Annotated in this window: 102 protein-coding genes, 1 tRNA gene and 1 pseudogene (1 of these 104 only partly in view); 49 read left to right on the plus strand and 55 right to left on the minus strand. The window is 71.3% G+C overall.

Annotated features, from left to right (window positions below):
• Window positions 1–1124, minus strand: the 5' portion of a protein-coding gene (mfd, locus tag ACIBL4_RS26825; protein ID WP_399414361.1) for a transcription-repair coupling factor. It extends 2410 nt beyond the left edge of the window; only the first 1124 of its 3534 coding nucleotides appear in the window; the start codon lies at window positions 1122–1124; its stop codon lies off the left edge, out of view.
• Between the two features lie 250 nt (window positions 1125–1374).
• On the opposite strand from mfd, the gene ACIBL4_RS26830 reads away from it, so the two are divergent.
• Entirely contained in the window at window positions 1375–2820 is a 1446-nt protein-coding gene (locus ACIBL4_RS26830) for a DUF2079 domain-containing protein (protein ID WP_399414363.1), read from the plus strand.
• Between the two features lie 103 nt (window positions 2821–2923).
• On the opposite strand, the gene ACIBL4_RS26835 is transcribed toward ACIBL4_RS26830, so the two are convergent.
• A complete protein-coding gene (locus ACIBL4_RS26835; RefSeq protein WP_399414365.1) occupies window positions 2924–5503 on the minus strand; it encodes an ABC transporter permease in 2580 nt (859 codons plus the stop codon).
• Window positions 5500–6288, minus strand: coding sequence for an ABC transporter ATP-binding protein (locus ACIBL4_RS26840; RefSeq protein WP_354744452.1), 789 nt, complete (start codon window positions 6286–6288; stop codon window positions 5500–5502). The genes ACIBL4_RS26835 and ACIBL4_RS26840 overlap by 4 nt, the downstream gene beginning before the upstream one ends.
• Before the next feature lie 474 nt (window positions 6289–6762).
• Between ACIBL4_RS26840 and ACIBL4_RS26845 the strand changes: the two genes are divergently transcribed.
• The 4 genes from ACIBL4_RS26845 to ACIBL4_RS26860 all read left to right on the plus strand — a co-directional run bounded on the left by ACIBL4_RS26845 (window position 6763) and on the right by ACIBL4_RS26860 (window position 11009).
• Entirely contained in the window at window positions 6763–8256 is a 1494-nt protein-coding gene (locus ACIBL4_RS26845; protein WP_399414367.1) for an MFS transporter, read from the plus strand.
• Between the two features lie 19 nt (window positions 8257–8275).
• On the plus strand, window positions 8276–8800 hold the full coding sequence (locus ACIBL4_RS26850) for a GNAT family N-acetyltransferase (protein ID WP_399414369.1): 525 nt from the start codon (window positions 8276–8278) through the stop codon (window positions 8798–8800).
• 161 nt (window positions 8801–8961) lie between these two features.
• Window positions 8962–9399 (plus strand): DUF485 domain-containing protein, encoded by a 438-nt coding sequence (locus ACIBL4_RS26855; RefSeq protein WP_399414371.1) that lies wholly within the window; start codon window positions 8962–8964, stop codon window positions 9397–9399.
• Window positions 9396–11009: a cation acetate symporter gene (locus ACIBL4_RS26860; RefSeq protein ID WP_399414373.1), complete on the plus strand. Its 1614-nt coding sequence runs from the start codon at window positions 9396–9398 to the stop codon at window positions 11007–11009. Before ACIBL4_RS26855 ends, ACIBL4_RS26860 begins: the two co-directional genes overlap by 4 nt.
• A 506-nt stretch (window positions 11010–11515) precedes the next feature.
• Here the strand turns inward: ACIBL4_RS26860 and ACIBL4_RS26865 are convergent.
• From ACIBL4_RS26865 to ACIBL4_RS26875, 3 genes are all read right to left on the minus strand, one after another.
• On the minus strand, window positions 11516–12403 hold the full coding sequence (locus ACIBL4_RS26865) for a cellulose-binding protein (protein ID WP_399414375.1): 888 nt from the start codon (window positions 12401–12403) through the stop codon (window positions 11516–11518).
• A gap of 143 nt (window positions 12404–12546) precedes the next feature.
• A complete protein-coding gene (locus ACIBL4_RS26870; protein WP_399414376.1) occupies window positions 12547–15444 on the minus strand; it encodes an SUKH-4 family immunity protein in 2898 nt (965 codons plus the stop codon).
• 8 nt (window positions 15445–15452) lie between these two features.
• The gene (locus ACIBL4_RS26875) at window positions 15453–16457 is read right to left on the minus strand and encodes an SMI1/KNR4 family protein (RefSeq protein ID WP_399414378.1); all 1005 of its coding nucleotides are present in this window, start codon (window positions 16455–16457) and stop codon (window positions 15453–15455) included.
• Window positions 16458–16763: 306 nt separating this feature from the next.
• On the opposite strand from ACIBL4_RS26875, the gene ACIBL4_RS26880 reads away from it, so the two are divergent.
• Window positions 16764–17369 carry a YwqJ-related putative deaminase gene (locus ACIBL4_RS26880; RefSeq protein ID WP_399414379.1) on the plus strand — a complete coding sequence of 202 codons (606 nt, stop codon included), beginning with the start codon at window positions 16764–16766 and terminating at the stop codon, window positions 17367–17369.
• A 74-nt stretch (window positions 17370–17443) separates the two neighbouring features.
• Window positions 17444–17938 carry an SUKH-3 domain-containing protein gene (locus ACIBL4_RS26885; RefSeq protein WP_399414380.1) on the plus strand — a complete coding sequence of 165 codons (495 nt, stop codon included), beginning with the start codon at window positions 17444–17446 and terminating at the stop codon, window positions 17936–17938.
• A gap of 29 nt (window positions 17939–17967) precedes the next feature.
• Here the strand turns inward: ACIBL4_RS26885 and ACIBL4_RS26890 are convergent, their stop codons facing one another.
• On the minus strand, window positions 17968–19266 hold the full coding sequence (locus tag ACIBL4_RS26890; RefSeq protein ID WP_399414381.1) for a sensor histidine kinase: 1299 nt from the start codon (window positions 19264–19266) through the stop codon (window positions 17968–17970).
• A 135-nt stretch (window positions 19267–19401) separates the two neighbouring features.
• On the opposite strand from ACIBL4_RS26890, the pseudogene ACIBL4_RS26895 reads away from it, so the two are divergent.
• The 7 genes and pseudogenes from ACIBL4_RS26895 to ACIBL4_RS26925 form a co-directional block, all read left to right on the plus strand.
• Window positions 19402–19599, plus strand: a pseudogene (locus ACIBL4_RS26895) (hypothetical protein); the annotation flags it as partial.
• Between the two features lie 208 nt (window positions 19600–19807).
• Window positions 19808–21253: a bifunctional UDP-N-acetylglucosamine diphosphorylase/glucosamine-1-phosphate N-acetyltransferase GlmU gene (glmU, locus tag ACIBL4_RS26900; RefSeq protein WP_399414382.1), complete on the plus strand. Its 1446-nt coding sequence runs from the start codon at window positions 19808–19810 to the stop codon at window positions 21251–21253.
• Between the two features lie 137 nt (window positions 21254–21390).
• Window positions 21391–22371: a ribose-phosphate diphosphokinase gene (locus ACIBL4_RS26905; protein ID WP_306966257.1), complete on the plus strand. Its 981-nt coding sequence runs from the start codon at window positions 21391–21393 to the stop codon at window positions 22369–22371.
• 195 nt (window positions 22372–22566) lie between these two features.
• Window positions 22567–23160, plus strand: coding sequence for a 50S ribosomal protein L25/general stress protein Ctc (locus ACIBL4_RS26910; RefSeq protein WP_399414383.1), 594 nt, complete (start codon window positions 22567–22569; stop codon window positions 23158–23160).
• A gap of 69 nt (window positions 23161–23229) precedes the next feature.
• Window positions 23230–23832 carry an aminoacyl-tRNA hydrolase gene (pth, locus tag ACIBL4_RS26915; protein ID WP_399414384.1) on the plus strand — a complete coding sequence of 201 codons (603 nt, stop codon included), beginning with the start codon at window positions 23230–23232 and terminating at the stop codon, window positions 23830–23832.
• Between the two features lie 42 nt (window positions 23833–23874).
• Window positions 23875–24384 (plus strand): hypothetical protein, encoded by a 510-nt coding sequence (locus ACIBL4_RS26920; protein ID WP_399414578.1) that lies wholly within the window; start codon window positions 23875–23877, stop codon window positions 24382–24384.
• 136 nt (window positions 24385–24520) lie between these two features.
• A complete protein-coding gene (locus ACIBL4_RS26925) occupies window positions 24521–25219 on the plus strand; it encodes an LPXTG cell wall anchor domain-containing protein (RefSeq protein ID WP_399414385.1) in 699 nt (232 codons plus the stop codon).
• A gap of 65 nt (window positions 25220–25284) precedes the next feature.
• Here the strand turns inward: ACIBL4_RS26925 and ppc are convergent, their stop codons facing one another.
• Window positions 25285–28017 carry a phosphoenolpyruvate carboxylase gene (ppc, locus tag ACIBL4_RS26930; RefSeq protein WP_399414387.1) on the minus strand — a complete coding sequence of 911 codons (2733 nt, stop codon included), beginning with the start codon at window positions 28015–28017 and terminating at the stop codon, window positions 25285–25287.
• A 294-nt stretch (window positions 28018–28311) separates the two neighbouring features.
• Here ppc and ACIBL4_RS26935 point away from each other — a divergent pair, with 294 nt between their 5' ends.
• Both ACIBL4_RS26935 and ACIBL4_RS26940 read left to right on the plus strand, forming a co-directional pair.
• A complete protein-coding gene (locus tag ACIBL4_RS26935; protein WP_399414388.1) occupies window positions 28312–29328 on the plus strand; it encodes an acyl-CoA desaturase in 1017 nt (338 codons plus the stop codon).
• Entirely contained in the window at window positions 29325–30002 is a 678-nt protein-coding gene (locus tag ACIBL4_RS26940; protein ID WP_037668217.1) for a TetR/AcrR family transcriptional regulator, read from the plus strand. The genes ACIBL4_RS26935 and ACIBL4_RS26940 overlap by 4 nt, the downstream gene beginning before the upstream one ends.
• On the opposite strand, the gene ACIBL4_RS26945 is transcribed toward ACIBL4_RS26940, so the two are convergent.
• Together ACIBL4_RS26945 and ACIBL4_RS26950 are read right to left on the minus strand one after the other, a co-directional pair.
• Window positions 29999–30373, minus strand: a complete 375-nt coding sequence (locus ACIBL4_RS26945; protein ID WP_399414389.1) for a VOC family protein — start codon at window positions 30371–30373, stop codon at window positions 29999–30001. The two genes, ACIBL4_RS26940 and ACIBL4_RS26945, sit on opposite strands and share 4 nt — an antisense overlap.
• Window positions 30373–31194: a trans-aconitate 2-methyltransferase gene (locus tag ACIBL4_RS26950; protein WP_399414390.1), complete on the minus strand. Its 822-nt coding sequence runs from the start codon at window positions 31192–31194 to the stop codon at window positions 30373–30375. Before ACIBL4_RS26950 ends, ACIBL4_RS26945 begins: the two co-directional genes overlap by 1 nt.
• 125 nt (window positions 31195–31319) lie before the next feature.
• Here ACIBL4_RS26950 and tamR point away from each other — a divergent pair, with 125 nt between their 5' ends.
• Window positions 31320–31817: a MarR family transcriptional regulator TamR gene (tamR, locus tag ACIBL4_RS26955; RefSeq protein ID WP_010035221.1), complete on the plus strand. Its 498-nt coding sequence runs from the start codon at window positions 31320–31322 to the stop codon at window positions 31815–31817.
• Here the strand turns inward: tamR and ACIBL4_RS26960 are convergent.
• Complete coding sequence (locus ACIBL4_RS26960) at window positions 31776–32543, minus strand: response regulator transcription factor (RefSeq protein ID WP_356926358.1); 768 nt, start codon at window positions 32541–32543, stop codon at window positions 31776–31778. The genes tamR and ACIBL4_RS26960 overlap by 42 nt on opposite strands.
• Window positions 32544–32848: 305 nt before the next feature.
• Here ACIBL4_RS26960 and ACIBL4_RS26965 point away from each other — a divergent pair, with 305 nt between their 5' ends.
• The 3 genes from ACIBL4_RS26965 (at window position 32849) to ACIBL4_RS26975 (ending at window position 35058) form a co-directional block, all read left to right on the plus strand.
• Entirely contained in the window at window positions 32849–33307 is a 459-nt protein-coding gene (locus ACIBL4_RS26965; protein ID WP_399414391.1) for a GNAT family N-acetyltransferase, read from the plus strand.
• A gap of 85 nt (window positions 33308–33392) precedes the next feature.
• Window positions 33393–34049: a hypothetical protein gene (locus tag ACIBL4_RS26970; protein WP_399414392.1), complete on the plus strand. Its 657-nt coding sequence runs from the start codon at window positions 33393–33395 to the stop codon at window positions 34047–34049.
• Between the two features lie 13 nt (window positions 34050–34062).
• Window positions 34063–35058 carry a hypothetical protein gene (locus tag ACIBL4_RS26975; protein ID WP_399414394.1) on the plus strand — a complete coding sequence of 332 codons (996 nt, stop codon included), beginning with the start codon at window positions 34063–34065 and terminating at the stop codon, window positions 35056–35058.
• Window positions 35059–35118: 60 nt separating this feature from the next.
• Here ACIBL4_RS26975 and galK read toward each other — a convergent pair whose 3' ends face one another.
• Genes galK through galT form a run of 3 tightly spaced genes read right to left on the minus strand, consistent with a single transcriptional unit; the run spans window position 35119 to window position 38342 of the window.
• Complete coding sequence (gene galK, locus ACIBL4_RS26980) at window positions 35119–36294, minus strand: galactokinase (protein WP_399414395.1); 1176 nt, start codon at window positions 36292–36294, stop codon at window positions 35119–35121.
• Between the two features lie 27 nt (window positions 36295–36321).
• Entirely contained in the window at window positions 36322–37284 is a 963-nt protein-coding gene (gene galE, locus ACIBL4_RS26985; RefSeq protein WP_399414396.1) for a UDP-glucose 4-epimerase GalE, read from the minus strand.
• On the minus strand, window positions 37281–38342 hold the full coding sequence (gene galT, locus ACIBL4_RS26990; RefSeq protein WP_399414397.1) for a galactose-1-phosphate uridylyltransferase: 1062 nt from the start codon (window positions 38340–38342) through the stop codon (window positions 37281–37283). The genes galE and galT overlap by 4 nt, the downstream gene beginning before the upstream one ends.
• A 164-nt stretch (window positions 38343–38506) precedes the next feature.
• Between galT and ACIBL4_RS26995 the strand changes: the two genes are divergently transcribed.
• Together ACIBL4_RS26995 and ACIBL4_RS27000 are read left to right on the plus strand one after the other, a co-directional pair.
• On the plus strand, window positions 38507–40198 hold the full coding sequence (locus ACIBL4_RS26995; protein WP_399414398.1) for a sodium:solute symporter family protein: 1692 nt from the start codon (window positions 38507–38509) through the stop codon (window positions 40196–40198).
• Window positions 40199–40218: 20 nt separating this feature from the next.
• The gene (locus ACIBL4_RS27000; protein ID WP_399414399.1) at window positions 40219–40524 is read left to right on the plus strand and encodes a hypothetical protein; all 306 of its coding nucleotides are present in this window, start codon (window positions 40219–40221) and stop codon (window positions 40522–40524) included.
• A 156-nt stretch (window positions 40525–40680) separates the two neighbouring features.
• Here ACIBL4_RS27000 and ACIBL4_RS27005 read toward each other — a convergent pair whose 3' ends face one another.
• The 11 genes from ACIBL4_RS27005 to rsmI form a co-directional block, all read right to left on the minus strand.
• Window positions 40681–41373, minus strand: coding sequence for a LuxR C-terminal-related transcriptional regulator (locus ACIBL4_RS27005; RefSeq protein WP_397619368.1), 693 nt, complete (start codon window positions 41371–41373; stop codon window positions 40681–40683).
• Window positions 41374–41612: 239 nt separating this feature from the next.
• Complete coding sequence (locus tag ACIBL4_RS27010; RefSeq protein ID WP_399414400.1) at window positions 41613–43379, minus strand: PQQ-binding-like beta-propeller repeat protein; 1767 nt, start codon at window positions 43377–43379, stop codon at window positions 41613–41615.
• Window positions 43380–43461: 82 nt separating this feature from the next.
• The gene (locus tag ACIBL4_RS27015) at window positions 43462–45237 is read right to left on the minus strand and encodes a PQQ-binding-like beta-propeller repeat protein (protein WP_399414401.1); all 1776 of its coding nucleotides are present in this window, start codon (window positions 45235–45237) and stop codon (window positions 43462–43464) included.
• A gap of 192 nt (window positions 45238–45429) precedes the next feature.
• On the minus strand, window positions 45430–47238 hold the full coding sequence (locus ACIBL4_RS27020; protein ID WP_399414402.1) for an ABC-F family ATP-binding cassette domain-containing protein: 1809 nt from the start codon (window positions 47236–47238) through the stop codon (window positions 45430–45432).
• Window positions 47239–47309: 71 nt separating this feature from the next.
• Window positions 47310–48551 (minus strand): hypothetical protein, encoded by a 1242-nt coding sequence (locus ACIBL4_RS27025; RefSeq protein WP_399414403.1) that lies wholly within the window; start codon window positions 48549–48551, stop codon window positions 47310–47312.
• A gap of 66 nt (window positions 48552–48617) precedes the next feature.
• Window positions 48618–49517 carry a 4-(cytidine 5'-diphospho)-2-C-methyl-D-erythritol kinase gene (locus ACIBL4_RS27030; protein ID WP_399414404.1) on the minus strand — a complete coding sequence of 300 codons (900 nt, stop codon included), beginning with the start codon at window positions 49515–49517 and terminating at the stop codon, window positions 48618–48620.
• Entirely contained in the window at window positions 49514–50401 is an 888-nt protein-coding gene (gene rsmA / locus ACIBL4_RS27035; RefSeq protein ID WP_399414405.1) for a 16S rRNA (adenine(1518)-N(6)/adenine(1519)-N(6))-dimethyltransferase RsmA, read from the minus strand. Before rsmA ends, ACIBL4_RS27030 begins: the two co-directional genes overlap by 4 nt.
• Before the next feature lie 282 nt (window positions 50402–50683).
• Window positions 50684–52114, minus strand: a complete 1431-nt coding sequence (locus tag ACIBL4_RS27040; RefSeq protein WP_399414406.1) for a ubiquitin-like domain-containing protein — start codon at window positions 52112–52114, stop codon at window positions 50684–50686.
• 130 nt (window positions 52115–52244) lie between these two features.
• A complete protein-coding gene (locus ACIBL4_RS27045; RefSeq protein WP_399414407.1) occupies window positions 52245–53156 on the minus strand; it encodes a TatD family hydrolase in 912 nt (303 codons plus the stop codon).
• 81 nt (window positions 53157–53237) lie between these two features.
• Entirely contained in the window at window positions 53238–53666 is a 429-nt protein-coding gene (locus ACIBL4_RS27050) for a hypothetical protein (protein WP_399414408.1), read from the minus strand.
• 284 nt (window positions 53667–53950) lie between these two features.
• On the minus strand, window positions 53951–54799 hold the full coding sequence (gene rsmI / locus ACIBL4_RS27055; protein WP_399414409.1) for a 16S rRNA (cytidine(1402)-2'-O)-methyltransferase: 849 nt from the start codon (window positions 54797–54799) through the stop codon (window positions 53951–53953).
• A 112-nt stretch (window positions 54800–54911) separates the two neighbouring features.
• Here rsmI and ACIBL4_RS27060 point away from each other — a divergent pair, with 112 nt between their 5' ends.
• The 3 genes from ACIBL4_RS27060 (at window position 54912) to ACIBL4_RS27070 (ending at window position 60191) form a co-directional block, all read left to right on the plus strand.
• Window positions 54912–56657, plus strand: a complete 1746-nt coding sequence (locus ACIBL4_RS27060; protein WP_399414410.1) for a dolichyl-phosphate-mannose--protein mannosyltransferase — start codon at window positions 54912–54914, stop codon at window positions 56655–56657.
• A gap of 132 nt (window positions 56658–56789) precedes the next feature.
• Entirely contained in the window at window positions 56790–58421 is a 1632-nt protein-coding gene (locus ACIBL4_RS27065) for a penicillin-binding transpeptidase domain-containing protein (protein WP_399414411.1), read from the plus strand.
• A gap of 96 nt (window positions 58422–58517) precedes the next feature.
• Window positions 58518–60191: a penicillin-binding transpeptidase domain-containing protein gene (locus tag ACIBL4_RS27070; protein ID WP_399414412.1), complete on the plus strand. Its 1674-nt coding sequence runs from the start codon at window positions 58518–58520 to the stop codon at window positions 60189–60191.
• Window positions 60192–60227: 36 nt separating this feature from the next.
• Here ACIBL4_RS27070 and ACIBL4_RS27075 read toward each other — a convergent pair whose 3' ends face one another.
• Window positions 60228–60593, minus strand: a complete 366-nt coding sequence (locus ACIBL4_RS27075) for an SsgA family sporulation/cell division regulator (RefSeq protein ID WP_399414413.1) — start codon at window positions 60591–60593, stop codon at window positions 60228–60230.
• Between the two features lie 169 nt (window positions 60594–60762).
• On the opposite strand from ACIBL4_RS27075, the gene ACIBL4_RS27080 reads away from it, so the two are divergent.
• The 6 genes from ACIBL4_RS27080 (at window position 60763) to ACIBL4_RS27105 (ending at window position 65609) form a co-directional block, all read left to right on the plus strand.
• Window positions 60763–61857, plus strand: a complete 1095-nt coding sequence (locus ACIBL4_RS27080; RefSeq protein WP_399414414.1) for an energy-coupling factor ABC transporter permease — start codon at window positions 60763–60765, stop codon at window positions 61855–61857.
• Window position 61858: 1 nt separating this feature from the next.
• A complete protein-coding gene (gene cbiQ, locus ACIBL4_RS27085; protein ID WP_399414415.1) occupies window positions 61859–62620 on the plus strand; it encodes a cobalt ECF transporter T component CbiQ in 762 nt (253 codons plus the stop codon).
• Window positions 62608–63378 (plus strand): energy-coupling factor ABC transporter ATP-binding protein, encoded by a 771-nt coding sequence (locus ACIBL4_RS27090; protein ID WP_399414416.1) that lies wholly within the window; start codon window positions 62608–62610, stop codon window positions 63376–63378. The genes cbiQ and ACIBL4_RS27090 overlap by 13 nt, the downstream gene beginning before the upstream one ends.
• Complete coding sequence (locus ACIBL4_RS27095) at window positions 63375–63836, plus strand: MarR family winged helix-turn-helix transcriptional regulator (RefSeq protein ID WP_399414417.1); 462 nt, start codon at window positions 63375–63377, stop codon at window positions 63834–63836. The genes ACIBL4_RS27090 and ACIBL4_RS27095 overlap by 4 nt, the downstream gene beginning before the upstream one ends.
• Before the next feature lie 127 nt (window positions 63837–63963).
• On the plus strand, window positions 63964–64410 hold the full coding sequence (locus tag ACIBL4_RS27100) for an organic hydroperoxide resistance protein (protein WP_399414418.1): 447 nt from the start codon (window positions 63964–63966) through the stop codon (window positions 64408–64410).
• A 35-nt stretch (window positions 64411–64445) separates the two neighbouring features.
• A complete protein-coding gene (locus tag ACIBL4_RS27105; protein ID WP_399414419.1) occupies window positions 64446–65609 on the plus strand; it encodes a serine hydrolase domain-containing protein in 1164 nt (387 codons plus the stop codon).
• 33 nt (window positions 65610–65642) lie between these two features.
• On the opposite strand, the gene ACIBL4_RS27110 is transcribed toward ACIBL4_RS27105, so the two are convergent.
• The 4 genes from ACIBL4_RS27110 to ACIBL4_RS27125 all read right to left on the minus strand — a co-directional run bounded on the left by ACIBL4_RS27110 (window position 65643) and on the right by ACIBL4_RS27125 (window position 67576).
• Window positions 65643–65918, minus strand: coding sequence for a DUF1876 domain-containing protein (locus ACIBL4_RS27110; protein WP_399414421.1), 276 nt, complete (start codon window positions 65916–65918; stop codon window positions 65643–65645).
• Window positions 65919–65989: 71 nt separating this feature from the next.
• Window positions 65990–66835, minus strand: a complete 846-nt coding sequence (locus ACIBL4_RS27115; RefSeq protein ID WP_399414422.1) for an EamA family transporter — start codon at window positions 66833–66835, stop codon at window positions 65990–65992.
• On the minus strand, window positions 66832–67347 hold the full coding sequence (locus tag ACIBL4_RS27120) for a YbaK/EbsC family protein (protein ID WP_399414423.1): 516 nt from the start codon (window positions 67345–67347) through the stop codon (window positions 66832–66834). The genes ACIBL4_RS27115 and ACIBL4_RS27120 overlap by 4 nt, the downstream gene beginning before the upstream one ends.
• A 43-nt stretch (window positions 67348–67390) precedes the next feature.
• A complete protein-coding gene (locus tag ACIBL4_RS27125) occupies window positions 67391–67576 on the minus strand; it encodes a hypothetical protein (protein ID WP_150481382.1) in 186 nt (61 codons plus the stop codon).
• A 90-nt stretch (window positions 67577–67666) separates the two neighbouring features.
• Between ACIBL4_RS27125 and ACIBL4_RS27130 the strand changes: the two genes are divergently transcribed.
• Window positions 67667–68806, plus strand: coding sequence for a glutathione-independent formaldehyde dehydrogenase (locus ACIBL4_RS27130; RefSeq protein ID WP_399414424.1), 1140 nt, complete (start codon window positions 67667–67669; stop codon window positions 68804–68806).
• A 79-nt stretch (window positions 68807–68885) separates the two neighbouring features.
• Here ACIBL4_RS27130 and ACIBL4_RS27135 read toward each other — a convergent pair whose 3' ends face one another.
• Together ACIBL4_RS27135 and ACIBL4_RS27140 are read right to left on the minus strand one after the other, a co-directional pair.
• Window positions 68886–71114, minus strand: coding sequence for an MMPL family transporter (locus tag ACIBL4_RS27135; protein ID WP_399414426.1), 2229 nt, complete (start codon window positions 71112–71114; stop codon window positions 68886–68888).
• A 97-nt stretch (window positions 71115–71211) separates the two neighbouring features.
• On the minus strand, window positions 71212–71811 hold the full coding sequence (locus ACIBL4_RS27140; RefSeq protein ID WP_399414427.1) for a TetR/AcrR family transcriptional regulator: 600 nt from the start codon (window positions 71809–71811) through the stop codon (window positions 71212–71214).
• A 174-nt stretch (window positions 71812–71985) separates the two neighbouring features.
• Here ACIBL4_RS27140 and ACIBL4_RS27145 point away from each other — a divergent pair, with 174 nt between their 5' ends.
• Window positions 71986–75216 carry a S41 family peptidase gene (locus ACIBL4_RS27145; RefSeq protein WP_399414428.1) on the plus strand — a complete coding sequence of 1077 codons (3231 nt, stop codon included), beginning with the start codon at window positions 71986–71988 and terminating at the stop codon, window positions 75214–75216.
• A 73-nt stretch (window positions 75217–75289) separates the two neighbouring features.
• Here ACIBL4_RS27145 and ACIBL4_RS27150 read toward each other — a convergent pair whose 3' ends face one another.
• The 4 genes from ACIBL4_RS27150 to ACIBL4_RS27165 all read right to left on the minus strand — a co-directional run bounded on the left by ACIBL4_RS27150 (window position 75290) and on the right by ACIBL4_RS27165 (window position 78909).
• Entirely contained in the window at window positions 75290–75499 is a 210-nt protein-coding gene (locus tag ACIBL4_RS27150; RefSeq protein WP_399414429.1) for a hypothetical protein, read from the minus strand.
• A 76-nt stretch (window positions 75500–75575) separates the two neighbouring features.
• Window positions 75576–76460, minus strand: a complete 885-nt coding sequence (locus ACIBL4_RS27155) for an SDR family oxidoreductase (protein WP_399414430.1) — start codon at window positions 76458–76460, stop codon at window positions 75576–75578.
• Window positions 76457–77380 carry an alpha/beta fold hydrolase gene (locus ACIBL4_RS27160; RefSeq protein ID WP_399414431.1) on the minus strand — a complete coding sequence of 308 codons (924 nt, stop codon included), beginning with the start codon at window positions 77378–77380 and terminating at the stop codon, window positions 76457–76459. Before ACIBL4_RS27160 ends, ACIBL4_RS27155 begins: the two co-directional genes overlap by 4 nt.
• Entirely contained in the window at window positions 77377–78909 is a 1533-nt protein-coding gene (locus tag ACIBL4_RS27165) for a flavin-containing monooxygenase (protein ID WP_399414432.1), read from the minus strand. Before ACIBL4_RS27165 ends, ACIBL4_RS27160 begins: the two co-directional genes overlap by 4 nt.
• 130 nt (window positions 78910–79039) lie before the next feature.
• Between ACIBL4_RS27165 and ACIBL4_RS27170 the strand changes: the two genes are divergently transcribed.
• Window positions 79040–79690 carry a MerR family transcriptional regulator gene (locus ACIBL4_RS27170; RefSeq protein ID WP_399414433.1) on the plus strand — a complete coding sequence of 217 codons (651 nt, stop codon included), beginning with the start codon at window positions 79040–79042 and terminating at the stop codon, window positions 79688–79690.
• On the opposite strand, the gene ACIBL4_RS27175 is transcribed toward ACIBL4_RS27170, so the two are convergent.
• The gene (locus ACIBL4_RS27175; RefSeq protein WP_399414434.1) at window positions 79678–80481 is read right to left on the minus strand and encodes an exodeoxyribonuclease III; all 804 of its coding nucleotides are present in this window, start codon (window positions 80479–80481) and stop codon (window positions 79678–79680) included. The two genes, ACIBL4_RS27170 and ACIBL4_RS27175, sit on opposite strands and share 13 nt — an antisense overlap.
• 60 nt (window positions 80482–80541) lie before the next feature.
• Between ACIBL4_RS27175 and ACIBL4_RS27180 the strand changes: the two genes are divergently transcribed.
• Window positions 80542–81018 (plus strand): GNAT family N-acetyltransferase, encoded by a 477-nt coding sequence (locus tag ACIBL4_RS27180; RefSeq protein ID WP_399414435.1) that lies wholly within the window; start codon window positions 80542–80544, stop codon window positions 81016–81018.
• Between the two features lie 18 nt (window positions 81019–81036).
• Here the strand turns inward: ACIBL4_RS27180 and ACIBL4_RS27185 are convergent, their stop codons facing one another.
• The 8 genes from ACIBL4_RS27185 to galU all read right to left on the minus strand — a co-directional run bounded on the left by ACIBL4_RS27185 (window position 81037) and on the right by galU (window position 87115).
• The gene (locus ACIBL4_RS27185) at window positions 81037–81483 is read right to left on the minus strand and encodes a hypothetical protein (RefSeq protein WP_399414436.1); all 447 of its coding nucleotides are present in this window, start codon (window positions 81481–81483) and stop codon (window positions 81037–81039) included.
• A gap of 151 nt (window positions 81484–81634) precedes the next feature.
• Window positions 81635–81708 (minus strand) — tRNA-Ala (locus ACIBL4_RS27190).
• A gap of 83 nt (window positions 81709–81791) precedes the next feature.
• Window positions 81792–83000 (minus strand): gephyrin-like molybdotransferase receptor GlpR, encoded by a 1209-nt coding sequence (glpR, locus tag ACIBL4_RS27195; RefSeq protein WP_399414437.1) that lies wholly within the window; start codon window positions 82998–83000, stop codon window positions 81792–81794.
• Between the two features lie 172 nt (window positions 83001–83172).
• Complete coding sequence (locus ACIBL4_RS27200) at window positions 83173–83793, minus strand: GNAT family N-acetyltransferase (protein WP_399414579.1); 621 nt, start codon at window positions 83791–83793, stop codon at window positions 83173–83175.
• A gap of 23 nt (window positions 83794–83816) precedes the next feature.
• Window positions 83817–84317, minus strand: a complete 501-nt coding sequence (locus ACIBL4_RS27205) for a molybdenum cofactor biosynthesis protein B (RefSeq protein ID WP_020276509.1) — start codon at window positions 84315–84317, stop codon at window positions 83817–83819.
• The gene (gene moaC / locus ACIBL4_RS27210) at window positions 84314–84808 is read right to left on the minus strand and encodes a cyclic pyranopterin monophosphate synthase MoaC (RefSeq protein ID WP_029180854.1); all 495 of its coding nucleotides are present in this window, start codon (window positions 84806–84808) and stop codon (window positions 84314–84316) included. Before moaC ends, ACIBL4_RS27205 begins: the two co-directional genes overlap by 4 nt.
• A gap of 62 nt (window positions 84809–84870) precedes the next feature.
• The gene (gene glp / locus ACIBL4_RS27215; RefSeq protein ID WP_399414438.1) at window positions 84871–86208 is read right to left on the minus strand and encodes a gephyrin-like molybdotransferase Glp; all 1338 of its coding nucleotides are present in this window, start codon (window positions 86206–86208) and stop codon (window positions 84871–84873) included.
• Window positions 86209–86212: 4 nt separating this feature from the next.
• Window positions 86213–87115 (minus strand): UTP--glucose-1-phosphate uridylyltransferase GalU, encoded by a 903-nt coding sequence (galU, locus tag ACIBL4_RS27220; RefSeq protein ID WP_399414439.1) that lies wholly within the window; start codon window positions 87113–87115, stop codon window positions 86213–86215.
• 93 nt (window positions 87116–87208) lie between these two features.
• On the opposite strand from galU, the gene ACIBL4_RS27225 reads away from it, so the two are divergent.
• Window positions 87209–87832, plus strand: a complete 624-nt coding sequence (locus ACIBL4_RS27225) for a 5-formyltetrahydrofolate cyclo-ligase (RefSeq protein ID WP_399414440.1) — start codon at window positions 87209–87211, stop codon at window positions 87830–87832.
• Between the two features lie 61 nt (window positions 87833–87893).
• On the opposite strand, the gene ACIBL4_RS27230 is transcribed toward ACIBL4_RS27225, so the two are convergent.
• Window positions 87894–90719 (minus strand): penicillin acylase family protein, encoded by a 2826-nt coding sequence (locus ACIBL4_RS27230; protein ID WP_399414441.1) that lies wholly within the window; start codon window positions 90717–90719, stop codon window positions 87894–87896.
• 238 nt (window positions 90720–90957) lie between these two features.
• Here ACIBL4_RS27230 and ACIBL4_RS27235 point away from each other — a divergent pair, with 238 nt between their 5' ends.
• From ACIBL4_RS27235 to mscL, 6 genes are all read left to right on the plus strand, one after another.
• Window positions 90958–92487: a potassium/proton antiporter gene (locus tag ACIBL4_RS27235; protein WP_399414442.1), complete on the plus strand. Its 1530-nt coding sequence runs from the start codon at window positions 90958–90960 to the stop codon at window positions 92485–92487.
• Between the two features lie 287 nt (window positions 92488–92774).
• On the plus strand, window positions 92775–94061 hold the full coding sequence (locus ACIBL4_RS27240; protein WP_399414443.1) for an MFS transporter: 1287 nt from the start codon (window positions 92775–92777) through the stop codon (window positions 94059–94061).
• Between the two features lie 67 nt (window positions 94062–94128).
• Window positions 94129–94437 carry an FmdB family zinc ribbon protein gene (locus ACIBL4_RS27245; protein WP_399414444.1) on the plus strand — a complete coding sequence of 103 codons (309 nt, stop codon included), beginning with the start codon at window positions 94129–94131 and terminating at the stop codon, window positions 94435–94437.
• Between the two features lie 77 nt (window positions 94438–94514).
• Window positions 94515–95393: an S-methyl-5'-thioadenosine phosphorylase gene (locus ACIBL4_RS27250; RefSeq protein WP_399414445.1), complete on the plus strand. Its 879-nt coding sequence runs from the start codon at window positions 94515–94517 to the stop codon at window positions 95391–95393.
• A gap of 148 nt (window positions 95394–95541) precedes the next feature.
• Window positions 95542–96126 (plus strand): hypothetical protein, encoded by a 585-nt coding sequence (locus ACIBL4_RS27255; protein WP_399414446.1) that lies wholly within the window; start codon window positions 95542–95544, stop codon window positions 96124–96126.
• 120 nt (window positions 96127–96246) lie between these two features.
• Window positions 96247–96705, plus strand: a complete 459-nt coding sequence (mscL, locus tag ACIBL4_RS27260; RefSeq protein ID WP_356926416.1) for a large conductance mechanosensitive channel protein MscL — start codon at window positions 96247–96249, stop codon at window positions 96703–96705.
• Window positions 96706–96742: 37 nt separating this feature from the next.
• Here mscL and ACIBL4_RS27265 read toward each other — a convergent pair whose 3' ends face one another.
• Window positions 96743–96922, minus strand: a complete 180-nt coding sequence (locus tag ACIBL4_RS27265; RefSeq protein WP_307175734.1) for a hypothetical protein — start codon at window positions 96920–96922, stop codon at window positions 96743–96745.
• A 68-nt stretch (window positions 96923–96990) separates the two neighbouring features.
• Here ACIBL4_RS27265 and ACIBL4_RS27270 point away from each other — a divergent pair, with 68 nt between their 5' ends.
• The 4 genes from ACIBL4_RS27270 (at window position 96991) to ACIBL4_RS27285 (ending at window position 101692) form a co-directional block, all read left to right on the plus strand.
• Window positions 96991–98259, plus strand: coding sequence for a low temperature requirement protein A (locus ACIBL4_RS27270; RefSeq protein WP_399414447.1), 1269 nt, complete (start codon window positions 96991–96993; stop codon window positions 98257–98259).
• An 81-nt stretch (window positions 98260–98340) separates the two neighbouring features.
• Window positions 98341–99381 carry a P1 family peptidase gene (locus ACIBL4_RS27275; RefSeq protein WP_399414448.1) on the plus strand — a complete coding sequence of 347 codons (1041 nt, stop codon included), beginning with the start codon at window positions 98341–98343 and terminating at the stop codon, window positions 99379–99381.
• A 167-nt stretch (window positions 99382–99548) separates the two neighbouring features.
• The gene (locus ACIBL4_RS27280; protein WP_399414449.1) at window positions 99549–100766 is read left to right on the plus strand and encodes an Ig-like domain-containing protein; all 1218 of its coding nucleotides are present in this window, start codon (window positions 99549–99551) and stop codon (window positions 100764–100766) included.
• Window positions 100767–100945: 179 nt separating this feature from the next.
• Entirely contained in the window at window positions 100946–101692 is a 747-nt protein-coding gene (locus ACIBL4_RS27285) for a DUF6227 family protein (protein ID WP_399414450.1), read from the plus strand.
• On the opposite strand, the gene ACIBL4_RS27290 is transcribed toward ACIBL4_RS27285, so the two are convergent.
• The 5 genes from ACIBL4_RS27290 to ACIBL4_RS27310 form a co-directional block, all read right to left on the minus strand.
• Window positions 101689–102336 carry a hypothetical protein gene (locus ACIBL4_RS27290; protein ID WP_399414451.1) on the minus strand — a complete coding sequence of 216 codons (648 nt, stop codon included), beginning with the start codon at window positions 102334–102336 and terminating at the stop codon, window positions 101689–101691. The genes ACIBL4_RS27285 and ACIBL4_RS27290 overlap by 4 nt on opposite strands.
• A 386-nt stretch (window positions 102337–102722) precedes the next feature.
• The gene (locus ACIBL4_RS27295; RefSeq protein WP_399414452.1) at window positions 102723–104765 is read right to left on the minus strand and encodes a fructose-specific PTS transporter subunit EIIC; all 2043 of its coding nucleotides are present in this window, start codon (window positions 104763–104765) and stop codon (window positions 102723–102725) included.
• Between the two features lie 145 nt (window positions 104766–104910).
• Window positions 104911–105858: a 1-phosphofructokinase gene (gene pfkB, locus ACIBL4_RS27300; protein ID WP_399414453.1), complete on the minus strand. Its 948-nt coding sequence runs from the start codon at window positions 105856–105858 to the stop codon at window positions 104911–104913.
• A complete protein-coding gene (locus ACIBL4_RS27305) occupies window positions 105855–106616 on the minus strand; it encodes a DeoR/GlpR family DNA-binding transcription regulator (protein WP_399414454.1) in 762 nt (253 codons plus the stop codon). The genes pfkB and ACIBL4_RS27305 overlap by 4 nt, the downstream gene beginning before the upstream one ends.
• 165 nt (window positions 106617–106781) lie before the next feature.
• Complete coding sequence (locus ACIBL4_RS27310) at window positions 106782–108287, minus strand: MFS transporter (RefSeq protein ID WP_399414455.1); 1506 nt, start codon at window positions 108285–108287, stop codon at window positions 106782–106784.
• Window positions 108288–108349: 62 nt separating this feature from the next.
• Here ACIBL4_RS27310 and ACIBL4_RS27315 point away from each other — a divergent pair, with 62 nt between their 5' ends.
• Complete coding sequence (locus ACIBL4_RS27315) at window positions 108350–109354, plus strand: helix-turn-helix transcriptional regulator (protein ID WP_399414456.1); 1005 nt, start codon at window positions 108350–108352, stop codon at window positions 109352–109354.
• Window positions 109355–109456: 102 nt separating this feature from the next.
• On the opposite strand, the gene ACIBL4_RS27320 is transcribed toward ACIBL4_RS27315, so the two are convergent.
• Complete coding sequence (locus tag ACIBL4_RS27320) at window positions 109457–110122, minus strand: TetR/AcrR family transcriptional regulator (protein WP_399414457.1); 666 nt, start codon at window positions 110120–110122, stop codon at window positions 109457–109459.
• Window positions 110123–110619: 497 nt separating this feature from the next.
• Window positions 110620–111618 carry an RNA polymerase sigma factor RpoD/SigA gene (locus ACIBL4_RS27325; RefSeq protein WP_150481418.1) on the minus strand — a complete coding sequence of 333 codons (999 nt, stop codon included), beginning with the start codon at window positions 111616–111618 and terminating at the stop codon, window positions 110620–110622.
• A 193-nt stretch (window positions 111619–111811) separates the two neighbouring features.
• Here ACIBL4_RS27325 and ACIBL4_RS27330 point away from each other — a divergent pair, with 193 nt between their 5' ends.
• A complete protein-coding gene (locus ACIBL4_RS27330) occupies window positions 111812–112333 on the plus strand; it encodes a GNAT family N-acetyltransferase (protein WP_399414458.1) in 522 nt (173 codons plus the stop codon).
• 196 nt (window positions 112334–112529) lie between these two features.
• Here the strand turns inward: ACIBL4_RS27330 and ACIBL4_RS27335 are convergent, their stop codons facing one another.
• A complete protein-coding gene (locus tag ACIBL4_RS27335) occupies window positions 112530–113315 on the minus strand; it encodes a dioxygenase (protein ID WP_399414460.1) in 786 nt (261 codons plus the stop codon).
• 90 nt (window positions 113316–113405) lie between these two features.
• Between ACIBL4_RS27335 and ACIBL4_RS27340 the strand changes: the two genes are divergently transcribed.
• A complete protein-coding gene (locus ACIBL4_RS27340) occupies window positions 113406–113939 on the plus strand; it encodes a MarR family winged helix-turn-helix transcriptional regulator (RefSeq protein WP_399414461.1) in 534 nt (177 codons plus the stop codon).
• The last annotated feature ends 10 nt before the right edge of the window (window positions 113940–113949 follow it).

The following is a 113949-nucleotide window of genomic DNA, read 5'->3' on the forward strand; positions in this document are numbered from 1 at the left end:
GCGTCCAGCTCCTCGTCCGCGGCGAACGGCGACACCGACCACCACATCATGTCCAGCTCGCGCGCCCGGTCCCGGACGTCGGCGATGGACCACAGGGAGGCCGCGCCGACGTCGATGGGCGCCTCGCCGCCGCCGGCGGTGGCCGCCCAGGAGGCCTGGAGGAACTCCTGCGACGTGGCCACCAGGTCCGACGCGCGCGTGCGGACCCGCTCCGGGTCGCACACGACGGCCATGGAGCCCTTGGGCAGCACGTCGAGCAACAACTCCATGTCGTCGACCAGGACCGGCGCGAGGGACTCCATGCCCTCCACCGCGATCCCCTCGGCGATCTTGCCGAGCAGTTCGCCGAGCTCGGGGTGCTCCTCGGCCAGGGCACGCGCCCGCGCGCGGACGTCCTCGGTGAGCAGCAGCTCGCGGCACGGCGGCGCCCACAGGCCGTGCTCGGCGACTTCGAGGGAGCGCTGGTCGGCGACCTTGAAGTAGCGGATCTCCTCGACGTCGTCACCCCAGAACTCGACACGCAGGGGGTGTTCCTCGGTGGGCGGAAACACATCGAGGATGCCGCCGCGCACGGCGAACTCGCCGCGCTTCTCCACCAGCTCCACGCGCGCGTAGGCGGCGGCCGCGAGGGCGTCGACGATCTCGTTCAGATCGGCGGTCTGGCCGGTCCGCAGGGCGACCGGCTCCAGGTCGCCGAGGCCCTTGACCTGCGGCTGGAGCACGGACCGGACGGGCGCGACGACGACGGAGACCGGGCCGGTCTCGGGGTCGTCGGGGCGCGGGTGGGCCAGACGGCGCAGCACGGCCAGGCGGCGGCCGACGGTGTCGCTGCGGGGGCTGAGCCGCTCGTGCGGGAGCGTCTCCCAGGAGGGGTACTCCACGACCCCCTCCGGCGGGAGGAGGGAGCGCAGAGCCGCGGCCAGGTCCTCCGCCTCACGGCCCGTCGCCGTCACCGCCAGCACCGGGCGGCCCGTGTCGCGGGCCAGGGCGGCGACCGCGAAGGGGCGGGCCGCAGGGGGGCCGACCAGGTCGACGTGCATGCGGTTGCCGTCTGCGGCCGCGTTGATCGCTTCCGCGAGGGCGGCGTCCTTGGTTACGGCGTCGAGCAGACCATGCAGGCTCATTCGGGGATTTTTCCGTCCAGGGGTGGGCAACACGACGGGCCCGACGCGCGCTGCGGGCCGGGGGTCTCCAGCGTACGACGATGCGCGTCCGCGCGGCGGGGCTGTGGACAACCCCTCTTCCGGTCGAGCGAGTGCGGCCGGCAACGGGGAATGAGCCGCCCAACCTTCACAACATCACCTCCACCCGTTGATTTCGCCACGGCATGATCGGTCCGGTCCCCGAGCGGTACCCCCACCCGTAAGGCACGGCATGCCCGCGTCCACCCTCCGGTCCTCAGAGCCCCAGCCCCACCCCCACATACCGACGCCGGCCGGCCCGCCCCGCGACGATCCGCCCCCGGGCCGCGCGCGGTGGGACCCGTGGATCCTCGCCGCCGCCCTCTGCGCCGCCTACGCGGCCGTCTCCGTCGGCCGCTACCGGCACATGACGACCCTCTCCTGGGATCTGGGCATCTTCGAGCAGGTCGTGCGGGCGTACGCGCGTCTGCGGGCGCCGGTGGCCGACCTCAAGGGGCCGGGGTTCGACATCCTCGGTGACCACTTCAGCCCGGTGACGGCCCTGCTCGCGCCGGTGTACCGGCTGTTTCCCTCGCCGGTCACGCTGCTGGTGGCGCAGGCCGCGCTGTTCGCCCTGTCCGCCGTACCCGTCACCCGCGCCGCAGCGCGGCTCCTCGGCCGGCGCAGCGGTCTGGCGCTCGGTCTCGCCTACGGACTGTCCTGGGGCGTCCAGCGCGCCGTCGACTTCGACTTCCACGAGATCTGCTTCGCCGTCCCGCTGATCGCCTTCTCCCTGGAGGCCCTGCTCGCGGAGCGCCGGCGCGCGGCCCTGTACTGGGCGCTTCCCCTGGTGCTGGTGAAGGAGGACCTGGGGCTGACGCTGGCCGCGATCGCGCTCGTCGTCGCGTGGCGGGCGCGCGGCTCGTCGCCCCGGACGGCTGCGTACGCGCTCGGTGCCGCGGTGTTCGGCCTGGCGGCGGCAGTGCTCGTCCTCACGGTGGTCATCCCGGCGTTCAACACCTCCGGGACCTACGACTACTGGAACAAGGTCAGCGAGTCGGGCAGCCCCTTCGACGGTCTCGGCACCAAGCTGCGCACCCTCGCCTGGCTGCTGATCCCCACCACCGGACTGCTCGCCCTGCGTTCCCCGCTGCTGCTGGTGGCCCTGCCGACGCTCGGCTGGCGCTTCCTGTCGGGGGACGAGCACTACTGGGGCACCGACTGGCACTACAGCGCGGTCCTGATGCCGGTCGTCTTCCTCGCCCTGGCCGACGTCCTCACGACCGCGCGCACGAGCCCCCGTCCCTGGCTGAGCTCGTACGCCGCCCAGTTGCCGGCCGCCGTCGCCGCGGCGGCTCTGGCGCTGACCACCTCGCTGCCGCTGGCGCAGCTCGCGGAGGCCGAGGTCTACCGCAAGCCCGCCCCCGTGTCCGGTGTCGAGCGGCTCCTGGCGCGGATCCCCGACGGCGCCACGGTCGAGGCCAATGTCGGCCCGATCAGCCGCCTGACCTCGCGCTGCCGCGTCCTGTGGATCGGCGGCACCCAGGGCATCACGCCCGGGTACATCGCCCTGGAGAACATCGACGGCAGGTACCGCGACCCCGTGGGCTACGCCCGGCGGCTGCACCCCGGCGCCGATTACACGGTCGCGGGCAGGGCCAACGGGTACGTCCTCCTGGAGCGGGCGGCGGCGCGCTGACGCCGGGTGCCGGCACCCGGCCGCGAACGGGGCCCGCCCCGGAGGCGAAACCTCCGGGGCGGGCCCGTCCTCCGCAACCCCCGTGTGCGGTGGTCCTGGCCGGCTATTCGGTCGCGATCGCGTTCAGGACGTTCATCCGGCCCGCCCGGAACGCCGGGATGAGGGCGGCGAACAGACCCACGAACGCGGAGGCGATGAAGACGCCGGTGATCGTCGGCCAGGGGATCTGCAGGACCTCCAGACCCTCCAGGGCGAGGAGCTGCTGTGCGGTGGCGCCCCAGCCCATGCCCAGTCCGAGGCCCAGCAGGGCGCCGAAGAGGGCGATGACGACCGACTCCATGCGGATCATGCGGCGCAGCTGACGGCGGGAGAGGCCGATCGCCCGCATCAGGCCGATCTCCCGGGTGCGCTCCACCACCGACAGGGCCAGGGTGTTCACCACGCCCAGGATGGCGACGATGATCGCCAGGGCCAGCAGGCCGTAGATCATGTTGAGCAGCTGGCCGATCTGGTCCTTGAGCGCTTCCTTGTAGTCGGTCTGGTCGCGCACGGTGTACTGCGGGTAGTCGTGCAGCGCCGACTTGAGGGACTTGTAGGCGGCGTCCTGCTGCCCCTCCTTGGCGCTGGCGAAGAGCAGCGAGTCCAGTGGCATCTTGTCGGCCGGGACGTACTTGGCCATCGTGGCGATGGACGTGTACATCGCGCCCGCGTCGATCACGACGTCACTGCTGGTGATCGCCCGCACGGTCAGGTCGGCCGCGGAGCCGTCCTTGAAGGCGACCTTGATCTTGGAGCCGAGGCTGATGCCGTGGTCCTTGGCGAACTGCTCGTGGACGGACATCGAGTCGGGCTTGTAGGCGTCGGGCAGCTTGCCGTCGACCGTCTCGGTGCGCAGGTCGGTCGCGTACGACGGGTCGGCCGCCGTGATCGCCGTGTCCTTGAGCGTCTTGCCGTCGGGGGTGGTGAAGTCGGCCTTGGTCCACTTGTACTCGGTGACCCGCTCCACGCCGGAGGCGGACTTCGCGGCCTTGACGGCCTGCGGGGTGATCAGCTGGCCGCTGTCGGACTGGATGATGAAGTCCGTGCCGACGGTCTTGTCGAGCTGGTCGGTGGCGGACGCCACCATGGAGGAGCCGACCACGGACAGGCACGCCACCAGGGCGAGGCCGATCATCAGCGCGGCGCCCGTCGCGCCGGTGCGGCGCGGGTTGCGCAGGGCGTTGCGCTCGGCCATGCGGCCGACGGGGCCGAACATGCGCAGCAGGACGGCGCCCAGGACGCGGACCACGCCGCCGGCGAGCAGCGGGCCGATGACGACGAAGCCGATCAGCGACAGCACCACGCCGAGGCCGAGCCACAGCGAGCCCTCGGTGGCCTTGTCGGCCTGCGCCGTCAGGTACAGGGCGACGGCGCCGGCGCCGGTGAGGACCGTGCCGATCACACCGCGGATCCAGCCGGCCCGGGCGTCCGCGGGGGCTCCCGCGTCGCGCAGTGCGGCCATCGGGGAGATCTTGCCGGCGCGCCGGGCGGGCAGGTAGGCGGCCAGGACGGTGACGACGACACCGAGGACGAGGCCGACCACCGGGGTCGTCCAGGCCACCGTCAGGTCGTCGGTGGACAGCTCCATGCCCATCTGGCCCATGAGCTTCATCAGGCCGACGGCGAGGCCGACGCCCGCGCCGACCCCGAGCGCCGATCCGACGATGCCGAGCAGCAGCGCCTCGGCCAGCACGGAGCGGTTGACCTGCTTGCGGGAGGAGCCGATCGCCCGCATCAGGCCGATCTCGCGGGTGCGCTGGGCGACCAGCATGGAGAAGGTGTTGATGATCAGGAAGATGCCGACGAGGAAGGCGATCCCGGCGAAGCCGAGCATCGCGTACTTCATGACGTTCATGAAGCCCGCGACGTCCTTCTGGTTGGCGTCGGCGGTCTCCTTGGCGGTCTTCACCTGGAAGCCGGCGCCCAGTTCGGCCGAGACGTTCTTCTTCAGCTGCGCGTCGCTGACGCCGGAGGCCGCGGTGACGTTGACGTTGGTGTAGACGCCGCTCTCGCCGACCAGGGCCTGCTGGGCGGTCCTGGTGTCGAGGTAGAAGATCGCCGCGCCGGGGTTGGTGACGGTGAAGTCGGCGATGCCGGAGATCTTCGCGGTGTGCGTGCCGACCGCGGTGATCACGCCGATCTCGTCGCCGAGCTTCAGGTCGTGCTTGTCGGCGGTGTCGGCGTCGACCATGATCTGGCCGGCGCTCTCGGGGGCCGCACCGGAGGTGATCTTCATGGTGCGGGCTTCGTTGCTGTTCCAGCCGCCGACGATGGTCGGGGCGCCGCTGGAGGGCGACAGGCTGTCCTTGTCGGCGTCCACGACGGTCACCGAGGTGGAGAACACCGCGCCCTCGGCGGACTTCACGCCCTGCACCTTGCGGACCTCGCCGAGCACGGAGGCCGGCATGACCGGCGGCTTGCCGTTGTCGGCGGTGGTCTCGCCGCTGTCGGAGGCGCCCTTGGCGCTCACCGTCACGTCCGAGGAGGTGGCCGCGAAGAGCTTGTCGAACGTCGTGGACATGGTGTCCGTGAAGACGAGCGTGCCGCAGACGAAGGCCACCGACAGCAGGACGGCGATCGCGGAGAGCGCCATCCGCCCCTTGTGCGCGAAGAAGTTGCGCATCGAGGTCTTCATGACGGTCATGACGTGCGCCCCCGGGCGTCGAAGTCCTTCATGCGGTCGAGGACGGCCTCCGCGGTCGGCTTGTACATCTCGTCGACGATGCGGCCGTCGGCGAGGTACAGCACGCGGTCCGCGTAACTGGCGGCGACCGGGTCGTGGGTGACCATCACGATGGTCTGGCCCAGCTCGTCCACGGAACGCCGCAGGAAGCCGAGCACCTCTGCGCCTGCGCGGGAGTCGAGGTTTCCGGTCGGCTCGTCCCCGAAGATGATCTCGGGCCGGGCCGCCAGCGCCCGCGCCACGGCGACGCGCTGCTGCTGGCCGCCGGACAGCTGGGTGGGCCGGTGCTTGAGCCGGTCGGCGAGCCCGACGGTCTCCACGACCCGCGCCAGCCACTGCTTGTCCGGCTTGCGGCCCGCGATGTCCATGGGCAGCGTGATGTTCTCGATGGCGTTCAGCGTCGGCAGCAGGTTGAACGCCTGGAAGATGAACCCGATCCGGTCCCGGCGCAGCTGCGTGAGCTTCTTGTCCTTCAGGCCGGTGATCTCGGTCTCGTCGAGGTAGATCTGGCCGCCGGTGACGGTGTCGAGCCCGGCGAGGCAGTGCATCAGCGTGGACTTGCCGGACCCCGAGGGGCCCATGATCGCGGTGAACTGGCCGCGTGCGATGTCCACGTCGACGTGGTCGAGCGCGACGACGCGGGTCTCACCGGTCCCGTACGCCTTCACGACCTGCCGCGCCCGCGCGGCAACGGCCGTACGCCCTCCAGTACCCCCGTGCCTGGGAATGGTCACAGCCGAAGTCACGGTATATCTCCTATATCGGTCAGCAGTTGGTGAAGGCGGTCGCCTGTTCGACAGCCGCTGGGTACGCGATGCGGACGAGGAATCCGTCCGACGCGTTTCAGTCTCCCGGTGGGGAGGGGTCCCGCGCCCTGGTGCTCAGCGCAGTCTTTTCCTGTGGAAAACCCCACCCCCGCCGGTGTGCACAGCCGCCCCCCGACGGCGTAAAGCCAGGTTAAGGACCGGTCCCCGCACGTCTCGTCCTCCGCCGGTACGAACCCTCCCCAGGTCGTAGTACGGAGGTACCCATAGGGGCAGTCCACCGAAGGGTGGAGACCGTCTCAGGGTTCGCTCCACCCGTCGGCCCATTCAGGCTCCACCCTCCCGCTGCGTCAGGGTCCAGTGGGAAGCTGTCCGACGGCAGGTAGGTGCAAGGGGCAGGCAAAGCGACGGTACCCGTGGCGCAGGCGCGGCCGGGCGAGGGGGAGGAAACCCGGGGTGGGCAGCACCAGTTCCGCGGCACGTGAGGCCGAACGTCCCGCCAGGACCGACCGGCGGGGTGCCGTCGTCGCCGCGCTGATGCTCTCCATGGCGCTGGCGGCGCTCGACGCCACCATCGTCGCGACCGCCGTCCCGCAGATCGTCGGGGACCTCGGCGGTTTCTCCGTCTTCTCCTGGCTGTTCTCCGGCTACCTGCTGGCCGTGACCGTCACCCTGCCCGTGTACGGCAAGCTCTCCGACACCTTCGGCCGCAAACCGGTCCTCGTCGCGGGCTCCGTGGTCTTCCTCGCCGGCTCCCTGCTGTGCGCGCTGGCCTGGAACATGGGGGCGCTCATCGCGTTCCGCGTCGTGCAGGGGCTGGGCGGCGGCGCCCTCCAGGGCACCGTGCAGACGCTCGCCGCCGACCTCTACCCGCTGAAGGACCGTCCCAGGATCCAGTCGAAGCTGTCCACGGTGTGGGCGGTCTCGGCGGTCGCCGGACCGGGGCTCGGCGGTGCGCTCGCCGCCTACGCGGACTGGCGCTGGATCTTCCTGGTCAACCTGCCGATCGGCGTGGTCGCGCTGTGGCTGATCGTCCGTCACCTCCACGAGCCGGAGCGGGAGGGCGGCGCGCACGCGCGCGTGGACTGGGCGGGCGCCGTCGCGGTGTTCGCCTGCGGCGGTGTGCTGCTCACGGCCCTGGTGCAGGGCGGGGTGGCGTGGCCGTGGCTGTCGGCGCCCTCACTCGCCCTGTTCGGTACGGGACTCGTCCTCGTCGCGGTCGTGGTGCTGGTGGAGCGCCGGGCGGCGGAGCCGGTCATCCCGGGCTGGGTGTGGCGGCGCCGTACGATCGCCGCGGTCAATCTGGCCCTGGGCGCGCTGGGCCTGCTGATGGTGGCGCCGGCGGTGTTCCTGCCCACCTACGCCCAGTCGGTGCTGGGCCTCGGGCCCGTGGCCGCCGGATTCGTACTGTCCGTATGGACGTTGAGCTGGCCCGTGTCGGCGGCGCTGAGCCAGCACGTGTACCGCAGGATCGGCTTCCGCAACACCGCGATGCTGGGCATCGGAGCGGCCGCGCTGATCCTGCTCGCGTTCCCGTTCCTGCCCTACCCCGGGCAGGCCTGGCAGCCGGCCCTGCTGATGCTGCTGCTCGGCGCCGCGCTGGGCCTGTTCCAGTTGCCGCTGATCGTCGGGGTGCAGTCGACGGTGGGCTGGGCCGAGCGCGGTACGACGACCGCGTCCGTGCTGTTCTGCCGTCAGACGGGCCAGACGGTCGGCGCGGCGGTCTTCGGCGCGGTCGCCAACGGGGTGTTGGCCGCCCGGCTCGGCGGTGCGGGCGACCTCGACTCGGTGACCCGGGCCCTCGACTCGGGCACCGCGCCGGAGGCGACCCGGCGGGCGATCGCCGAGGCGGTGCACGCCGTCTACCTGGGCGCCTCCTGCGCGGCGGCACTGGCGTTCCTGGTGCTGCTGTTCCTCGCGCCCCGGAAATTCCCGGTGCTCAAGGACTGACCGTACGTATCCTCCGCCCATGCTGACCTTGGAACCGCTCCGACCCGATCACGCGGACGCCGTGCTGGCCTTCGAGCGGGAGAACCGGGCGTACTTCGCCCGCACGGTGACCGACCGCGGGGACGCCTACTTCACGGCGGAGGGGTTCGCCGAACGCCACCGGGCGCTCCTCGCGGAACAGGACGCGGGCGTGTGCCGCTTCCATGTCGTCCTGGACGAGGAGGGGAACCTGGTCGGCCGGGTCAACCTGGTCGACCTGACGGACGGCTGCGCCGAACTCGGCTACCGGGTGGGCGAACGGGCCGCGGGCCGGGGCGTGGCGACGGCGGCCGTCGCGCAGGTGTGCCGTCTGGCCGCCACCGACTACGGGCTGACCTCCCTCGCCGCGGTCACCACCCTGGACAACCGGGCCTCCATGACGGTCCTGGCCCGCAACGGCTTCACATGCACCGGGGACACGACCGTGGCCGGCCGGCCCGGACGCCGTTACCTGCGCAGGAACTTGGCCTTCGCGCCGCCGGCACCTCCCGCGAATCCGCGTTAACGCGGGTAACACCCGAGGTCAAAAAGGCAAGCGCATACCGACCAATCAGTTTGCCGAAACCCTCGCGCTGCCCGGGTACTCCGAAGTAACGTGCGTGGCCGCCCACCCCCCACCTCCTGCGGTCCGCCGCACCGGAACCGACCCGCGCAAGGAGCACCGGGATGTCCTACGACCCGCCGCCACCGTCCTACCCGTACCGCCCGCCGGATTCCTCGCCCTCCTACTACACCTACCCCTGGGTGCCGCAGCAGGAGCCGGAACCGGCCGGCAGGCGTCCCCAGCGCCACGCCGCGCTCGGGCACCACAGCGACCTGCGGGTGCTGCGCAGCGCCTACCGCTGGCAGCGGCGCGTGGCCACGCTCACCGCGCTCGGCTACTTCGTCCTGTTCCTGATCCTTTCGGCGTTCGCCCCGTCCTTCATGACGAGCACCGTCACCGACGGCCTGCCCACCGGTCTGCTGCTCGCGCTCGTCCAGGTCCCCGTGACCTGGCTGGCGATCGTCCTGTACGAGCAGACGGCCCGCCGCCGCGTCGACCCGATCGCCGACCGGATACGCAAGCAGGCCGAACTGGACGCCAGGCGGGAGGCAACGCGGTGACCACCGAGTTCAGCGGCAACGCCCAGTCGATGTCGCTCGTGGGCTTCACGGCGGTGGCCACGATCACGCTCCTGCTGTGCGTGATGACGGGCCCGGACCGGGACGACCTCGACGAGTTCTACACCGGCTACAGCTCCCTGTCCCCCATGCGCAACGGCCTGGCGATCGCCGGCGACTACATCTCCGCCGCGACCGTCCTCGGCACGGGCGGCGTGATCGCCCTGTTCGGCTACGACGGGACCGTACTGGCCCTCAGTACGGCGTTGTCCCTGATGCTGCTGATGTTCCTGCTGGCCGAACCGCTGCGCAACGCGGGCCGGTTCACCATGGGCGACGCGCTGACCCGCCGTATGCCGGGACGCGGCGTCCGGATCGCGGCCTGCGGGGTGACCCTGGCGGCGCTGCTGCCGCTGATGGTGGTGCAGTTGGCGGGGACCGGGCAGCTGATGGCGTTCGTCCTCGGCTTCTCCGGCGAGTCGTTGCAGACGGGCTGCATCATCGGCGTGGGCGCGCTGATGATCAGTTACGCGGCGATCGGCGGGATGAAGGGCACCGCCCTCATCCAGATCCTGAAGATCGTGATGCTGCTCGGCTCCGGCGCGGTGGTCGCCGTGCTGATCCTCAACCGGTTCGACTGGGACCCGGGGGCCCTGTTCGGCGCGGCCGCCGCGAACAGCGGTGTGGGCTCGGCCTTCCTCTCCTCGGGCCTGCAGTTCGCGGGCGGTCCCAGCCCCGATCTGGACATGATCACCGCGCAGTTGACGGTGGTCCTCGGGGGCGGCGTCCTGCCGCACATCACCATGCGCATGTACACCGCCTCCAGCGCCCGGCAGGTGCGGCGTTCGATGTCCTGGGCCGTGTCGGGCGTGGCCCTGTTCGTGCTCATCATCACGGTCGTCGGCTTCGGCGCGACCGCGCTGATCGGCCGGGCGGTGATCGCGCAGGTCGACCCGCAGGGCAACACGGCGTATCTGCTGGGGTCGCAGGCGGCGTTCGGCGCGGACGTGTCGTCGGCGGAGACGTTCCTGTTCACGACCGTCACCACGGCGGTCTTCCTCACGCTGCTCGCCTCGGTCGCCGGGATGATCCTCGCCTGCGCCAACTCCCTCGCGCACGACGTGTTCGCGGCCCGGGTGCGGGAGATGTCACCCCGCCGCGAGATGGCGCTGGCCCGCCTCTCCGCACTGGCAGTGGGCATCCCGGCGATCCTCCTGGCCACGCTCGTCCAGCATCGCAGCCTGCAGCCCCTGGTGACGCTGTCGTTCTGCCTGGGCGCCTCGGCCATCGCGCCCGCGCTGGTCTACAGCCTCTTCTGGCGCCGCTACACGCGAACCGGCCTGCTGAGCACCCTCATCGGCGGCTCGCTGGCGGTCCTGCTGCTGATGCCGGGCACCAACCTGGTCTCCGGCTCGCCCGTCTCCGCCTTCCCCGACGCCGACTTCAACTGGTTCCCGTTCACCACGACCGGCCTGCTCTCCATCCCCCTGGGCTTCGCCTGCGGCTGGCTGGGCACCCTGGCCTCCGGCCGCCGCAAGTCGGAGGAACAACGCCACGAGTACGAGGCGGTGGAGGGCTGGATCCTGGCGGGCGCGGTACGCAGGGACCGCTGACACGCGGGGCACGACGGCCGACGCAACACCGGCAACACGCGGGTCGGCCGGGGCCGGCGGCAACGCCGGCCCGCACCCGCCGACCGGCGACCGGCGGCGCCCTGCCGGCCCCGCACGGAGCGGTAGCCAACGGGCGGCAGGCGGCAGGACGCTGGCCGACTGGTGGCCGGCGGCAACACCAACACCCAGCCGTCAGCCCATGGTCGGCGGCACCCCGGCCGCATGGCGCACTCGCGGCAGCCAGCAGGCATCGGCGCTGACCAACCGGTGGCCGGCGGCAACACCAACACCCAGCCGTCAGCCGGTGCCCGGCGGCACCCCGGCCGCATGGCGCACACGCGGCAGCCAGCAGGCATCGGCGCTGACCAACCGGTGGCCGGCGGCAACGCCAACACCCAGCCGTCAGCCCATGGTCGGCGGCGGAGCCGAAAGGTGCGGTGGGGGAATGTGCCGCGGCCGGTGTCGCACGGTCGTCGTCCCGCCCCCGCAACGCCGCACGCCTCGTCTCACTCCGCCTCCGCCCTCCCCGCCCACGCCGCCAGGCTCGTGTGCACGCGGTCGATGTGGGCCCGTGCGTCGTCCCCGCGCTCGGCGTGCTCGCGCAGCACGCGTCGCGTCTCCCGCTCGACGGACTCCGCGTGGCCGCGGGCCTCGGCGAGCAGTTCCGCGGCGCGCTCGGCCGCCTCGTCCTGCTGGTGACGGGCGGCGTCATCGGCGTCGGCGAAGGCCTGTTCGGCCTCGGTCAGCGCGCTCTCGGCGCGCGTCACCGCTTCCGCGTGGCGGGCGTCCAGCGCGGCGGCCCGCGCGGCGTCCTCCTCGTCCCACTTCTCCCACCGCTCGGCGTGTTCCCTGGCTTGATCGGCCAGCATCCCGGAGGTGCGCTCCCGCATCTCCCGCAACGCGGCCAGCGCCTCGTCCCGCTGCTCATTGGCCTCACGACCGGCCTCGGCCCGGATCTCGTCGGCCTCGGCGCGCGCCGCGAGCAGCCGCTGCCGGGCGCGTTCGTCGGCGTCGGCGCGTACGGCATCGGCGTACGCCTGCGCGGACTCGCGCACGCCGGCCGCGGACGCGCACGCCCCGTCCACGAGTTCCCGCGCCTCCCGCCGCGCCCCTTCGCGTACGGCCGCCGCTTCCTCCCGGCCGAGTTCGAAGAGCCGCCGCGCCCGCTCCCCGAGCGACTCGTAGGTCTGCGGGACCAGCCGCGCGGCAGCGTCCCGCAGCCGCTCCAGCTCCGCGTCCATCTGCCGGGCGAGCACCGTCAGCCGGGCCGCCCTCTCCCAGGCCGCGTCACGGTCCTCGGACAGGACCTCGGCGTACTCGTCGACCTGCTCGGGACGGTAACCGCGCCCCCGCACGGCCAGGAAGCCGTGCGGGGACACCGATGGGCTGCTCATGCCGGGGCCCCTCTCCACCACGCCGACGCGCGATCGAGCACGAAATGGGATGATTTCGCGCACATCTTGGTGGATCAGGCGGAAGTATCCATAACCCGACACTCCGCACAGAGGTCACTCCAGAACACCTCAGCGGCGACGCCTCACAGCAGCCCGTCCCACATCTGCTCCAGCAGCACCGACCACCAGCTCTCCGGCGACCCGAGCGCCGCCGGATCGAGCGCGGCCAACTGCGCCTGGAAGTCGACGGTCCAACGGCCCGCCTGCTCCTGGTTCAGACCGAACCGCAGCCGCCACATCCGCCCGAGCAGCGCCAGACAGCGCGCGAACTCCGGCAGCCCGGTGTTCACGAACTGCGGCGGTACGGGCGCCCCGCCCGGCCCCGCCTCCACCGGCACGGCGACGATGTTCGCCGTGCCGTACTGCACGCAGATCGCCTTACCGAAGTCACTGCCCATCACCAGGTAGGACCCCGCGTCGGAGGCCGACTGCACACCCCGCTCGGCCGCCAGCTCCGCCAGCGTCGGCACCGGCCGGCCCGGCTGCGCCTGCGCCCAGAAGAAGGGGCCCATGTCCATCGGCAGGCCCGCCGCCACCAGCGTGTGCGCCACGACCGGCGGCACACCCTGCCGGGACACGGCGGCCTGCTCGAACCGGAACACCCCCGGCCCGAACGCGGCCGCCAGCTCCTGCGCGATCGCCTCCGGCGGAATCGGCGGTACCGCCTGCACCGGCGGCAACGGCGCCCGCACCGGAGCCGGACGCGCCGGACCGTCCGCCACCTGATGCAACTCGCCCTGGTGGGCCAGCAGTTGCTGCATGCCCTGCTGCCGGCTCGCGTGGTCCGTGCCGTACGGCGCGATGCTCGTGATCCGCGCCTGCGGCCACTGCTCCCGGATCATCCGCGCGCAGTACGCACCCGGCAGCTCGCACGACTCCAGCTCGGTGTGCAGCTCCAGCACCTGGCCCGGCGGCACGTTCATGGCACGCAGCTCGTGGAAGATCTGCCACTCCGGGTGCGGCGTACCCGGCGCCGAACGCCGGATCAGCTGCTGCTCGGACCCGTCCTGCGCGCGGTAGCGCAGCACGGCCTGGTAGCCGGGCCCGACCGTCGGCTGCCCGGCGGGCTGCTGCGGATAGCCGTACGCCGGAGGCTGCCCGGGGGCGGGCTGACCGGGCGGCGGCATCGCACCGGGCGGCATCCCACCCGGGGGCATGGGGCCGGGCGGCATCCCGCCCTGCGGCATCGCACCGGGCGGCATCCCACCCGGCATCCCACCCGGCATTCCACCGGGCGGCGGCATCGGCGGCGCACCGGGCACGCCAGGAGCGCCCGGGGCGGCGGGGGGTGCGCCGGGGGCCTGCGGCGGCGGAGGCACGCCGGGGCCACCCGCCGGAGGCGTGGCCAGCATGGTCTCCGCGTGGTGCACGGGACCCGGGCCACCGGGAGCACCCGGGGCGCCAGGCGGCTGGGGGGCGCCAGGCCCACCAGGGCCACCAGGCCCTCCGGGTACACCGGGCGCGCGCGGAGGTGCCGGAGGCCCGGGCGGCTGCGGTGCGCCCGGGCCGCCCCGACCGGAGTCGGCCAGCATCGTCGCGGCATGGTGGACACCACCCGGAGGCGTACCACCAAGAGCACCAGGAGGATTCGGGGCGCCAGGAGGCTGCGGCGCACCGGGCGGATTCGGCGCACCAGGCTGGTTCGGCGCACCAGGAGGCCCCGGCGGCTGCTGGGGAGGCAGCGGCGCACCGGCGCCCTCGCTGCCGGAGCCCCCAGGCCCCTCCGGCCCAAGCGCCGACACGAGCTGCGTCGGCACGTAACCACCCGCGGGCGTACCCGGCGCACCGGGCCCCGACGGCGGAGGCGTACTGCCCGGCCGCGCACCCGGCGTCCCGGGAGCGCCCGGCGGAGGCGGCGTCGTCGGGCCCGAGCCCCGTCCACGACCCGGCGGCGGAGTCGCCTTGCTCGTCGCGGCGTCGGCGATGTCGCCCGCGTTCGGCGTCAGCGGCCGCACAGGCGTACCCGGCCCGTTCGGCGGCTGCGGCACCCCGTCCGGGCCGGCAGGCCCAGAAGCCGCCGCGCCGCCCGCAGACCCCACAGATCCACCGTCGGCACCCTGCGGATACCCGTACGGCTGCCCGCCCGGAACAGGCGGAGGCGTCCTGCCCTGCGGCACACCACCGGGCGGCGTACCCGGCACACCAGGAGCCGGTGCGGCACCCGCCGCCCCCGGCGGATAGCCGTAACCCGGCCCACCAGCCGCACCCGCACCGCCCTGCGCGTTCGGCTCGTCGATCGCCGGGGACACCGCCGTCGGCGGAAGCCGGCTGCCGCCCGACATCAGCGCCGTCTTGGCGTCGGGCGTCGACGGCGGCGCAGGCGTGTCACCCTCGGTCTCGCTCAGCGGCGGTGCGAACACCGTCGCGGGCAGCGGTACGGAACGGTCGTCACCGGCATCGCCGTTGGTGTCCGTACCGGCCCAGGGCGTAGCCCCGGCAGGCGCACCCGGCTCCCCCGCCCCTGAGTCACCCCCCGAGTCACTCCCCACGGCAGCGGGCCAGGAGGCACCAGAACCGGAATCACCAGCCCCGGAACCAGCAGAAGCAGACGCCGACGCGGCACCCGCGCCCGCACCCCCCTGCGTACCAGCCCCCCGCCGATCCGGAATCCCCAGCTTGTCCGCCGCGTCCTGCAACCACTCCGGCGGAGTCAGCAGGAACGACGTCTGGTTCAGGTCCACCCGGGCCGCAGGAGCCGGCGCCGGCTCCTCCGCCGCGTCCGGACGGCCGTACTCCTCCTCGTACCGGCGGATCACCTCACCCACCGGCAGCCCCGGCCACAGCGTCGCCTCACCGCTGTCCCGCGCGATCACCAGCCGCTGCGCGCCACCGTCGGAACGCGGCCCGTCCGCCCGGTCCTCGGCCCACACCACGAACCCCAGGTCGAACTCCCGCACCCGCACCTCACGATGCTGGTACGACGGCACGTCCCCGTTGATCCACTCTTCCGCGCGCTCCTGCGCCTGCGCGAACGTCACCATCGCTGAAGTCACTCCCCCCCGGCCGAGGACGACACCGCACCCACCGGCACCACACGCGCGAACCCGCCGTCCACCATCAGATTCGCCACCGTCTCCAACTCCGGCGGATTACCGGCCAGCCGCGACAGGAAGACATCGAAGTCGTCCCCGCACGGCAGCAGCAGCCGCTCCACCCGCTCCGCCGGCGGCAGCGAGGGATCCACGTCCCGGGCGTCGTCGTACGCGCAGAACCACACCGAACCGATCCGCTCGCCCTTCACCTTCACGGCCAGCAGCCCGCCCTGGACGAACCCGACACACAGGTAGTCCTTGGTCAGATGGTCACGCAGACACTTGTTGACGTACACCAGGTCGTTCACGGCCGCCTCGTCCCGCACGGTGAAGAACGGCTGGTCGATCAGCAGCCCCAGCTCCGCGTCCAGCGCGGCACCCACCGGCGCACAGCCCCCCGCCGCCTTCAGGAACGACCGGTACGGCCCCGGCAGTCGGTAGCCGAGGTCCTCCTCGGCCCCCTGCACCTGCGACTCCGTCACCGCCACACCCGACTTCGGCAGCCCGAAATGCGCCGGACGCGTCTCCTGCAACGGCCGCGTGCCCCGCTTGGACTGGTCGACGCCCGACGTCGCCACACCACCGTGGTGCCGCAGCAACGCCTTCACCTCGACCGGCACCAGCTCCAGCCGCCGCGTACCCACCGCGTGGTGCCACGTCCAGCCGTGCGGCGTCGCCACCGCCGGCACCGTGTCCCACAGCTCGTGCCCGGACGACGCCAGCGCCATGTTCGCCGACACGTAGTCCGTCAGCCGCAACTCGTCCACGCCGAAACCCTCCGGCGGCTCCGCGATCTCCGCGGCCGCACGCGCGTAAGGCGAGAAGTCGGGGTAACCACGCTCGTCGACCCGTACCCCTCTCGGGTGACGCGCCGCCCGGACCGGATCCGGGAAATGCACGACCTGCCCGGCGTAGGCCGCGTTCGGCGGCGCGGCTTGCTGCCCGAGCCGACCTGTCGTCATGGCGGTTGCCCCCTGCGGCACTCTGTACGACCCGCAGTGACCCCTCTTGGCCCACTACGCCCCGTATCGACTGTCACGTCCGAACCCACGCGTCAACCACGTGGATCGCGGTGCCGACAGCCTATGCGGTACGACGACACCGGTCACCGGCACCGGTCGGCCGCCCGACCGCCTCCGTGACCAGCCGTCACCCCACCGTGACGGCACGCCCCGGTACGGGCGTGTCACCGCGCCCCAGCTTCCGCACCAGCCACGCCATTTGGCAGTCTGTCACCCCCGGGGGGATGCACGGAGGGGAATACGATCATGAACGCGACACAGACGGGACCACACACCGGCAGGTCCGCCGACCCGCGACACGGCGACCCGCGACACGGCGACCCCCGGGGCGGCGCCCCACGAGACGGCGACCCGCGCACCGGCGACCCCAGAGGCGGCGACCCCCGCATCGGCTGGAGCGCCACCGAAACCGCCCACGCCCCCGTCCTCCACCACCGCCGCGACGGCATCCTCCCCACCGTCGCCGCCGCCCTCTCCGTCCGCGGCGCCACCCTCACCGGCACCGCCGCCCGCGGCGACACACCCCCCGCACTGCACCCCCTCGTCCAGGACTTCCTGGACACCCTCACCAGCGCCCAGCGCGACCGCTACACCGGCCGCTGCGCCGAGACCATCCTCATCTCCCGGCACATCACCGCCGCCGACGCCGCCCGCAGCAAACGCGCCGCCCGCAAACCCATGACCAACGGCGAAGCCCGCAAAGCCCTCAAGCAGGCCAAACTCACCGCCCGCCGCATCCGCGAGGACGGCGACCCCCTCCACGGCAGCTTCGCCACCCCCTGCCGCGCCTGCACCGCGCTCAGCGCCCACTTCGGCGTCCGCATAGTCGACCCGGCGGCCACGACCGGCTGACGCGCCACACACACCGAACACACCGCCGGCACCCCCGCGCCCGCCACCCATGACCTCGACGAGACGAAGGGCAGATGCACACCGACCGCACGTCCACCACCCGCTTCGCCGTAACCGTCGACGCCGCCCTGCGCGCCGCCGGCTGGCAACCCGGACGCTGGGACATCAAACAGGCCGAGATCTGGGCCGACGCCCTGCGCGACCACGCCTCACCCGCCGGCCACCGCCACACCGTCTTCCCCGCGGCCGTCGAAGCCTGGGCCGAATTCGGCGGACTCCACATCACCCCCACCGGCCCCGGCCGCCAAGTCGCCCCCGCCACCCTCCACCTGGACCCCCTGCACGGCCTCCACATGGCCCGCACCCTCGGCGACCTCGGCCGCGCCCTCCGCACCGAGGTCTGCCCCCTCGGCGCCGAAACCGACAGCCAGGCCCTCCTCGCCATCGACACCCAAGGCCGCGTCTACACCCTCGACCACACCGGCGACTGGTACCTCGGCCCCGACATCGACCAAGCCCTGTCCACCCTCATCGCCGGCACGGAACCGACCCGCCTGACCACGGGCTGACCACCAGCAGCACAAAGCCGCGGGGGCGGCTACGACGCCGGAATCACCGCAGACACCCGGAAACCCCCCGCGTCCGTCGGCCCGGACACGAACACCCCACCCAGCGCGGCAACCCGCTCCTTCATCCCCACCAACCCGTTCCCCCCGGACGGCAACCGCGCCGACGACGCCGCCGCCTCCGGCGGCTCGTTCTCCACCTGCATCGCGATCTCCGACACCCGATGCGCCAGCCGCACATACGTCTTCGCCCCGGCCGCATGCTTGTGGACGTTCGTCAACGCCTCCTGCACCACCCGGTACGCCGTCTGCTCCACCTCCGGCGCATACGACCGCGCATCCCCCTCCACCGTCAGATCCACCACCATCCCCGCCGCGGCCGACTGCCCCACCAGCTCCTCGATCTCCGCCAGACACGGCCCCTCGTCATCGGCCGCCCGCGAAGCCGCCACCGCGGCAGCCACCCCCACCGCCGCCAGCGGCACCGAAGCGGCACGCTCACGCCGCGCGTCCCCACCACTGCGCAGCACCCCGAGCATCTCCCGCAACTCGGTCAGCGCCTGCCGCCCCATGTCCCCCACCAGCGCCGCATTCCTCACGGCCTTCTCGGGATCCTTCCGCGCCACCGCCTGCAGCGCCGCCGCATGCACCACCATCAGACTCACCCGGTGCGCGACGACATCGTGCATTTCCCGGGCGATCCGCGTCCGCTCCTCGTTCCGGGCCCACTCGGCCCGCTCCTCCGCCCGCTCGGCCAGCAGCTGGAGCTCCCGCTCCAGACTGTCCGCCCGCTCCCGCAGACTCTCCATCAGCCGCCGCCGGGCCCCCACGTACAGGCCCAGCAGCACCGGGGGCGCCGTGAAGCCCAGCGACATCGTGACGGCGGCGAAGGGCACGAACCAGTCCCCCAGGTCCAAATCCCCCCGCGACACGTCCTGCCGCGTCTTCACGAACGTCACGATCAACGTCCCCACCAGCGACATCCCCGCCAGCGAGGCGACGATCCGCCGGGGCATCTCGGCCGCGGCCAGCGTGTACAGGCCGACCACGCCCATCAGGAAACCCATCTCGGCCGGCGTGATGGCGATCGAGACCAGCACGACGGCGATCGGCCAGCGCCGCCGCACGAGCAGCACGGAACCGGCCAACACACCGAAAACGACCCCCGCGGCCACCGGGATCCCCGCGTCCCCGGCGAACGGAAAGCCCTCCGCCCCGCACTCCAGCGCGGACACCACGGCCAGACTCACATCGAACACGGCACTACGCCGTCTGGCCCACCACCACGGCCCTCCCCGGGCCGTCACATGGTCTTCCCCCGTCGCGGTCATGCCTCCAGCCTACGGGCGCCCGCAGCCGGTTTTCCGGCGCATTTCCCGGACTTGCCCCCACCACACTCCGTGACCGTTCGGCTGCGATACGGCCCGAAATCCCTCGAACTGCTGAATCGCTCACCGTTCGACCGGGCCCAGCTCGTCGGCATGGACGCCACAGCCTTCCAACGCACGACACTCAAGAAGCACAACCCCAGAACGGTCCGCAAGAACGTCGGCGACTCCTATCGAGGCTGCTTGGCCATTTACGTCACCAAGAGCGCCGAGTTGTACCGTCGCATGGAGGGCGCTTGGTACGGCATAGTGTTGGGAGCCGACTCGGCGATCTAACCGAATGTCCGGTTTAGCCGAGTTTCATCCCCCATGGTGTAATCAGGCAGCACTGAGGGTTTTGGTCCCTTAAGTTCAGGTTCAAATCCTGATGGGGGAGCTGGTTACGCCCAGGCCCCGACTGTCACGTCGGGGCCTACACCCACACGCCCACAAAACCCCCCGGTATCCTGCGGATGTCACCCCATCCACAGCCGAAGGGCATCCCGTGAGCGCCAACCGCCCGGCAGCCGTCGTCGTTCTCGCAGCGGGTGAGGGCACCCGTATGAAGTCGGCCACACCCAAGGTCCTGCACGAGCTCTGCGGCCGCAGTCTCGTGGGACACGTGCTCGCCGCCGCGGGCGAGCTGGACCCCGAGAACCTGGTCGTCGTGGTCGGCCACGCCCGTGAGCAGGTCACCGCCCACCTCGGCGAGATCGCCCCGGACGTCCGCACGGCGGTACAGGCGGAGCAGAACGGCACGGGGCACGCCGTACGGATGGGACTGGAGGCGCTCGGCGGGTCCGTCGACGGGACGGTCGTCGTCGTGTGCGGGGACACTCCCCTGCTGACCGGCGAGACGCTGCGGGTCCTCTCCGCCACCCACACCGAGGACGGCAACGCGGTCACCGTGCTGTCCGCCGAGGTGCCGGACGCGACCGGCTACGGCCGGATCGTGCGGGACGACTCGGGTGCCGTGACGGCGATCGTGGAGCACAAGGACGCCACCGAGGCCCAGCGGTCGATCCGGGAGATCAACTCGGGGGTGTTCGCGTTCGACGGGCAGCTGCTGGCCGACGCGCTGAAGAAGGTGCGGACGGACAACAGCCAGGGCGAGGAGTACCTGACCGACGTCCTCGGCATTCTGCGTGAGGCCGGGCACCGGGTCGGGGCGTCCGTCGCGGGCGACCACCGTGAGATCGCCGGTATCAACAACCGTGTGCAGCTGTCCCAGGCCCGTCGGATTCTCAACGACCGGCTGCTCACCGAGGCGATGCTGTCCGGTGTGACGGTGATCGATCCGGCGACCACGTGGATCGATGTCACGGTGACGTTCGAGCAGGACTCCGTCGTGCATCCGGGCACGCAGCTGCACGGGTCGACCCATCTCGGGGAGGGCGCGGAGGTCGGGCCCAACTGCCGGCTGACCGACACTCGGGTGGATGCCGGTGCGCGTGTCGACAACACCGTGGCGGTGGGTGCGGAGGTGGGGCCGGGGGCGTCCGTCGGGCCGTACGCGTATCTGCGTCCGGGGACGCGGCTCGGTGCGAAGGGCAAGATCGGGACGTACGTCGAGACGAAGAACGCGTCGATCGGGGAGGGGACGAAGGTGCCTCACCTCTCCTATGTCGGTGACGCGACGATCGGTGAGTTCTCCAACATCGGTGCGGCGAGCGTGTTCGTGAACTACGACGGTCAGGAGAAGCACCACACGACCATCGGTTCGCATTGCCGTACGGGCTCGGACAACATGTTTGTGGCGCCTGTCACGGTCGGGGACGGCGCGTACACCGCCGCCGGGTCCGTGATCACCAAGGATGTGCCGCCCGGTTCGCTGGCCGTGGCCCGTGGTCAGCAGCGGAATATCGAGGGTTGGGTGGCTCGTAAGCGTCCGGGGAGCGCGGCCGCGAAGGCGGCCGAGGCGGCTTCCCGGGGGTCGGCCGAGGAGGGCTGACCGGAAACCGGTGCCTGAAACACGGCGTACGGTGATAAGTGCACACCCGCACCCCCACCAGCTGAGACGGCCTCTCGCAAGCCGGCTGAGAGGTCTCTCGAACACCCCAGCTGCGACACCTCTGAGGAGACAGTGCTGTGACCGGGATCAAGACGACCGGCGAGAAGAAGTTGATGTTCTTCTCCGGCCGCGCCCACCCCGAGCTTGCCGAGGAGGTCGCCCAGCAGTTGGGTGTCGGGGTTGTCCCGACGAAGGCCTTCGACTTCGCGAACGGTGAGATCTATGTGCGTTATCAGGAGTCGGCTCGTGGTGCCGACTGCTTCCTGATCCAGAGCCACACGGCTCCGATCAACAAGTGGATCATGGAGCAGTTGATCATGATTGACGCGCTGAAGCGCGCGTCGGCCCGCTCCATCACCGTCATCGTGCCGTTCTACGGTTACGCGCGGCAGGACAAGAAGCACCGGGGACGTGAACCGATTTCGGCGCGTCTGATCGCGGACATGATGAAGACCGCGGGTGCGGACCGGCTGCTGACGGTGGATCTGCACACGGACCAGATCCAGGGCTTCTTCGACGGTCCGGTGGATCATCTGTTCGCGTTGCCGCTGCTGGCGGACTACGTGGGCCGGAAGGTGGACCGGCAGAAGCTGACGGTCGTGTCTCCGGACGCGGGCCGGGTGCGGGTCGCCGACCGCTGGTGCGACCGGCTGGGCGCGCCGCTGGCGATCGTGCACAAGCGCCGGGACAAGGACGTCGCGAACCAGGTCACCGTCCACGAGGTCGTGGGTGAGGTGAAGGGGCGCGTGTGTGTCCTGGTGGACGACATGATCGACACGGGTGGGACGATCTGTGCCGCGGCGGACGCGCTGTTCGCGCACGGCGCGGAGGATGTGATCGTGACGGCGACGCACGGTGTGCTGTCGGGTCCGGCGGCGGACCGGCTGAAGAACTCGCGGGTGAGTGAGTTCGTGTTCACGAACACGCTGCCGACGCCGGGTGAGCTGAGCGCGGACCTGGACAAGATCTCGGTGCTGTCGATCGCGCCGACGATCGCGAGTGCGGTGCGTGAGGTGTTCGAGGACGGTTCGGTGACGAGCCTGTTCGACGAGCAGTAGGAGCCGCTGGTCGGGCTGCTGTAGATCGTTTTGGGTACGGCCTCCCTTGCCGAGTAGACTGCTGAAGTTGCTCGGCGAGGGAGGCCGTACCGCTTCTTCTGGAAGTTTGTGCGGCTGTCCGTTATCGACGCGCTCTTCGTAGCAGGCCGTTCGTGGCCGGGTGACCACGTCCGTTTCTGACTTCGAGGAGTGAGTATGTCCGAGGTGAAGATCTCCGCCGCGTCGCGCACCGAGTTCGGCAAGGGTGCCGCGCGCCGTATCCGTCGTGAAGACAAGGTTCCGGGTGTCCTGTACGGGCACGGTTCGGACCCGCTGCACCTGACGCTGCCGGGTCACGACCTGCTGATGGCGCTGCGTACGCCGAACGTGCTGATCGCGCTGGACATCGACGGCAAGCAGAACGAGCTGGCGATTCCGAAGGCCGTGCAGCGTGACCCGCTGAAGGGTTTCCTGGAGCACGTGGACCTGCAGCTGGTGAAGCGTGGCGAGCAGGTCAACGTCGAGATCTACGTGCACACCGAGGGTGAGCTGGCTCCGGGCGGCAACCTGCTGGAGCACGTGCTGAACGCGCTGCCGGTGGTGGCCGAGGCGACGCACATCCCGGAGTCCGTGACGGTCTCCGTGGAGGGTCTGACGGCGGGTGACTCCGTCCTCGCCAAGGACATCCCGCTGCCGAAGGGCACGACGCTGGACGTCGACGGGGACACCGTCGTCCTGCAGGTCCTGGCCGCGCAGGCCGAGGAGACCGAGGGCGAGGAGTCCGAGGGCGGCGAGGCCGCCGAGGCCTGATCCTCTTCGTCGTCGTTTCGTCGGCCGCTGTTCCGGTGCGGAGCAGCGGCCGACGCGTATGAAGGAGACATGGACGTGACGACCGATGCGGCCGCTCCGTGGCTGATCGTGGGGCTGGGCAATCCGGGGCCGGAGTACGCGGGGAACCGGCACAACGTGGGTTTCATGGTGGCCGATCTGCTGGCGGACCGGGTCGGGGGGAGGTTCAAGCGGGCCGGGAAGGCGCAGGCGCAGGTCGTCGAGGGCCGGATCGGGCCGCCGGGGCCGTCGAGCCGGCGGGTGATCCTGGCGAAGCCGATGTCGTACATGAATCTGTCGGGTGGGCCGGTGAACGCGCTGCGGGATTTCTACAAGGTGCCGGTTGCCCATGTGGTGGCGATTCATGATGAGTTGGACATCGATTACGGGGTGTTGCGACTGAAGCTGGGTGGCGGGGACAACGGGCACAACGGGCTGAAGTCGATGACGAAGGCGTTCGGGGCGGATTATCACCGGGTGCGGTTCGGGATCGGCCGGCCGCCGGGGCGGATGCCGGTGGCGGATTTCGTGCTGCGGGATTTCTCGTCGGCGGAGCGCAAGGAGCTGGACTACTTCGTGGACCGTGCGGCGGACGCGGTGGAGTGTCTGGTGATCGAGGGGCTGGAGCGGGCGCAGAGTACGTACAACTCCTGACTTGTCGCCCGGGTGAGTTGACCGGCCGTGCGGGTATGGCCAATGATCCCGGCCATGCCTGCCTCTGTCGCCGCCACCGCCACTCACCAGAGCGCTCATGCCGTGCTGCGGTTCGGGCGGTTCGCGGCGATGGGCACGGTCGCGGTGCTGATCCTGATCGCGGGTGTGTGGGCGTCGTGGGGTACGGCGCAGCATGTGATGCTGACGAAGGGCCGGGAGCACGGCACGGTCGAGGTGACGCGGTGCGGGCAGGACACGTGCACAGGCCGGTACTCGCCGTTGTCGGAGGGGTGGCAGTCCCGGTCGAAGGTGGTTCTGGAGAAGTCGGTCGCGGTGCAGAAGGGCCGGACCTACACGGTGGTCGTGAAGCCGGGCAGTGATGACGCGGTGCGTTCGGGTCCGGCCGGGGTGCTGTACGCGTGGATTCCGCTGGGCGGTGCGCTGTTGCTGGCGTCGGTGGTGGTGGCGGGTGGTCTGCTGCGGACGCGGGCGGCGTGGGTGATGGCGTTGTCGGGCGTGGCGTTGCTGACGGCGGCTTTCGTGACTGTGTGAGGGGTTCGGGCGTTCTTCCTTTCTGTGGGGGGCCGAGCGTTGTCGGTTCGTGATTGACGAGGCCTCGGGCGAGGCTGGAAGCTGAGCCGCCCCCTCCACATCTTCCCGGTCCCTTCACGAAGATGGACGTCCCTCGATGCGAACCCTCATGCCCGCCGGCGCTGTGTGCGCCGCCGCTTCCGCGGTCCTCCTGCTCGCTCCGGCCGCCCACGCGACCCCTCCGGGTGACAACGGCACGGTCAAGATCCACGATGCTTCGACGGGCGAGGAACCGCGCCGCAACGAGCCGCACGTGTGCGCCTTCTACCTGGACGCTTTCGGTTTCGACGGCGTCCAGGAGGTCGACTGGCACATCAACGCGATCCCCCCGAGCGAGAACAAGGGGGAGACGGTGAAGTCCGGCGCGCTCACGCTGGACGACCAGGGCCACGGCCGTACGGAGGATCTGTCGCTGCCCGACGGGCACTACAAGCTGTTCTGGAACTTCGACGGTGAGAAGGGTGCGGCCAAGCACAAGGTGTTCTGGACGGACTGCGAGGACGAGGAGGAGCCCGGCGGTTCGACGCCGTCCGGGTCGGCTTCGCCGTCGCCGTCGTCCTCGTCCGGGGTGTCCGAGTCGCCGTCGGGGGAGCCGGGCACGTCGGTGTCCCCGAGTTCGTCGGCCGGCGGGGGTGTGACCGCGTCGCCGTCGTCGTCGCCGCAGGGCGGTGCGGGCGGTGATCTCGCCGAGACGGGCAGCGGGGCGCCGGTGGGTCTGCTGTCCGGTGTGGCGGCGGTGCTGGTCGCGGGCGGTGGGTTCCTGGTGCTGCGTCGCCGCAGGGTCAGCCGCGGCTGACGAGGAACGGACCGTGCCCCCGAGCCTGTACGGGCTCGGGGGCACGGTCGTGTCCGGGGTGCGGGTCAGCCGGTGTTGCGCAGGCCCGCTGCCACGCCGTTGACGGTGAGGAGCAGGGCGCGGGCGAGCAGCGGGTCGGGCTGCTCACCGGCGGCGGCCGCGTCGCGCTGCCGCTTGAGCAGGGCGACCTGGAGGTAGGAGATGGGGTCGAGGTAGGCGTCGCGGATGGCGAAGGTCTGCTTGAGGACGGGCTCGGCGTCCAGCAGTTCGTTCTCGCCGGTGACGCGGAGGACCTCGGCGACGGTCAGTTCGTGTTCGGCCTTGATGGTGTCGAAGACGTGCTTGAGCTCGTCGGGGACGAGGGTGTCGACGTAGTGCTGGGCGATCCGCAGGTCGGTCTTGGCGAGGGTCATCTCGACGTTGGAGATGAAGTTGCGGAAGAAGTGCCACTGTCCGTACATCTCGTCGAGCACGGTGTCCAGGCCCGCCTCGCGCAGGGCCTTGAGGCCCGATCCGACGCCGAACCAGCCGGGGACGATCTGCCGGGACTGGGTCCAGCCGAACACCCAGGGGATGGCGCGCAGGCCGTCGAGCGAGACGCCGGAGCCGGGGCGGCGGGAGGGCCGGGAGCCCAGGTGCAGGTCGGCGAGCTGGTCCACCGGCGTCGACGCGAGGAAGTACGTCGGCAGGTCGGGGTCCTCGACGAGGCGGCGGTAGGCGGCGTGGGCGGCGTCGGAGACGACGTCCATGGCGGCGTCCCAGCGGGCGAGGGCCTCGGTGGACTGGCGGGGCGCGGTGTGCAGGGCGGAGGCCTGGAGGGTGGCGGCGACGGTGAGTTCGAGGTTCTCCCGGGCCAGGGACGGGATGAGGTACTTGTCGGAGATGACCTCGCCCTGTTCGGTCACCTTGATCTCGCCTTCGAGGGTTCCCCAGGGCTGGGCGAGGATGGCGTCGTGGGTGGGGCCGCCGCCGCGGCCGACGGTGCCGCCGCGGCCGTGGAAGAGGCGCAGGCGGACGCCGTAGCGGTGGGCGACGTCGCGCAGGCGGCGCTGGGCGCGGTGGATCTCCCACTGGCTGGTGGTGATGCCGCCGAACTTGGAGGAGTCGGAGTAACCGAGCATGACCTCCTGGACGTCGCCCCGGAGCGCGACGAGGCGCCGGTAGGACGGGTCGGAGAGCATGTCCTCGAGGATGGTGTCGGCGGCCTTGAGCTCGTCGGTGGTCTCCAGCAGCGGCACGATGCCGATCTTGGCCCAGCCGGCGTGCAGGTCGATCAGGCCGGCCTCGCGGGCGAGGACGGCGGCGGCGAAGACGTCGTCGGCGCCCTGGCACATGGAGATGATGTACGACTCGATGACCTCGGGTCCGAAGACCTCCAGGGCCTTCTTCACGGTCTGGAAGACGCCGAGGGTCTTCTCGCCGGGGGCGTCCACGGGTGCCGGGGTGGGTGCGAGGGGGCGGCGGGAGCGCAGTTCCTTGGCGAGCAGCTTGGTGCGGTAGTCGCGGGGCATGTCCGCGTACCGCCAGGACTCCTCTCCGAGCCGGTCGAACAGCTGGCCGAGGGCGTGGTGGTGGGCGTCGGCGTGTTCGCGTACGTCCATGGTGGCGAGCTGGAGGCCGAAGGCGGCCAGGGTGCGGATGGTGCGGGCGAGGCGGCCGTCGGCGAAGAGGCCGCCGCGGTGCTCGCGCAGGGAGGTCTGGATGATCCGCAGATCGGCGATCAGCTCGCTGGTGCCGAGGTAGTCGCGGCCGGGCACGTGCGCGGTGCCCTTGGCGAGGCGCTGCTTGGTGTTCTCCAGCTTCTGCCGGATGCAGGTGGCCTTGAGCCGGTAGGGCTCCTCGGCGTTGAGGCGCTTGTAGCGGGGGCTGATCTCGGGGAGGTTCTCCAGGTCGGCCTGGAGGGAGGTCAGCAGTTCCTCGGTGGCGCCGGCATAGCGGATGGAGTTGGACAGGAAGCCGCGCAGCTCGTCGATCGTGTCCAGCGCGTCGTTGATGCCGTGCTCGTGCTGGAGGATGAGGACGTCCCAGGTGACCTGGGGGGTGACGTTGGGGTTGCCGTCGCGGTCGCCGCCGATCCAGGTGCCGAAGGTGAGGGGGCGGGTGTCGTCGGGGAGCTTGACCCCGGCGCGCTCCAGTTCGGCGGTGAGGTCCTCCAGGACGTCGCCGACGGCGCCGGCGTGCAGTTCGTCCAGGTAGTAGATGGCGTTGCGGGCCTCGTCGGCGGGCTCGGGGCGGACGACGCGCAGTTCGTCGGTCTGCCAGACGAGGTCGATGTTCTCGGCGAGGCGGGTGTCGAGGCGGCGGCGGTCCGACTCGATGACCGGGGTCTCCAGGAGGGCGGCGACGCGCCGGAGCTTGTTCAGGACCGACCGGCGTGCGGCCTCGGTGGGGTGGGCCGTGAACACGGGGCGGACGTTGAGGTTGCGGACCGTCTCGCGCAGGTGTTCGGGGTCGGCGTCCTTGAGCCGGTCGGCCGTGCGGGCGAGCAGTCCGCCCTCGGCGGCGCGCCGGGCTCGCAGCTCGCGGCCGCGGTGGACCTGCTCGGTGACGTTGGCCAGGTGGAAGTAGGTGGAGAACGCGCGGACCAGCTTGGCCGCGGTCTGGAGTTCGGTGCCGCGCAGCAGCTCGGCGGCGGCCTCGCCGTCCTCACGGGTGAGGCGGCGGACCTTCTCGACGAGTTCCAGGAGCTCGGGACCCTCCTGCCGGACGAGGGTCTCTCCGAGGAGGTCACCCAGTCGGCGGATGTCGGCACGCAGCTCGCTGCTCGTGGTCGTGGTCTGGTCGTCGGCACTGCTCACAGGTGCGGCTCCTTGCAGTGTTGAAGCTCGTCTGGGAGGGGGTACCCGGACGGCGTCTCGCGCGGCGGGTGCCGCATACGGATCGGACATCCGGGAGGAAATCAGAGCGGACCGCGCTGTCCGACCGACTCCAGGATAGGTGTCGGCCGGGACGCGCAGCTGGCGGGCTCTTGTCGCCGGGCGCCGCGCTGCCATACTTACGAAGCCGTAGGTTACGGAACCGTAGGAAACACTGCGGGGTTCCCGTGACCGGCAACCCCCGTTCTCCATCCACATACCCTCCAGGGGACGCGTATGACCAGTAGTTCCGACGTGATCGAGAACGCCCCGAAGGCGTCCGGTCAGGCAACCGATCAAGCTCCCCCCGCCACGCTGGGCGGCGAGCAGAAGCGGTCCATCGAGCAGATCGCCCTCCTCCTCTTCATCACCGTCCCGTTCCTCGCGCTGCTGGCGGCGGTGCCGCTGGCCTGGGGCTGGGGTGTGAGCTGGCTGGACCTCGGTCTGCTGGTGTTCTTCTACTACCTGGGATGCCACGGCATCACGATCGGTTTCCACCGTCACTTCACCCACGGCTCCTTCAAGGCCAAGCGGCCGCTGAAGATCGCGCTGGCGATCGCCGGATCCATGGCGGTCGAGGGTCCGCTGGTCCGCTGGGTGGCCGATCACCGCAAGCACCACAAGTTCTCCGACGCGGAGGGCGACCCGCACTCGCCGTGGCGGTTCGGCGAGACGCTGCCGGCCCTGATGAAGGGCCTGTGGTGGGCGCACATCGGATGGATGTTCGACGAGGAGCAGACATCGCAGGAGAAGTACGCCCCGGACCTGATCAAGGACAAGACGCTCCGCGCGATCTCCCGCCAGTTCGTCCTGTGGACGGTCGTGTCCCTGGCCCTCCCGGCGCTGATCGGCGGGCTGGTCACGATGTCCTGGTGGGGCGCGTTCACGGCGTTCTTCTGGGGTTCGCTCGTCCGGGTGGCCCTGCTGCACCACGTGACCTGGTCGATCAACTCGATCTGCCACGCGGTGGGCAAGCGCCCCTTCAAGTCGCGCGACCGCTCGGGCAACGTGTGGTGGCTGGCGATCCTGTCCTGCGGCGAGTCCTGGCACAACCTGCACCACGCCGACCCCACCTCCGCGCGGCACGGGGTGATGCGCGGCCAGCTGGACTCCTCCGCCCGGCTGATCCGCTGGTTCGAAATGTTCGGCTGGGCGTACGACGTGCGGTGGCCGTCACGCTCACGTATCGATTCGCGCCGTAACACCGGGGAAGGCGGCTCCCGGCGCGGGAAGGAGCCCGTCAAGGCGGCATGATGGTCGCTGTGGCGACCGACTCGAGCAGCACCCCCAGCAACGACAAGCCGCGGCGAGTGCGTCGCACCCGGATGACCGGTGCCGAGCGCCGCCAGCAGCTGCTGGAGATCGGTCGCACGCTCTTCGCCGCGAAGGGTTTCGAGGGCACGTCGGTGGAGGAGATCGCGGCGAAGGCCGGGGTCTCCAAGCCGGTGGTGTACGAGCACTTCGGCGGCAAGGAGGGGCTGTACGCGGTGGTCGTGGACCGCGAGATGCGCCGCCTGCTGGACATGGTGACCAGCTCCCTCACGGCCGGTCACCCCCGCGAACTGTGCGAACAGGCGGCCTTCGCCCTGCTGGACTACATCGAGGAGTACACGGACGGTTTCCGCATCCTGGTCCGTGACTCCCCCATCCCCCAGTCGACGGGGTCCTTCGCCTCGCTCATCTCGGACATCGCCACCCAGGTGGAGGACATCCTGGGCCGCGAGTTCAAGAGCCGCGGGTTCGACCCCAAGCTGGCGCCGCTGTACGCCCAGGCCCTGGTCGGGATGGTCGCCCTGACCGGCCAGTGGTGGCTGGACGTACGCAAGCCGAAGAAGGCCGAGGTGGCCGCGCACCTGGTGAACCTGGCGTGGCACGGGCTGGACGGACTGGAGGCGAAGCCGCACCTGATAGGGCGCCGCAAGGCCTAGAGGATGTCCGCCTGGAGGGGTTCGAGGAACTCCAGGCGGTTGCCGGCGGGGTCGTGCGCGTAGAAGCGCTTGTGTCCCGGCAGGTCGGGGTCCCAGGTGATGGGCGCCCCGTGGGCCTCCAGCCGGGCGGCGTACGCGTCGATGCCCGTCACCCGCAGCCCGGGGTGGGCCTTCTTCGACGCCCGGAAGTCCTCCTCGATCCCGATGTGCAGCTGCACGGCACCGGCCTGGAACCAGCATCCGCCGCGGCGGGCGAGCGGCGGCGGCTTCGGGATCTCGGTCATGCCGAGGACACCGGTGTAGTAGGTCCGCAGTCGCTCCTCGCTGCCGGGCGGGGCGGCGAGCTGGACGTGGTCGAGAGCGGTGATCATCAGCGCTCCTTCCGGGCCACGGCGAACACCCTGCGGAACGGGAACGGCGTGCCGTGCGGCCCCGTCGGATAGGCGTCGCGCAGGGCGGCCCGGTACTCGGCGACGAACGCGTCCCGCGCCTCGGGGTCGTCGGCCAGGGCGTTCAGCACGGGCCGCAGGCCGGTCCCCTTCACCCAGTCGAGCACGGGGTCCTCGCCCTGGAGCAGGTGGATGTACGTCGTCTCCCACACGTCGGCGGCGCAGCCGAGCGAGCTGAGCCGCTCCAGGTAGGCCTCGGGGGTGTGGACGGCGTCGCCGTGGCGCAGGGTGCCCGCGAGCCGGTCGCGCCAGTGCGGTGCGTGCGCGAGGTCGCGCATGAGCCGGTGGCTGGGGGCGTCGAAGTTCCCGGGCACCTGGAAGGCGAAGGTCCCGGCGGGTTTCAGCGCGGCCACCCAGTCGGCGAACCGGTCGACGTGCCCGGGCACCCACTGGAGCGTGGCGTTGCTGACGATCAGGTCGCAGGGCTCGTCCGGCGTCCAGGTGCGGGCGTCGGCGTGGGCGAAGTCGAGACGGCCGCCGCCCGGGGTGGGCCCCTCGTGCTCCACATGGGCCTGGTCGAGCATCTCGGGCGAGTTGTCGTAGCCGGTGATCCGGGCGGTGGGCCAGCGGGCGGCGAGCAGCACGGTGACATTGCCGGGGCCGCAGCCGAGGTCGGCGATGCGGGGAGGGTCGCCGGGGAGGTCGGGGACGCGGGCGAGGAGGTCGGCGAAGGGGCGGGCGCGGTGGCCGACGTGGCGGAGGTACTGGGCGGGGTCCCAGGTGTGGGCGGCGGCTGGGGGCATGGGTCCTCCTGGTGTCCATGATGGCCGTACGGCACGCACACACAGCGTGACACCACACTTATCTCGACGTCAAGAAAGTGGATGTCAAGAGACTCTACGTCGACACAACCACTACACTGATCGTCATGGAGGACGAGGTCGACCGGCTGGTCGCAGCATGGCGCCGGGAGCGCCCGGACCTCGACGTCGAACCGCTCGAGGTGCTCAGCCGCGTGAGCAGACTGGCCCGGCATCTGGACCGGGCACGCCGGCTGGCCTTCTCGGAGCACGGCCTGGAGCCGTGGGAGTTCGACGTCCTGACGGCGCTGCGCCGCGCGGGCACGCCGTACCAGCTCTCGCCGGGACAGCTCCTCACCCAGACCCTGGTCACGTCGGGCACGATGACGAACCGCATCGACCGCCTGGCGAAGAAGGGCCTGGTGGAACGCCTCCCCGACCCCAGTGACCGCCGAGGCGTCCTGGTCCGGCTGACAGCCGAGGGCCGGGACCGCGCGGACCAGGCCCTGGCGGGTCTGCTGGACCAGGAGCGCGCGATCCTCGCGGAGCTCACCCGGGCCCAGCGCGGCGAACTGGCGGGGCTGCTACGCCAGCTGACCGCCCCGTTCGACAACATCCCCGGCTAGGTCGGCGGGGCCCACTCCGGCCCGCCGGGCCAGGGCGACGGCGGCGAGCGTGGAGTGCACGCCCAGCTTGCCCAGCACGTTCTGCATGTGCGTCCGCACCGTGTGCGGCGACAGGAAGAGGCGCTCGGCGACGGCCTTGCGCCCCAGCCCCGCCACCATGCACCGCAGCACTTCCCGCTCACGCGGAGTGAGGGACTCCACCAGCCGCTCGCTCTCCGTGCGGTGCTTGCGGGCGGCGGTCAACTCGCGCAGGACGCCGGTCAGCAGGGCGGGCGGCAGATGCGTCTCGTCCCGCAGCACGCCCCGGATGACCGTGAGCAGCCGGGACAGCGAGCAGTCCTTGGCGACCCACCCGCAGGCCCCGGCCTGAAGGGCGAGCGCGGCCCGTCGCGGGTCGTCCTTCTCGGCGAGCACGACGATCCGTACGTTCGGCTGCGCGGACCGCACGCCCGTGACGAGGGAGATCCCGTCCACGAGCCCGTCCTCGTTGCCCTCCTGCACGGGTACGGCCGGGCGGGCGCCCGGCACCTTGCCGCCCAGATCGGCGTCGACGAGCAGCACGTCGAACCGCCGCCCCTCGGCGACCGCCCGCTCCAGGCTGCGCAGCGCGGCGGGACCGCTGCCGGCCGCGGAGACCTCGACATCGGGCTCGGCGGCCAGGGCCGCCGCGAGTGACTCGGCGAAGATGCGATGGTCGTCGACGACCAGGACTCGGATGCGAACCACGTAACCCCCTTCCCCAGGCTCCTGAAGAGCAGGGGATACCCCATCGTCGGAAGACGGCACCGCGCGGGTACGACCCCGGGGTGCCCGGATCTGCTGCATCTGTCCGTCCGTCCTCACAGCAGTCCGGCCGGGTCGCCGCAGCCGCACGGCCGCCGCCGTGCAGAAACCGCTACCCCCACCCCGGGTGTCGTACCCGGCTGTCTCGCCCCCTGATCGGCACCGGCCCCCACCGGTGCTGTTCATCAGGGTACGGCCGGGGGCCCGGAGCGGAAGGTTATTTGCAGAACTGACTGCCCTGCGCGTTTATGGTGTGCCGCATGTTCCGTCTTGAGACAGAAGTCGACAAGGCCCGACGTGATCTGCTCCGTACACGCCTGCGGGAAACGAACACGGCCGCCTCTCCGGTGCTGCGCGCCCTGCGCGGGACGCCGGACGAAAGAGACGTCCCGTTGCACGTGTGGGCTGTGAACGACACGGACGACGGCCTGGCGGGCGGCCTCGTCGGCTACACGTGGGCGACCTGGCTCCACGTCACCTACCTGTGGGTCGACGAACGCCACCGGGGCCGGGGCATGGGTGCGCGGTTGCTCTCCGAGGCGGAACGCATCGCCGCCCGCGACCGCGGCTGCCGCGCGGCCCGCCTGGAGACATGGGACTTCCAGGCCCCGCGCTTCTACGAGAAGCAGGGGTACGAGGTGGTGTGCGCGGTGCCGGACTATCCACCGGGAATCACGGAGTACATGCTGACGAAACGGCTGGGCTGAGGAAGACCTCGTTGCCGTCGCGGTTCGGGCCACAGATAGCGTTTGGTTCGCTCGACTTGCCCCCCCACCTCAACGGGAGCACACAGTGAACCGCCCTGCTCGGCTCGTGACAGCCGCGCTCACCGCATCCGCGGCCCTGCTGCTGACCGCCTGCGGCTCGGGGGGAGGTGACGAGGCGTCGTCCGACAAGATCGCCGGTGCGGATTCGGCCGATTCGCCATCGGCTTCGCCGTCGGTGTCCGCGACGACGGACGGGATCGATCGGCCTGAGATCAAGCTGCCTTCGGACATGAAGCTGGTCTTCGAGGGGCAGCAGACGGGCGACTCCGTCAAGGACGCGATCCTGGCGGACAACGAGAGAACCGTCAGCACGGTGTGGCAGGCCATGGCCTACGGAGACATGAAGAAGTCGGGCATGGCCTTCTACTACACGGACAACGCGCTGGTGGGCATCTACCAGTATGCGAAGAGCGCCATCGCCAAGAAGACCAGCTGGGCCGGCACCCTGCGTTACTTCGACCGCCAAGTGACGCTGTTCGACAAGAAGTCGGCGGCTCTGACGTACTGCGTGGACGAGAGCAAGGCCGACCTCAAGAACCGCGAGACGAACAAGCTGCAAGGCACCAAGACCACGCCCAACAGCTACGTCTTCTACAACCTCGGCCTGAAGAAGAACGAGGACGGTGTCTGGCAGACGTGGGACCTCACCGAGGACCGGGGGTCGCAGAAGTGCCGGCCCTGAAGCGGTGCGTGGAGTGACCGCGCTCACTACGGCGCTGGTCGGCCTCGGGACACTTCCGGCCGCTGCTGGAGGATTCGACACCATCGGCCCCCAGGAGAGGAAAACCTCCGGCGACTCGTCCGGCCGGGCTCTGGAATCCCGCGTCACCATCAAGGTCCCGGGTTCCACGGCGAAGGACAGCGGTCCGATCACCTCTACGGCCGTGGACTGGGAGCCGCCGGCCTGCTGGTACGAGCCGTACTGGAAGGCGGAGGACTTCAAGACCTTCAACGAGGCCAAGTGGTCCATGTACGAGTCCACCGGCGGCGCACCCGAGGGCATCGCCGACCTCAAGGCGCGCTACAAGGGAGGCCACCCGTACAAGGACTTCAACGTCGACAAGAACGACAAGGGCATGTGGTGGGTGGCTGTCAGAAACCCGGAGATGAAGGACGACCCGGCGGCCAAGGCCTGCACGCGTGAACCCTTCTGGGTGGACAACGGCGAGAACCCCGGCGTCCCCCAGGCCATCGACACCGAGACGCTCGCCGGGCTTGCCCAGCAGCGGACCGTCGTGCCGCCGACCAAGGTGACCCTCGCGCCGAACGGCAAGTCCACGGTGAACGCTCCCACCTGGGTCTGGCTGGACAAGGGCACCTTCAAGCCGGTTTCCGTCACGGCGAGTCTGCCCGGGACCGGGCTGTGGGCGACCACGACCGCCAAGCCGGTGAGCCTGCACCTCGATCCGGGGACGGAGGACGCGGAGAGCCTCCCGGCGTCCGGTGAGTGCGGGATCAACGACGACGGGTCGATCGGAGAGCCGTACGCCAGGGGCAAGGCGGAGCTGACGCCTCCGTGCGGGGTGCGGTACCTGCTCTCGTCGGGGGACGGTTCCTACGGCCTCAAGGCGACTCTCACCTGGGACATCAGCTGGGAAGGCGCGGGTGGCACGGGCGGCGACCTGCCCAGCGGCACGTTCGCCACCACCACCGACGTGGCGGTCCAGGAGTACCAGGCCGTCAACCGCTGACGTCGCGGACAGACGATCGGGCGCCCTTCCTCCTGGAGGACAGGGCGCCCGGTCGATTCGTCAGCGCAGGCGGTGTGCGCCCGCCGACGGTACTGCCTCGAAGACGCGGGGTGTCTTGAAGCCCGCTGTGGTGAAGGCTTCCTGGATTGTCTTGGTGATCGGGTCCACGTCCGGCTCCTCCGCGAGGACGATCGCCGAGCCGCCGAAGCCGCCGCCGGTCATGCGGGCGCCCAGGGCGCCGGAGGTGAGGGCCGTGTCGACGACCAGGTCCAGTTCGGGGCAGGAGATGCGGAAGTCGTCCCGCAGGGAGGCGTGGCCCTCGACCAGAACCGGGCCGATCGCGCGCGTGTCGCCCGACTCCAGCAGGGACACCACCCGTTCGACGCGCTCGTTCTCCGTGACGATGTGGCGGACCAGGCGGCGGACCTCCTCCTCGTCACCGAGGCGGGCCAGGGCCGCGTCCAGGTCGGCGTAGGGGATGTCGCGCAGGGCGTCGACGCCGAGCAGCGCCGCGCCCTTCTCGCAACCCTCGCGGCGCTTGCCGTACTCGCCCTCGCTGTGGGAGTGCTTGACCTGGGTGTCGACCACGAGGAGGCGCATGCCCTCGGCCGCCAGGTCGAAGGGGATCTGGCGCTGGGAGAGGTCGCGGGTGTCGAGGAAGAGGGCGTGGCCCGCCTCGCAGCACGCCGACGCGGTCTGGTCCATGATGCCGACCGGGGCGCCCACGTAGACGTTCTCCGCGCGCTGGCACAGGCGGGCCAGTTGCCAGCCCCGGAGGTTCAGGGAGAAGAGGTCGTTCAGGGCCAGCGCCACGACCACTTCCAGCGCCGCCGAGGACGACAGGCCCGCGCCCGAGGGGACCGTGGAGGACAGGTGGATGTCCGCGCCCGTCACCGCGTGGCCGGCCTCGCGCAGCGCCCACACCACGCCCGCCGGGTACGCCGTCCAGTTCTTGTCCGACTCGGGGGACAGGTCGTCCAGGCGGAGTTCGGTGACCCCGCCCTCGACGTCCGCCGAGTGGAGGCGGAGCACACCGTCCTCGCGGCGTGCGACCGCCGCCACCGCCTGGTGCGGCAGGGCGAACGGCATGACGAAGCCGTCGTTGTAGTCGGTGTGCTCGCCGATGAGGTTGACGCGGCCCGGTGCCGCCCAGACTCCGTGCGGCTCGGCGCCGTACAGCTCCGTGAACCGCTCGGCGACCGCTCCGGCGGCCTCGTCGGCAACAGCCTCGCTCATGCCTGACCCCTGACCCTTCGTTCCGTACTAGTTGCCGCGCCGCTGCGCGAAGTCCCAGGCGTCCGCGACGATTCCGTCGAGGTCCGCGCGGGACGGGTTCCAGCCCAGTTTCTCGCGGGCCGTGGCGGCCGACGCCACCAGGACCGCCGGGTCGCCGCCCCGGCGGGGGGCGACCACTTCCGGGATCGGGTGGCCGGTCACCCGGCGGACCGTCTCGATGACCTCGCGGACGGAGAAGCCGTTGCCGTTGCCGAGGTTGCAGATGAGGTGCTCGCCGGGGGCCGCGGCCGTCAGGGCGAGCAGGTGGGCCTCGGCCAGGTCCGCGACGTGGATGTAGTCGCGCACGCAGGTGCCGTCCGGCGTCGGGTAGTCGTCGCCGAAGACGGAGATCGCCTCGCGCCTGCCCTGCGCGACCTGCAGGACGAGCGGGATCAGGTGGGACTCGGGGTCGTGGCGCTCGCCGTACGCGCCGTACGCGCCCGCCACGTTGAAGTAGCGCAGCGAGACCGCGCCCAGTCCGTGGGCCGCCGCCTCGCCGGTGATCATGTGGTCGACGGCGAGCTTCGAGGCGCCGTAGGGGTTGGTCGGGGACGTCGGCGCCGACTCGGTGATCGGGACCTGCTCCGGCTCGCCGTACGTCGCGGCCGTGGAGGAGAAGACCAGCTTGCGGACGCCCGCCTCGCGCATGGCCGCCAGCAGGGCCATCGTGCCGCCGACGTTGTTGTCCCAGTACTTCTCCGGCTTCACCACCGACTCGCCGACCTGCGAGAACGCGGCGAAGTGCAGGACACCGTCGAAGGAGGGGTCCAGCCACTTGGCGGCGTCGCGGATGTCGCCCTCGATGAAGGCCGCACCGGCGGGGACGCCCTCGCGGAAACCCGTGGAGAGGTTGTCCAGGACGGTGACCTCGTGACCCGCCTCCAGCAGGTGCTGGGCGACCACGCTGCCCACGTAACCCGCGCCGCCCGTCACCAGGTACTTCCCGCTCATGAACTCGCTACCTCTCGCAGTCGCTCGGCCGCGCGCTCCGGCGGCACGTCGTTGATGAACACGTTCATGCCGGACTCGGAACCCGCGAGAAACTTCAGCTTGCCGGAAGTGCGGCGGATGGTGAAAAGCTCGAGGTGGAGCGCGAAGTCCTCGCGCACGACCCCGTCGAACTCCTCCAGCGCGCCGAACGGGGCCTGGTGCCAGGCCGCGATGTACGGGGTCGGGGGCTCACTTTCACCGAAGATCCGGTCGAAGCGCCTCAAGAGTTCCAGATAAATCTTGGGGAACTCTGTGCGCGCGGCCTCGTCCAGCCCGAGCAGGTCGGGCACGCGGCGCTTGGGGTAGAGGTGGACCTCGTACGGCCAGTGCGCCGCGTACGGCACGAAGGCCACCCAGTGGTCGCCCTCCAGGACGACCCGTTCGCCGGCGAGTTCCCCCTCCAGGACGGCGTCGAAGAGGTTCTCCCCGCCCGTCATCTCCTTGTGGGCCGCGACGGAACGCAGCATCAGGGCGGTGCGCGGGGTGGTGAAGGGGTAGGCGTAGATCTGTCCGTGCGGGTGCTGGAGGGTCACGCCGATCTCGGCACCCCGGTTCTCGAAGCAGAACACCTGCTCGACGGAGGGGAGATGGGACAGCTCCGACGTACGGTCCGTCCACGCCTCCAGCACCAGGCCGGCCTGCTCCTCGCTCAGGCTCCCGAAGGACGCGTTGTGGTCGGACGTGAAGCAGACGACCTCGCAGCGGCCGGAGTCGCCGGCCAGCGAGGGGAAGCGGTTCTCGAACACGACGACGTCGTACGAGGAGTCCGGGATCTCGCTCAGCCGGTCGCCCTCGGAGGGGCACAGCGGGCACTCGTCGGCCGGCGGATGGTAGGTGCGGCCCTGGCGGTGCGAGGCGACGGCGACGGCGTCGCCGAGCAGGGGGTCGCGGCGGATCTCGGACGTGGTGACGGTGCGGTCCAGCGGGCGGCGGTCGACCGCGTCCCGCACGCTGTCGTCACGCAGGTCGTAGTAGATGAGCTCGCGACCGTCGGCCAGCCGGGTCGAGGTCTTCTTCACGCCGGACTCCTCATCCTTCAAACATAACCAAACATATCAAAACACGAGTCCCCTCAAGCGTCAACATCACAATCAAACAAAGAGCGTCAACAGACGTGTTCAATAACTGAAGACCGAGGCGTAGATTCCGCGAGGTATCGGTTCACGCAACGAAGCGAGGGCTCATGCATCCCCCCACGCATCCCCCCGTCCACCTGGCAGCCGAGCTGCGACTCCCCACGAACTGGCTCGACTACACGATCCTCGGCATCTACTTCGTCGTCGTCCTCGGCATCGGCTTCGCCGCCCGCCGCTCGGTGAAGACCAGCCTCGACTTCTTCCTCTCCGGCCGTTCCCTGCCCGCCTGGGTCACCGGTCTCGCGTTCATCGCCGCGAACCTGGGCGCCACCGAGATCCTCGGCATGGCCGCCAACAGCGCGCAGTACGGCGTCTACACCACGCACTGGTACTGGATCGGCGCCATCCCGGCCATGGTCTTCCTCGGCCTGGTGATGATGCCCTTCTACTACGGCTCCAAGGTCCGCTCGGTCCCGGAGTTCCTGCTGCTGCGCTTCGACAAGGCGGCGCACCTGCTCAGCTCGGTGCTCTTCGCCTGCGCCGCCATCCTCATCGCCGGCGTCAACCTCTACGCCCTGGCCATCGTCGTCGAGGCGCTGCTCGGCTGGCCGCAGTGGGTGGCCATCGTGGTCGCCGGCTTCTTCGTCCTGGCGTACATCACCCTCGGCGGTCTGTCCTCGGCGATCTACAACGAGGTCCTGCAGTTCTTCGTGATCCTCGCCGCGCTCATCCCCATCTCGGTGCTCGGCCTGAAGAAGGTGGGCGGCTGGGACGGCCTGTCCGACTCCCTCACCCGGTCCCACGGCGCCGACTTCATGACCTCCTGGGGCGGCACGGGCATCGGCAGCGCCAACCCGCTGGGCGCGAACTGGCTGACGATCGTCCTGGGCCTCGGCTTCGTGCTCTCCTTCGGCTACTGGACGACGAACTTCGCGGAGGTGCAGCGCGCCCTGTCGGCGAAGAACCTCTCGGCGGCCCAGCGCACCCCGCTCATCGCCGCGTTCCCGAAGATCTTCATCGTTTTCCTGGTGATGATCCCGGGGCTGGTCGCCGCGGTGCTGGTCCCGAAGATCGGTACGTCCGGCTCCGACCTGCAGTACAACGACGCGATCCCCTACCTGATGGAGCAGCTGCTGCCCAACGGGGTGCTGGGCATCGCCGTGACCGGTCTCCTCGCGGCCTTCATGGCGGGCATGGCGGCGAACGTGTCCTCGTTCAACACGGTGTTCACGACCGACATCTGGGCGAAGTACGTGGTGAAGGGGCGGGAGGACGAGTACTACGTCCGCTTCGGCCGCTTGATCACCGCGATCGGTGTCCTGGCCTCCATCGGCACGGCGTTCCTGGCGTCGTCCTTCTCCAACATCATGAGCTACCTCCAGACGCTGTTCTCCTTCTTCAACGTGCCGATGTTCGTCGTCTTCATCATCGGCATGTTCTGGCGGCGGACGTCGATGAAGTCCGGCTTCTGGGGTCTGCTCGCCGGCACCACGGCCGCGATGGTCAACTACTTCGTCCTCTACAAGCAGGACATCGTCGACATCCCCTCCGACCAGGGGGCCAACTTCGTCTCGGCCATCGCGGGGTTCGTCGCCGGCGCGGTCGTCATGGTGGTGGTGTCGCTCTTCACCGCGCCGAAGCCGGCCGAGGAACTCCAGGGGCTGGTCTACGGCACGACCTCGCCCGGCATGGCGGAGCCGCCGGCGCCGGGGGACGAGGCCTGGTACCGCAAGCCGGCGCTGCTGGGCTGGGGCGCAGTCGTCCTGGCCGCGGCCTGCTACATCCCGTTCTCGTTCTGACCCAGGGAGGCTGACAGAACATGTCCGAGTTCTATTCCGAGAAGGACGTGCAGCGGGAAGTCACCGAGCTGCAGGGCAAGTCGGCGACGGCCGCGCGGCTGTTCGACATCCGGCGGATCATCGGTGGGCTGTTCGTGGTCTACGGGGTGATCGTCACGATCGCGGGGATCACGGCGTCCGATGCGGACCTCGACAAGGCGGAGGGCGTGAACATCAACCTGTGGACCGGGCTGGGGATGCTCGCGCTGGGGGTGTTCTTCCTGGTCTGGCTGAAGCTGAGGCCTGTGGCACCTCCGCCGCCGGGGGACGATGAGCGTGTGGAGTAGCTCTGTGTTGTGCGGTACTCGGCGTTGGTGCTGAGGCCGGGTGGGTGCGCGACTCGGCGCGACGAGGTGCCGCTGCGCCCACCCGTGCCGCCTGGGGGCACCTCCCAGGCCCTTAAGGCACTGGGGGAGGCACGACTGCCCGCAGCTGGGGCGGCGTTACGGCTCCTGGTCCGGGGCCCGGGTGAGTGGGGTTGCCCTGTCCAGGAGGCCCGTTCGGGCTGCCAGGGCCGCTGCTTCCAGGCGGGAGCCTACGCCCAGTTTCATCAGGACCCGTTGGACGTGGGTGCGGGCCGTGGAGGGGGCGATGCCCATGCCCGCCGCGATCAGGCGGGTGTCCTCGCCGTCGGCGACGCGGACCAGGACCTCGACCTCCCGCGGCGTGAGCATCGACAGCAACCGCTGGCCCTCGTCGTCCGGTTGGGCCGCCGGGTTGAGCAACTCGCTGAACGCGCCCTGCAGCAGTTGCGGCGCCACCGCCGCCTCCCCCGCCCGGGCCTTCATGATCGCCCGCTCGACACCCTCTATGCGCTCGTCATGACGTACGTAGCCGGACGCGCCGGCAGCGAAGGCGGCCGCGATGCCGCGCGGGCTGGGCACCGGCCCCAGGACCAGGACCGCCACCTGCGGACGCTCCCGCTTGATCCGCACCACCGGGTCGAAGATCCCCGGCTCCGCCGGCGTGGCCGTCCCCAGCAGGCACACCTCCGGCGCCCGTGTGATCACCAGCTCCGCCGCCCCCGCGGCCGGCGCCGCCGCGGCCAGCACCCGGTGCCCCCGCAGCTTCAGCGCCGAGGCCAGCGCCTCCGCCAGCAGTCGGTGGTCGTCGACCACCATGAGCCGCACTCCCATCGAGTAACCCCCCAGTCACCCCGGTCCCCCCAGATGGAAGCCCCCCGGCTCCCCCGCCTTCATGCCCCCGGAAGCTACACGCTTGTTCGACGTTGCGCTCCCCCTACCGGCGAGAATCGCCCCGATCGTCGAAATTCCTCTCATACGAGGTTGACCGAACCAAACGCGAACGGTCCCGCCCCTGGACAGGGACGGGACCGTACCCGCACTCAGTCGATCACAGAGCGGACACCGGGCGATCAGCTCGTACCGAAGCCGACCGCCAGGTACTCCTTCTCCCTCGTGCTGCTGGTCCGCTTGCTGGCGTACATCTTGGACATGAACAGGTGCCCATCGCCGTACAGCAACTCGGAGTACTCCGGCGACATGCCCGCCTCCACGTCCCGCACCGAGTCGTTCGCCGGGTTTTCCAGCAGCTTCGTCTGCTTGAAGCTGCCCCCGTCGATGCTGACGATCTGCCCGCCCTTGTCGTACGGCGGCCGCTTGTACGCGATCAGGTTGCCGCCGTCCATGCGCAGCGGCGAGATCCTGTAGCCGTCGCCCGCGTCGGCCCGCTGCCCGGTCTGCTCGCCGGTGCTGAGGTCGAAGGCGACGATCTCGTTGGTCTGGCTGTACTCGCCGGTGCCGTCGTGCTCCTCGGTCGGCACGTACAACCGGTCGTTGCCGACGGCCAGCTGGGTGCAGTACTCGATGCGCGTGACACCCTCGCAGCGGGCCGCGAACTGCTCGCCCGGCGCGGAGATGCGCGTGCGCAGCTTGCCGGTCTTGTTGTCGATGGAGAAGAAGTCGGAGATGCCGCTGCCGTCGCCCGCGGAGTCGCCGACGTCGGCGGCCACGACGAGCGGGTCGGTCGACACGATGCTCGCGTACTCGATGCCCTGGGTCATCTTGTACTCCGAGATCACCTTCCCGGACTTCGGGTCGATGGTCTGGATGTGCAACTGCCGCTGCTCGTACGTGCCGCACTTGCGCACCGCGACCAGCTTCGCGCCGCCGCCGTACCCGGCGTCGTAGCAGGAGTCGGTCGGCTTCGGGCTCCACAGGAGCTTGCCGGACAGGTCGAAGGCGGCACCGCCGCTGGTGCTGCCGACGGCGACGGTGTTGCCGCTGATCGTGACGTTGTCGAAGCTGATCAGCTGGTCACCGGTCTTGACGGTCTTCGTCCACAGCCTCTTGCCGGCGTCGAGATCGATCACGGCGAGCTGGCTGCACCCGTGCGACGGGTCGGCCTTGGTCGGCATCGCGGGCTGGTAGAGGATCGCCGTCTTGTTGTCGTCCGTGACGTGGCGGCCGGCCTGGCAGACCGGGCCGTCCAGCGGGATCGTCCACTGCTTGGCGCCCTTGTCGCGGTCGTAGCCGACGATCTCGGCGACGCCGCTCTTGGCGTACGTCTTGTCGGTGAGCCACGAGCCGGAGACGACGACCGTGCTGTCGTTCTTCACTTCGGGCATCGGGACCTGGAAGAGGACCTTGGCGCCGGTGTCGGCCGGGGCCTTCTCCTTGCCGCCGGAGGTGGTGCCGCCGTTGTCGTCGTCCGTGCCGCCGGTGGTGCCGCCGGAGCTGGCCGTGTCGTCCTTCTTGCCGTCGTCCTTGGACGTCGAGTACCAGACACCGCCGCCGACGGTCAGGGCGATCGCCACGACCGCGGCGACGATGATGGCCGCCTGCGCGTTGAACTTCCGTCCGCCGCCCGGCTGTCCGGGCTGCGGCTGGAGCGGCATGGTCGGCTGCTGATAGCCGTAACCGGGCTGGCCGTATCCCGGCTGGCCGTAAGGCGCCTGCGGCGGCTGCTGGCCGGGATAGCCGTAGCCGGGCGGCGGCTGGGGCGCCTGTGGAGCCCCCTGCGGATAGCCGTACCCCGGCTGCGGCTGCTGCGCGGGCGGCGGGGGCGGCGTCTGCGGAGCCTGCGGGTAGCCGTACCCCGGCTGCGGGGGCTGGTCCTGGGGCGGCCCGAAGCCACCCCCGGGCGGGGGCTGTTGAGGCGGCGGAGGCGGCGGCTGGGTCATGGCGTGAGTACCTCGGGGAGGGGGACGGACGACGAAGGCGAAGGCAGAGGAGGAAGAGGAAGAGGAAGAGGAAGAGGAAGAGTCACTTGCCGTAGGCGAGCATCAACTTCTCCTTCGTGTCGTCGTTTCCGCTCAGCCGGGTGGTCGAGATGTAGAAGCGCCCGTCGACCCAGTCGGTGTCCTTGGAGAAGAAGCCGTTCTCGATGTCCGCCGCACCCTGGGGGTTCTGGAGCAGCTTGACCGGCTTGTGTCCGCTGCCGCCGGTCGGGATGGCCACGACCTGGCCGCCCGCGTCGTACGACGGCTGCACATAGGCGATGAGCTTGCCGCCCTCGACCTTCATCGGCAGCATCGATTCGTCGGCCGGGGACTTCACCCGCCACTTCTCCTTGCCGTCGGCGAGGTTGACCGCGACGATCTCGTTCGCGCCGGTGGTCGCCTCCGTCGGGAGGTAGAGCGTGGTGTCGTCGACGGCGACGCCCTGGCAGCCCTGGAGGTCGCGTTCGAGGATGGCCCAGCCGCACTCGGGGGCGAAGTCCTCGTCGAAGCCGACCTGCGAGCGGAACTTGCCGCCGGAGGTGAAGGTGGAGATGTTCCAGGCCTTCTTGTCCTTGTTGGTGCTGTAGACGACCAGCGGACTCACCGAGTAGGTGCGCGCGACCCGCCAGCCCTTGTCGAACGGCTGCGTCCACTTGGCGTCGCCGGTGCGCGGGTCGAGCTCCTGGACCTCGTCGTGCTCCTTGGAGGTGCCGGCACCGCAGGAGGAGACGGCGATCAGCTTCTCGCCGCCGGCGAAGGCGGAGGGGAAGCAGGAGGCGCCGTACTTCTTCTTGTCGAAGAGCTTGTCGCCGCTGGTGACGTCGTAGGCCGTGCCGGACTGGGAGCGGCCCACCATCAGCGTCTTGCCGGTGATGGACAGTTCGACGGAGAGCGTGGAGTCGAACAGGGCGCCGTCGGCGATCTCCTGCTTCCAGCCCTTGTCGCCGGTGCCGAGGTCGATCTCCTGGAGCTGGTTGCACTTGGCGCGGTCGCTGCTGCCGCTCATGTACGCGACGAAGATCTTGTCGTCGGACGTCTTCTGCGGGGTCGTCGCGCAGATCTTCTGCGGGAACGTGATCGCGTCCCAGGTGGGCTTGCCGTCCGCGACGTTGTAGGCGAAGAGCTGCTTGTACGCCGCCTTCACCGCGGTCTTGTCGGTGATCCACATGCCGGCGGCGTCGGCGCCGGAACCGGGCGCGTCGGGCGCCTCCTTGTACCAGAGGACCTTCGCCTCGCCCGCCTGGCGGCCCTCGTTGAGGTTCTCCGGGTCCTCGCCGCCGTCGCCGCTGCCGTCACCGGGGTTGACCGGGGCGGAGGAGTTGGGCTTGCCGTCGTCGGTCGGCTGGGCGACGGGCTTCTTCTCGTCCTTGCCGTCGTCGCCGCCGGTGACCGCCCACACGGTGCCGCCGACCAGGAGCAGCGCGGCCACGGCGGCGCCGATGATCAGGGCGGGCTTGCCCTTGAAGGGGTTGCCGGAGCCGCCCCCGGGCGGGGTGCCGGGCGCGCCGGGATACTGCGGCTGCTGCGGGTAGCCGTAGCCGGGCTGGCCGTAGGGTCCCGGCTGCTGCGGCTGGCCGTAGGGGCCGGAGTTGTAGGGTCCCGGCTGCCCGTACGGCCCCGGCTGCCCGTACGGCCCGGGCTGCTGCGGGGGCTGCTGGGGATAGCCGTATCCGGGCTGCGGCGGCCCCTGCGGGGGCGTCTGGGGCGGTCCCTGGGGCGGCGGCGGGGTCTGCGGCGCCCCGAAGCCACCGCCCTGCGGAGGCTGGTTCTGCGGTGCTCCGAAGCCACCGTGCGGTGGCTGATTGGGCGGCTGAGTCATCAGCGGCTCCCCCGTTCGATCACTGATTTTTAGCCACGCCCTGAGGTACGCGTTGGGCTCAGAGTCGCTTCATAAAGTTCTAAGACGGCTCTTTCTATCACTCCGTTCCGACGCCGGACCGGGCCGTATCGTCCCCTGTTCCCAAGGGAGGACCGGCCCGTGATGCCGTCGTTATGCGCCTTCACACACCCTTCACGCGTCCTCGGCGAGTTCCAGCCAGCGCATCTCGAGCTCCTCGCGCTGACCGGCCAACTCGCGCAGCTCGGCGTCCAGTTCGGCCACCTTCGAGAAGTCCGTGGCGTTTTCGGCGATCTGGGCGTGGAGCTTGGTCTCCCTCTCGGAGACCTTGTCGAGCTGCCGCTCGATCTTCTGGAGTTCCTTCTTGGCGGCGCGCTGGTCGGCGGCGCTCTTCTCCGGGGCGGCGGTCCGCGGCGCCGCGGCGGTCGCCGAGGCGGCCGCGGCCTCCTCCATGCGCAGCCGCCGCTCCAGGTACTCGTCGATGCCGCGCGGCAGCATCCGCAGGGTGCCGTCGCCGAGCAGGGCGAACACCCGGTCGGTGGTGCGCTCGATGAAGAACCGGTCGTGGGAGATGACGATCATCGAGCCGGGCCAGCCGTCGAGCACGTCCTCCAGCTGCGTCAGCGTCTCGATGTCGAGGTCGTTGGTGGGCTCGTCGAGGAAGAGGACGTTGGGCTCGTCCATGAGCAGCCGCAGCAGCTGGAGCCGCCGCCGCTCACCGCCGGACAGGTCCCCGACCGGCGTCCACTGCTTCTCCTTGGTGAAGCCGAACGTCTCGCACAGCTGCCCGGCCGTCATCTCCCGCCCCTTGCCCAGGTCGACGCGCTCGCGCACCTGCTGCACGGCCTCCAGCACGCGCGTGGCCGGGTCGAGTTCGGCGACCTCCTGGGAGAGGTAGGCCAGCTTCACGGTCTTGCCGACGCGGATGCGCCCGCCCGCGGGCTGGGCCTCGCCTTCGGTCCGGGCCGCCTCGGCCATGGCCCGCAGCAGGGAGGTCTTCCCGGCGCCGTTGACGCCGACGAGACCGATCCGGTCGCCGGGCCCGAGCTGCCAGGTGACGTGCTTGAGGAGCACCTTGGGGCCGGCCTGGACGGTGATGTCCTCCAGGTCGAAGACGGTCTTGCCGAGCCGCGTGGACGCGAACCGCATCAGTTCGCTGCTGTCCCGGGGCGGCGGTACGTCCTTGATGAGCTCGTTGGCGGCCTCGACGCGGAAGCGCGGCTTGGACGTACGGGCCGGTGCGCCGCGCCGCAGCCAGGCCAGCTCCTTGCGGACGAGGTTCTGCCGCTTGACCTCCTCGGTGGCGGCGATGCGCTCGCGCTCGGCCCGGGCGAAGACGTAGTCGGAGTAGCCGCCCTCGTACTCGTAGACGTCTCCGCGCTGGACGTCCCACATGCGCGTGCACACCTGGTCCAGGAACCAGCGGTCGTGGGTGACGCAGACGAGCGCGGAGCGGCGGTTCTGGAGGTGCCGGGCGAGCCAGGCGATGCCCTCGACGTCGAGGTGGTTGGTGGGCTCGTCGAGGACGAGCAGGTCCTGCTCCTCGATGAGCAGCTTCGCGAGCGCGATGCGGCGGCGCTCACCGCCGGACAGCGGACCGATGACGGTGTCGAGCCCCTTGGGGAACCCCGGCAGGTCGAGCCCGCCGAACAGGCCGGTCAGGACGTCCCTGACCTTGGCGACACCCGCCCACTCGTGGTCGGCCATGTCGCCGATGACCTCGTGGCGGACGGTGGCCTCCGGGTCGAGGGAGTCGTGCTGCGTGAGCACGCCGATGCGCAGTCCGCCGGAGTGGGTGACGCGCCCGGTGTCGGCCTGCTCCAGCCTGGCGAGCATGCGGATCAGCGTGGTCTTGCCGTCGCCGTTGCGGCCCACGACGCCGATGCGGTCCCCTTCGGAGACGCCGAGGGAGACGCCGTCGAGCAGGGCACGGGTGCCGTACACCTTGCTGACGTTCTCGACATTGACCAGGTTGACGGCCATTTCTCTCCTGACGAGGGGGGTGGATCGACCCTCCAGGGTAGTCGGGCGGCGGGGTGCTCCGACCGGGGTGTTCAGGAGTGCTCGGCGGCCTCCTGGCGGCGCTGGTACCGCCACACGTCCAGCAGCCGTTCGTCGTCCCGCGACTCCTCGCCGACGGGCCCGATCCGGTGCTGGGCCTCCACGCAGCGCGGATCGTCGCGGTAGGCCAGGCCGGACACGGCGCAGATGCGGATCGGCTGCCGCTCGTCACGAGTGAGCGCGACCAGCGCGTCCCCGACCTCGGGCTCGCGCCCCCGGTAGTGCGCGAGCCAGCGGCACGCCGCCTCGCGTACACCGGGGTCCTGGTCGCGGGCCAGGGTGAGTACGGCGGTGAGGCTCTCGGGGCTGGCCAGGGACCGGCCGTCCTCGGACTGCCGCAGGGCGTCCGTGACCAGGGCGCGTACCCGGGAGTCCGGATGGGCGAGGTGTGCCAGGCCGACCGCCTCGATCTCCGGGGCGCTGTCGTGGGTCATCGCCTGGAGGATGATCGCCAGCACCTCCGGGTCCTCCTCCTGTTCGGCCCAGGGCACGAGCTCCCTGCCCCGGTTCCAGAAGGGGTCCCTTCCCGCGACGAAGTCCCCGAGGATCAGGAACAGCAGGATGTCGGCGGCGAGCAGACGGTGCAGCCGGTCGGGGTGGTTGAGGAGGTCCCTGGTCCACTGCCAGGTCTCCTCGTCGACCCGGCGGCCCAGCGTGAAGACCACGTCGAACCACACCAGGTGGTCCCGGTCGGGGTGGGCGAGGGCACGCGCGACCAGTTCGTCGAAGGACGTACGGATCCCGTAGCGCTCTTCCATGGAGGTGAGCACCGCCCGGTGCTCGTCGCGCACGGTCAGCCCGCCGAGCGTGAGCTGCTCGCACCAGCAGCCGACCTCGTCGTCCTCGACCCGGATCCGCTCGACGGGCCCGGTGAGGCCGGTGAGTCGGCGCAGCTCCGCCTCCACGCCCGTCTCCACCCAGTGCCGGGCGCGGGCCAGCAACCCGTCGCGCTCCGGCGCGGGGAGCGGCACCCGGTGGGAGGCGAGCGCGTAGACCATGTGATGTGACCCGCCGTCCACGGCCCGCAGCAGCGGGGTGCTCGCGTCGGGCAGCCGGCGCAGGGGGTCGGCACCGGCCTGGAGCAGCGCTTCCGCCACGGGTTCGTCGTACGCCGCCACCGCCCGGCACAGGACCGGGAGGCCGTCGTCGAGGGTGTCGGGCTCGGCCCCGGACTCCAGCAGTGCCCGGACCTCGTCCGCGTCTCCGCGCCGTACGGCCGCGACCAGTTCCTCCACGCGTGTCCCCCGGTTCCGCAACGACCCGGGGGAGCCTAAGTGCAGGGCACCGGCCGCCGCACGGGATTAACGCCCGGCGACCGTGGCCCCGGGGGCCGGACCGGAGGCCGTCCGCACGGTCCGGCACGTGCCGGACGCCACCAGTGCCTGTGCCACCGCGGCGGCCGACTCCAGGTCGCGGACCAGGAACGCGGTGGTCGGGCCGGAGCCCGAGACGAGAGCCGCGAGGGCACCGGCGGCGCGGCCCGTGGCCAGGGTGCCGGCGAGTTCCGGGAAGAGGGAGAGGGCGGCGGGCTGGAGGTCGTTGGAGACGGCGGCGGCGAGCGCGTCCGGGTCGCCCTTCGCCAGGGCGGCGAGGAGTTCCTGGGAGGCGACGGGCTCGGGGATGTCCGTGCCCTCGCCGAGCCGGTCGAACTCCCGGAACACGGCCGGGGTGGACAGGCCGCGGCCTGCCATCGCGAACACCCAGTGGAAGGTGCCTCCGACCTCCAGGGGCGTCAGCTGCTCGCCCCGCCCGATGCCGAGGGCCGCCCCGCCGGCCAGGCTGAACGGCACGTCGCTGCCCAACCCGGCGCAGATGTCGAGGAGTTCCTCCCGGGAGGCGCCGGTCCCCCACAGCGCGTCGCAGGCGACCAGCGCGCCGGCGCCGTCCGCGCTGCCGCCCGCCATGCCGCCGGCGACGGGGATGTCCTTGGCGATGTGGATGTGGACGTCGGGCGTGCGGCCGTACCGCCCGGCGAGCGCCTCGGCCGCCCGGGCGGCCAGGTTCGTACGGTCCAGGGGGACCTGGTCGGCGTCCGGGCCCTCGCAGGTGAGGCGGAGCTCGTCGGCCGGGGTGACGGTGACCTCGTCGTAGAGGCCGACGGCGAGGAAGACATTGGCCAGGGGGTGGAAGCCGTCAGGGCGGGCGGGGCCGACCGCCAGCTGGACGTTGACCTTGGCGGGGACCCGGACCGTCACGCTCACGCGGACTCCTCCTGCTGGGACTGCTTCTGCTTGTGCTCGGCGATCCGCGCGAACTCCTCCACGGTCAGCGACTCGCCCCGCGCCTGCGGGGAGACCCCAGCGGCGACGAGAGCCGCCTCCGCTGCGGCGGCGGACCCGGCCCAGCCGGCGAGCGCGGCCCGCAGCGTCTTGCGGCGCTGGGCGAAGGCGGCGTCGACGACGGCGAACACCTCGCGCCTGGAGGCCGTCGTCTTCAGCGGCTCGGCCCGGCGGACGAGGGAGACCAGGCCGCTGTCGACGTTCGGCGCGGGCCAGAAGACGTTCCGCCCGATGGCACCGGCCCGCTTGACCTCGGCGTACCAGTTGGCCTTGACCGACGGGACGCCGTACACCTTCGAGCCGGGCGGGGCGGCGAGGCGGTCGGCGACCTCCGACTGGACCATGACCAGGGTGCGTTCGATGCTCGGGAAGGCTTCGAGCATGTGCAGCAGGACCGGGACGGCCACGTTGTAAGGGAGGTTGGCGACCAGCGCGGTCGGGGCGGGGCCGGGCAGCTCCGTGACGTGCATCGCGTCGGAGTGGACGAGGGCGAAGCGGTCGGCGCGGTCGGGCATGCGGGCCGTGATGGTGGCGGGCAGGGCGGCGGCGAGCACGTCGTCGATCTCGACGGCGGTGACGCGGTCGGCGACCTCCAGCAGGGCGAGCGTCAGTGACCCGAGGCCCGGGCCTACCTCGACGACCACGTCGTCGGGGTGGACCTGTGCCGTGCGGACGATGCGGCGGACGGTGTTCGCGTCGATCACGAAGTTCTGGCCGCGTTGTTTGGTGGGGCGTACGCCGAGGGCTGTCGCGAGTTCGCGGACGTCGGCGGGGCCGAGGAGGGCGTCGGGGGCGGGGCTGGTCACGGGGACAAGGGTACGGGGGGTTCGGGGGCCGGGTTTCCTGGTGCTCGGCGATGGTGCCGGGGGCGGGGCGTTGCGCAGCCCGGCGGTGCGGGGCTGCTCGGCGATGGTGCTGGGGTCGGGTGGGTCCGCAGCCCGGCGGTGCGGGGTGCGGCTGCTCCCACCCGTGCCGCCTGGGGGCACCTCCCTGGCCCTTTAAGGCACTGGGGGAGGCACGACTGCCCGCAGCTAAGGCGGCCACGGCAGCGTGCGGCAGCTGGGTGGGACCGGCGCCCGCAGGCTGGGTCACCCGTGCAAGCGGCCCCCGCAGTGCGGCCAAGGGCTGGCTCCCCGCCGTTCGTACAGCTTCTTCGCGCGGTAGGTCTGTTCCGCCGCCGGGGCGTCCTGGGGGCGGCCCTTGCCGCCGAGGGTCTGCCAGGTGTGGGTGTCGAACTGGTACAGGCCGCCGTAGGTGCCCGACGAGTCGACCGCGTCGGGGCGGCCACCGGACTCGCAGGCCGCGAGGCCCTGCCAGTCCAGGTGGTCGGCGCCCTCGACGGACGCCGGTCGCGGCTTCGTGCCGACCTTCACCAGCTGCAGGCGCGGTTCGCGCACCACCTCGGACCTGATCCGGCGCGGCTTCTGCTTGACGCCGTTGACGGTGCGCACGGAGTAGGTGACCCGGCGCAGGCCGGGCCGGCCCGCCTCCTCGACGACCTCCGTGCCGCGGAACAGGGTCGGGTCGTCGGTCCGCCGCACCTGGAACGGGATCGGCTCCTCACGGACCTCCCTGCCGCCGGTGATCCGCAGCACCGTGACGGTCTGCCCGTCGCGCGGGAAGCTCCCCTGCGGGACCGACGTGGTGTCCTGGCCGCGCAGGGTGATCCCGGCCTCCTCGACGGCCTCCCGCACGGTCGCCGCGTTGGTGCGGACGGTGCGGGCCCGGCCGTCCGCCATGATCGTGACCGTGCGCTCGGTCCGCACGTCCAGCGCGAGACCTTCCCGCCCGATACGCCGAGAGCGCGAGGTGGACACGTACGCGCCCTCCTGTCGCACCCCCAGCTGCCGGAGCGCCCCCTCCACGGTGTGCGCCGTCGTCCACACCTCGCTGCGCTGTCCATCGAGGGTGAGCCGCACGGGGCGGCCGTAGCGCACGGCGACCTCGTCGCCGCTGGCGATCTCCGTGCCGGGGCGGGGCGCCACCACGTCGTGGGCGCCGAGGTCGACGCCCTCCTCGGCCAGCAGCTCGGTGACGTCGTCGGCGAAGGTGTGCAGCGTGCGCGCCTTGCCGTCGACGTTCAGCTCGATGGCCTTGTCCTTGGCGACGAACGCCGTGGTGCCGCCCGCCAGGAAGGCGACGACCAGGGCCTGCGGGAGCAGCCGCCGCATCGAGCCGTCGCCCGGCCGCTCGGCGTACCGCGCCTTGCGCCGGTGCGCGGACCGCCGGTGCGAGCCGGTGCGCGAGGCGGCGCGGGCTTCGGCGCGCGCCTCCGCGCGCGAGGTGCGCGGGGCAGGCACCTCGTAGGCGGGCCGGTAGGTGTCCTCGTAGGCGGCGGGCGCCGCGGGAGTCGTCCCGTACCCGAGCGTCTCGGCGCTGTGCGGATCGGCGGGCGGCGCGTCGGAACCGCCGTACAGCGTGTCCGCGTAGGCCGGGCCGGCCGGCTCGTAGGCCTTGTGCGCCTCGTACGTCTCGTACGTGTTGTACGTCTCGTATGTCTCGTACCGCGAGTTGCTCACGCCGACACGCTCCAGGGGCCGGAGGGGGTCCAGAGGGGTCCGGATCGGGCCCCCAGAACCTAGCGGAGCGTTCGTCACTCTCCAAAGCGACGCGACTACGCACAGTCGTACGGTGAGGCGGGAGGGAGGGTCAGTAACCGAACGCCCGTGCCGTGTTCGCCGCGAGAGCCGTCGCCAGCGTGTCCTCGCCGATGCCGCGCACCTCGGCCATGGCCCGCACCGTGATCGGCACGAGGTACGGGGCGTTGGGCCGGCCGCGGTACGGCACCGGCGTGAGGAAGGGCGCGTCCGTCTCCACCAGCAGCAGCTCCAGCGGGGCCACCGCCACCGCGTCCCGCAGGTTCTGGGCGTTCTTGAAGGTGACGTTGCCGGCGAAGGACATGAAGTAGCCGGCGCTCGCACAGATCCGCGCCATCTCGGCGTCGCCGGAGTAGCAGTGGAAGACGGTCCGCTCGGGGGCGCCCTCCTCCTTCAGGACGCGCAGGACGTCGTCGTGGGCCTCGCGGTCGTGGATGACCAGGGCCTTGCCGTGCCGCTTGGCGATCTCGATGTGGGCGCGGAAGGACCTCTCCTGCGCCTCCTTGCCCTCGGGGCCGGTGCGGAAGTAGTCGAGGCCCGTCTCACCGACGCCCCTGACCTGCTCCAGCGCGGCCAGCCGGTCGATCTCGGCGAGCGCCTCGTCCAGGGCGGCCTGGCCGCCGGATTCGCGGGCGCCCTGCCGCGACCGGCCTCCCCCAGCCCCAGGGGGCTGGGAGGTGCCCCCAGGGTCACCGTGGACGATCCGGGGCGCCTCGTTCGGGTGCAGGGCCACCGTCGCGTGGACGGCGTCGTACGCCGCCGCCGTCTCGGCCGCCCAGCGGGAGCCCTTGAGGTCGCAGCCGACCTGCACGACGGTCGTCACTCCGACGGACGCCGCCTTCGCCAGCGCCTCCTCGACCGTGCCGGACTGCATGTCCAGGTGGGTGTGGGAGTCGGCGACCGGCACCCGGAGGGGTTCCGGGAGCGGGGGCGCGGCGTGCTTGCCGGAGTCGTTCGAAGACATGCCCCCGATCCTACGAAAGGGGTACGCCCTCCCCGACGGGGGAGGAGCGGGGAGGGCGTACCGACAAGGGAGCCGGACGGGTCAGCTCGCCTTGCGCTGGAAGGGGTGCAGCAGGTCGGACAGGTGCCAGTGGTGGTCCTCGCGCTGTTCCTGCTCGCCCGTGCCCTCGGCCTCGGCGTCCGCCGTCGGGGCCTCCACAGGGCCGGCCTGCGGGGGCACGCGGTGGGGCCGGTGCGCCGCGTTGCGCGCGGACTCGACCCGCCCGGGCCGCATGATCCGCACGATGTGTCCGTCGCAGTTCTGGCACGTGGGCTTGCTCAGCGGGGAGGGCACGACCTGCCCGTCCGCCACGTAGAGGACGAACTCGTGCCCCGTGGCGTCCGTGTGGTGCTCAATCTCGTACGACTGCTCCCAGCCGTACCCGCAGCGCATGCACGCGAAGGAGTACGACTCGTTGACGACGGCACTCGCACCGGCGCGGAGCCCGGTCTGCCCTGTGATCTCACTCATGCCAGCTCCTGTTCCGCTGTGGCGTGAGGACGATTCCGCCCCCGCAACCCAGTGGACTCCTCAGCCGGACCGATGGCAGCAGACCTGTCGACTAATTGGCCCCGATTTGAGCGTCCCTTGCCTCACAGGCAGATCACCTTTGCCCACCCATGGGGCGCACGCTCATCCGACATGCGCCCTGCTCAGAGGGTGGTTAGTCGTCTTTTAGGGGCGCGGGGAACTGCGCGCTCAACCACACCCCACCCGCGCCCCGCAAACCACTCCAGCCCCCACCCCGAACCCGGCTACCCCGCCGCGTTCTTCGCGGCAACCACCGCATCGAACACCACCCTCTTCGGCACCCCGGCCTCGACCGCCACCGCGGCAATGGCCTCCTTGCGCCGCTCCCCCGCCTCCTCCCGCACCCGGACCCTCCGCACGAGCTCCTCGGGCCCGATCTCCTCGGGCCCCTTCTCAGGCGCCCCCTCCACCACGACGGTGATCTCCCCGCGCACACCCTCCGCGGCCCACGCGGCGAGTTCCTCCAGCCCGCCCCGCCGGACCTCCTCGTACGTCTTGGTCAGCTCCCGGCACACCGCGGCCCGCCGGTCGGCCCCGAAGACCTCGGCCATCGCCGCGAGCGTGTCGTCGAGCCGGTGGGGAGCCTCGAAGTAGACGAGCGTGCGCCGCTCCCCGGCCACCTCCCGCAGCCGCCCCAGCCGCTCCCCCGCCTTGCGCGGCAGGAACCCCTCGAAGCAGAACCGGTCGACGGGCAGCCCCGACAGCGCGAGCGCGGTGAGCACGGCGGACGGCCCGGGCACGGCGGTGACCCGGACGTCCCGCTCCACGGCGGCGGCGACCAGCCGGTAACCGGGGTCCGACACCGAGGGCATCCCGGCGTCCGTGACGAGCAGCACACGCGCCCCGCCCACCAGTTCGTCGACCAGTTCCGGGGTCCGCGCGGTCTCGTTGCCCTCGAAGTACGACACCACCCGCCCCTTGGGTGTGACGCCGAGCGCCTGGGTCAGCCGCCGCAGCCGCCGCGTGTCCTCGGCGGCGACGACATCGGCTCCGGCCAGTTCCTCGGCGAGCCGGGGCGGGGCGTCCGCGATGTCGCCGATGGGGGTGCCTGCGAGTACGAGGGTTCCGGTCACGCCCTCCATCCTCCCAGGGGCCGGGGACGCACACTCCTCCCAGGGGCGGACGATGGGGACGCATACCGGCCATGCACGGGACTCACACAGCACGGTTCCCTACGATGGCGCGGTGACCAGTACCGCGTCCTCCACGGACACCCGTCAGGACCAGGCGCCGCACGAGCAGCGGCCGTCCTGGCAGCAGCGGCTGCGCCGCTTCGGCTACCAGCAGCCACGAAGCGACGCCGGTGACGTCCGTGACCGGCTTGTGCCGCCGTACACCGAGCCCGGCCCGCGCCTGTGGGCCGCGCTCGGCATCCCGCACACGCTCGCGGGGCGGCTGGTGCGCTGGTCGGGGTGGATCGGCCCGCTGCTCGTCACGCTGCTGGCGGGGGTGCTGCGGTTCTGGAACCTGGGCAACCCCAAGGCGGTGATATTCGACGAGACGTACTACGCCAAGGACGCGTGGGCGCTCGTCCACCGCGGTTTCGAGGTCAACTGGGACAAGAACGCCAACGACCTGGTCCTCTCGTCGGGCGGGCACGTGACGATCCCGACGGACGCGGCGTACGTCGTGCATCCGCCGGTCGGCAAGTACGTCATCGGGCTCGGTGAGCTGCTGTTCGGTTTCGACCCGTTCGGCTGGCGGTTCATGACGGCGCTGCTCGGCACGCTGTCGGTGCTGCTGCTGTGCCGGATCGGGCGCCGACTGTTCCGCTCCACGTTCCTGGGGTGCCTGGCGGGCGCGCTGATGGCGGTGGACGGCCTGCACTTCGTGATGAGCCGCACGGCGCTGCTCGACGGCGTGCTGATGTTCTTCGTGCTGGCCGCGTTCGGCTGTCTGCTCATCGACCGGGACCAGGCGCGCGGGAAACTCGCCGCGGCGCTCCCGGTGGACGCCGACGGCCGGGTCCGGCCCGACCGGTACGTCGCCGAGACGGCCCGCCTGGGGTGGCGCCCCTGGCGCTGGGCGGCGGGCCTGATGCTGGGCTTGGCCTTCGCCACGAAGTGGAACGGCCTGTACATCCTGGCCGCGTTCTGCCTGATGGCGGTCCTGTGGGACGTCGGCTCGCGCCGGGTGGCCGGCGCCCGGCACCCGTATTCGGCGGTGCTCCGGCGCGACACGGGTCTGGCGTTCCTCGCCACGGTCCCGGTCGCGATCGTCACCTACGTGCTGTCCTGGACCGGCTGGATCCTCTCCGCCACGGACGGCAAGGGCGGCTACTTCCGCAACTGGGCCGCGACCGACGGCAAGGGCGGCAACTGGACGTTCCTGCCCGACTGGCTGCGCAGCCTGTGGCACTACGAGCACCAGGTGTACGAGTTCCACGTCGGCCTGTCCTCGCCGCACACCTACCAGTCCAACCCGTGGAGCTGGCTGGTCCTGGGCCGCCCGGTGTCGTACTTCTACGAGTCGCCCGCGCCCGGCAAGGACGGCTGCCCGGCCGACGCCGGCGAGAAGTGCGCCCGCGAGGTCCTGGCCCTCGGCACGCCGCTGCTGTGGTGGGTCGCCTGCTTCGCGGTCCTCTACGTCCTGTGGCGCTGGCTGCTGCGCCGCGACTGGCGCGCGGGCGCCATCGCCTGCGGCATCGCGGCCGGCTACCTGCCCTGGTTCATGTACCAGGAGCGCACGATCTTCTTCTTCTACGCCATCGTCTTCCTGCCGTTCCTGTGCCTGGCGGTGGCCATGCTCCTCGGCGCGATCATCGGCCCGCCCCGCTCCACCGACACCCGCCGCGTCGTCGGCGCCACGGCCGCGGGCGTCCTCGTCCTGCTGATCGCGTGGAACTTCATCTACTTCTGGCCGCTGTACACCGGCACCGCCATCCCCATCGACGACTGGCGGGCGCGAATGTGGCTGGACACGTGGGTCTAGCCGCCTGCCTTCGGTCAAAAATCGAAAACGCCTGTGCCGACAGCAACCGCTTGTGCATAGAGTGCTCCCGGATCGAGCTTTCTGAACACGTTCAAAGGAGCGTGTGAAGCTCAACGGGGAGGGGACCGCCTCATGGGCAGGGGGGTCAAGGCCGCCGTCATAGGCGGTGTGTTCGCGGTGATGGTGGGCGGGGCCGGGTACGGGGCCTACAACATCATGAGCGCGCTGAGCGGTGACGGGGGCGGTACGAGCGGGGTGGCCGCGGAGAAGAAGTCGGGGCCGCCCGGCAAGGACGAGGTCGGAAAGACCACGGCCGAGTTCTTCGCGGCCTGGGAGAAGGGCGAGGCCGCGACGGCGGCGTCGTACACGAACAACGACGCGGCCGCCGAGCAGCTGCTGACCGCCTTCGGGGACGACGCGCACATCACCGATGTGAAGATCACGCCCGGCACGGCGGCCGGCACCACCGTGCCCTTCACGGTGAAGGCGAAGGTGGCCTACGGCGGGAAGTCGGAGCCGCTGAGCTACAGCAGCAAGCTGACGGTCGTGCGCGGCCTCACCAGCGGGCGGGCGCTGGTCGACTGGCAGCCGTCCGTCGTGCACCCGGAGTTGAAGAAGGACGACACCCTCGTCACGGAGCGGTCGGACAGCCCGCCCATCGAGGCGGTCGGCCGTGACGGCTCGGAGCTGACGAAGGAGAAGTACCCCTCCCTCGGCCCCGTCCTGGACGCCCTGCGCGAGAAGTTCGGACGGAAGGCCGGCGGCTCCGCCGGCATCGAGCTGGTCGTCCGGCACAGCGGGAGCGCTCCCGACACCCCGCTGCTGACCCTCGCCGAGGGCAAGCCCGGCAAGCTCACCACCACGATCAGCCCGAGCGCGCAGGCGGCGGCCGAGAAGGCGGTCAAGCGGTTCGCCCAGTCGTCGGTGGTGGCCGTCAAGCCGAGCACCGGTGAGGTGCTGGCCGTCGCGAACAACCGTACGGACGGCTTCAACGCGGCCTTCGAGGGCCGGACCGCACCTGGCTCCACGATGAAGATCATCACCGCCGCGATGCTCATCGACAACGGCGTGACCTCGATGAGCGGCCCGGCACCCTGCCCGCCCACGGCGACGTGGCAGAGCCAGACCTTCCACAACCTCAAGGGCATGAAGCCCAACGAGAACGCCACCCTCGCCGACAGCTTCATGCGGTCCTGCAACACCGCCTTCATCAAGCTCATCGACGAGAAACCGCTCACGGACGCGTCGCTGAACCAGGAGGCCGAGCAGCGCTTCGGGCTCGGGCAGGACAACTGGAAGACCGGCATCGTCTCCTTCGACGGCAGCGTCCCCGCGGTCGGCGGACCGGACCAGGCGGCCGGTGCCATCGGGCAGGGCCAGGTGCAGATGAGCCCGCTGAACATGGCCTCGGTGACCGCGACCGCGATCACCGGCACCTTCCGCCAGCCCTATCTCGTCTCGCCGAGGCTGGACGACCGGCAGCTGGCCCAGGCCGAGGGCCTGAAGGCGAGCACCGCCGCCCAGCTGAAGCAGATGATGCGGCTCACCGCGACCCAGGGCACCGCCCAGGAGGCCATGGCAGGGCTCGGCGGCGACATCGGCGCCAAGACCGGTTCCGCCGAGGTCGACGGGAACGCCAAGTCCAACAGCTGGTTCACCGGGTTCCGGAACGACATCGCGGCGGCGGCCATGACCGAGGAGGGCGGCCATGGCGGCGACGCGGCCGGGCCGATTGTCGCAGCCGTGCTACGAACAGGTGGCTGATCTCACCTCCGCGGGACGGGACTCTAGGGTGGTGGCCGTCGTTGGGACAGCCGAGGGCAACGGGGACCCTGGGGATTCGTGGAGGAACGGACAGCAGTGGGCAACAGAAGGCGCGTCGCCGAGCGAGGGAAGACGAGGCCCGCCGTGATCGGCGGGATGATCGCCGTGGTCGTCGGCGGTGCCGGGTTCGGCGCCTACGCGCTGTACGGCGCCGGCGCGTCGGCCGACGACGGCACCCGCGCGGCCTCCACGGACCAGAAGCCCGAGGTGAAGACCGGGCCCCTGTCGGCGACCGAGGTCACCACCACCGCCCGGACCTTCCTCACCGCCTGGCAGTCGGGGAAGGTCACCGAGGCCGCCGCAGCCACCGACGACTCGGCGGCGGCCAGGTCCCTGCTCACCGGCTACGCCAAGGACGCCCGCATCAAGGACGTCACCCTCACCCCGGGCAAGCCCACGGGTGACAAGGTGCCGTTCTCCGTCAAGGCGACGGTGGCGTACAAGGACACCGAGAAGCCGCTGGCGTACGACAGCGCGCTGACCGTCGTCCGACGTACGAGCGACGGGAAGCCGCTGGTCGACTGGCACGCGGCGGTCGTCCACCCGGATCTGAAGGACGGCGACAAGCTGGTCACCGGCGAGGCGGGCACGCCCCCGGTCAAGGCCCTCGACCGGGACGGCGGCGAACTGACCAAGCAGAAGTACGCCTCGATCGGACCCATCCTGGACGGGCTGCGCGAGAAGTACGGCAAGGAGGCCGGCGGCAAGGCCGGCATCGAGCTGCGGGTCGTGCGCGGGAAGTCCGCCACGTCGGACGACCTGTCGGACAAGACCCTGCTCGAGCTGAGCAAGGGCACGCCGGGCACGGTGAAGACCACGCTGGACCCGGCGCTGCAGGCGGCAGCCGAGAAGCAGGTCGCGAGGAAGGCCCGGTCGTCGGTGGCCGTGGTGCGGCCCTCGACCGGCGAGATCCTGGCCGCCGCCAACGCCTCCCCCGGTTTCAACACCGCCTTCCAGGGCTCCCTCGCGCCCGGCTCCACGATGAAGGTCATCACCTCCTCGCTGCTGATCGAGAAGGGCCTGGCCTCGGCGGACAAGAAGCACCCGTGCCCGAAGTACTTCACGTACGGTCACTGGAAGTTCCAGAACGACAAGAAGTTCGAGATCAAGGACGGCACGTTCAAGGCGAGCTTCGCCCGTTCCTGCAACACGGCCTTCATCAGCCAGGCGCCCAAGCTCAAGGACGACGACCTGACCAAGCAGGCCCAGCAGGTCTTCGGCCTGGGGATGAACAACTGGGCCATCGGTGTGCCGTCCTTCGACGGCGCGGTGCCGGTGCAGTCGGCGGCCCAGATGGCCGCCTCGCTGATCGGGCAGGGCGGCGTCCGGATGAACCCGCTGAACATGGCGTCGGTGTCGGCGACGGTCGAGTCCGGCACCTTCCGCCAGCCGTACCTGGTCTCCCCGGACGTGGACGGCCGCAAGCTCGCGACGGCCTCGCGCACGATGTCGGCGGGCACGCTGTCCCAGCTGCGTGAACTGATGGCGTACACGGCCGACTACGGCACGGCCGCGGAGGCGATGGCCGGGATGGGCGGCGACGCCGGCGCGAAGACCGGGTCCGCCGAGGTCGACGGCCAGAAGAAGCCGAACGGCTGGTTCACCGCCTACAAGGGCGACCTGGCGGCGGCGGGCGTGGTCCAACAGGGCGGGCACGGCGGTTCGACGGCCGGTCCGATCGTGGCGGCGCTGCTGAAAGCCGGCGGCTGAACCTCAGGGCCTGACGGACTGACGCCCGAGCCGGGCTCAGTGCGTGACCGGTTCCGCGGCGGCCGTGTACGTCCGCCGCAGGAACCGCAGCAGCGCCTGCCGCTCGAACTGCACCACCGACACGCCCTGCGCGGAGTGGAACTCCACGACGGCCTGCACCCGGCCGCACGGCCACACCCGCACCTCACCGCTGCCCGTGGGGGCCCGCAGCCCCTCCTCCAGCAGCCGGCGGTCGAAGGTCCACTCCCGCCCCCCGGCCCCGGGCAGACGGATCCGGACACTGCGGGGATCGCGTTCGGGGTCGTACCGCAGCGTCACCGGAACCGCTTCCAGCTCGTCGGTCAGCGGGACGGCCGCGTCCGTGACGATGTGGGCTCGCGCGTACTGCTCGACTACGGACATCGGACGGACCCTTCACCGTGCGCTACCTGTGCGGAGACTGTGCGTCCAGCCCCTCTCCAATGTCGCATATTTTCCGGATCGCGCTCCCGGAGGCCGGAGATATCGGACGTGAGGTAAAACAAGCATCCCGCTCTTGCAAAGCATTCGCATCAAGCCACATCATCGAACAGTGCATGTACCCGACGGATTCATCAACGCGCCCACCTCCGCCGCCACCGGTGTGATCGCCGCGGGCGCCGTCGCCGTGAGCCTGCGCGGCGCCCGCCGCGAACTCGACGAGCGGACGGCACCGCTGGCCGGACTCGTCGCGGCGTTCATCTTCGCCGTGCAGATGCTGAACTTCCCCGTCGCGGCGGGGACCAGCGGCCATCTGCTCGGCGGTGCGCTCGCCGCGATACTCGTCGGCCCCTACACCGGGGTCCTGTGCGTCTCCGTCGTCCTGCTCATGCAGGGCATCCTCTTCGCGGACGGCGGTCTGACCGCGCTCGGTGTCAACATCACCAACATGGCGATCGTCACCACGGTCGTCGCCTACGCCCTCTTCCGCGGCCTGGTGAAGGTGCTGCCCCGCACCCGCCGGTCGGTCACCGTGGCCTCGTTCGTCGCCGCCCTGGTCTCCGTCCCGGCCGCCGCCCTGGCGTTCACGCTGATGTACGCGGTCGGCGGCACCACCGACGTGTCGATCGGCAAGGTCGCCACCGCCATGATCGGCGTGCACGTCCTGATCGGCATCGGCGAGGCCGTGATCACCGCGCTGACCGTCGGCGCGGTCATCGCCGTCCGCCCGGACCTGGTGTACGGGGCGCGCGGGCTGACGCAGAAGCTCAAGCTGCGGGTGAACGGCGAGCTCGTCGACGCGCCCGGCGCCGAGCCCGCGCCCGTGGCCGCCCGGACCTCGCACCGCAAGGTGTGGGCCGCGGGCCTGGCCGCCTCCCTGGTCCTGGCCGGGTTCGTCAGCTTCTACGCCTCCGCGAACCCGGACGGCCTGGAGAAGGTCGCCGCCGACCACGGCATCGACAAGAAGACCGAGGAGCACGCCGTCGCGGACTCCCCGCTCGCCGACTACGGCGTCAAGGACGTCGACGACGCCCGGCTGTCCGGCGGGCTGGCGGGCGTCATCGGCGTGGGCGTCACGGTCGTCGCGGGCAGTGCGGTCTTCTGGGTCGTCCGCCGCCGCCGTGCCGACGACGTCTCCCCGTCGGAAACATCGAGCACCACGGACTCGACGAGCACCACGGACTCGACGAGCACCACGAGCGTCTGACATGGGAGCGGGGCACGCGCACAAGCTCTACCGGCACGGGCACTCGCCCGTGCACGGTCTGCCGCCGCACACCAAACTCGCCGCCGTGTTCGCCTTCGTGGTGGTCGTGGTGTCGACGCCGCGCGAGGCCATGTGGGCCTTCGGGCTGTACGCCGTCCTGCTCGGGACCGTGGCGTACGTCGCGCGCGTGCCCGCCGGGTTCCTGCTGCGGCGGCTGCTGATCGAGGTGCCGTTCGTCGCGTTCGCGGTGCTGATGCCGTTCGTGGCGGAGGGCGAGCGGATCGAGGTCCTCGGTCTGTCCCTGAGCGTCAACGGCCTGTGGGGCGCCTGGAACGTGCTCGCCAAGGGCACTCTCGGCGTCGCCGCCTCCGTCCTCCTCGCCGCCACCACCGAACTGCGCGAACTGCTCCTCGGCCTGCAGCGGCTCAAGCTCCCGCCGCTCCTCGTGCAGATCGCCTCCTTCATGATCCGCTACGGCGACGTCATCACCGACGAGATGCGGCGCATGCGGATCGCCCGGGAATCCCGCGGCTTCGAGGCGAAGGGCGTCCGCCACTGGGGCGTCCTGGCCAAGTCCGCGGGCGCCCTGTTCATCCGCTCCTACGAGCGCGGCGAGCGCGTGCACCTGGCCATGGTCAGCCGCGGATACGCCGGCTCGATGCCGGTCATCGACGAGGTGACCGCGTCCCGGGCGCAGTGGTCGTACGCCCTCGCCCTGCCCTGCGCGGCCCTCGTCGTGTGTCTGCTGGGATGGACCCTGTGACTGCTGATGTGACGCCTTCCCTGGACGTGGCCGGACTGGCCTTCGCCTACCCCGATGGGCACCAGGCCCTCTTCGGGGTCGACTTCTCGATCGCGCGCGGCGAGCGGGTCGCGCTGCTCGGTCCGAACGGCGCCGGCAAGACGACCCTCGTGCTCCACCTCAACGGCATCCTCAGCGGCGGCACCGGCGCCGTGAAGGTGGCCGGACTGCCGGTCGGCAGGCAGCACATGGCGGAGATCCGGCGCCGGGTCGGCATCGTCTTCCAGGACCCGGACGACCAGCTCTTCATGCCGACCGTCCGGGAAGACGTGGCGTTCGGGCCCGCGGCGGCCGGGCTGAAGGGGCCGGAGCTGGAGCAGCGCGTGGACCGGGCCCTGGAGCGGGTCGGCATGGCGGAGTTCAAGGACCGCCCGCCCCACCACCTCTCCTTCGGGCAGCGCCGCCGGGTGGCCGTCGCGACCGTCCTCGCCATGGAGCCGGAGATCCTCGTCCTCGACGAGCCCTCCTCCAACCTCGACCCCGCCTCCCGCCGCGAACTGGCCGACATCCTGCGGTCGCTGGACGTGACCGTGCTGATGGTCACGCACGACCTGCCGTACGCCCTGGAGCTGTGCCCGCGCTCCCTGATCCTCAGCGAGGGCGTGATCGCGGCGGACGGCCCGACCGGCGAACTGCTCTCCGACGAGGACCTGATGCGCGCCCACCGGCTGGAGCTGCCGTTCGGCTTCGATCCGCGTTCGGTGACAATGGGCGCGTGACGAACAAGGAGACCGAGGGCTCGCTGCTGCTGGACGACCAGCTCTGCTTCGCGCTGTACGCGGCCCAGCGGGCGGTGACGTCCGTCTACCGGCCCCTCCTCGACGAGCTCGGCCTCACCTATCCGCAGTACCTGGTCCTGCTGGTCCTGTGGGAGCGCGGTGAGACCACGGTCAAGGAGCTGGCCGCCGCGTTGAGGCTCGACTACGGCACGGTGTCGCCGCTGCTCAAGCGGCTGGAGAGCCTGGGGTTCGTCCGCCGGGAGCGCGCGGCGCACGACGAGCGCTCGGTGCTGGTCGCCTGCACGGAGCGCGGGGAGGGGCTGCGGGACCGCGCGGCGTGCGTACCGGGCGCCTTGCTCGCGGCGACGGGGCTCGCCGCACCGGAGGTCACGCGTCTGCGCGAGGAGCTGTGGCGGCTGGCGGAGAAATCGCAGGCGGCCTCGAACCGCCCGCACTGATCGCCCGAACCGTCCGCACTGATCGCCCGTTACCCCCGGTTATCACCCCCTGCTGAGCGGACGCTTTCCTACTGGCCGGTACCTTGTGCGCGATGTATTAGTGCGACCTGTTCTGGGGGATCCAGCCATGCCTGACGCCGCCGCCGTCGACACCCGCCCGACGAAGATCATGTACGTGGCCGAGGCCACCGCCCACGGCGGCCGCGAGGGCTATGTCACCAGCCAGGACGGCCAGATCGACCTCAAGGTCGCGATGCCCCCGCAGCTCGGCGGCGACGGCGCCGGCACCAACCCGGAACAGCTCTTCGCGGCCGGCTACAGCTCCTGCTTCCACAACGCGCTGATCCTGGTCGGCAACCGCGAGGGCTACGACCTGACCGGCTCGACGGTCTCCGCGAAGGTCGGCATCGGCCCCAACAAGCAGCGCGGCTACGGCCTCGCGGTCGCCCTGAGCGTCTCGCTGCCCGTCCTCGACCCGGACCTCGCGGGCAAGCTGGTGGACGCGGCCCACGAGGTCTGCCCGTACTCGAACGCGACCCGCGGGAACATCGACGTGACGATCGTGCTTGGTTGAAAGGGGATCGAGTCGGCGAGACGAGGAGTACGGACGTGGACGTGCACGGCACAGTGGCCGAGGGCTTCGAGCCGGTCAGGGACACGTTCGTGCGGAACTTCGCCGAGCTCGGGGAGCGGGGCGCGGCGGTCGCCGTCTACCGGGACGGGCGGCGGGTCGTCGACCTGTGGGCCGGCACGAGGGACGTCGACGGCACGGCCTCCTGGGAGCGCGGCACCGCCCAGGTCGTGCGCTCGGCGACGAAGGGTGTCGCCGCCGCCGTACTCCTGCTGCTGCACCAGCGCGGGCAGCTGGACCTGGACGCGCCGGTGGGCCACTACTGGCCGGAGTTCAAGGCGCGGGGCAAGGAGCGGGTGCTCGTCCGGCACGTCCTGAACCACCGGGCCGGCCTGCCCGTGCTCGACCACCCGCTCACCCCCGAGCAGGCCCTCGACCCGCTGCGGGGCCCGGAGGCGGTCGCCGCCCAGGCCCCCGCCTGGGAACCCGGCACCGACCACGGCTACCACGCGCTCACCTACGGCTGGCTGCTCGACGAACTGGTGCGACGCGTGACCGGGCAGGGCGCCGGCGCATGGCTCGCCGCGCAGCTCACCGGCCCGCTGGGCCTGGACCTCTGGCTGGGCCTGCCGGACGCGGAGGCCGACCGGGTCGGACGCGTGGGCCGCGTCGAGGGACCCGAGCCGGCCGGCGGCCTGCGCACCCGCCCGAAGCGCTCGGTCACCGCGGCCTACGAGGACCCGGCCTCCCTGACCCGCCGGGCCTTCGCCGCGATCACCCCGTTCCCGGACCAGAACGACCCGGCCTACCGCGCGGCGGCCCTCCCCGCGACCAACGCCATCGCGACGGCGGAGGGACTGGCCCGCTTCTACGCGACGCTGATCGGCGACACCGCCGGCGCGGCACGCCTGTTCACGCCGGAGACGGTCGAGCTGGCCCGGGCCGAGGAGTCGGCGGGCCCCGACCGCGTCCTGGTGGTCGGCACCCGCTTCGGCCTCGGCTACATGCTGCACAGCAGCGCCTCTCCCTTCCTCACACCGGGCTCCTTCGGCCACCCGGGCCGCGGCGGCGCCCTCGGCTTCGCGGACCCGGACACCGGGATCGCGTTCGGCTATGTCACCAACGGCTTCCGCAAGACGGTGACGGCGGATCCGCGGGCGCAGGGGCTGGTGCGGGCGGTGCGGGGAGCACTGAGGCTCTAGACGTCCTGGATGCCCTGAATGTCCTGGACGTCTCTAGACGTGGATCGGGTGGGAGGTCCGCCCGGACGCCTGGTCGATCTCCTCGTGCGCCTTGGTCAGCAGTTGCATGGCGAGCTCGTTGAGTGCCCGGGCGCCGGCGATCTCCTCCCCGACTCTGGGCTGATTGGGGTCGGTCCGGTGCCGGCTGGCGTGCCCGCGCGCCCGTACCTCGGTGCCGTCGGGCAGCCGGACCATCGCCACCGCCTGGGTGTGCTGGTCGTCCTCCCGGAACTCCATCTCGACGTGCCATCCGACACTGGTGTGCATCATGTCGATCACCTCCGGAACGCCTAGTTCCAGGGTCCTCCTCAGGAGGGGGATGCGCACCCGTCCGACCCGGACTATCCGGTGTGCAGCATCAGCCCGATCCCGGCGACGAGCAGCCCGGCCGCCACGATCCTCGGCGCCCCGAACCGCTCCTTGAAGAGCACGGCCCCGATCGCCGCGCCCACGATGATCGACGACTCGCGCAGGGCGGCGATGGGTGCGAGCTCGGCCTTGGTCTGGGCCCACAGGACGAGGGCGTAGGCGGCGACGGAGAGGGCGGCCCCGATGAGCCCGACTCCGGCGAACGGCCGGAGCACGGCCACGGTCTCCGGCCCCCAGCGGCTCACGGCGTAGGCGGGGATCACGACACCCTGCACGGCCATCAGCCAGGCGATGTACCCGAGGGAGGAGCCGGAGGCCCGCACGCCGAGTCCGTCGACGACGGTGTACGCCGCGATCGTCAGGCCGGTCGCCAGGGCCGCCCCGATCGCCGCCCAGTCGGGCCGGCGCCCGCGCAATCCCCACACGGCGACGCCGGTCAGCCCCGCGCACGACAGGGCGATACCGGCGGCGGCCCACCCGTCGGGCACCTCGTGCGCGAAGACGGCGGCGAGCACGGTCACGACGAGCGGTGCGGTGCCGCGCGCGATGGGATAGGCCTGCCCGAAGTCGCCCAGCCGGAAGGACTTCATCAGCAGCGCGTAGTAGGCGATGTGGATGACGGCGGAGCCGAGCAGATACGGCCATGCCCGGGCCGCCGGGAACGCCACGAAGGGCGCCAGGGCCAGCCCGATGACCACCCCGCCGCCCGAGATCAGCGCGAACCCGGCCAGCTTGTCGGTGATCTGGTGCGCGATGGCGTTCCAGCTGGCGTGCGTCACGGCGGCGAGCAGGACGGCGGCGGTGACCAGGGGTGTCACGCGGAGAGCTCGCGCACGTCCACGAGGGTGGCGCCGGCGTGGGTGACGAGGTCGCAGGGCGGCATGGGGAACACGGCGTACGGCGTCCCGGCGGCGGCCCAGACGACGTCGTGCCCGAGGAGGGACCGGTCGGCGAGCACACGCGTCCTCGTCCGGTGCCCGAAGGGCGGCACCCCGCCGATGGCGTACCCGGTGGTCTCGCGCACGACATCGGCCCTGGCCCGCGTGACCTTGTCCGCCCCGAGCTCCTTGCGTACGAGCTCGAGGTCGACCCGGGAGGCCCCGTCCATGAGGACGAGCACCGGCACGCCGTCCGCGGCGAAGATCAGCGACTTGCAGATCTGGCTCAGCTCACACCCGAGCGCGGCGGCGGCCTCGGCGGCGGTGCGGGTGGCTTCCGGGAACCGGCGGACCTGGGGCACGAGGTCCCCGATCCCCAGCTCCCGCAGGGCCTCGGCGAAACGGGGGTGCGCTCCGGGGTTCTCGGCGTCCGTGGCGTCAGTCGTCGTCATGCGGGCACGCTAGCGGTACGTGTACGAGACACGCGAGGCGGTTTCAGCCGGTGGCGTCCTCCGGCCGGACATCCGCGAACTCCCACCACGCGAGCGGCAGCCAGTCTCCGTCGACGAAACCGTCGACGGACCCTCCGGTGCCCCGGATCGTCACGCGTGTCCCCTCCGGGTAGACGACCCCGGACAGGCCGGGAACCGCTACGAGCAATGTGCCGATACGTCCTGACAAGGCCGTACTTCCTTTCCTCTGTAGATGCAAATCGTCTCATCATGCACCAGCCTGGTATATGACCCACGGCACAGTTGGAGGTGCGTGACGATGAGGGCTGTCGTGTACAAAGGCCCCTTCGAGGTAGCGATAGAGCAAGTGGAGGACCCACGGATCCAGCACCCGAACGACGTGATCGTCCGTGTCACCTCGACCGCGATCTGCGGCTCGGACCTGCACATGTACGAGGGCCGTACCGCCGCGGAACCGGGGATCGTGTTCGGCCACGAGAACCTCGGGGTCGTCGAGGAGACAGGAGAGGGAGTCACCTCGCTCAGCCGCGGCGACCGGGTGGTGATGCCCTTCAATGTGGCATGCGGCTTCTGCAAGAACTGTACGGCCGGCTTCACGGGCTTCTGCCTGACCGTGAACCCGGGCTTCGCCGGCGGCGCCTACGGCTATGTCGCGATGGGGCCCTATGTGGGAGGCCAGGCGGAGTACGTGCGCGTGCCGTACGCCGACTTCAACTGCCTCAAGCTTCCCGAGGGCACCGAGAAGGAGACCGACTTCGTCCTGCTCGCGGACATCTTCCCGACCGGCTACCACGGCAACGAACTGGCCGACGTGCGTCCCGGTGACAGCGTCGCCGTCTACGGTGGCGGACCGGTCGGGCTCATGGCCGCCTACTCCGCGATGCTGCGCGGCGCGAGCAAGGTGTTCGTGGTGGACCGCGTGGCGGAGCGGCTGGAGAAGGCGCGGGAGATCGGTGCCGTGCCGGTCGACTTCACCCAGGGCAGCCCGGCGGAGCAGATCAAGGAGCAGACCGACGGCCAGGGCACCGACAAGGGCATCGACGCCGTCGGCTACCAGGCGCAGGCGCAGGGCGAGGACCGCGAGGAACCGGCGACCGTACTGAACGCGCTCGTCGAGACGGTCCGGCCGACGGGCGCGCTCGGCGTGCCCGGCCTGTACGTCCCGCGCGATCCCGGCGGGCCGGACGAGCAGGCGAAGCACGGCATGCTGATGGTCTCCATCGGGCGCCTCTTCGAGAAGGGGCTCCGCATGGGCACCGGCCAGTGCAACGTCAAGCGGTACAACCGCCACCTGCGTGACCTGATCATCGAGGACCGTGCGAAGCCGAGCTTCGTCGTCTCGCACGAGCTCCCTCTCGACCAGGCGCCGACCGCGTACGAGAAGTTCGACAAGCGCGTCGAGGGCTACACCAAGGTGGTCCTCCACCCGCACGCGTGAGAAATACGCGGCAGAAGCAGCAGCCGGTGAGGGCACTCCGTCCCACGGGGCCCTCACCGGCCGGTCTCTCACGGTGCTGTCAGGGGACGTGTACAAGCTCCCTGTCCTGGTCCCCGCGGTCGGTGTCCGTGCGCAGGCCTTCGCCCTCGACGTCCACGTTGGGCAGTGCCCGGTCCAGCCACTTGGGCAGCCACCAGGCCTTGCGGCCGAGGAGGGCCAGGACGGCCGGGACGATGGCCATGCGGACGATGAACGCGTCGAAGAAGACCGCGATCGCGAGGCCGAAGCCGATCATCTTGACCATCGACTCGGAGGAGCCGATGAAGCCGGCGAAGACGGCCATCATGATGACCGCCGCGGCCGTCACCACCCGGGCGCCGTGCCGGAAGCCCGTCACGATCGCCTGGCCGGCCTTCTCGCCGTGGACGTAGGCCTCCCGCATCCGGGTCACCAGGAAGACCTCGTAGTCCATCGCCAGGCCGAAGACCACGCCCACCATGAAGATCGGCATCATCGACATGACCGGGCCGGTCTGCTCGACGCCCATCAGGTTCGCCAGCCAGCCCCACTGGAAGACCGCGACCACGGCGCCGAGGGCCGCCATGACCGACAGGAGGAAGCCGAGGGCCGCCTTCAGGGGGACCAGGATCGAGCGGAACACCACGATCAGGAGGAGGAAGGCCAGGCCGACCACCAGGACCAAGTAGGGGATCAGGGCGTCGTTCAGTTTCTCGGAGACGTCGATGTTCATCGCCGTCTGACCCGTGACGAGCACGTTCGCGTCCGAGTCGGCCTTGATGCCGGCGCCCTTTTCGCGGATGGAGTGGACCAGGTCCTCCGTCGCGACCGACGAGGGCTTGGAGTCCGGGATGACGGTGATCGTCGCCGTGTCACCGGCCTTGTTGGGCGCCGGCGGCGTGACCGTGACGACGTCCTTCAGGCCCTTGATCTCGTCGCCGACCTGGGTGAAGGCCGCCTTCGGGTCGTCGCTGTGCTTCGCGTCGACCACGACCATCAGCGGGCCGTTGAAGCCCGGCCCGAAGCCCTCGGAGAGGAGGTCGTAGGCGCGGCGCTGCGTGGTGGAGGTGGGCTGGGCGCCGTCGTCCGGCAGGCCCAGTTCCAGGCTCGCCGCCGGGACGGCCGCCGCGCCGAGGCCGATGACGCCGAGCAGCAGCACCGCGACCGGGCGGCGGACGACGAAGCTCGCCCAGCGCGTGCCCAGGTTCGGCTTGGCCGGCTTGGCCTGCCCGTCCTGCCCGTCCTTGTTCTTCGCCCGGCCGAGCAGCCTGCCCTTCTCCCCCGCCGGCTTCACCCTCCGGCCGGCGTACCCGAGCAGTGCCGGGATCATGGTCAGTGCGATCAGTACCGCGATGGCCACGGTGCCCGCCGCCGCGACGCCCATCTTCGTCAGCATCGGGATGTTGACGACGGACAGGCCCACCAGGGCGATCACGACCGTGAGGCCCGCGAAGACCACCGCGGAGCCCGCCGTACCGACGGCCCGGCCCGCCGCCTCCTCGCGGTCGCGGCCCTCGGCCAGTTCCGCGCGGTAGCGGGAGACGATGAACAGCGCGTAGTCGATGCCGACCGCCAGGCCGATCATCATCGCGAGGGTGGAGGTCGTCGAGCCAAGATCCAGCGCGCTGGCCAGTGCCGTGATCGTCGAGACGCCGATGCCCACGCCGATGAGCGCCGTCAGCAGCGGCAGGCCGGCCGCGACCAGCGAGCCGAAGGTGATGACGAGGACGACGGCGGCGACCGCGATGCCGATGATCTCGGTGGTGCCGGTGTGCGGGACCGTCTGGAGCGCGTCACCGCCGATCTCGACGGTCAGACCGGCCTTGCGGGCGTCCCGCGCGGAGTCCTCCAGGGCGTCGCGGGAGGAGTCCTCCAGTTCCATGCCGGAGACCTTGTACGACACCTGCGCGTACGCGACCGTGCCGTCCTTGCTGACGGCCTTCGCCTGGTACGGGTCGGTGACGCGGACGACCTCGGAGCCGTCGGAGAGTTCCTTGACGGTCTCCCGGACGGTCGCCTTGTTGCCCGGGTCGGTCATCTTCTCGCCGTTCGGCGCCTTGAAGACGACGCGAGCGGTGGCTCCGTCGGCACTCGTGCCGGGGAAGCGCTGTTCCAGCAGGTCGAAGGCCTTCTGCGCCTCGGTGCCGGGGATGGAGAAGGAACTGTTGCCCGCGGCGGGTGCGCCGGCCGCGCCGGCACCGGCGAGGGTCAGCAGGGCCACCCATATCAGGGCGACGAAGTGCCGCCGCCGGAAGGACATCCGGCCGATCTTGTAGAGGAATGTGGCCACGAGGGCGTACTCCCGGTCAGGTCGTGGGGTCTTGAGGGCAGGGGTGATCAGCCCGACGACGTGAGCGGTTCGCGTCAGGTGCTGCGGTGGGGATGGCTCAGGTGGTGGGAATGCCGAGGGCGGGGAGGACCACGGCGTCGATGTACGAGGTGAGGAACGCCTGCGTGGGCGGCTGGTCGTCGATCAGCGTGCGCGTGGCGAAGGCGCCGACGAGCATGTGCACGATGTAGTCCAGCGCCGGGCGGCCGGCCTCGACCTCACCGCGGTCGACCGCTCTTTGCACCACCCGGTGGAACTCCTCCATCTCGGGCTCGATGAGCAGTTCCTTGAAGGCCTGGAGCAGGTCCGGGTTGTTGTGCACCGCCATGAACAGACCGCGCATCAGCGCGGCGTTCTGCTGCATGGTGCAGTCGTCCTCACGTGAAGTGAGGGCGTGCAGGTCGCCCCGCAGGGATCCCGTGTCGACGTCGGCGATGCCGCCCGGCTTGTTGTGCCGGATCGCCTTCGCCACCAGCTCCGGCTTGCCGCCCCACTGGCGGTAGAGCGTCGCCTTGCTGGACCGGGTGCGAGCGGCCACGGCGTCCATGGTGAGAGCGTCGTAGCCGACCTCGCGGAGCAGGTCGAGCACGGCCGCGTACAGCTCGGCCTCACGCTCGGGCGTGATCCGACTGCGACGCGCGGTGGCGACCTCAGCCATCTCGCTCACCTTCCTGCTCCGATTCCTGCTCCGAACGACACGGTTTCGTACGTCACGAATGTAGCGCACCTTCCATGGAAACGAAACCGTTTCGTACGTGTCCTGACTCACGAGGCCACACTCACCGTTTTGTCATAACTTGCTCCGGTCCGCCCCCAGGCAAAGCATGAAGACGTGACCTACCTGCGTCTGCCGCACCTCCATGACGACCTGCTCTGCTTCGTGGCCGAGGACGACCTCTGGCTCGCCCCGCTGGACGGCCCCGGCCGCGCCTGGCGGCTCACCGTCGACCGCACCAAGGTGGGCCACCCCCGTTTCTCGCCCGACGGACGGCACCTCGCGTACACGAGCTGGCGCAGCCTGGTGCCCGAGGTCCATCTCGCGCCGGTGGACGGCGGCCCGGCCCGGCAGGTGAGCCACTGGGGCAGCGCCGACACCCGGGTCTGCGGCTGGACCCCGGACGGCGAGATCCTGGCCGTGGCCTCGCACGGCGAGCCCTTCTCGTACTTCACCTGGGCGTACAAGGTCGCCCTGGACGGCGACCCGGGCCGCAAGCTGCCCTGGGGGCCGGTCGCCGACATCCAGGTCGCCGATCTGGACGGGGAGCGCAAATCGCTCCTCCTCACCGGCACCCCGCCGCACGAACCGGCCGCCTGGAAGCGCTACCGCGGCGGGGCCATGGGCAGGCTGTGGCTGCACGGCGAACGGCTGCTCGAAGGCCTCGGCGGCCATCTGCACTCCCCCATGTTCGTCGGCGGCAGGATCGCCTTCCTCTCCGACCACGAGGGCGTCGGCAACCTCTACTCGTGCGCCTACGACGGTTCCGACCTGCGCCGGCACACCGACCACGACGCCTTCTACGCCCGGCACGCCGCCAGCGACGGCACCCGGGTGGTGTACCAGTGCGCGGGCGACCTGTGGCTGGTCGACGACCTGTCACCGGACTCCGAGCCGCGCCGGCTGGACGTACGGCTGAGCGGGCCGCGCCCGGGGCGGCGCCCGTACCAGGTGCCCGCGGCCCAGCACGTCGACGGCATCTCGGTCGACGAGACCGGGCGCGCCAGCGCGGTCGTCGTCCGCGGCAGCCTGTACTGGCTCACCCACCGGGACGGCCCGGCCCGCACCCTCACCGACGCCCCGGGCGTCCGGGTGCGGATGCCGGAGATGCTCGGCGCGAGCGGGCGGGTGGCGTATGTGACGGACGCGGAGGGCGAGGACGCGATCGAGATCGCCTTCCTGCCCCGGGCGAGCGGCGACCGCGAGCCCAGGCGGCTGGCCTCGGGCGAACTGGGCCGGGTCCGCGAGCTGGTGTCGGACCCCGAGGGCGAGCGGCTGGCGGTCGCCTCGCACGACGGGCGGCTGCTGCTCGTGGACGTCTCCGAGGAGTCCGACGGCGAGGTCACCGAGCTGATCCGGTCGATCAACGGGCCCGTGCGCGACCTCGCGTTCTCCCCGGACGGGGCGTGGCTGACCTGGTCGCATCCGGGCATCGGGCGGACTCTGCGGCAGATCAAGATGGCTCGGATCAAAGACAGGTTCGTCGTGGACGTCACCAACGGCCGTTTCGAGGACGAGAACCCGGTCTTCACGCGCGACGGCCGCTACCTCGCGTTCCTCTCCTGGCGCGGCTTCGACCCCGTCTACGACGTGCACACCGGCGACCTGTCCTTCCCGCTGGGCTGCCGCCCGTATCTCGTGCCGCTGTCCTCCGCGACGCCCTCCCCGTTCGCGGTGAACCCGGAGGGCCGCCCGGCCGCCGGGGGCCTGGACCCGGTGGAGGACGACGAGAACGGGGAGAGCGGCGCCGTGATCGTCGAGGTCGAGGGGCTGGAGAGCCGGGTCACGCCGTTCCCCGTGGCCGCCTCCAAGTACTCGGCGCTGCACCCGGTGGCCGGTGGCGGGCTGGTGTGGCTGCGCTGGCCGATCTCGGGCGCGCTGGGCGAGACGTTCGCGAACCCGGACGACACCAGCGGCCGCCCGACCCTGGAGCACTTCGCGATCACCAAGGCCAAGAAGTCCGAACTCGCCGTGCACCTGGACTTCTTCGCGGTCAGCGGCGACGGCACGCGGCTGGTGATCGTCGACGAGGGCGAGCTGCGCGCGGTGCCCGCGACCGAGCCCGGTGACCTGGACTCGACGGTGTGGATCGACGCGCGCCGCATCCTGCACGTGGTCGACCCGGCGGCGGAGTGGCGGCAGGCGTACGAGGAGGCCGGGCGGCTGATCCGGGCGTATTTCTGGGAGCCCGGCATGTGCGGCATCGACTGGGACGGGGTGCTGGACCAGTACCGTCCGCTGGTCGAACGGGTCGCCTCCCCCGACGAGTTCGCCGACCTGCTGCGCGAGGTGCTGGGCGAGCTGGGCACGTCCCACGCGTACGTCGCCGCCGCCCGGCGCAACGAGGGCCCGCCGCACTACCAGCGCCGGCAGGGCCTGCTGGGCGCCAACTTCGTACGCCGGGACGGCGGCTGGACGGTCAAGCGGATCCTGCCCGGCGACTCCTCCGATTCCAAGGCCCGCTCCCCGCTGGCCGGTACGGGCATCCGCGAGGGGGCGGTCCTGACCCATGTCGACGGCCGCCCGGTGGATCCGGACGCGGGCCCGTATCCGCTGCTGGCGGGCGCGGGCGGTACGACGGTGGAGCTGACCTTCTCCCCGGCGCAGGGCACGGGTCCTCCCCGGCGGGTCGCCGTCGTCCCGCTCGTCGACGAGCGGCCGCTGCGCTACCAGGACTGGGTGGCCAAACGCCGGGCGGTGGTACGGGAGTTGAGCGGCGGGCGGTGCGGGTATCTGCACATCCCGGACATGGGCGGTTCGGGCTGGGCGCAGTTCAACCGGGATCTGCGCATGGAGGTGTCGCGGCCCGCGCTGATCGTGGACGTGCGCGGCAACGCCGGCGGTCACATCAGCGAGCTGGTCATCGAGACGCTGAGCCGCACGATCCTGGGCTGGGACCTGACCCGCGACGCCCAGCCGGTGTCGTACACCTCGAACGCGCCGCGGGGCCCGGTGGTGGCCCTGGCGGACGAGGCGACGTCCTCCGACGGCGACATGATCACCGCCGCGTTCAAGCTGCTGAAGCTGGGCCCGGTGGTGGGGCAGCGCACCTGGGGCGGTGTGGTCGGCATGACCGGCCGGCACGAGCTGGGGGACGGCACGGTCATCACGGTGCCGATGAACGCGGCCTGGTTCGACGCCTACGGCTGGTCGGTGGAGAACAAGGGCGTCGCCCCCGACATCGACGTCCTGCGCACCCCGCTGGACTGGGCGGAGGGCCGCCACGCTCAGCTGACCGACGCGGTGGAGCTGGCGCTCGGGCTGCTGGAGACCAACCCGCCGGCGAAACCGCCGACGTACAGCGACGTCCCGGACCGCTCCCGTCCGAAGCTGCCGCCCAGGACGTGACGAGGGCCCGAGGGTTCCGGACGTGAGGAAGGGGCGCCCCGCGCGAGGCACCCCTTCCGTTCAGCACGCAACGTCAGGCGTCGTAGTCCTGGTCGAAGCGGTCCTCCTGCTCGCGCTCCCGCTCACGCTCGCGCTGCGAGGGCTGCGAGGGGTCCGAGGGGTCCATGTCCTCGTCACGCCGGCGACCGCGGCCCTGCATCTGCTCGCGGGCCTGGTCGGCCTTCTGCTTGGCCTGGTTCTGCCACTGCTCGGACTTCTCCTGGAACTGGTCCTTCATACCCATGTGGGTTCACTCCCGTTGGGGGTGAGGGGATCTGGCTCGATCAGATTCACACGGCCCGTGACGCTGCGCATGTCGATCACTTACGTAGCGTAGTCCTCTGCTGCTCATCGGCCGCTCCGCCCGCCCCGACGAGGCCCGTACGCATGCCGGTCAGCCGGTCCGCGAACCGCCGCATCTCGCGCTGGCCCACCGTCCCGATGACCCCGGGCAGATATCCGCGCACGCCCTGCATGCCGCGCAGCCACCACTGCCCGTAGACATGGCTCGACCGGCGCTCGATCCCGGCCACGAGCCGGTCCACCGCCGGGCCCAGCGGGTATGTCTTGTTGGACGGCCAGGGCAGCCGCTGCCTCAACTCCCGCATGACGTCGTCCTGGTCGGCCCCGCGCACCATGTCGGTGTCGGTCCACGACAGGTATCCGACGCCGACCTTCACACCCCGGTGCCCGACTTCGGCGCGCAGGCTGTGCGCGTACGCCTCCACACCGGACTTGGACGCGCAGTACGCGGTCATCATCGGCGCCGGGGTGATCGCCGCGAGGGACGCGATCTGCAGCAGATAGCCGCGACTCTCCAGCAGCATCGGCAGGAAGGCGCGGCCGGTCACCGCCGAGCCGATCAGGTTGACCTCGATCACCCGCCGCCAGGACTCCGGGTCGGAGTCGGCGAACGGACCGCCCGTGGCGACACCGGCGTTGGCGACGACGATGTCGACCCGGCCGAAGCGCTCCTTGACCTCCTGCGCGACCCGGGCCATCACCTCGTGGTCGGTGACGTCGGCGTGCCAGTGGTCGCTGTCGCTGTGCAGCCGCCCGGAGACCTCCTTGAGCGCGTCCGGTTCGAGTCCGACCAGCGCCACCTTCACCCCGCGCGCGGAGAGCTTGCGGGCCAGCAACTCCCCGACGCCGCGCGCCGCCCCGGTCACCACGGCGACCCTGCCTTCGAGGCTCACCCTGCTCATGCGCTCTCCTCCGTTACGACCGGGATGTGTGCCTGGACGAGCTCACGTATCTTGCCGGTCACCAGCTCGGGCGCCTCGACCGGCGTCATGTGGCCGATGCCGGGCAGCTCGGTGAGCCCGGCGCAGTGCGGCAGCGCTTCGGCCAGGGCCCGGGCGTGCACCGGAGGGGTCAGCCGGTCCGCCGTACCGGCCACCACGGCCGTGGGCACGTCCAGCTGCCGTACGCCGTGGTCCAGGTCGAGCAGGTCCAGCACGTGCGACCAGGTGTAGCGGACCTTGCGGGGGCAGGCGTGCACGATACGGGCGCAGGCCTCGACCATGTCCGGGGCCGAACCCGGGCCCATCGTCCCGTACTTGAGGATCCCGCGGGCCAGGGGCGTGACCGGGCCGAGCGGCGCCCGGGAGCCGAGGATCCGCCGGGTCAGCCAGGTCCGCAGCCGCCCGGGCCGCAGGGGGACGACGGTGGAGGCCGCGACCAGCTGCGAACTGCCCGTGCTGCACAGCAGGACGGCGACGGTGTGCTCGCGGAAGGCGGTCCTCCCGGAGGCCGCCATCACGGTCATGCCGCCCATGGAGTGCCCAGCGATCACGGCCTGTTCGCCGGGCGCGAGGGTGGCCTCCAGCACGGCTTCCAGGTCGTCGGCGAGCGCGTCGGTGGTGCACGCGGGGCTCGCGGGGCTGCGTCCGTGGCCGCGCTGGTCGTAGGCGATGACCCGGTGGTCGGCGGCGAGGTCGCGGATCTGCGCCGCCCAGAAGGCGGTGGAGCAGGTCCAGCCGTGGGCGAGGACGACGGCGGGGGCTGTCTCGGGTCCGTGGACCTCGACGTGCAGCCGGGCGCCGTCGGCGGAGACGGCGGTCAGTTCGCGCGCGGGGGCGGGCGGGGCGTAGGGCCCGGAGTCGGCGGACAGCAGGCGGCTCACGCGTCCACCCCGGCCTTCTGCTCAGCGGCCTTCTCGGTGGTCGTCACGGGGGCCCGCAGGACGTCGTACTCCGCGAGGTCCACCCGCCGCGTCGCCCGCCGGAACTCGGCTGTCGTACCGGGCCAGATGGTGGTGTTGCGGCCGCTCGCGTCGAGGTACCAGCTGGTGCAGCCGCCGGTGTTCCACACGGTCCGCCTCATGCGCTCCTGCACCCGGTGGTTCCAGTCGCGCACGGCGCTCGGCCGGGCGTCGAGGGCGACCCGGCCACCGAGGACGCCGACCTGGCGGACGAAGTCGGCCAGATAGTTCAGCTGGGACTCGATCATGAGGATCATCGAGGAGTTCCCGAGGCCGGTGTTGGGCCCGATGATCGTCATCCAGTTGGGGAAGCCGGCGGCTGAAGCGCCGCGCAGGGCCTCCATGCCGCCCTTCCAGCTCTCGGCGAGGGTCCGCCCGTCGGCGCCCACGACCCGCTCGGCGATGGGCATGTCGGTGACGTGGAACCCGGTGCCGAAGACGATCGCGTCCACCTCGGCCTCGCTGCCGTCGGCGGCGACGAGGGTCGACCCGCGGACCTCGGTCAGCCCGCTCGCGACGACGTCCACATTCGGCTGCGCGAGCGCCGGGTAGTACTCGCTGGACAGCAGGATCCGCTTGCAGCCGATGCGGTAGTCCGGGGTGAGCTTCGCCCGCAGCGCCGGGTCCTTGATGGCGCGGGCCATGTTGCGTTTGGCCAGCTGCTCGACGAAGCCGAGTTCGTTCGGCCGCTTGGTGAACGCCTGGACCTGCAACTCCCGGATGCCCCACAGCAGTCCGCGGCGCAGCTGTGAGGTGAAGGGCAGCTGCCGGTGGAGCCACCGCTCGGCGTCGCTGATGGCCCGGTCGACGCGGGGCATCACCCACGGCGGGGTGCGCTGGAAGAGCGTGAGCCGCGACACGTCGGGCTGGATGGCCGGCACGATCTGGATGGCCGAGGCCCCCGTCCCCACCATCGCGACGCGCTTGCCGCGCAGGTCGTAGTCGTGGTCCCAGCGGGCCGAGTGGAAGACCTTGCCCGGGAAGGAGTCCAGCCCGGGGATCTCCGGCACCTTCGGGTCGGACAGCGGCCCGGTGGCGGAGACGACGATGTCCGCCGACAGGCTCCCGCTGCTGGTCTCGATGTCCCAGCACAGCCGCTCGGCGTTCCACGTCATCCGCTTCACCTCCGAGTCGAAGCGGATGTGCGGCCGCAGCCGGAAGGTGTCCGTCACGTGCTCCAGGTAGGCGCGGATGTGCTCCTGTCCGGAGAAGGTGCGCGGCCAGTCGGGGTTGGGCGCGAAGGAGAACGAGTACAGATGCGACGGCACGTCACACGCGCACCCCGGGTAGCTGTTGTCCCGCCAGGTCCCGCCGACGCTGCTCGCCCGCTCCAGCACGACGAAGTCGGTGACGCCCTCGCGGCGCAGCCGCACGGCGGCCCCCAGCCCGCCGAACCCGGACCCGACCACCGCGACCCGCACATGCTCGCGTTCGTGTTCGCGTTCGCCCATGCCGACACCTCCACACACCACGAGAACCATGCCAGTGAACACTGGCGCAATGGGAGAGTAGGGCAGTCACGTACTGATGGGTAGGGGGCGGCTCAGGAAAGTCACCCTCGGTACGCCTTAAGGTGCCCAGGTGGCCGAGAAGCGTGAATACCGCATGGAAGAGCTGGCCCGCCTGGCCGGGATCACGGTGCGCACCCTGCGCTTCTACCGCGAACGCAAGCTGATCCCGCCGCCTCGCCGGGAAGGCCGTATCGCCTGGTACGACGACCAGCACCTCAACCGGCTGCGCACGATCACGGCCCTGCTGGAACGCGGCCACACCCTCAGCGGCATCGCGGAGCTGGCGGAGGCCTTCGACCACGGCCGGGACGTCGGCGACCTGCTCGGCGTCGGCGCCCCCACCGAGGAGGAGCCGGTCCACCTCACCCCCGAGGAACTCGCCGACCACTTCGCGGGCGAGGCGACCCCCGAGAACCTCGCCGCCGCGATGGAGCTCGGCTACCTCGGCACCGACGGCAACGAGATCGTCCACATCAGCCGCCGCCTCCTGGACGTCTCCTCGGCCCTGGTCCGCGAGGGCATCCCCCTCGCGGAGGTCCTCGGCGCGGCCAAGCAGGTCCGCACCCACGCCGACGCCCTCGCCGAACTCTTCACCGGCCTGGTCCTGCGCCACGCCTCCGAGGCCGACCTGCCCCGCCTGCGCCCGCTGGCCCGGAGCGTGGTGGAGGCGGAGCTGTCCCTGGCGATGGACCGCAGGATGCGCAGGTCTCAGCGGTCGTAGACGACGGTCACCGGCGCATGGTCGGACCACCGCTCCGCGTGCGTGACCGCCCGCTCCACGAACCCCTTGACCGCCCGGCCGGCGAGACCCGGGGTGGCCACGTGATAGTCGATCCGCCAGCCGGTGTCGTTGTCGAAGGCCCGCCCGCGGTACGACCACCACGAGTACGGCCCCTCGGTGTCCGGGTGCAGGGCGCGTACGACATCGACGTACCCGCCGTCCGCGGGATCGAAGACCTGGGACAGCCACTCCCGCTCCTCGGGCAGGAACCCGGAGTTCTTGGTGTTGCCGCGCCAGTTCTTCAGGTCGGCCCGCTGGTGGGCGATGTTCCAGTCGCCGCAGACCAGCACCTCGCGCCCGTCGGCGGCGGCCCGCTCCCGGAGCCCCTTCAGATGGGCGAGGAACTCGCCCATGAAGCGCTCCTTCTCGTCCTGCCGCTCGGTCCCGACCTCACCCGAGGGCAGATACAGGGAGGCGACGGTGACCCCCGGCAGATCGGCCTCCACGTACCGCCCGCTGCCGTCGAACTCGGACGACCCGAACCCGACCTGGACCCGGTCGGGCTCACGCCGGCTGTAGAGGGACACGCCGGCCCGCCCCTTCGCGGCGGCCGGCGCGTGCACCACGTGCCAGCCCTCGGGGTCCCGGACGGCCTCGGGCAACTGCTCCGGCTCGGCCCGCACCTCCTGGAGACACAGCACGTCGGCGTCGGTCTGCGCGAACCACTCCACGAAGCCCTTCTTCGCGGCGGCACGCAGCCCATTCACATTCACAGAGGTCACAGTGAGCACCCCGGCACGATACCGGCATGCTGGACGAGGTCCAGTTCCGGATCGAATACGGTAGCCGTCATGCAGATACGCCGGGTCTCCTTCGACCACCCCGACGCCGTGAAGCTGAACGACGAGGTCCAGGCCGAGTACGCCGTCCGCTACGGGGACGACGGGGACGCGACGGTCATGGCCGCGTCGGACTTCGAAGCGCCGAACGGCATCTACCTGATCGCGTACGACGAATTCGGCACCCCCGTCGCCTCGGGCGCCTGGCGCTCCCAGGACGCGAACGACGAAGGCAACCTGGACGGCGACGCCGAGGTCAAGCGCATGTTCGTGATCGAGCAGATGCGCGGCCGGGGCATCGCCCGCCGCATCCTGGCCGCCCTGGAGGAGGACGCCCGCGCGGCCGGCCGCATCCGCATGGTCCTGGAGACGGGCCTCAAGCAGCCGGAGGCCATAGCCCTGTACACGTCCAGCGGCTACGAGCCCTGCGCCAAGTTCGGGTACTACCGGCACTACGAGTCGAGCCGCTGCTTCGCGAAGCGACTCTGACACCTGGCTGACGGGGGCTCAGCGCCCGCCCCGCCCGCGGCCCTTGTCACGGAGCGCGTACTGTCCGCGTTGCCGCCACCACTCGGTGACCGAGCCGGTCTCGCCGCGCCGGTGCGGCGGCACCAGCGCCTTCGGCCAGTTGAACCAGGCGATCGTCACGTGCAGCACCAGCCAGCAGAACGAGGCCACGAGGAAGGTCGCGCCGACGTGGACCACGACGGGTCCCGCGCCGTTCGAGGCGGCGGTGGCAGCGGCGATGCTGATCGTCAGGCAGAGCAGCCAGGCGGCGAGGGCGACGATGCCGCGTTCGTGCCCCCGTCCGACCGACGGGTTCAGCGAGTACCCGACCACCACGTCGGGGGCCCGGCCGGAGCCGGTCCAGTGCAGCCATGCCGCCCGGACGAACCACAGGTTCATCCCGCCCAGGAGGACGGCGGCGACGATGTCGGGAACGAGGTCTGCCACAGCGCCTCCGCGGCGAGCACACCAGCCGGACACCCCAGTATCCGAGGTGAGATCGTCAAGAAGATCCACGGCGAGACCAAGCTTGGGCAAGCATGTGGTGCTGAACATACGTCAGAGCCCGGTCGGTTTCCCGACCGGGCTCTGAGCTGCGTGGACCTGAGGGGATTTGAACCCCTGGCCCCCTCGATGCGAACGAGGTGCGCTACCGGACTGCGCCACAGGCCCTTGCAACGAGTGAAACTTTAGCACCCCGATCGGCCTGCTTGGAAATCCGTTCCCGAGGGGCGGTCACCTGCGGCTTCGCGGTGCTACTCGTTGGCGGCCCGGGGCCGGTCCCCGTCCTCGTACTGGTCGAACAGCGGGGTGCGCCCGCGCTCCCGGGCCCGCCGGGCGGAGGCCGCGCGGCGGGCGTCACTGCGGCCGCCGCCGTCCGCCCTCTCCTCCGTGCGGGCCTCCGCCTCGCCGGGGGCCGCGCTGTCGGCGGGGGCCGGGGCGTCCTCGTGATCGGGGGTGACGGTGCTCGACCGCGCGGAGCTCCAGGTGTCGGGCGCCGCGAGGTCCACGTCATTGGTGGCCCGGGGCGCGACGGGCGCCGTCACATACGTCGGCAGGGGCACCGGCACCGGCTCCCAGCTGTCGCCCTGCCCCGGCCGCCGCTGCCGCTCGCGCTGCTGGTCGACCCACTCGGCGTGGTCGGTCTGCTCGACGAGTGCGCGCCGGTCCGCCGCGAGGGCCGACAGGCCGGGGTCGGTCGCCGGCTCGGGTCCCGCCCCCGGTTCGTCGGCCTCTTCGTCGGTGGCGGTGGGCCTGCGGGGCTGCCGCTGGCGCTCGCGCAGCCGCTGGGCCGCGGCCTCGGCCCGGCGGCGGTCCATCTGGTAGGTGAAGCGGCGGCGCTCCTGGGAGCGCAGGTACGCGATGTACACGCTGAGCATGACGGCGGGCACACCGGGCGCCCACAGGAACGCCAGGCCCCCGACGGCGGCGACGATCGCGCCCAGGGTGAAGGCGAGGAACAGCATGGTGGTGGTGCGCCGACGGCGCGCGAGCACCTTCGAGCGCCGGGCCCGCGCTGCGGCCGCCTGGTTCGCCTGGTTCGTCTTGTTCGCCCGGGGGGGCGCGCCGCGCCGGTCGGCGGACACCTGGCCCCGGCCGCGTTCGGCGCTCGCCGGGTGCGGTCCGGGCGCCGGGCGGGCCGGCTGCTCAGGGGCGGGCGACGGTACGGGCACCTGGGTCTGCGGACGCGTCTTGGACACGGCGAAGGCCCGGACGTCCACCGAGTCGGTGACGGCGTCCAGGTCGTCGGCGTCCTGCTCCCCCTCCTCGGCGGAGCGCGCCCGCAGGTCCTTGGCGTACCGGCGCTCCATGGCCGCCTTTCCGGACAGAAGCCGGATGGCGGTGCTGAAGCGTTCCGTCGGACGGGCCTCGTTCAGCTCGTCCTGCCTACGGAGCCACATCGGCACCAAGTAGGCGGCCCAGGCCCCGACAATGACTGCGTAGATGAGGCCGCTGCTGCTCACGCCTCACACGGTAGAGGGGTTTGCGTGAGGCCATCTGCCAATTGAGCCGGTGTGTCGCACGATCTGGCTGATATTTCGAACTTTTTTTGTGACCGATGCGATCAGCAGACCGCCCAGGCCGGGAATTCCATGCCCCAAGACGGTCATCGGCCGATCAATTTCGAACACATATTCAATTTCCGGGGTGGTGCCGGATTCCCGGATTACTCGCCGATCGTGCCCGGTGCCAGCGCCTCAGCAACCCGTCCGGCACCTCTTCCGCCGTGAGCGCGAAGACGAGGTGGTCGCGCCAGGCCCCGTCGATGTGGAGATAACGCGGCCTGAGCCCCTCCTCGCGGAATCCGAGTTTCTCCACGACCCGGCGGCTCGGGCCGTTCTCGGGGCGAATGCAGACCTCGATGCGGTGCAGCCCGACCGTGCGGAAACAGTGGTCCACGGCGAGCGCCACCGCCGTCGGCATCACGCCCCGGCCGGCCACCGCCTCGTCCACCCAGTAACCGACATGCCCGGAGCACATCGAGCCCCAGGTGATTCCGGCCACGGTCAACTGCCCCACCAACCGCCCCTGGTACTCGATGACGAAGGGCAGCATCCGGCCCGCGTTCGCCTCCGACCTGAGGTGGCGGACCATCTGGCGGAAGGTCGGGCGGTGCGCCAGCGGCCCGCTGGGCGTGGGCGGCGGAATGGTCGCCTCCCAGGGGCGCAGCCAGTCGCGGTTGCGCCGGTTGACCTCGCGCCACGCCCGCTGGTCGCGCAGCTTTATCGGCCGGAGGACGACATCGCCGTCCACCAGCTCGACGGGCCAGGATGGGCTGTTCAGCTCGCACCCCCACTGCCGGGTCTGGGGTGGTCACCGCCGCGGAGCTGCTCGACGGCGTGGACCAGCAGCGGCTCCAGGACCGCCAGTCCGTCCTTCACGCCGCCGCTGGAGCCCGGCAGGTTGACGATCAGCGTGCCGCCCGCCACTCCGGCCAGGCCCCGGGACAGCGCCGCGGTCGGCACCTTCTCCCGGCCGAAGGCCCGGATGGCCTCGGCGATGCCCGGCACCTCGTGGTCGATCACGCGGCGGGTCGCCTCGGGGGTGCGGTCGGTGGGCGAGATGCCCGTGCCGCCGGTGGTGACGATGACGTCGTAGCCGGTCTCGACACCGGCGCGCAGGGCCGCCTCCACGGGGTCGCCGTCGGGGACCACCTGGGGGCCGTCGACCTCGAAGCCGAAGCCCCTGAGGCCGTGAGCGATCAGCGGACCGCCCTTGTCCTCGTAGATTCCGGCGGCGGCCCGGTTGGAGGCGGTGACGACGAGAGCGCGATAGGTCATGCCCGGCTCCAGTCGCCCGACTTGCCGCCCGTCTTCTCCTCCACCCGTACGTCCGTGATGACCGCTCCCTTGTCGACCGCCTTGACCATGTCGATCACGGTGAGCGCGGCGACGGAGACCGCGGTGAGGGCCTCCATCTCGACGCCCGTGCGGTCCGTCGTCTTCACGGTGGCCAGGATCTCCACCGCGTCGTCCGCGACCGACAGGTCCAGTTTCACACCGGACACCGACAAGGGGTGACAGAGCGGGATCAGGTCCGGGGTCCGTTTGGCGCCCATGATCCCGGCGATCCGCGCGGTCGCGAGGGCGTCACCCTTGGGGACGCCCTCGCCGCGCAGCAGTTCGATCACGCGGGGCGAGACGAGGACGCGTCCGCTGGCGCGGGCGGTGCGCGCGGTCACGTCCTTCTCGGACACGTCGACCATGCGGGCGGCACCCGCCTCGTCGATGTGCGTCAGGCGGTCCTGCGTAGGGGGGTCCTGCATGCTCATGCTGTGTGGCGCTCCCGGTCCGGGCCTGCTGTGCGCGACACGGTACCCCCAACCAGCGCCTCTCAGCCGAGCAGGACCACCTCGACCTCGGTGCCGGGCTCGACGGACTCGGTGTCCTCGGGGACGACGATCAGCGCGTCGGCGTGGGCGAGGGCCGCGATCAGGTGGGATCCGGCGCCGCCGACCGGGGTGACCCGCCCGTCGGCGTACGTGCCGCGCAGGAACTGGCGGCGGCCCTTCGGGGAGGTCAGCGCCTTCTCGGCGGTCAGGGTCGCCCGGGTCGTGGGCCGGTGGACGTCCTCCAGGCCCATCAGGGCCCGGATGGCGGGGCGGACGAACAGCTCGAAGGAGACGTACGACGACACCGGGTTGCCGGGCAGCGCCAGCAGCGGCGTGTGGTCGGGGCCGATGGAGCCGAAGCCCTGGGGCTTGCCGGGCTGCATGGCGAGCTTGCGGAACTCGATGCCGCTGCCCGCCTCGTCCGCGTCGGCGACGTGGGACAGGGCCTCCTTGACGACGTCGTACGCCCCGACGCTCACACCGCCCGTGGTGACCACCAGGTCGGCCCGGACCAGCTGGTCCTCGATGGTGGAGCGCAGCGTCTCGGCGTCGTCGGCGACGGCGCCCACGCGGTAGGCGATGGCGCCGGCGTCGCGCGCGGCGGCGGTGAGGGCGAAGCTGTTGGAGTCGTAGATCTGACCGGCGCCCAGTTCCGTGTCGGGCTGGACGAGTTCGCTGCCGGTGGAGAGCACCACCACGCGCGGGCGCGGGCGCACCCGGACCGTGCCGCGGCCGATCGCGGCGAGCAGGGCGATCTGGGGCGGGCCGAGAATCGTGCCGGCCTCCAGGGCGCGGTCGCCGGCCTTCACGTCACTGCCCTTCGCGCGCACGTGCGCGCGGGCCTCGGCCGGGCGGTACACCTGCACGTGCCCCGTGGCACCCTCGGGGCCGAGGCTGCGGGCGCGCATCCCGGCCACCGGGCCCTCGCCGAGCCCGCCGTCGGTCCACTCGACGGGCACGACCGTCTCGGCGCCGGGCGGCAGCGGGGCGCCGGTCATGATGCGGGCGGCCTGACCGGGGCCCACGTGGAGCAGCTCGGTCTGGCCCGCGGCGACGTCCCCGACGACCTCCAGGGCCGCCGGGAACTCCTCGCTCGCGCCCGCCACGTCCGCGACCCGTACCGCGTATCCGTCCATCGAGCTGTTGTCGAAGGGCGGCAGGGACACCGGCACCGTGACGTCCTCGACGAGGACGCAGCCCTGGGCGTCGAGCAGATGCAGCTCGATGGGTTCCAGGGGGCGGACGGTGGCGAGGATGTCCTCCAGGTGCTCCTCCACCGACCACAGGTGGTCGGGGCCGGAGTGGTCCTGGCCGGTGACGCGGATCGCGGCGCTGCTCAACGTGCTACATCTCCTCGGCTACGTAACTGCGAAGCCAGGTCCGGAAGTCCGGGCCCAGGTCTTCACGTTCGCACGCGAGTCGGACAATGGCACGCAGGTAGTCGCCGCGGTCGCCGGTGTCATAGCGGCGGCCCTTGAAGACGACGCCGTGCACAGGGCCGCCGATGTTCTCGTCTTCCGCGAGCTGCTGGAGGGCGTCCGTGAGCTGGATCTCGCCGCCGCGGCCCGGCTGGGTCTTGCGCAGTATGTCGAAGATGTGCGGGTCGAGGACGTAGCGGCCGATGATCGCGTAGTTGGACGGGGCGTCGGCCGGGTCGGGCTTCTCGACCAGGCCGCTGACCTTGACCACGTCGCTGTCCTCGGTGGTCTCCACGGCCGCGCAGCCGTAGAGGTGGATCTGCTCCGGGGCGACCTCCATGAGCGCGATGACGCTGCCGCCGCGCTGCTCCTGGACCTCGACCATGCGCTGGAGCAGGGGGTCGCGGGGGTCGATGAGGTCGTCGCCGAGGAGTACGGCGAAGGGCTCGTCACCCACGTGCGGGGCGGCGCACAGGACCGCGTGACCGAGGCCCTTGGGGTCGCCCTGGCGGACGTAGTGCATCGTCGCGAGGTCGCTGGACTCCTGCACCTTGGCGAGACGGCCGGCGTCGCCCTTCTTCTGCAGCGCCGACTCCAGCTCGTAGTTGCGGTCGAAGTGGTCCTCGAGGGGGCGCTTGTTGCGGCCCGTCACCATGAGGACGTCGTCGAGACCCGCGGCGACGGCCTCCTCGACCACGTACTGGATCGCCGGCTTGTCGACGACCGGCAGCATCTCCTTGGGAGTGGCCTTCGTAGCCGGCAGGAACCGGGTACCGAGGCCTGCTGCGGGAATGACAGCCTTGCTGATCCGAGGGTGCGACTGAGTCATGCCCGCCACCTTATCCGGTGCCTTTGCATGGAATCTGCGGCTCCGGTTCATAGGCGCTCATATGAGCGTATTGCAACGGTACGGGAGCAACCTTTGAGTCACATCGGACGTCCGGGCGAGCCTGACAAGCGGAGTTTGCGGCTCGAGTTCCTCGCGGTGAGGAACAGGTTGACGGCGGATGACCTGCGGGAAACGTCGATCGCGCTGGCCCGGCGGGCGCTGGAGCTGCCCGAGTTGGCGCGGGCCGCAACGGTGGCCGCGTACGTCTCCGTGGGGAGTGAACCGGGGACGCTCGCGCTCCTGGACGCGCTGCGCGCCCGGGGCGTACGCGTCCTGCTGCCGGTCCTGCTGCCCGACAACGACCTGGACTGGGGCGTCTACGAGGGCGAGGGCTCGCTGGCGCGCGTCCGACACGGCGGCAGGATGGCCCTCTTCGAGCCCGCCGGCGAGCGCTTCGGGCCGGACGCCGTGACCACCGCCGACGCCGTGCTGCTGCCGGGGCTGGCGGTCGACGCGCACGGGATGCGGCTGGGGCGCGGCGGAGGCTCGTACGACCGGGTGCTGGCGCGGCTGGAGCGGGCGGGTGCGCGTCCCGCGCTGGTGGTGCTGTTGTACGACTCGGAGGTCGTCGAGCACGTCCCCGGGGAGCCGCACGACCGGCCGGTGCACGCGGTGGTGACGCCCTCGGGGGTGCGGCGGTTCGGGCCGGGGAGCTGACGCGGAAGCGGCCCTCCACGCGCGCGTGGCGGGCCGCTTTTCGGTTTCCGGTGTCAGCGGCTCACGGCTTGAGCACCAGCTTGTCGGCCGTGCCGTCCTCGACCGCCTTGTCCGAGAAGGACCACGGGAGCAGTTCGCCGTCGGCCCACTTGTCCGTCTGGTCGACGTAGTGGGCGCTGTAGGCGTGCCCGGAGGCGCCGCTGAGATTGATCCAGCGGGACTTGTCGAGGTCGCCGAGGTTCACGACCATCCGCATGGACGGCACCCACACCACGCCGTAGCCGCCGGCCGCGTTCCAGCCGGTCGCGTTGACGGTGGCCTCGCCGCCGCTGAGCTCCCACGGGCCGCGGTTGAGGGCGTACTGGACGAATCCGGGGCCCTCGGTGCCGAGGGTCTGGTTCTTCAGGAACAGGCGGTGCAGCCGGCCCCAGGTCCAGCTGTCGATGTTCTTGCCGAGCTTGGCGGTCAGCTCCCAGCGGGCGTCGATCATCGCGCGCCGGAACAGCTGGTCGCGGTTGACGGCGGCGGGGCGGGTGCCCGCCTTGGGCGTCTTCCACCAGTCGCTGTCCGGCTGGTCCATCAGCTTGCGGACGACCTCGAACCAGCGGTCGCCGCCGTCGGGCTGCGCCTGGTCGGGGTCGCGCTCGCCGCACTCGCGCACGTCCTCCGCCTCGTCGGCGGGCCCGGTGGTGTTGACCGGCTTCACCCACAGGCACTGGCCCTTGACCCGCAGCTCCTTGGGCAGCTTGTTGCCGAAGGCGAGCTTGAGGATGTTGCGCCAGACCGCATTGAAGTAGGCGGCGGCCGCCGAGTCGGTGTCCTGGGTGTAGTCCCAGCCCTCCAGCAGCTTCTGCGCCTCGCGGACGTCCTTGTTCTTGGTGTCGATCTTGAGCAGCGTGGGCACCAGCAGCCGGGCGATCTCGCTGCTGTTGTCCAGCTGCATCTGGCGCATGTCGTCCGTGGAGATCTTGCCGCCGTCCTTGATCTTCGACTGGATCAGGTCGGTGATCCGCTGGCTGCGCGTGCCGTAGCCCCAGTCCTCGGTGAGCGTGTAGGGGTACTTGTCCGGGTCGATCACGGCCTGGTTGGCGGTGACGATGTAGCCGCGCTCCGGGTTGTACTCGTACGGCAGCTCGTCCTGCCGGATGTAGCCGGTCCAGCGGTACTTGGGGTCCCAGCCGGGCGCCGGGACGGAGCCGTCGTCGTCCTGGGAGCGCTTGGGGATCCTGCCCGGCAGGGTGTAGCCGATGTGGTCCTCGGTGTCCGCGTAGACCAGGTTCTGCGAGGGCACGTCGAACAGGGCGGCGGCCTTGCGGAAGTCGGTCCAGTTCTTCGCCCGGTCCATGGCGAAGACGGCGTCCATGCTGGTGCCCGGCTGAAGTGCGGTCCAGCGCAGGGCGACGCCGTAGCCGTCACCTCTGTCGGGCGCGGCGGTGTCGACGGTGGCCTTCTTGCCGACCTTCACGAGCTCCTTGGCCCGGTCGGACAGCAGGGGCCCGTTGTTGGTCTCGCGGACGACGATCTTCCTGGGCGCGCCGCCGGCGACCTTGATGGTCTCCTCGCGCGTCTCGAAGGGCCTGACCTTGCCGTCGTACAGGTAGCCGTCGCCCGTGATCTTCTCCAGGTAGAGGTCCGTGACGTCGACGCCGGAGTTGGTCATGCCCCAGGCGATGTCCTGGTTGTGACCGATTATCACGCCCGGCATGCCGGCGAAGGTGTAGCCGCTGACGTCGTACTGGCACGCGCTGGAGACGCTGCGGCAGTGCAGGCCCATCTGGTACCAGACGGACGGCAGCGAGGGCGACAGGTGCGGGTCGTTGGCCAGCAGCGGCTTGCCGGTGATGGTGTGCTTCCCGCTGACGACCCAGGAGTTGGAGCCGATGCCGTCACCGTTCACGCCGACGGCCGGCGGGAGGTCGCTCAGGGCGTCGCTGAGGCCGGTGAGCTGGCTGTCCAGGCCCGAGGTGCCGGAGGCGGTACCGGAGGTGCCGGAGGCCGTTCCGGAGGTGCCGGAGGCCGTGCCCGCGGTGCCCGCCGTGCCGGCCGCGGTGCCGCCGGTTGCTGTGCCCGTGCCGCCGATGCCGGTGCCGCTCGTGCCGCCCTGTTCGAACGCGCCCGTCAGCTCGTCGTACTGGCCGTCCTGGACGATCGCCTTGTTCCGGCTGTACGGGTACTGCGGGTACAGCTCGGCGATCTGCTTCGGGCCGAGGCGGCTGGTCAGCAGGGCGCGGTCGATCTCGTCCTGCATGTTGCTGCGCAGGTCCCAGGCCATCGCCTTCAGCCAGGAGACCGAGTCGACCGGGGTCCACTTCTGCGGCTTGTAGTCGTTGGTGAAACCGAGCGCCGCGTACTCCAGGGAGATGTCCTTGCCGTCCTTGCCCTGGAGGTAGGAGTTGACCCCCTCGGCGTAGGCCTGGAGGTACTTCTTGGTGGCGGCCGACAGCTTGGTGTCGTACTCCTGCTTGGCGACCCGCTCCCAGCCGAGCGTGCGCAGGAACTCGTCGTTGTCGACCTGGCTCTTGCCGAACATCTCCGACAGCCGGCCAGCGGCCATGTGACGGCGTACGTCCATCTCGTAGAACCGGTCCTGCGCCTGGACGTAGCCCTGCGCCATGAACAGGTCCGCGTCGGAGGAGGCGTAGATCTGCGGGATGCCGTAGCCGTCCCGCTTGACCTCGACGGGTCCCGAGAGGCCCTTGAGCGTGAGGGAGCCCTTGGTCTGGGGGAAGGAGGCCCGGACCGTGCTGATGGACCAGTACGCCCCGAAGGCGAGGCCTCCGATCAGTGCCAGCACCAGGACGAGCACGATCAGACGTGCTTTGCGCCCCTTTCTCCTGCCGGACTTGCCGGGCTGCTGACCCGTGGAGGCGGTGGTGTTCGGGGGCATCGCTGTCCTTGCTGTCCTAAGTCGAGCGGCAGGTTCGGCTGTGCTTTTAACTGAGCGCTGGAGCAACGATAGGCGCAGGGTCTTGCGCGCCTTGACGCGGAGTCGGGAACCAGCCCGGACGAGCGTTCGATCCCACCCCCGGAAGTGTCAAGAAATCGTCAAGAGTTAGGTAAGGTAACGAAGTAGTTGGCGCGATGCGCCACAGCGTCATGTGCGATGTACGTGAGCCCACGCGCGCGTGCGGGTGGGCCAGGGAAGGATTCGGCCGCTGACTGTTCACCACCTCAACCAGCTCCTGCTCGTCTGCTCGCTCGTCCTGCTCGTCGCCGTCGCAGCGGTACGGATCTCCTCGCGCAGCGGGCTCCCCAGCCTGCTCGTGTATCTGGGGATAGGCGTCGCCATGGGCCAGGACGGCATCGGCGACATCCACTTCGACAACGCCGAACTGACCCAGGTCATCGGATACGCGGCCCTGGTCGTGATCCTGGCCGAGGGCGGTCTGGGCACGAAGTGGAAGGAGATCAAGCCGGCCCTGCCGGCCGCCACGGCACTGGCGCTGGTCGGTGTCGCGGTGAGTGTCGGGGTGACGGCGTCGGCCGCGCACTACCTGATCGGGCTGGAGTGGCGGCAGGCGCTCATCATCGGGGCGGTCGTCTCCTCGACCGACGCGGCGGCCGTGTTCTCCGTGCTGCGGAAAATCCCCCTCCCCGCGCGCGTGACGGGCACCTTGGAGGCGGAGTCCGGCTTCAACGACGCCCCGGTGGTCATCCTCGTGGTCTCGCTGTCCACGGCGGGGCCGGTCGAGCACTGGTACGTGCTGCTGGGCGTGATCCTTCTGGAGCTGGCCATCGGCGCGGCCATCGGCCTCGCGGTCGGCTGGCTCGGTTCCTGGGGGCTGCGGCACGTGGCGCTGCCCGCCTCCGGCCTCTACCCGATCGCCGTCATGGCCATCGCCGTGGTGGCGTACGCGGCGGGCGCGCTGGCCCACGGCAGCGGATTCCTCGCCGTGTACCTCGCCGCGATGATGATGGGCAACGCGCGGCTGCCGCACTGGCCGGCCACGCGCGGCTTCGCCGACGGGCTGGGCTGGATGGCGCAGATCGGCATGTTCGTCCTGCTCGGGCTGCTGGTCACCCCGCACGAGCTGGGCGACGACATCGTGCCCGCGCTCGCCATCGGGCTGGTGCTGACCATGGTGGCGCGCCCGCTGAGCGTGCTGGTCTCCCTGCGGCCCTTCCGGGTCCCCTGGCAGGAACAGGCCCTCATGTCCTGGGCGGGGCTGCGCGGGGCGGTGCCCATCATCCTGGCGACCATTCCCATGGTGGAGGGCGTCGAGGCGAGCCGCCGGATCTTCAACATCGTCTTCATCCTGGTCGTCGTCTACACCCTCGTGCAGGGTCCGACGCTGCCGTGGCTGGCCCGCACGCTGCGTCTGGGCGACGGTTCGGAGGCCGCCGACCTCGGCATCGAGTCGGCCCCGCTGGAGCGGCTGCGCGGGCACCTGCTGTCCGTGGCGATCCCCGAGGGCTCGAAGATGCACGGCGTGGAGGTCGCCGAGCTGCGGCTGCCGCCCGGTGCCGCCGTGACGCTCGTCGTGCGCGAGTCAGAATCGTTCGTTCCGCTTCCTACGACGGTGCTGCAGCGCGGGGACGAGCTGCTCGTCGTGGCCACGGACCCCGTCCGGGACGCCACGGAGCGCCGGCTGCGCGCGGTGGGCCACGGCGGCAAGCTGGCCGGATGGCTCGGGACGGACGGGGCGAGTCGGTAGGCGAGTCGCTAGGGTCGGTTTTGCGCCGTTCGTGATCCTGATTTCACAGGCGGACGCGTCCGCAGTGCTCTTTTTCACAGGCAGGCCCCTCCAGGCGCCTGTACGATGAAGGCATCACCCCAAGATCGAACCAACTCTGCCTGACGCAGAGCTGGCGCGACCGTATGGCGGTCGGGTCACCCCTCCTCACCGGGCCCCGGCATCTACCGCAGTTCCGCGCAAGAGGACAGCTCTCGGCGCCGCCCGTTCACGGGCCCGCGCTACCAGGCGGCAGAAAGGCACGGGCCGTGGCGTCCACGGTCACCTCGAAGAAGTCGACGGCTTCCGCCCGCCCGGGATACGGCCGGCTGCTGCGCACCCGCGGCGCCTGGACCTTCCTGCTCCCCGGCTTCGCGGCGCGCCAGCCGTTCGCGATGCTGACCATCTCCATCGTGCTGCTGGTGCAGCACACCACCGGCTCGTACGGAGCGGCGGGCGCCGCCGCGGCCGTCACCGGTGTCTCCATGGCCCTGTTCGCGCCCTACAGCGGCCGCCTCGCGGACCGTCACGGGCAGCGGGCCGTGCTGGTCCCCGGCGTGCTGCTGCACACGCTGTCCGGGCTGACGCTGACGGCGCTGGCGCTGACGGACGCCCCCTTGTGGGCGCTGTTCGCGGCGGCCGTCCCGACCGGCGCCTCGGTGCCGCAGGTCGGGCCCATGGTGCGGGCCCGCTGGGGCGTGAAACTCAAGGACTCGCCGCTCATGACCACCGCGGCGGCCTTCGAGTCCGTCACGGACGAACTGACCTTCGTCGTCGGCCCGCTGCTGGCCACCGCCCTGTGCACGGCCGTCGACCCGGCCGCCGGGCTGGTCACGGAGGCCTCGCTGACCCTGATCGGCGGTCTGCTGTTCGCCGCGCAGAAGAGCACCCAGCCCTCGGTCGGAGGCGGCAGCGGCCACGCGCGCGTGGAGCACGCCTCCGCGCTGCGGATCCCCGGGGTGCGCGTGCTGATCGTGACGTTCCTGGGCATCGGGTCCGTCTTCGGCGGGATGCAGGTCGCGCTGGCCGCGTTCACCGAGTCGATCGGCGAACCGGGCCTCAACGGCGTCCTCTACGGGGTCTTCGCCGCGGGCAACATGCTCTCCGGCGTGGTCTGCGGCGCGATCGCCTGCAAGGTGGCCCCGCAGCGGCGCCTCGTCGTCGGCTACACGGCGCTCGCGCTCACCGCGTCGGGCCTGTGGGCCGCCCACTCGGTGCCGGTCCTGGCCGGGCTCGGCCTGCTGGTCGGCATGTGCATCGCGCCCGCTCTGATCACCGGCTACACCCTGGTCGAGAGCCTGGTCCCGGCCGGTGCCCGCACCGAGGCCTTCACCTGGCTGACCGGCGCGGTGGCGCTCGGCCAGGCGGCCGCCGTCACGGTGGCCGGACAACTGGAGGACCGCTTCTGGGACGGTGCCGGTTTCCTGGTGCCGATGGGCGGTACCGTGCTCGCTCTGGCGACCCTCCTGGCCCTGCGTTCCCGCCTGGCGGGACGCGCCCAGGGCCGCACCGTCGCGCGTGGCGTGGGTCACCGCGTGCCGGTGGCAGTGGACTGAACGGCCGGAATACGTCAAGATGGATCGTCGTTAGCACTCATCGAGTGAGAGTGCCAGGAGGAAGACAGTGCCCACCTACCAGTACCAGTGCACCGAGTGCGGCGAGGGCCTCGAGGCGGTGCAGAAGTTCACCGACGACGCCCTCACCGAGTGCCCCAGCTGCAAGGGCCGCCTGAAGAAGGTGTTCTCGGCGGTCGGCATTGTCTTCAAGGGCTCCGGCTTCTACCGGAACGACAGCCGCGGCTCCTCGTCGAGCAGCGCACCGGCGTCGAAGTCGTCGAGCTCCTCGTCGTCCTCGGACTCCGGCTCCGGCTCCGGCTCGAGCTCGTCGTCGAGCACCGGCAGCTCCACCAGCAGCAGCAGCACCGCCGCGTAAGGCTCGTTTCTTACGGGACCCTGTCGCCTTTCGGCGGTGGGGTCCTCGGCGTTTCCCCGTGCGGTTAGGGTGCGGGCATGGCGAACAAGGCGAACGCGGCGAGCACGGGCAGCGGGGCGAACGTGGAGGGCGCCGGGATCGGCGTCATCGGCGGCTCGGGGTTCTACTCCTTCCTCGACGACGTGACCGAGGTCCAGGTCGACACCCCGTACGGGCCGCCCAGCGACTCCCTCTTCCTCGGCGAGATCGCCGGCCGGCGCGTCGCCTTCCTGCCCCGGCACGGGCGGGGCCACCACCTGCCGCCGCACCGGATCAACTACCGGGCCAACCTGTGGGCACTGCGGTCGGTCGGCGTGCGCCAGGTGCTCGCCCCCTGCGCCGTGGGCGGCCTGCGCCCCGAGTACGGGCCGGGCACGCTGCTGGTGCCGGACCAGCTGGTCGACCGGACCAAGTCCCGCGCGAACACGTACTTCGACGGGCTGCCGCTGCCCGACGGGACGGTGCCGAACGTGGTACACGCGTCGCTGGCCGACCCCTACTGCCCCACCGGGCGGGCCGTCGCGCTGAAGGCGGCGCGCGGCCGTGACTGGGAGCCGGTGGACGGGGGCACGCTGGTCGTCATCGAGGGGCCGCGCTTCTCGACCCGTGCCGAATCGTTGTGGCACCAGGCGCAGGGCTGGTCGGTGGTGGGCATGACCGGCCACCCCGAGGCGGCGCTCGCCCGCGAGCTGGAGCTCTGCTACACGTCCCTGACCCTGGTCACCGACCTCGACGCCGGCGCCGAGACCGGCGAGGGCGTCTCGCACGACGAGGTGCTGCGGGTGTTCGCGGCGAACGTGGACCGGCTGCGGGGCGTGTTGTTCGACGCCGTGGCGGGGCTGCCGGAGGAGGACGAGCGGGGCTGTCTGTGCGTGAACGCGCTGGGCGGGATGGACCCGGGGTTCGCGTTGCCGTAAGCAGACGTTGCCATGGGCGGAAGTTGCCGTTCGGGTGAGGGAGTTGTCCACAGGGCGGCGGTAGGTCCACAGGCCTGAGCGGGCTGGGCCGCGAAGCCTCATCGTGGGGAGCGCAAAGCCGGTCGCTCGTCACAGGTGGTGGTTCCCCATGTCCCTCGCTCCGTCTTCCTCGTTCCCGACCCTGCCTTCTTGGTCTGCTGCCGCATGCCCGCCCGGCCCCGAGGTGCCGGCCACCCGTGAGGTGCCGCGGTTCGACCCCGTACGGGTGCGCGGCCGGGCCGGCCGGCTCGTGCGCAACCGGCGGCGGGCCCTGGCCGTGGGGCTCGCGGTCACCGCGACCGCGCTGGTGGCGGCGGGACCGCGGGGTGCCGAGGGGGCCCGTGGGCATCCCCGGGCCCAGCCGCCCGCGCACGCGGCCGCGGCGTCCGGGGAGCAGCCGGTGCGCACGCGTCGGGCCACGGGGGCGGTGACGGCTCCGGTCCGGATCGCCGACGCGGCCACCGTGCGGCTGCTGCGGCCCGGTGACCGGGTCGACGTCATCGCCGCCGAGGAGACGGTGTCAGGCGGTGATGCCCGAGTGGTCGCGCGCGGGGCTCGGGTGACGAAGGTGCCGGAGCCGCTGGAGGGCGCGGGCGACACAGGGGCGCTGGTCGTGCTGTCGGTGCCGCGTGCCACGGCGGCCCGGCTGGCCGGTGCGAGCGCCACCGCGCGGTTGGCGGTGACGCTGTGGTGACGTCCCTGGTCTCGTCAAGTCGCTCGTTCGACGGACCCAGGTGCTCCGTTCGGAGCATCGGTGACGTAGGTTGCGGAGCGTTTTGTTCCGCAAGCTGTTCGTGCGAGGAGAGACCCCGAGGTGAGCGAGAAGAAGGATCCGAGCGTCTGGGAGGGCTTCAAGGCCTTCCTGATGCGCGGGAACGTCGTCGATCTGGCCGTGGCGGTGGTGATCGGCGCCGCCTTCACCAACATCGTCAACGCCGTGGTGAAGGGGATCATCAATCCCGTCGTCGGGGCCATCGGGACCAAGAACCTCGACCACTACAGCTCATGTCTGAGCTCGACGTGCGAGGGCGAGCAGGGCATCCGGATCCTGTGGGGTTCCGTCCTCGGGGCCGCGCTGAGTTTCGTGATCACCGCGGCGGTCGTCTACTTCCTGATGGTCTTGCCGATGGCGAAGTACCTGGCCCGGCTGGAGGCCCGCCGCAAGGCGAAGGAGGGTACACAGGAGGTCATCGAGGTGACCGAGCTGGAGGTGCTGAAGGAGATCCGGGACGCGCTGGTCGCACAGCGCGGCTCCGGGCACGACCGGCAGTAACGCCGGCAGGAGCGCTGCGGACGGCCGCCCGGGCGGCTCAGAGGTGGTGGGGCGGCTTCTCGTCGAGGAAGCGCTTGAGGTCGGCCGCGCCGCCACCGGTGTCGGAGCGCTCGCCCCAGCCTCGGTCGGTGTCGTCGGAGGACTGCTGGTCGAGCGGGTCGTCGAAGACCAGCGCGGGCTTCGGCGCGCGCGGCTCGGGATCGGGGGCGGTGCTCATGCGTCCAGGGTACGGTCGCGGAGGAAGTCGCGGTGAAATTCCCCGCCCCTTCTGCTGTGCTGGGAACCATGACGTCCAGCTCCGCTCCCCCGCCCGTCCCCTCCCCCTCGCCCGGCCCCTCCGGCATGCCGGGCGACCGGGGGCCGCTGCGCAGGCTCACGGCCCGTGGCCGGGACGAGGCGCACCGGGCCGCCTCGCCGCTGGAGCTCTTCTTCGATCTGTGCTTCGTCGTGGCGGTGGCCCAGGCGGGGATCGAGCTGGTGCACGCCGTCGCCGAGGGGCATGCGGGCGAGGGGATCCTCGACTACGCGATGGTGTTCTTCGCCCTGTGGTGGGCGTGGATGAACTTCACGTGGTTCGCCTCGGCGTACGACAACGACGACGTGCTCTACCGGGTCGTCACGCTGGTGCAGATCGCCGGTGTGCTGGTCCTCTCGGCGGGTGTCTCCCGGGCGTTCGGGGAGCACGAGTTCTTCGTGGTCTGGCTGGGCTACCTGATCATGCGTCTCGCCCTGGCGGCACAGTGGCTGCGGGCGGCCCGCGCCGGCGAGGGCCAGGAGCGGACGACGGCTCTGCGCTACGCCGGTGGCGTGCTGGCGTGCCAGGTCGGCTGGCTGGGCCTGCTGTTCCTGCCGGAGGGGGCCCGGCCCTGGTGGTTCCTGGTGATGGTGCTGCTGGAGATGTGCGTGCCGCCGCTGGCGGAGAAGGACCGTCCCACGTCCTGGCATCCGCGCCATATCGCGGAGCGGTACGGGCTGTTCACCATCATCGTGCTCGGCGAGACGATCGCCGCGGCCACGGTCGCCGTGAAGTCGGGCGTCGACGAGAACGACGCCCTGGGCGAGCTCCTCCCCATCGCGGCGGGTGGGCTGCTGATCATCTTCGCCGCGTGGTGGGTCTACTTCGTCGTGCCCATCCACAGCCATCTGCGGTCCAACCGGCAGGCGTTCCTGTGGGGCTACGGCCACTATCTGGTCTTCGCCTCGGCGGCCGCGGTCGGGGCCGGGCTGGAGGTGGCGGTGGAGCAGACGGTCGGCAAGGCGCACATCTCCACGCTGTCGGCGTCGGCCGCCGTGACGCTGCCGACGGCCCTGTACCTGCTGACCTTGTGGGCCCTGCACTCGCGCCACTTCAAGTCGGGCATCGCCCAGCAGCTGGTGCTGCCGACGACGGCACTGCTGGTGATCTGCTGCACGTTCCTCGGCGACTGGGCGGTGCTCGCGGCGGGCGTGGTCTGCGCGCTGTCGGTGGTGGCGGGAGAGACCCTGGCCCTGCGCAGGGCGGCCCGGGCCGCCGGGGCCGCCCGGGCCGACGGACAGACGACGCCGACCGGGTGACGGAGCCCGCGAGGACATCCCGCGTGGGCCGACGGGCTGGGTACCCCCGCAAGGCCCGGCATCTGGACAAGACTGAGCGGCATGACAGTTGACGCTCTGGTGGACGCTCTGACGGATGTCTCCGGCCTGCGGGTGGGGCACGCGACCCGCGCCGGTGACGGCTGGCTCACCGGCACCACGGTGGTGCTGGCCCCGGAGGGCGGGGCGGTGGCCGCCGTGGATGTGCGGGGCGGTGGTCCCGGCACCAAGGAGACGGACGCGCTGGACCCGCGCAACGTGGTGCGGAAGGTCGAGGCGATCGTGCTGACCGGCGGCAGCGCGTACGGGCTCGACGCGGCTTCGGGGGTGATGGCCTGGCTGGAGGAGCGGGGGCGTGGGATCCGGGTCGGGGCGGATCCGGCGCATGTCGTGCCGGTGGTGCCCGCCGCCTGTGTCTTCGATCTGGGGCGCGGCGGCGACTTCCGGGCCCGGCCGGACGCGGCCACCGGACGGGCGGCGGTCGAGGCGGCCGCGGCGAGCGAGCCCGGCGCACCGGTAGCCGAGGGATGCGTGGGCGCCGGCACGGGGGCGGTGGTCGGGGTCGTGAAGGGCGGGGTCGGCGGCGCGAGCACCGTGCTCGGCTCGGGGATCACGGTGGCCGCGCTGGTGGTGGCCAACGCGGCGGGGTCGGTGCTGGATCCGGAGACGGGGGTGCTGTACGGGGAGTTGTTCCAGGGGCGGGTGGAGTACCCGGAGACACCCGTGCACGAGGCCGCGCTGCGGCGCCTCGCCGAGACGGCCGCGAGAAGCTCGGCTCCGCCGCTCAACACCACGCTGGCGGTGGTCGCCACGGACGCGGACCTGTCGAAGGCGCAGGCGCAGAAGCTGGCCGGTACGGCACACGACGGCATCGCCCGCGCGGTGCGGCCGGTGCACCTTCTCAACGACGGGGACACGGTGTTCGCGCTGGCGACCGGGGACCGCGCCCTGGACGCCGCGAACCCGCTCGCCCTCAACGAGATCCTCGCCGCGGGCGCGGACGTCGTGACCCGGGCGATCGTGCGGGCCGTGCGCGCCGCGGAGCCGGTCGACGGTCCGGGCGGGGCGTGGCCGTCGTACGGGGAGCTGTACGCGGGCCGCTGAACCGACGGGCACCGCACAGCGGCTCCACAGGGGGCGCCGGACATTGTCCCGGGCCTGTAACGGTGATGTCGCTCATGGCGGCCGGGCGGAACCCGACCGGCCGCCCGGACCCTCTTCTCTCACGTACTGGAGCGGACCACGCACATCACACGAACTGGGAGCAGCCCGTGACAACGCCGGACATTGCAGCGCGGCGCAAACTGGGGGCATGTGCCGCCCTGATGGTCGGCGCCCTGACGCTCACCGCCTGCGGTGGCAGCGCCAACGCCAAGGACGACGCCAAGGGTGGCGGCGACTCGGCGAAGACGTCCGTCGCGAAGATCGCCATCTCGGCGAAGGACGGTTCGACCGACGCCTCCATCAACTCGACCGGCGTGAAGGTCAGCGACGGCAAGCTGACCGACGTGAAGATGACGGTGGCGGGCAGCGGTCAGGCCGTGCCCGGCTCGATCTCCTCCGACGGCAAGGTCTGGAAGCCGAAGGAGCAGCTGGAGCGCGGCACGAAGTACCAGATATCGGCGACCGCGAAGGACACGAAGGGCCGTACGGCCGCCGCGAACTCCATCTTCACGACGGTCACCTCGGCGAACAGCTTCATCGGGACGTACACGCCGGACAACGGCACCACGGTCGGTGTGGGCATGCCGGTGTCGTTCACCTTCGACAAGGCGATCACGAACCGCAAGGACGTGCAGTCGCACATCACGGTCACGTCCAGCAGCGGGCAGAAGGTCGTCGGGCACTGGTTCGGCGCGCAGCGGCTCGACTTCCGGCCCGAGGAGTACTGGAAGGCCGGCTCCAAGGTCACGATGAAGATCGACCTGGACGGCGTCGAGGGCACGAACGGCGTCTACGGCGTGCAGAGGAAGACGGTCACCTTCACCGTCGGGCGTTCGCAGGTCTCCACGGTCGACGTCAACACGCAGACCATGACGGTCGTGCGGGACGGCAAGACCATCAAGACGGTCCCGATCTCGGCGGGCAGCCCGGAGCACACCACGTACAACGGGCAGATGGTGATCTCCGAGAAGTTCGTGCAGACCCGGATGAACAGCCGGACGGTCGGGCTCGGCGGGGAGTACGACATCCCGGACGTGCCGCACGCGATGCGCCTGACGACCTCCGGCACGTTCATCCACGGCAACTACTGGTACAACAAGGGCAATCCGCCCTTCGGCCGCCAGGGCACCAGCCACGGCTGCGTCGGCCTGGCGGACGTCCAGGGCGCCGGGGGCAACACGCCCGCCAAGTGGTTCTACGACAACTCGCTCATCGGTGACGTGGTGATCGTCAAGAACTCGCCCGACAAGACGGTGTCGCCGGACAACGGGCTCAACGGCTGGAACATGGACTGGAGCCAGTGGACCGCGGGCAGCGCCTCGTGAGCGGCTGAACGATCATACGAGCTGGGGTTTTTGACGGACCGACCGGGCCGCGCGGGAACTTTTCGCGCGGCCCGGGCGTTTCCCTGGACGTACGTTTTCTCGGTTCCCGGACATGATGTCCGACCGAGGGGCTACGGTATGCACCCACAAGGTGACATGCAGCAACGCCGGGAGAAACCTTGAGCGTTCCGTACGAGACGGCAGCGTACGAACCCCACGACTCGCCCGAGTCTCCGGAGGAGCACCTCGCGCGACTCCTCGGCCGCGCCCTGAACTCCTTCGAGCTGCCTGACGAGACGATAAGGCGGCTGGACTGCGCGCTGGCGCACGACGGTTCGCTGCACTCCGCGCACCACAGCGCGGGACTACACCGGGAGACGTACCGGCACACCTGGCTGCTCGCCGACGGTTCCGCGCTCACGCTCTGGGAGCTCGTCCACAACACGGCGCCGGGCAGCGAGCCGCAGCACGAGGTGTACGTCGACGAGGAGGAGCTGCGCGCCGCCACCACGCGTCTGCCGCTGCCGCCGGACACACCCGACTTCGAGCTGCCGGTGGCGGTACAGCTGTCCCCGGTCCCCGCGCCGCGGCACGCGTACGCCGGGGACAACTCGGCGGACCACGCGCGGCGTTTACTGCGCCGCGCGGAGAACGCGGACCGGCCGGGCGCGGACACGGCCGCCCTGCTGGCCACGGCGTCCGGTCACCAGATCACCCAGGCCTTCGGCCGCCCGTGCCGCGCGGGCCGGGCGGGGCTGGGCTACTCGCTCTACGAGCACGCGTTCCTGCTGCGCGACGGCGCGGAGATCTCCCTCTGGGAGGTGGAGCACACGGCGACGCCGGACGGACGGCACATGTGCGAGGTGTACGCCAGCGAGGACGCGGCACGCGAGGCGATGGAGCGGCGGGCGGCGCAGCTGTCCTAGGAGCTGTCCGAGAACTTCAGGCTGCGCAGCATCGCCTCGTAGCGGGTGAACGCGGCAGAGGTGTCGCGCTGCTGATCGGTGTTCACGGTGGTCCAGGACACCAGGGGGGTGCGTTTGCCGATGTCGATGACGGTGACGCGTAGCGCGTACTCGGGCTGGAGTCCGTAGCAGTCGTCGTGGGCATCTTGGCCGGTCCCGGGGCAGCCGAGGGTGCCGTTGAGCGACCAGTCGGTGGTGGCGGTCATCAGGGTCGCCGGGTGCCCGTCGACGGTGGTCTCGACCGTGTCCCGGAACGTCGCGTGGTAGTCGGTCAGCCCGCGCAGGCGGGCCAGGTAGCCCTTGTAGCTCGCGGGCGGCTCGACGGGGTCATCCTTCCCCGGCGGGTACACGACCACCGGCAGCAGGAAGCTGACCTTGTCGCTCTCCGACGTGTCCCAGGTCAGGAAGGTGCGGGTGTCCTCATCGGGGCGCGCGCCTAGCGAGGCGGGGACGGCGACCGTGAGCGGCACGGCGAACGCCTTGCTCTTGTACACGACGGACGAGGCCGACGCCGACACCGTGGGCCGGGCGGCGGGCGACGAGGGGGCGTCCGCCGCGGATCCACCGCCGCAGGCGGAGACAGTACCCGGCAGGGACCCGCTCACGGCGGCCACCACGCATCGACGAGCCCACATGCGCCTCACCTCAGCACGACTGTGAGTCACGGGGCAGACCCCGACAACCGGAGGCCGCCGGGCGGCTCTCAGGCCGCTCTGTCGCCGAGCCGGCGCGTCAGCTCCGTGAAGGCGTCTCTCTCCTCGGGGGTCAGTTCCACGGACTCCGACCGGGGGCCCGTCTGCCGCTGTTGCGGAAGGGCGGGGAGAGGGTGGCCTTCGGGCCATCGGGAGACGTGCTCGGGCATGCGCCCCAGTAGACACCACGGCCCGGGACTTCGGTCCCGGGCCGTGATTTTCGTGATCTATCTCGCAGGTGCCGTGAACGGTTCACACGCCCCGAAAGGGGCGAACCCAGAGCCCTCGGGCGTGGGGCGTCACGCCGCCACCGGCTGCTTCGCCTCCGCCGACCGAGCCGCGGCCTCGCCGGAGCCCGGTGCGGTGCCCGCCGGCTTGCGCATGCCCTTGAGGACGACCACCAGGGCCGTGGTGACGCAGACGCCCGCGGCGATGGCGACCAGGTAGAGCAGCGGGTTGCCGATCAGCGGGACCACGAAGATGCCGCCGTGCGGGGCGCGCAACGTGGTGTCGAAGGCCATCGACAGGGCGCCGGTGATCGCGCCGCCCGCCATCGAGGCCGGGATGACGCGCAGCGGGTCGGCCGCGGCGAAGGGGATCGCGCCCTCGGAGATGAAGGAGGCGCCGAGCACCCAGGCGGCCTTGCCGTTCTCGCGCTCGGTGTGCGTGAAGAGCTTGCCGCGCACGGTCGTGGCGAGGGCCATCGCCAGCGGAGGCACCATGCCGGCCGCCATGACCGCCGCCATGATCTTCATCGCGGAGTCGCTGGGGTTGGACACCGCGATACCGGCCGTGGCGAAGGTGTAGGCGACCTTGTTGACGGGGCCGCCGAGGTCGAAGCACATCATCAGGCCGAGGAGGGCGCCGAGCAGGATGGCGTTGCTGCCGGACAGGCCGTTCAGCCAGTCGGTCATGCCCTTCTGGGCCTCGGCGATGGGCTTGCCGATGACGACGAACATCAGGAACCCGACGATCGCCGAGGAGATCAGCGGGATCACCACCACGGGCATGATGCCGCGCAGCGCCGCCGGGATGTTCACCTTCTGGATCGCGATGACCACGCCACCGGCGATGAGACCGGCCGCGAGACCGCCGAGGAAGCCGGCGTTGATGGTCAGGGCGATCGAGCCGCCGACGAAGCCGGGGACGAGACCGGGCCGGTCGGCCATGCCGTAGGCGATGTAGCCGGCCAGGACCGGGACGAGGAAGCCGAAGGCGACGCCGCCGATCTGGAAGAGCAGGGCCGCCCAGCTGTCGGCCTGCGCCCACATGAAGTGGTCCATCACCGACGGGGCCTTGTCGACCTTGTAGCCGCCGATCGCGAAGCCGAGGGCGATCAGCAGACCGCCCGCCGCGACGAACGGCACCATGTAACTGACGCCGGACATCAGCCACTTGCGCAGCTTGGTGCCGTAGCCCTCGCCGGCGTCGCCGGAGCGCTCCACCGGAGTGGACGGGGCGGATCCGGAGGTGACCTCGCCGCGGGCGGCCTTCTCGCGGACCTCGGCGATGAGTTCCGCGGGGCGGTTGATGCCCGCCTTCACACCGACGTCGACGGTCGGCTTGCCGGCGAAGCGTTCCTTCTCCCGTACGGGCACGTCGTGCGCGAAGATCACGGCGTCCGCCGCGGCGATGACCGACGGGTCGACCCGGGTGAAGCCGGCCGAGCCCTGAGGCTCGACGGTGACCTCGACGCCCGCCTCACGGCCGGCGTTCTCCAGCGACTCGGCCGCCATGTAGGTGTGGGCGATGCCGGTGGGGCAGGAGGTGACGGCGACGATGCGGAACGGGCGCTCCTCACCCGCAGCCGTGTCGTCGTCGGTGACCGTGGCGGCGGCGGGAGAGGCCGCTCCCGCCGACGCCACGGGGTCTTCGGAGGCGGCCTCGGCGGGCTCGCCGGGCTCGTCGCCGCGGATCAGCGCGGCGGCGGCCGCCGCGTCGCCCACCGCGCGCAGGGCGTCGGTGAACTCCGTGTTCATCAGCTGCCGGGCCAGCGACGACAGGATCGTCAGATGGGCGTCGTCGGCGCCGGCCGGCGCGGCGATCAGGAAGATCAGGTCGGCGGGGCCGTCCGCGGCGCCGAAGTCGATGCCGTCGGCGCTGCGCCCGAAGGCGAGCGTCGGCTCGGTGACGTGCTCGCTGCGGCAGTGCGGGATGCCGATGCCGCCGTCGAGGCCGGTCGGCATCTGCGCCTCGCGGGCGGCCACGTCGGCGAGGAAGCCGTCCAGGTCGGTCACCCGGCCCAGGGCCACCATGCGCTCGGCGAGGGCACGCGCCGCCGCTTCCTTGGTGTCGGCGGACAGGTCGAGATCGACCAGGTCCGCGGTGATCATGTCGCTCATCGCGGGCTCCTTAGCACGCGTATCGCCCGGTCAGTCGAATGGGCGGGGGAGGGGAGGGGGATGCGGTGGGGGGTGACGGGGTCCGAGGCGGGCCGTAACGGGGAGGCCAGCCGCTCGCGGGTCGGTCCGCGCTGCTCCTCGTACGTCATGACACCGGCTCCTTCAGCGCTCGGTCCGCCGGGATCCGGGCCGTGACCGTCACCGCGGCCGGGTCCAGGTCGCCGGGCTCGGGCATGACACTGCCGGGCAGCTGGACGGCCGCCGCGCCATGGGCGACCGCGGAGGCGAGGGCCTCGGGGCCGCTGCCGCCGGCGATGAGGAAACCGGCGAGGGAGGAGTCACCGGCGCCCACGTTGCTGCGTACGGCGTCCACACGGGCGCTGCCGAACCAGGCGCCCTCGCCGGAGACCAGCAGCTGCCCGTCGGCGCCGAGGCTCGCGAGGACGGCCCGGGCGCCCATCTCGCGCAGCTCCTCGGCCGCCTTCACGGCGTCGCCGACGGTGGCGAGGGGGCGGCCGACGGCCTCCGCGAGCTCCTCGGCGTTGGGCTTGACCACGTCGGGCCGCTCACGCAGGGCCGCGAGCAGCGCGGGCCCGGAGGTGTCCAGGGCGATCCGGGCGCCGGCGGCGTGCGCGCGGGCGACCAGGTCGGCGTACCAGGAGGGGGCGAGGCCGCGCGGGAGGCTGCCGCAGCAGGCGATCCAGGCGGCGTCGCGGGACTGCTGCCGTACGGTCTCCAGGAGCAGTTCCCGCTCGGCCTCGGACAGTTCGGGGCCCGGCGCGTTGATCTTCGTCAGGACGCCGTCGGCTTCGGCGAGGGCGATGTTGGAGCGGGTGGCCCCGGCGACCGGGACCGGCGCGACCTCGATGCCCTGCGCGTCGAGCAGGTCGGCGACGAGCGCGCCCGGCGCGCCGCCCAGGGGCAGGACCGCCACGGTGCGCTGACCGGCCGCGGCGACCGCGCGCGAGACGTTCACGCCCTTGCCGCCCGGGTCCATCCGCTCGCCGGTGGCGCGGATGACCTCGCCGCGGTCGAGGGACGGCACCTCGTAGGTGCGGTCCAGGGACGGGTTGGGGGTGACGGTGAGGATCATGCGCGCACTACTTCCGTGCCGCCGCGCTCGATCGCGACGGCGTCTTCGGGGCTCAGCCCGCTGTCGGTGATCAGCAGGTCCACGTCGCTCAGGTCGCCGAAGCGGGCGAAGTGCTCCTGGCCGTGCTTGGAGGAGTCGGCGAGCAGCACCACGCGGCGGGCGGCGGCCAGGGCCGCGCGCTTCACGGCGGCCTCGGCGAGGTCGGGGGTGGTCAGGCCGTGTTCGGCGGAGAAGCCGTTGGCGGCGACGAACAGCACGTCGGCGCGGATCTCGCCGTACGCGCGCAGCGCCCAGGCGTCCACAGCGGCGCGGGTGCGGTGCCGTACGCGGCCGCCGACGAGGTGGAGCTGGATGCCGGGGTGGTCGGCGAGGCGGGCCGCGATGGGCAGGCTGTGCGTGACGACGGTGAGGGCGGACTCCAGGGGGAGGGCCGTGGCCACCTTGGCGACCGTCGTACCGGCGTCGAGGATCATCGTGCCCTCGCTCGGCAGTTCCGCGAGGGCCGCCTTGGCGATGCGGTCCTTCTCGTCCGCGGCCGTCGTCTCGCGCTCGGCGAGGTCCGGCTCGAAGTCGAGCCGCCCGACCGGGATGGCGCCGCCGTGCACCCGGCGGACCAGTCCGGCGCGGTCGAGGGCCTTGAGATCGCGGCGGATGGTCTCCGCCGTCACCTGGAACTCCTCGGCCAGCGACACGACATCCACTCGGCCGCCGTCACGGGCGAGCCGGAGGATCTCCTGCTGCCGCTCCGGTGCGTACATGTCTGTTCGCCTCCGCCCAATGCCCGAACGTGTGGTTTCAGCGGGAGGCTACGCCGAGATTTCCGCGAAGTAAACAGGTTCGGACTCAATCGGGCATGATCGGAAACGGAAACGGGCTCGGCACCCATGTGCCGAGCCCGTTCTCCGACGATTGCCGGACGACTGTCAGGAAACCAGCGCCGGTTCCTTCCGCTCCGCCGCCGCCTGCTCCCCCTCGACGTGCTGCGCCGGCCGCTTCGGCAGGGCGAACATCAGCAGGAAGATCACACCCAGCACCGCGGCCACCCAGCCCAGCGAGTTCCGGAAGGCGTCCGCGAAGGCCGGGCCCACCTGCTCCGGGCGCAGCCGGTCGCCGATCGAGCCGAAGAAGACGACCGACACCAGGCCGAGCCCCAGCGCGTTGCCCATCTGCTGCACGGTGTTGAGCAGGCCGGACGCCGAGCCGGAGTGCTCGCGCGGCACCTCGGAGAGGATCGCATCGGTCAGCGGAGCGACGATCAGGCCCATGCCCACGCCCATCACGACCAGCGGCAGCGCCATCTGCCAGGGCGCGATGCCCAGGCCGTAGTGCCCGGACTCCCAGAGGTAGAGCAGCACCCCGGCCGCCATCACCAGCGCGCCCGCCTGAAGCACCTTGCGCCCGAAGCGCGGGACCAGCTGCTGCACCGACATCCCGGCGGCCACGGACACGGCGATCGAGAACGGCACCCCGGTCAGCCCGGCCTTCAGCGGGCTCCAGCCCAGCCCCATCTGCATGTACAGCGTCCACACCAGGAAGAACACGCCGAGCGCGACCCCGAAAACGGTCTGCACGGCGATCCCGGCCGCGAAGCTCTTGACCCGGAACAGCGACAGCTCGACCAGCGGGGAGCCGTCCCGTGCGCTCTTGCGCCGCTCGTACGCCACCAGCGCCGCGAGGACGACGAGCGACCCGGCCATCGAGACGTACCCCCACACCGGCCAGCCCAGCTCGCGGCCGCGGATGAGCGGGTAGAGCAGCATCAGCAGGCCCAGCGTCACGAGCGCGACGCCCACCAGGTCCAGCTTCAGGGCCCGCGGCGCCTTGGACTCGGTGATGAAACGGCTGCCGAGGATCAGGCCCGCGACGCCGACGGGCAGGTTGATCAGGAAGATCGAGCGCCACTCCCACCCGAACAGGTTCCACTCGGTCAGCAGCGCGCCGAGCAGCGGACCGGACACGGCCCCGAGCCCGACGACCGCGCCGAACAGGCCGAACACCTTGCCCCGCTCGTGCGCCGGGAAGGTCGCGTGCACGATCGACAGCACCTGCGGCACCATCAGCGCCGCCATGCCGCCCTGCAGGAACCGCGAGGCGACCAGCATCTCCGGGTTCACCGCGAGGCCGCACAGCGCGGAGGCGAGGGTGAAGCCGCCGATGCCGACGAGGAAGATCCGCTTGCGGCCGTGGATGTCGCCGAGCCGTCCGCCGGTGATCAGCCCGGCGGCGAAGGCCAGGGCGTATCCGGCGGTGATCCACTGGATCTGGCCGAAGGACGCACCCGACTCCCGCTGGATCGACGGTATGGCGATGTTGACGATCGTCACGTCGACGAGGTCCATGAAGGCCGCGGTCATCACGATCGCGAGGGCGAACCAGCGACGGCGGTCGGTCCCGCCCGCGGTGCTGAGAGGGGTCTCGGTGGAGGTCATGCAGAGAAGGTAGAGGGCCATTAGGTCAGATCACGTCCTACTGGTGCGGCATCCTCGTCGGTATGACGACGGACACACCGGCACGGCTGCTGACGCTCCTCTCCCTCCTCCAGACGCCCCGCGAATGGCCCGGCGGCGAGCTGGCCGACCGGCTCGGGGTCTCCCGCCGCACGGTTAGGCGGGACATCGACCGGCTGCGCGAGCTGGGCTATCCCGTGCAGGCGAGCAAGGGTGCCGACGGCGGCTACCGGCTGGTCGCCGGCAAGGCCATGCCGCCGCTCGTGCTCGACGACGAGGAGGCCGTGGCCATCGCGGTCGGGCTGCGCGCCGGGGCGGGACACGCGGTGGAGGGCCTGGACGAGGCGTCGGTACGGGCGCTGGCCAAGCTGGAGCAGGTGCTGCCGGGCCGGCTGCGGCACCGCGTGACCACACTCCAGGCCGCGACCACTCCCCTGACCAGCGGAGACGGGCCGAGCATCGCGCCGGAGACCCTGACCGTCATGGCCTCCACGGCGGCCGGGCACGAGCGGCTGCGGTTCGCCTACCGGGCGGCCGACGGCACCGAGTCTCGGCGCCTGACCGAGCCGTACCGGCTAGTGTCGACAGGCCGCCGCTGGTACCTCGTGGCGTACGACATCGACCGGGACGACTGGCGCACGTTCCGCGTCGACCGCGTGAGCGAACCGTTCGCCACGGGAGCGCGGTTCGTGCCGCGCGAGCTGCCGACGGGGAACGCGGCGGAGTTCCTGCGGCAGTCGATGCAACGGCAGCAGGAGTCCTACGACTTCGAGGTCACGTTCGCCGCGCCGGCCGACTTCGTCGCCGCCCGGCTGCCGAAGTGGCTCGGCACGCCCGAGCCGTTGGACACCGGCGGCTGCCGGCTGCGCGGGTCCGTCGGGGACGCCGTGCAGTGGGTGGCGTTCCGGCTGGCGATGCTGGAGTGCGACTTCGTGGTCCGCGAGCCGGAGGAACTCGTGCGGGCGGTACGGGACCTGGGGGCGCGGTTGAGCAGGGCGGCGGCTGCGGGAGCGGGCGCGGGTGCGGGTGCGGGTGCGGGTGCGGAGTAGGTATCCGGCTCCGGGCCGCTGTCCGGCTCCGTCAGGCCTCCCATAGAAGTCAGGCCTCCCATAGAAGTCGGGACTCCCATGGAAGTCAGGCCTCCAGGAAAGTCAGGCCTCCCAGGGAAAGTCACGCAGCGCCCTCAGGTTCCGCAGCGCGAGTTCCGCCGGGCTGCCCGGGCCCTCCACCGGGCCGTCCCCCTCCGCCCAGCCCTCCAGGGCCGTGCGTACGGCGGCGCTCGCGACCGCGGCGGTGAAGCGCGGCTCTGGGGCGGCGGCAACGTTGTCGTCACCAGCCGCAGTCCCGGTCCCGGTCCCCCGTTCCGCCAGCACCTCCCCCAGCGTCCGTTCCGACGCCTGGCACACCTCCGCCCACACCCTGCGCAGGGACGGGTTCGCCTCGGCGAGGCGCAGGAGGGTGCGGACCCACTCCCAGGAGGACGCCGAGACGCCGGCGCCCGGTGTGAGGGTGTGCCGCACGCCGTGCTCCAGGGCCCGGAGGACGCTCACGTCGGCGGGGGCGGCGCGTACCGCCTCGGCCCAGCGCTGGGCGCCGGCCCCGTAGAGCGGGGCGACGGCCTCCTCCTTGGTGGCGAAGTACCGGTAGAACGTGCGCGGGGCGATGCCGGCGGCCTGGGCGATGTCCTCGGCGCGGGTGGCGCGCAGGCCGTGCCGTACGAAGAGGCCGGCCGCGGCCCGGGCGATCGCCATACGCGTCTCGGCCTTGCGCCGCTCGGTCAGCGAGGCCTGAGGAGGGGTCGGGGTGGTGCTGCTCACGCCCGGCAGGCTATGCCCATGTGACACAATCTGCCATCTGGCGGGCCACCCCGTGGTTCAGGTACGGGGTGGCCCGCCCTTCACTTGCGCGCCCGGCGAAGAGGCGGGTTCCCCGCTCACGCAGAGAGCCGGGCCCCGGCACCCGGGGGGAGGGGCGCCGAAGCCCGGCTTTGGGAGAGTCCCGGCGCCGGGGGGAGTGCGACGGGACTTGGCTCTGGGGGGCCAGGGGCGTGGCCCCGGCCCGAACTGGTGGGCCCGGAAGTCTTGTTCCCGGTGCCCCGCGGGTTGAAGCGGCGTTACATCGCCATGTTTGCGCGGTCTTTCGCCACCCGGCGTACGCGGGGCCCCCGGGCGCACACCGCCCGTCACCCACAGGCACTGGGACCACACCCATGGGCCGTGGAACGAGCCGTGCGCCGGGCACCCGCACGTCCGGCCGCCCATCGGCGAACGCACCGGCGAGCGATCACCGGAACCGGCGAACACCGGCAGCGGCGTCACGCCGCCGCGTCGAACCCCGTGCTGCGGGCCAGCTTCTTCAGCTCCAGCAGCGCGTGCTTCTCGATCTGCCGGATGCGCTCGCGCGTCAGGCCGTGCTCCTTGCCGACCTCGGTCAGCGTGCGCTCCCGGCCGTCCTCGATGCCGTAGCGCATCTTGATGATCGAGGCCGTGCGCTGATCGAGGCGGCCGATGAGGTCGTCGAGCTCCTCGCTGCGCAGCAGCGTGAGCACCGACTGCTCGGGCGACACCGCGGAGGTGTCCTCCAGGAGGTCGCCGAACTGGGTCTCGCCCTCGTCGTCCACCGACATGTTCAGCGAGACCGGGTCGCGGGCCCAGTCGAGCACGTCGGTGACGCGCTCCGGCGTCGAGCCGAGCTCGGCGGCGATCTCCGCGGGCTCCGGGTCGCGCCCGTGCTCACGGTTGAACTCGCGCTGCACCCGCCGGATCCGGCCAAGCTCCTCCACGAGGTGGACGGGCAGGCGGATCGTACGGGACTGGTCGGCTATGGAGCGGGTGATGGCCTGGCGGATCCACCACGTCGCGTACGTGGAGAACTTGAAGCCCTTGCGGTAGTCGAACTTCTCGACCGCGCGCACCAGGCCGGCGTTGCCCTCCTGGATCAGGTCCAGCAGCGGCAGACCGCTGCGGGGGTAGCGGCGGGCGACGGCGACGACCAGGCGCAGGTTGGAGCGGATGAAGACGTCCTTGGCCCGCTCCGCGTCGGCGACCAGGGCTTCGAGCTCCTCACGGGTGGCGTCCGCCTTGGTCTCCTCGTACCCGTCGAGGACCTGCCGCGCGAACACACCCGCTTCGATGACCTGGGACAGCTCGACTTCCTTGGCGGCGTCGAGCAGCGGTGTACGCGCGATCTCGTCGAGGTACATGCCGACCAGGTCGCGATCGGCGATCTCGCCGCCATGGGCGCGAACACTGCTTGCCCTGTCGGCCGTCTCGCCGGTGGCGGACTGACGACGGGCGACGGCACGGGTTGCCATGCGTGCTCCCTTGCGATGGTGAGGTCAGCGGGTGGTCCTTCGGACGCTGGACTCCGTCTCCGGGACTCTCCGGACTCTCCTCGGGTGCCCTGCATCCGATGGAAACAACGACTGGAATCAGGACAGAATTCCCAACCTGTCCCCCAATTTTTCGGATCATGCAGTACCCTGTCGGGCCCGATGAGGAGGCGCGGTGCCGACGGAACGTACAGAGGTGCAGGTCAGACCGGGAGTCGAGGCGGACCTCGAAGCCCTCACGGCCCTCTACAATCACTACGTACGTGAGACGGCGATCACATTCGATACCGCGATCTTCACTCCGGAAGAGCGCCGCCCTTGGCTGCTCTCCCACCCTGTAGACGGGCCGTACCGCCTGATGGTTGCCACGGATGCGGACTCACAGGAGATTCTGGGCTACGCCACGTCCAGCCCCTTCCGGGCGAAGCCCGCCTATGCGACCTCCGTGGAGACGACGGTGTACGTCGCCCCGGACGCCGGCCGCCGCGGCGTCGGCACCCTCCTGTACAAGGCCCTCTTCGAGGCCCTGTCGGGGGAGGACCTGCACCGCGCCTACGCGGGCATCGCGCAGCCGAACGAGGCGTCGGCCCGGCTGCACGAGCGCTTCGGCTTCCGGCATGTCGGCACGTACCGGGAGGTCGGCCGCAAGTTCGGCCGCTACTGGGACGTGGCCTGGTACGAGAAGGACCTTACGTAGGGCCTGTCGTTCGGATCAGGTCGCAGGAAAATCGGCAGCGTTTCTCAGCGCCGGTGAGTGGGGCCTGGTGCGTGCAGCCGCAAGGCGGAGGAGGGAGTCGACGCGGAGCGTCGGTGACCGACGACAACGCCGCAGATGCGCGTGCCAGGCCCCGCGTCTGCGGCGTGATCCAAACGACAGGCCCTAAGGCCCGGCCTCAGCCGAACTGCACCGACCGTTTCGCCAGCCCCATCCAGAAGCCGTCGATCACCGACTTCTGCGCGTCGAGCTCACCGGCGGCGTCGGCCGCGCCCATGGTCACGAACAGCGGGGCGAAGTGCTCGGTGCGCGGGTGGGCGAGCCGTCCCGCGGGCGACTTGCGGGTGAAGTCCAGCAGGGCGTCCACGTCCCGCGCCTCCAGCGCCCGCCGGCCCCAGTCGTCGAACTCCGCCGACCAGGCGGGGGTGCCGCCCTGCCGGAGCGCGGCCAGGTTGTGGGTGAAGAAGCCGGAGCCGACGATGAGCACGCCCTCGTCCCGCAGCGGGGCGAGCCTGCGGCCGATCTCCATGAGCCGGGCCGGGTCGAGCGTCGGCATGGACACCTGGAGGACCGGGATGTCCGCCTCCGGGTACATCTCGACCAGCGGGACGTACGCCCCGTGGTCGAGGCCCCGGTCGGGGACGTCCTGGACGGGAATCCCGGGGGCGCGCAGCAGCTTCCGTACCGACTCGGCGAGCTCCGGTGCGCCGGGGGCCTCGTAGGTCACCCGGTAGTAGTGCTCGGGGAAGCCCCAGAAGTCGTAGACGAGCGGGACGGTCTCGGTGGCGCCGAGGGCGAGGGGGGCCTCCTCCCAGTGGGCGGAGACCATCAGGATCGCCCGGGGACGCGGCAGGCCGGCCGCCCAGGCGGCCAGTTCACCGGGCCAGACCGGATCGTCCGCCAGCGGCGGGGCGCCGTGGCTCAGGTACAGAGCGGGCATGCGCTCCTGGGTGGCGGCGGACATGCTGCGGCTCCTTCCAAAACATGGTTCCCTAACAAAACTGTACGGGGCATTTGTTTAAAGTTCAAGGAGGGGCCGCGTAGAGTGGAAGACATGAAGGCACCCGCATCCGCACCGACCCCGGGCTCCGTGGCAGAGCCTCCGGAACCGCGCTGGCTCACCGACGACGAACAGCTGGTATGGCGCTCGTTCATCGAGGGGACCACCCTCCTCGACGACCACCTCGACCGTCAGCTCCAGCGCGACGCGGGCATGCCACACGTCTATTACGGCCTGCTGGTCAAGCTCGCCGAGGCGCCGCGGCGGCGGCTGCGGATGACGGAGCTCGCCATGCTGGCGAAGATCACCCGCTCCCGTCTCTCGCACGCCATCGCGCGCCTGGAGAAGAACGGCTGGGTGCGCCGCGAGGACTGCCCCGACGACAAGCGGGGCCAGTTCGCCGTGCTGACGAACGAGGGCTACGAGGTGCTGCGGCGGACCGCGCCGGGCCATGTGGAGGCCGTACGGCAGGCGGTCTTCGACCGGCTCACCCCGGAACAGCAGAAGTCCCTCGGCGAGATCATGCGGATCATCGCCGAGGGACTTCAGCCGGCCGAAGCCGGTGCGGACCTGCCCTGGCTCCGCTGAGCCGGGGCAG

The sequence above is a fragment of the Streptomyces sp. NPDC050416 genome (assembly GCF_044458845.1).
In the GTDB taxonomy this organism is placed as follows: Bacteria; Actinomycetota; Actinomycetes; order Streptomycetales; family Streptomycetaceae; genus Streptomyces.

Excerpts from the sequence above, each read along its gene's own strand:
- ACIBL4_RS26830 (WP_399414363.1), top strand. The coding sequence starts at position 1,375 with ATGCCCGCGTCCACCCTCCGGTCCTCAGAGCCCCAGCCCCACCCCCAC.
- ACIBL4_RS26835 (WP_399414365.1), bottom strand. The coding sequence starts at position 5,503 with ATGACCGTCATGAAGACCTCGATGCGCAACTTCTTCGCGCACAAGGGG.
- ACIBL4_RS26850 (WP_399414369.1), top strand. The coding sequence starts at position 8,276 with ATGCTGACCTTGGAACCGCTCCGACCCGATCACGCGGACGCCGTGCTG.
- ACIBL4_RS26855 (WP_399414371.1), top strand. The coding sequence starts at position 8,962 with ATGTCCTACGACCCGCCGCCACCGTCCTACCCGTACCGCCCGCCGGAT.
- ACIBL4_RS26865 (WP_399414375.1), bottom strand. The coding sequence starts at position 12,403 with ATGAGCAGCCCATCGGTGTCCCCGCACGGCTTCCTGGCCGTGCGGGGG.
- ACIBL4_RS26870 (WP_399414376.1), bottom strand. The coding sequence starts at position 15,444 with ATGGTGACGTTCGCGCAGGCGCAGGAGCGCGCGGAAGAGTGGATCAAC.
- ACIBL4_RS26875 (WP_399414378.1), bottom strand. The coding sequence starts at position 16,457 with ATGACGACAGGTCGGCTCGGGCAGCAAGCCGCGCCGCCGAACGCGGCC.
- ACIBL4_RS26880 (WP_399414379.1), top strand. The coding sequence starts at position 16,764 with ATGAACGCGACACAGACGGGACCACACACCGGCAGGTCCGCCGACCCG.
- ACIBL4_RS26885 (WP_399414380.1), top strand. The coding sequence starts at position 17,444 with ATGCACACCGACCGCACGTCCACCACCCGCTTCGCCGTAACCGTCGAC.
- ACIBL4_RS26890 (WP_399414381.1), bottom strand. The coding sequence starts at position 19,266 with ATGACCGCGACGGGGGAAGACCATGTGACGGCCCGGGGAGGGCCGTGG.
- ACIBL4_RS26910 (WP_399414383.1), top strand. The coding sequence starts at position 22,567 with ATGTCCGAGGTGAAGATCTCCGCCGCGTCGCGCACCGAGTTCGGCAAG.
- pth (WP_399414384.1), top strand. The coding sequence starts at position 23,230 with ATGGACGTGACGACCGATGCGGCCGCTCCGTGGCTGATCGTGGGGCTG.
- ACIBL4_RS26920 (WP_399414578.1), top strand. The coding sequence starts at position 23,875 with ATGATCCCGGCCATGCCTGCCTCTGTCGCCGCCACCGCCACTCACCAG.
- ACIBL4_RS26925 (WP_399414385.1), top strand. The coding sequence starts at position 24,521 with ATGCGAACCCTCATGCCCGCCGGCGCTGTGTGCGCCGCCGCTTCCGCG.
- ACIBL4_RS26935 (WP_399414388.1), top strand. The coding sequence starts at position 28,312 with ATGACCAGTAGTTCCGACGTGATCGAGAACGCCCCGAAGGCGTCCGGT.
- ACIBL4_RS26940 (WP_037668217.1), top strand. The coding sequence starts at position 29,325 with ATGATGGTCGCTGTGGCGACCGACTCGAGCAGCACCCCCAGCAACGAC.
- ACIBL4_RS26945 (WP_399414389.1), bottom strand. The coding sequence starts at position 30,373 with ATGATCACCGCTCTCGACCACGTCCAGCTCGCCGCCCCGCCCGGCAGC.
- ACIBL4_RS26950 (WP_399414390.1), bottom strand. The coding sequence starts at position 31,194 with ATGCCCCCAGCCGCCGCCCACACCTGGGACCCCGCCCAGTACCTCCGC.
- tamR (WP_010035221.1), top strand. The coding sequence starts at position 31,320 with ATGGAGGACGAGGTCGACCGGCTGGTCGCAGCATGGCGCCGGGAGCGC.
- ACIBL4_RS26965 (WP_399414391.1), top strand. The coding sequence starts at position 32,849 with ATGGTGTGCCGCATGTTCCGTCTTGAGACAGAAGTCGACAAGGCCCGA.
- galK (WP_399414395.1), bottom strand. The coding sequence starts at position 36,294 with ATGAGCGAGGCTGTTGCCGACGAGGCCGCCGGAGCGGTCGCCGAGCGG.
- galE (WP_399414396.1), bottom strand. The coding sequence starts at position 37,284 with ATGAGCGGGAAGTACCTGGTGACGGGCGGCGCGGGTTACGTGGGCAGC.
- ACIBL4_RS26995 (WP_399414398.1), top strand. The coding sequence starts at position 38,507 with ATGCATCCCCCCACGCATCCCCCCGTCCACCTGGCAGCCGAGCTGCGA.
- ACIBL4_RS27000 (WP_399414399.1), top strand. The coding sequence starts at position 40,219 with ATGTCCGAGTTCTATTCCGAGAAGGACGTGCAGCGGGAAGTCACCGAG.
- ACIBL4_RS27005 (WP_397619368.1), bottom strand. The coding sequence starts at position 41,373 with ATGGGAGTGCGGCTCATGGTGGTCGACGACCACCGACTGCTGGCGGAG.
- ACIBL4_RS27010 (WP_399414400.1), bottom strand. The coding sequence starts at position 43,379 with ATGACCCAGCCGCCGCCTCCGCCGCCTCAACAGCCCCCGCCCGGGGGT.
- ACIBL4_RS27015 (WP_399414401.1), bottom strand. The coding sequence starts at position 45,237 with ATGACTCAGCCGCCCAATCAGCCACCGCACGGTGGCTTCGGAGCACCG.
- ACIBL4_RS27020 (WP_399414402.1), bottom strand. The coding sequence starts at position 47,238 with ATGGCCGTCAACCTGGTCAATGTCGAGAACGTCAGCAAGGTGTACGGC.
- ACIBL4_RS27045 (WP_399414407.1), bottom strand. The coding sequence starts at position 53,156 with ATGTCTTCGAACGACTCCGGCAAGCACGCCGCGCCCCCGCTCCCGGAA.
- ACIBL4_RS27050 (WP_399414408.1), bottom strand. The coding sequence starts at position 53,666 with ATGAGTGAGATCACAGGGCAGACCGGGCTCCGCGCCGGTGCGAGTGCC.
- ACIBL4_RS27065 (WP_399414411.1), top strand. The coding sequence starts at position 56,790 with ATGGGCAGGGGGGTCAAGGCCGCCGTCATAGGCGGTGTGTTCGCGGTG.
- ACIBL4_RS27075 (WP_399414413.1), bottom strand. The coding sequence starts at position 60,593 with ATGTCCGTAGTCGAGCAGTACGCGCGAGCCCACATCGTCACGGACGCG.
- cbiQ (WP_399414415.1), top strand. The coding sequence starts at position 61,859 with ATGGGAGCGGGGCACGCGCACAAGCTCTACCGGCACGGGCACTCGCCC.
- ACIBL4_RS27090 (WP_399414416.1), top strand. The coding sequence starts at position 62,608 with ATGGACCCTGTGACTGCTGATGTGACGCCTTCCCTGGACGTGGCCGGA.
- ACIBL4_RS27100 (WP_399414418.1), top strand. The coding sequence starts at position 63,964 with ATGCCTGACGCCGCCGCCGTCGACACCCGCCCGACGAAGATCATGTAC.
- ACIBL4_RS27110 (WP_399414421.1), bottom strand. The coding sequence starts at position 65,918 with ATGATGCACACCAGTGTCGGATGGCACGTCGAGATGGAGTTCCGGGAG.
- ACIBL4_RS27120 (WP_399414423.1), bottom strand. The coding sequence starts at position 67,347 with ATGACGACGACTGACGCCACGGACGCCGAGAACCCCGGAGCGCACCCC.
- ACIBL4_RS27130 (WP_399414424.1), top strand. The coding sequence starts at position 67,667 with ATGAGGGCTGTCGTGTACAAAGGCCCCTTCGAGGTAGCGATAGAGCAA.
- ACIBL4_RS27140 (WP_399414427.1), bottom strand. The coding sequence starts at position 71,811 with ATGGCTGAGGTCGCCACCGCGCGTCGCAGTCGGATCACGCCCGAGCGT.
- ACIBL4_RS27150 (WP_399414429.1), bottom strand. The coding sequence starts at position 75,499 with ATGGGTATGAAGGACCAGTTCCAGGAGAAGTCCGAGCAGTGGCAGAAC.
- ACIBL4_RS27155 (WP_399414430.1), bottom strand. The coding sequence starts at position 76,460 with ATGAGCAGGGTGAGCCTCGAAGGCAGGGTCGCCGTGGTGACCGGGGCG.
- ACIBL4_RS27165 (WP_399414432.1), bottom strand. The coding sequence starts at position 78,909 with ATGGGCGAACGCGAACACGAACGCGAGCATGTGCGGGTCGCGGTGGTC.
- ACIBL4_RS27180 (WP_399414435.1), top strand. The coding sequence starts at position 80,542 with ATGCAGATACGCCGGGTCTCCTTCGACCACCCCGACGCCGTGAAGCTG.
- ACIBL4_RS27205 (WP_020276509.1), bottom strand. The coding sequence starts at position 84,317 with ATGACCTATCGCGCTCTCGTCGTCACCGCCTCCAACCGGGCCGCCGCC.
- moaC (WP_029180854.1), bottom strand. The coding sequence starts at position 84,808 with ATGAGCATGCAGGACCCCCCTACGCAGGACCGCCTGACGCACATCGAC.
- galU (WP_399414439.1), bottom strand. The coding sequence starts at position 87,115 with ATGACTCAGTCGCACCCTCGGATCAGCAAGGCTGTCATTCCCGCAGCA.
- ACIBL4_RS27230 (WP_399414441.1), bottom strand. The coding sequence starts at position 90,719 with ATGCCCCCGAACACCACCGCCTCCACGGGTCAGCAGCCCGGCAAGTCC.
- ACIBL4_RS27250 (WP_399414445.1), top strand. The coding sequence starts at position 94,515 with ATGGCGAACAAGGCGAACGCGGCGAGCACGGGCAGCGGGGCGAACGTG.
- ACIBL4_RS27255 (WP_399414446.1), top strand. The coding sequence starts at position 95,542 with ATGTCCCTCGCTCCGTCTTCCTCGTTCCCGACCCTGCCTTCTTGGTCT.
- ACIBL4_RS27265 (WP_307175734.1), bottom strand. The coding sequence starts at position 96,922 with ATGAGCACCGCCCCCGATCCCGAGCCGCGCGCGCCGAAGCCCGCGCTG.
- ACIBL4_RS27270 (WP_399414447.1), top strand. The coding sequence starts at position 96,991 with ATGACGTCCAGCTCCGCTCCCCCGCCCGTCCCCTCCCCCTCGCCCGGC.
- ACIBL4_RS27275 (WP_399414448.1), top strand. The coding sequence starts at position 98,341 with ATGACAGTTGACGCTCTGGTGGACGCTCTGACGGATGTCTCCGGCCTG.
- ACIBL4_RS27295 (WP_399414452.1), bottom strand. The coding sequence starts at position 104,765 with ATGAGCGACATGATCACCGCGGACCTGGTCGATCTCGACCTGTCCGCC.
- pfkB (WP_399414453.1), bottom strand. The coding sequence starts at position 105,858 with ATGATCCTCACCGTCACCCCCAACCCGTCCCTGGACCGCACCTACGAG.
- ACIBL4_RS27305 (WP_399414454.1), bottom strand. The coding sequence starts at position 106,616 with ATGTACGCACCGGAGCGGCAGCAGGAGATCCTCCGGCTCGCCCGTGAC.
- ACIBL4_RS27310 (WP_399414455.1), bottom strand. The coding sequence starts at position 108,287 with ATGACCTCCACCGAGACCCCTCTCAGCACCGCGGGCGGGACCGACCGC.
- ACIBL4_RS27315 (WP_399414456.1), top strand. The coding sequence starts at position 108,350 with ATGACGACGGACACACCGGCACGGCTGCTGACGCTCCTCTCCCTCCTC.
- ACIBL4_RS27325 (WP_150481418.1), bottom strand. The coding sequence starts at position 111,618 with ATGGCAACCCGTGCCGTCGCCCGTCGTCAGTCCGCCACCGGCGAGACG.
- ACIBL4_RS27335 (WP_399414460.1), bottom strand. The coding sequence starts at position 113,315 with ATGTCCGCCGCCACCCAGGAGCGCATGCCCGCTCTGTACCTGAGCCAC.
- ACIBL4_RS27340 (WP_399414461.1), top strand. The coding sequence starts at position 113,406 with ATGAAGGCACCCGCATCCGCACCGACCCCGGGCTCCGTGGCAGAGCCT.